This window comes from Qiania dongpingensis, assembly GCF_014337195.1.
Classification (GTDB): domain Bacteria; phylum Bacillota; class Clostridia; order Lachnospirales; family Lachnospiraceae; genus Lientehia; species Lientehia dongpingensis.
This window is the reverse complement of sequence record NZ_CP060634.1, coordinates 2,075,559-2,190,901: the sequence shown is the minus strand read 5'-3', so window position 1 is coordinate 2,190,901 and position 115,343 is coordinate 2,075,559. Positions and strand designations below refer to the sequence as shown.

Genomic DNA, 115,343 nt, shown 5'->3' with positions numbered 1-115,343 from the left:
CGTCCCCTTTGCCGGACGCCATCCGTTTTCTCAGCGCTTCGTAATAGCCGCTTCCTTTCAGGCTCTCATAGGACACACGGATATCCGGGTTTTCCGTCATAAAATCAGAAATGATCTCTTCAATTATCGCGACGTTTTCCGGTTCGTACTTATTTCCAAAAAACGTGATGGTCGTGATCTCCCGGTCTTCCGGATTTTCATAATTCATCACCCTGTTTTTGCTGCCGCATCCGGCAGAGACAAGTATGAGAAAAGATAAGACGAGCAGCGCTCCTGTCAATCTGTCTTTCATCCCTTCCCCCTTCCATGTCCACTGTTACCTTCCTGTCCACAACTCCCAGATTTCATCGCGCTGTACAGAACGGCCCGCAGCGTTTCCACATCTATTGGCTTTGCCACGTGCGCGGTCATCCCCGCTTCCAGGGACAGCTGTACATCCTCAGCGAAGGCATTGGCCGTCATCGCGATGATTGGGATCACCGCCGCGTCCGCCCTCTTTTCCATTCCCCGGATGGCCCGCGCGGCTTCATACCCGTTCATCTGCGGCATTCGGATATCCATCAAGATCGCGTCATAAGTCCCCGGAGCAGCGCTTCCAAATTCTTCCACCGCCTGCCGTCCGTCGTTTTTTACCACGGCCCTGGCCCCAAACATATTCAGCAGCCCGCAGGTGATCTCCGCATTGATCGCGTTATCCTCCGCCACCAGGATGCAGCGCCCGGCCAATGACATCTCACCGGCCGGACGTACCTCTTCCCCGCTCCCGCTGTCCTCAGGCATCTCTGCCCCCTCTGCAATCTCACATTCCAGCTCCACCTGAAACACCGTCCCCTGGCCGGCCCGGCTCGACACGGAAATCCTGCCGCCCATCAGATCCACCAAGCCCTTCGTGATACTGAGGCCAAGGCCCGTCCCTTCAATCTGGGCTGCACTGTCGCTCCTGGTAAAAGGCTCAAAAATGAAAGGAAGAAAATCTTCCGAAATACCAGTTCCCGTATCCCTGACCGTGAAACGGTAGCGCACATAACCCTGTTGTTCTCCCGGAAGCTCCTCTGTGAGAAGACTTACTCTGCCCCCTTCTGGGGTGAACTTGACCGCATTGCTCAAAAGATTGATGAGGATCTGATTGATGCGCAGGGAATCTCCGTAAAAGTGAGTATGGCGTACATTCTCAGTGCTCATCTCAAATTCAAGTCCTGCCGCCTTCGCTTGAGGAGCCATCATCGCGGTAAGCTGCTCCAGCTGCTCTGTGAGAGAAACATTCATCCGATTCAGCTTTATCTTCGACCCGTCTATTTTGCTCATATCCAGCACATCATTGATCAGGCTCAGTAAATGCCTGGAAGAAACTGAAATTTTGCGCAGATATTCTTCCACGCGGCTTCCCTCATCCAAATGGGCCAGAGCCAGAGCAGTCATCCCCATGATCGCGTTCATGGGAGTGCGGATGTCGTGGCTCATGGCAGAAAGAAATTCACTCTTTGCCTGATTCGCCTTTTTTGCCTGATCCAGCGCATTTTCCAGCTCAGACTGAGACTTTCTCTCCGCGGCCAGCATATCCGTGACATCTGCCCGAACCAGGCAGATCGTCCTGTGATCCTGATCTCCCCAAAGGACATTTATCTGTTTGTACCTCTCTTCCTGTTCTGTATGATATGGCAGCAGGAACTCATATCCCGCCGGCTCTTCCTCGAGGCGCTTCCTTATGGTTTCCAAACGGAACTGTGAAGCTGCATCATCATCTCGTTTTTCGGGTCCATACTGGTCCACAAAACGTTCGATTGCCTTGTCGTAATTTTCAATGTAATACGGAGACAAATTTTCCAGTACCGTCTGGCGGGTGTGCATGGTCAGCCGCCCGCTGACGACATCAATAAAGCCTGCCAGATCAAAGGTATAGGCTATCATATTGAGCAGACCCTGCTGCTCCCGGAGAGAATCTGTGATATCCGTCCTGGATAGGCAGACCCTCCCCAGCCTAAAATCAATTACAGAAACTGTCATATTTTTCGTGCGGATATCTCCATTATCGTCCGTGATGGAGAACGCAAAGGTATAGGGACCGTCCTTCCTAAGCCGATCAGTCATGAGCGCCGGATCCAGTCCTTTTTTAAACTGCTCTCTGTCCCTCGGAACGATCCTGTGGTCCAGCATATGATTCATCCATTCCGTATGGCATCCTTGTCTCGGCGGAACGCAATCGGCGTTCTCGCTGTAAGAGAGGATTTTGTAAGTGTCCTTAATCAGATCCACATCGACGACAAAATCATATCCGCTGATGGAAAGCTGGTGCAAGATTCGGTCAGATATGGTCCTTTCTGTGATATCTGTCACCGTCAGGATTCCTGTCACGTCACCATTATCCGGTGTGGACACCATATTCATCTTAAACTGGGCATACCGGCCGCTGGGCTCATTCGGTATCTGAATGAAACATTCCACTATCTGTTCTGTTTCATTCCTCTGGAAAGCGGCCAGTGACGGAGCGTTCAGATAAGTATTCAAAAATTTCTGCCGGTCCTTCTGATCCACAACGAGTCCGGAAATCCCGGTAAAAAATTCTTCTCGGACCGAGCCGAACCGCTCCAGCACGCCGGTATCCGTATAATCTATGATCTCCAGTATCTTGTTCTTTGTAATGTTGCAGTGGCCCACGATGAGCGCGTCCGGCCCCGGAGTCCTGTAATGCTGCATGATCAGGTCATTATACTGTTTCCGTATCTGCTCCTGCTCTTCCTTTTCCTTGGTAATATCATGATATATGGCGTACAGACGTTTCTCACCTTCCCGGTTCTTTATAATGGAAAAGGAAGCTTTCACCCAAATGTAATCATCTGTTCCTGTTCTCAGCCTATGTGACATTTCATAATGATCTGTTCCGCTGGCCATGTACATAGCCAGCTGCTCTTTAATATAGTCCACGTCATCGGGATGAGCGCCGTTTGTGGCGTCCTGGCGGTAAACTTCCCATGTTTCCTCCATGGACATGCCGGTCAGCGCGGCAAATCCTTCGGAAAAATATTCTGGCGTCATGTGGCCGTCTTCCTCATACCGGACGACTGCCACGCCTCCCGGAAGATTTCTGGCCATCGTCTGGAAATATTCTTCCAGGCGCTCCTTTTCTTTCTTGGTCTTCTTCGCTTCTGTAATATCGCGGACAAATTTTATGTATGCCGGGACCCCGTTCCAGTCTGTCTCCCGGAACCGGGTCGCATAAAACCGGCCGTCTTCACCGACAGCCATTTCATGCTCTTTTCCCTCCGGCTCACTTTGGAGCGTACAAAACTCGCACGGAGCGCTCCTGCCGTGCAGAGCGGCATAGCATTTCCTTCCCAGGCTGGGATTCCCACAGGTAAACAGGTTTTTTGACTCACTGACATAAAGCAAGTCATAGTTTTCCTTATCGATCACATAGATCCCGTCGGCTGATTCATTGGCAATATTCTGATAAAGATGGGTTTCTGCCGACATGCCGGTAAAGACGGCATAAAATCCCATTTTCTCAGAAAACGGGCCCATTCGCCGGCCGTTGAGATGAACCCACAGTATATTCCCGTCCTTATGCTTCATCCGATAAGAAACATCCAGGACCTCTCCGCTCGCCAGCGCAGCTCTCGCCGCCTGAGACACCCGGTCCCGGTCCGGTTCGTATATCACATTCATGGCGTCATCCCGGACCAGTTCCATAAACTCTTCTTTTGTATGCCCAGAAAGCTCCATCACACCGTCAGAATAATAAGTAGGTATAAACCGGTCCTCTTCTACCCGATAGCTGGCGATGCCGCCGGGAATAGAATTGACCAGATGTCCGAGCTCCAGCTGTGCTTCCTTCAGATCCGTAATATTGTGGAACACGCATTGAATGAGCGGGCATCCCTCCTCTTCCCCGATCTGCCTGGCCTGGATATGGACCCAAACGATATGCCCGTCACGATGCTGCTTCCGGAATTCGAAATCCGCCACCGTTTGGTCTTTAATGGCTTTCCGTAACTTGGAGACCACCATATCCTTGTCCTCCCAATAGGTCATCTCCGACGCATCGCCCTTTACCTTTTCTCCATATTCCTCCACCGTATATCCGCACAGCTCCGGAACGCCGTCGGAAAAATAGCGGGTCTCAAATATGTCTGATACACGGTAGATGGCCACGCCGCCGGGGATCGCATTGATGATGTCCTTGGTCCTGGCATTGGCATCCATCAATTCCTTTTTTAGCTCCTGCTGGCCGCTTACATCGCTGTACACACCGTAAAGAAGCTTTGTCCCGTCCTTTCCGGGTTTTACCGTAGCTTCCAGGTGTATCCACCGGTATTCTCCTTTTTCATTATTCCACAGGCGGTATGTATACTGGCCAGCTGAGTTTTCCCTGATCACTTCCTGAACCTTTTTCTTAAGGACGGCGAGGTCTTCCGGATGAACGCCCAAATAGTTTGTCTCCCGTTCGACCGACTGGACATGCTCTTTTGAATACCCCATGATACTATAAAACGCCGGGTTATGGAACACCGGCGAAAGCTGCTCCCCTTTAACCCGGTATACGCCCAGACCGCACGGAATACTGCTGAGTGTGGCCTGCAGTTCCTCCTTAAAAGCCTCAGACCGGTCTTCTTCCTCTTTTCTCTCGGTGATGTCCACCACATATTCAATATGAGCGGGCTTTCCATTCCAGTCAATAAGCTTGCCGCTCAGCTGATACATGCGGTGATTGCCGGGATGAATGAATTCCCGGACAAACGGCTCAGTCCGGTTCAGCTGGCCGGCGTGGCAGAACAAGCAGGGTTTTTTAAAACCTGCCAGGTGATAACAGCAGCGTACTTCTCCGCTGGCCTGGGGCAATAAGGTCTTTTTTGCGAGACGATTGGCATAGAGAATACTCCTGTCTTCCATATCGCTGACAAAGATAGCAGCCGGCACATTGTCCAGGATTGCAGCCGTCTGTTCCACCGTAAGAAAGTCCCCCATTGTCATATTCAGTTTCCTCCCATTAAATCCTGCCGCAGGTTCTCCACATTCTGAAATTCCGTCCGGATCACATCATACATGGCCGCATAATCGCTCCGCTCCTCCCTGTTCCGGAGCGGCTCCACTACGGCGCAGACGGCGGCATAGAGCGGTACAAGTCCCAGGTTTCCCACAACTCCCTTCAAAGTGTGCGCGGCCTCAAAAGCACCGGTCAGGTCACCCGCCCGCAGGGATTCGCCAAGCTTTTCCATGTTATCATCCTGAAACAGCATATTCAAAAGCCTTAGGTAAAAGGCCTCGTTCTCTAGGAAGCGCGCCATCGTATTCTGATAATCACCGCCATAAGCTTCAAAGGTTTCTCTAAATCCGGACATAATTCAACTCTCCTTCCTGGAGATGAAATGATAAAGCGTCTGGTAAAGCCGCTCCGAGTCTATGGGCTTGGCCAAATGAGCGTCCATCCCGGCCGCCTTGCTCTTTTGAATATCGTCGTCAAAAGCATTGGCCGTCATCGCGATGATCGGGATTGTTCCGGCGTCTGCATTGCTGAGATGGCGGATGCTGGCGGCGGCGGTAAGCCCGTCCATAAGAGGCATCCGAATGTCCATCAGGATGGCGTCATAATATTTCTCCGGGGATTTGCTGAACAGCTCCATCGCCCGAAGGCCGTTTTCCGCCGTATCCACCGTAAATCCCTTATTTTCCAGAAGCATCACCGCCACCTCGGTATTGATCGCGTTATCTTCCGCCAGCAGCACGCGTTTCCCGCCGAATTCATATTCCTCTGCCTTATCTTCCAGTTCCTGTTCCTTTTTGTCACCAAGCGCTCTGGAAAAAGCCGATACCAGAGTAGATTTGTACATGGGCTTGCTCATCAGCAGATTGACGCCGGCCAGCTTTGCCTCGTGCTCAATGGATATCCAGTCATATGCGGTCATGATGATGATGGTGACCTCCGGACCTACGATCATGCGAATGCGTTTAGCCGTCTCAATTCCATCCATCCCAGGCATCTTCCAGTCTATCAGGATCATATCGTAATACTTGCCTGCATCCCAGAGCTCCTGCACCCGGTCGACTGCTTTCCTCCCGCTGTCTACCCATTCAGCGATAACTCCCATTTCCCGCAGAGTGACCACTGCGCTCTCGCAGACTACCACATCGTCATCCACAACCAATGTTTTCAAATGAGAAAAGTTATAATCCTGCTTTTTCGGGAAATGCCGGAGCTTTTCCTCTTCCGATATGCCAAGCTTGACATCCACGGTAAATTCCGTGCCGATTCCCTTTATGGAGCGTACCGTGATCGCTCCATCCATCATGTCCACGATACTTTTGGAGATGGCAAGCCCCAGCCCCGTTCCGCCGTAAACTGCCGTAGTGCCTATGGACTCCTGGGAAAACGGTTCAAAAATATGAGGCAGGAATTCTTCACTCATTCCGACACCCGTATCGTTCACAATGAACCGCAATACCGCGTCATTTTTTGTCCTGTGCCGCTGCGAGGCCGAAAATGTGACCTTTCCTCCTTCTCTGGTGAACTTAATGGCGTTACTCATGATATTCAGGAGCACCTGCTGCAGCTTCATCGCATCGCCCACATAGCAGTCGTCCAGCACCGGGTCTACTATACACTCATAATCCACGCCTTTCGCTTCCGCCTGGGAATAACAGATGGAATTGATCCCGGTCAGAAACTCCTCTGTGGGGATCTTCTCATTCTTCAAAAGCATTTTCCCGCTCTCGATACGGCTCATATCCAAAATATCATTGATCAGAGAAAGTAGAAAGCGGGAAGATATGCCAATCTTGGAAATGCAGTCTGCCACTTGCTCATCGTCCCCTACCGACTGGGCGGCAATGGTGCTCATGCCGATAATGGCATTCATCGGCGTCCGGATCTCGTGGGACATGCGGGACAAAAAATCCGACTTGGCAGCGTTGGCCTGCTCTGCCGCTACCAGAGCCGCCGCCAGCTCTTCCTTCTGCCGCTGCTCCTTTTGAACGACATCCGTCACATCGCTGCGGGCCACACAGACCCTCCCCAGGCTCTTTTCAATATAAAAGACCTGAAACCGCTTCACCCTCTTTTTTCCCTGTTCATCGAGCATTTCGATGACAAAGGAGTAGACCGATTCCTGCGCCAGCCGCTTTTCCATATATTGATAATCCAGTTTCCTCAGATATTCCTGCTTTGCTTCTTCTTCCATAAAACGCTCTGCAGTCATGCGGACATCTGCCATGAATTCTTTTTTGGGAGATATCTCGCCCTCATTGTGTCCAAAGGACAGAATACGGTATGTATCCTGACGGATATCGACGTCTGTCAGCCGCTCATAATCCAGCTCCGCGATCTTTTGAAACAGCTGCTCCTGAATTTTATGTACTGTGTTATCCGTGGTATAAAAAAATCCGACCACATCTCCGGTCTCCGGCTCCCGGTAAAGGCGGAAGCTCGTATTGCTCCAGAATGAGTCCCCGCAGTTCCGGCGGCGCAGAAACTCAAAATGATAATCCGTCCTTCCCGCTTTATGATCGGCCAGTATCTTATCTCTGGCGAGGGTACTCTGAATCTTTTCTCCATAAGACGGGTCAACAGAGGACGCCGCAAGGTGCTCCACCAGCTCATCATAGGAAGTCCCTATTTGGGCAATGGCCATCTGCCGTATGGAAATATAGCTCTCTGTCCTGTTCTGCGTGATATTTACTCTCCCCTGACTGCTCCCTTCCTCAGAGGACAGGTCCACAAAATAAGCCAGTTCCCTCTCATATAATTCCTTATTCCGCTCCTGCTGCTGCTTTTCATCCGAAACATCAATAAATACGCAAAAGAGCTGCGCTTCCTCCTTTTCCTGAAAGAGCTGCGCTTTTAGGCACACCCACTTTGTAGATCCGTCCTTACAGATCACGCGGACCTCGCTGTGGACTGTGTTTCCCTCTCTGAGCTGGCGTCTGATCCTTTCCGCCATGCCGGACAGGTCCTCTGGGTGGATGACCGCTGACATCCGGCTTCCCATGGCGGCAAATTCCTCCCTGGAATACCCCAGGAATTCAAACAAGCCGTCATTGGCGTCGACTACGGAAAAATCATCGTCATACCGGCAACGGAAAACCGCCCCCGGAATATTATTATAAAGATGCAGAAGCTCATCCCTTATCTTTCTTTGATCCGAAATATCGATACATACCGAAACGATAGCCGGACGGCCGTCCTCCGCAATTATTTTCCGCCCCAGATCATGGACCCAGATAAAGGATCCGTCTTTTTTCTTCATCCGGTATTCTACGATATACTCGTCTGCCCCGGCAAGCTGTCCGCCGACTGCTTCATCCACGGTCTTCCGGTCATCCGGATGCATGCAGTTGGAAATCATCCCGTCTATATCATTTACAAAATCCGCTTCATCCTCATATCCCAAATAGTCCAGCATCTGCCGGTTGATAAAATAGAACGGGAACCCGTCCTCTATGTATCCGCCCATCATGCCGCCGGCCATGGAGTCATTTAAAAGCTCTTGCCGCTGTTTGGCAATTTGCTCCATCACCAGCGTTTTAGGATAATGTTCCCTTCCCCGCTGGCTGCTTCCCGGCTCTGCAAAATGAAGCCCCTGGATCAGCCAGTTTCCGTCTTCCTGCCTCACCAGATTGAAAAAGGCATGCAGATGCCAGATATAAAGAGAGCTGACGAGACTGAGCTTTGCCGATATGCTGCATATATGATCCGCCGGCTGATATTCATGGACCACATTTAACAGACAGGAAAACGGCTCTGTGATCTCCCTGATATCCTCCTGCACATATGCGGACATCTCGGCCTTTCCAGAAGCGTGTTCATCCATCCCCGTACCAAAGAAACTCACTTCCTCCGTGAGAAATGAAACTGTTTTCGAAATGTCCAGCTGCTCAAACCAGGCCCGACAGAACGCCTGAACCGTATCTTTCGCATCATACTTCATCCGTCCTGTTCCTCCCATAGACAGCATCCGCCTTTGCCATTGGCCTTCGCCCGATACAAAGCCAGATCGACCTTTCTCATCACCTCTTCCATATCGTTCTCCGCTTCCCATAGCGCGACGCCTACCGAAACCGTCACCGGCAGGCCCTCCGCAAAGTGATATTGCGAAAGGGACCTGCAGATTTCTTTTCCCTTTTTCAAAGCCGTTTCACCGGACGGCATAGATTTTATGACAGCCACAAATTCATCTCCGCCGTATCTTGCCAGAATATCCGTTTCTCTTACTTTAGAACGGAGGATCTGACTGAACTCCTGAATCAGCCGGTCCCCTTCCATGTGCCCGAAGGTATCGTTGATCTGCTTTAAGTTATCCAGATCAAAAAGGTAAAAAGCAAAAGGAGCTTCCTCCTTCCTCAGGGAATCAAGAGCCGCCTCCCATCCCCGCCGGTTCAGGACGCCGGTCATGTGGTCCCGGTAAGCTTCCTCCTGCAGATTCCGCTCCCGCTTTTGAAAAGAAGCCAGCCTGATAGCGTGGACCACCCTTTTCCACAGGCTCTCCTTTGCATGGGGCTTAACCGCGTAATCGGCAGCGCCCAGCTCCAGGGCTTTTTTCTCCCTCTGAGAGTCCAGTCTCCCCGTAGCGATGACCGGGATATCCCACACCGCCTTGTCTCTTTTAAGCGCCGTCAGCACCGCGAAACCGCCGGCTTCAGGAAGGGTAAGGCTGAGGAGCACTGCCGTCATCCGGCCTTTGTATGTTTCGACCGCCTCCAGAGCAGAAGCCGTGTCTGCTGCCTCGACCACCTGAAAGTACTCCAGAAATGCCTCCCGGACCTGATTGCGGTAATCTTTATCCTCGTCTGCGATCAGAAGGACACTCTTTTGGTATCCGCCTCCAGCTTCCCTGTCTGTTTCTTCTCTCTGCTGTTCCTGTTCCTCATCCGACTGCTGTTCTCTGATCAGCTTTTCGAAATCTCTCTCCGGCATCGGCCGGGCAAAATAGTAACCCTGCACATAGTCGCATCCGGTTTCCAAAAGGCGGTCCAGCTGTTCCCTGGTCTCCACGCCCTCCGCCACGACACTCAGGTGCATCCAGCGGGCAAGCTCCATGATAAACCGGAGAACTCCCTGATTCGCCGGCTTTACCGTTTCGCTCTGGATAAATTTCATATCCAGCTTCAGGATATCGATCGGCATCTGGTTCAGCATATTCAAGGAGGAATAACCGCTTCCGAAATCATCCATCTCAATGATAAATCCCAGATTCCTCAGATGGCTCACCGTCTCAATGATCTGTCCCGGATTTTCCGTATAAGCGCTTTCCGTAATCTCCAAATGAAGCCTTGACGGCGGCAGTCCATATTTTTCAACCGTATTCATCAGGATATCCGCGATATCCGCATTATAAATATCAGCCCTGGATACATTAACGGAAGCCGGAAGGGGGGGATATCCCTTTTCTTCCCACTCCCGCAGATAAGAGCAGGTCTTGTCCCACACGAACTGGTCCAGCTTTGTGATAAAACCATTTTTCTCAAACAGCGGGATAAATTCCGCAGGAGACTGAAATCCCCATTTCGGATGATTCCAGCGAACAAGCGCTTCTGCACCGGCCAGCTTGTCATCCCGTATCCGGTATTTGGGCTGCAAATATATTAAAAACTGTTCTTCCTTTAACGCAGTTTCCATTTCATCGATGATGGCCTGCTGCCTCAGCAGCTCATCCCGGAGCTTATCATCATAAGCGGCAAAATACTTTCCATACTGCCCTTTGATACTGCGGGCCGCCAAAAGTGCCCGGTCGCACATCTGCTCCACACTCACTCTGCGGTCCTCTACAAAATAGACTCCCCACTTCATCACGACATTCTTGGCATTGGGAAGATGTGTGACCTTTTCATTGGTCTGGATGAACATCTCATCTGTATAGTCATCCTCATGCCTGACCAAGCAGACGAACTGGTCCGCGTTCAGGCGCCCATAAACTCCTATTCCGCCTACGATCTGCCGGTACAGTTCCGCAATCCCGCACAGGAGTCTGTCCCCGGCGGGGATGCCAAAAACATCGTTTATAAGTTTAAAATTCTCAATATCAGAGCAGATGATATCATACCGCTGTCCAGGATTCTGACGGAGCGTCTCCTTAACCTTCTGATAAAAGTACTCTTTGCTGTAAAGTCCAGTCAGGCGGTCATACTGGAACTGATTGATCATCGCCGCTGTTTCGCGCAGATGAATGATGCTGGCCACCCTATGTAAAATAATCTGAGGCTTATACGGCTTCGCCACGAAATCAGAAGCTCCGTGAGAGAGCGCGGACACTTCATCCGCCTCGCTGTCACTCTGTGTGGTAACGATCACCGGAATGGACGAAAGGGAAGGGTCCGCTTTCGCAATAGACAAAAATGTGTAGCCATCCATGACAGGCATGGTGATATCCAGCAGTATCAAGGCAATCTCGTCCTTGTGTTTTTCCAGGACCGCAAGCGCCTCCTGTCCATTTTCCGCATCCAGCACCTCATATTCCGAGGACAGCATCTCGCACAGCATCATACGGTTGATCTCATTATCTTCCACAACTAAAATTTCTTTTTTTGCAAGCATGTCATAGTCTCCTTTTGACTTCTTACTTATTTTTATTCATCATGGACGAAAGGACCTCTCTGGAAAAAAATAGACGGGCGCCTTTTATTCACAATTTATATTTAAAGCTCCGGTAAAAAATCCAACTCTGTTCATCTTCGAATCAGTTAAAGTATAACATACAAAATATAAAGATTCAATCGCATGTGGCGTTTCCAGGCAATGCGAAAGCTATCCGTGGAGTATAATATTAGATACTTTTTGGAATCATTATTCGTAAGCTCCAATCAGGCTCCAGACTAACACCGGCAGAAGTTCCGGGCCGTCACGATTTCGGTTCGCTGGCGATGCAGGGGCCGCTTTGTCCCCGCTCCGGCAGTACCGCTCACATGTCGACAGGAAATCTTTATGATTTCCTGTCTCCGGTTCGCTCAGAAACGGAATCGGTATTTTTCGTTTCTGCCTCCCTCCGTCTGGGGAACACCGGCCGCTGCCCTGCGGCGCTCACCTTTAGGCCGGCCCGGAATCTTTCTGCCGGAATTCTTTCTGCCGCACTGTTTCAGACGACTTCCATTCCCATGATTTCATAAAAGGATCGGACATCCACACGGCCCGCGCGCCTTACGGCATCGGGCCGCGGCAGATCGCCCCAATGGCTTTTAAAACGAATGAGAGCTCGTTTCGGTGCGGAAGAAAGAGCGAGAGGAAAGATCCGATTCCATCGTAAGGCGAGTGCTGCAAAGGCGTTAGCAGGATCTTCCCGGCCGCAGGGAGGCAAAAATCGCATATCATGCGGATTTTTGTTGGAATCTGACATGGAAAAATATCGATTTATCCATGACAGTTAGAAAGGACCGACCGGAGGCCGCAAAAATCCTGGTTACGGCTGCCAGCGAGCCGCCTGGATGGAAGCGGATTTCCTCTTGCCTATTCTATTGCTCAATCGCATAAATTATTTGTTTGAAAGATATTCAAAGGTATACCCAAGGGCATCCCTTAATTCATGCCCTGCGGGCGGGCGCACTCCGTGCGGTAAGGTATAATACAAAAAGCTGTCCTGCGGCACTCAAGCTACAGGACAGCCTTCTAACTTACCATTTACTTTCTATCCGTTATTCAATCGGTATCCACCACGTTCAGCCAGGACTGCAGAAGCTCTGACTCTTCCGGCCGCTTTTTAGTCAGCTGAGCGGCCGCTACCAGCGGAAGCCAGTTCTGTACATAAATCTTCGCTGTACCGGTCCTTTCGCAGAACCGATTCAGATAATAGTACGCTGCGTCCAGATTCTGCAAGGCCAGAAGCAGATACGTCCTGGCAACATCAGCGCTGGCGTTTCCCTGCGACGCATGAATCCAGTCCAAAATATACCAGCCGTCTTCTCCTACGATGATGTTAGACGGACAAAAGTCCCCGTGACAAAGCTTCGCGTGATCCGGCATGCTGTTTAACTTCGTTAAAAGCTCATATCTGGTAATATCATTGATGCAGTCCAGACTCTGAATCTGCCGTTTCATTTTACTCTTTAAATTATTCAGGAGAGGAGCTTTTTTTTCAAACATCTCCAGCTGGCAGTCCAACATTCCGTCCACGTATTCCTCCAGCTTTTCCGGATGTTCCTCCATCAGCTGCATCAAGGTTTTTCCCTCAATATAATCATACGTGATCGCCCAGCTCCCGTCTTCCGTAAGTCCCACAGAATGGAGCTCCGGTACATGCATCCCCAGGCCTTCCACCAAGGACATGTGCATTGCTTCCCGAAGAACCTCGGATTTGGGAAAGCCCTTTTGGAACACTTTCACCGTATAATTCCCTTCCCGATACACATTGTGATTTCCAGATGCGATCAAAATCTTTTCCTTCATACTATCACCTCATTTCTGCAAAACACTTTTCTTCTCTTACTTTTATTATATCAGCATTTTGCACAAATGATATTGGTAAAAATGACGGAATTATCGTTTTCTATTTGTCTAATTTTGACCTCTCCATTATATTGTTGACTGTCTACTATCTTCTTTTTTCTTTTTAGTCAGCGTTCTTTCTTGATCAAAAGTTCTACTGCGTGTACTGCTGCCCGTATCGCCAATGATGTATCATGGCAATGGGGGTCAGAGAGCCCTTTTTTCTTTCTTTCCTGATTCCAGATTACATTGAGGATGCAGCCTGCTCTGATCCCTAAAATCTGGGCTGCGATATACAAGGCGGCACTTTCCATCTCTGACGCCAGGCATCCGGCCTTTATCCACATGTTCCACTTCTCTTCCAATTCTTTTCCACATGGCATCCGATCAGGACTGTGCTGGCCGTAAAAGCTGTCCTTGCACTGGACAATGCCCAAATGGAATCTGGCGCCCAGATCTATGGCTGCCTGCTCCAGCGCCTTCGTCACCTGGAAATCTGCTACAGCAGGAAAAGCAATGTCCACATATTCTTTTGAAGTGCCTTCCATGCGGATTGCTCCGTTGGCAATCACCAGGTCGCCTCCCATCACCTGTTCCGCCATCCCCCCACAGGTTCCAACACGAATCATGGTCCGGACTCCCGTCTGATACAGCTCCTCTACGCCAATCGCCGTGGACGGTCCCCCCATGCCGGTGGACATGACCAGGACCCGTTCTCCGGCCAGTTCTCCAGACCAGGAAGTATATTCTCGGTTTTGCCCCAGAAATACAGGATTTTGCAGATAACCTGCTATCTTCTCTACTCTTCCCGGATCCCCCGGAAGGATTGCATATTTTGCCCCATGGCTGTCATCCAATCCAATATGATACATCTTATCCATGATTCTCTCTCCTTTCTGCCACTAAACGCTCATTTTACTGCCAGTCATCGGCGTATTCTTTCATGACCGCCTCAATCCGCCCTCTCACTATTTTCGCAATCTCTATGGTACGCATCCCTTTATAGTCTTCGTACCGGAGAGGCTCAAGATAGTGAAGCTGCACGGTCACTTTTTCAATGGAATGTGTGTCAAACGCTTTATAGCTGTCAATGACGGCCACCGGGACAATCGGACATTTGGCATTTATAGCACTTTTAAAGCTACCTCCCTTGAAATCGAGAAGATGGTTCCCGCCCTTGCTCCTGGTCCCTTCTGCAAATATCAGATAATTGCGGCCCTGTTTCACTTCCTCCGTCATCCGGTTGATCACCCGAAGAGAATCCCGCAGATCTTCCCGGTCAATACTCTGGGCTTTTAAAAGAAGACGGACCTGCTTCAGCAAAAAAATATTTTCCACTTCTTTTTTCATCACCACTGTAAACGGCATTGGAGCCGCTTCCAAAAATCCCAGCACGTCAAAAAGCCCCTGATGATTGGGGAACATGATATAGCCCGGCTCCTTTGGGAGATTCTCCAGGCCATGCGGTTCAATCACGACCCGGCCCGCACGGTTGGCCCGGATCGTCACACGCTTCAGCAGGGCAAACTTCTCGGCCTCCGTGTGTCTGTCATTCCGTCCCCAGCTCCAGATTTTGAAAAACCAGACGGGCGCAATATAAAACAGCCGGAGTACCATCAGACAAATACGTTTCATAAACAGACCTCAATCTTTAACTGAAATGGTGAAATCTCTACTATTATTTCCAGAAAGTATACCTTGCCGCACGAAGTGCGCCTGCCCGGAGGGCATGAATTAAGGGGTGCCCTTGGGTATACCTTTAAATATCTTTAAAACAAGCGTATCTTTACAACCAGATGAGGCAGGAGGAAATCCGATTCCATCCAGGCGGCTCGCTGGCAGCCGTAACCAGGTTCTTTACGGCCTCCAGTCGGTTCTTTCCAACTGACATGGATAAATCGATATTTTTCCATGTCAGATTCCAATAAAAAACTGCATGAAATTCGGTTTTTACCTCCCTGCGGCCGGGAAGAGCCTGCTAACGGCTCTGCGGTGCTCGCCTTACGATAGGATCGGATCCTTCCTCCTGCTCCTCCTCCCGCACCAACGTATCTTCTGTTTGCCTCAAAAGCTATTGGGGCGGTCTGCCGTAGCCCGCTGCCGTTAGGCGCGCGGGCCGTGTGGATATCCGATCCTTTTCTGGAATCAAGGGAACGGAAGTCGTCTGAAACGGTGCGGCAGAAAGAATACCGGCAGAAAGATTCCGGGCCGGCCTAAAGGTGAGCGCCGCAGGGCAGCGGCCGGTGTTCCCCAGGCGGAGGGAGGCAGAAACGAAAAATACCGATTCCGTTTCTGGGCGAACCGAAGATGGAAAATCATCCGGATTTTCCGTCGACATGTGAGCGGTACTCCTGGAGCGGGGATAAAGCGGCCCCTGCGTCGCCAGCGAACCGAAATCATGACGGTCCGGAACTTCTGCCGGTGCCTAACTGGAGCGTAATCGGAATTTACTAAAATGATTCCAAAAAATATTTTGTATCATACTATCATACCCCCGGCCTGCACTTCCATGCGGACCGAGGGTACTAAAATTATAACACCTCTATGAACTTTTTACCAGTCAGGCAAATGGATTCTCGCTGGGATACAACATACCTTTAGGCTGATTGAATCCGATATCCTCCACTCCCAAATAACGGAATATATTATACAGCGCCTTGCCGAAATGGCCGAAGGCCACCGCCCCGTGATGAGGGAAATTCTTCTCTACCAGCACATGACGGTAGAAACGTCCCATTTCCGGTATCGCAAAGATGCCGATTCCTCCAAAGGATCTGGTCGCCACGGGAAGGACTTCTCCCTGTGCCACATAAGCGCGGAGCTTGCTGTCCGCCGTGCTCTGCAGACGGAAAAATGTGATGTCGCCAGGTACAATATCTCCTTCCAGAGTTCCCTGAGTAGACTCCTCGGGGAGCGTCCTGGTCATGATCAGCTGATTTCTCATCTCGCAGGATACCAGCTTCCCGGAAGAAGTATTTCCACAATGGAAGCCCATGAACGTATCCTTTTGAGAGTATACATACTTTTTCTTGATCTCTGCTTCATACATATCATTAGGCACCGTATTGTTGATATCCAGAAGAGTCACCGTATCCTGGCTAACGACGGTTCCTATGTACTCGCTCAGCGCGCCATATATATCCACTTCACATGAAACCGGTATTCCTTTGGCGGTCAGCCGGCTGTTCACATAACAAGGAACAAATCCGAACTGAGTCTGGAACGCAGGCCAGCATTTTCCGGCGATTGCCACAAATTCTCTTGAACCCTTGTGCGCCTCTACCCAATCCAGAAGAGTCAATTCATACTGTGCAAGGCGGCTGAGAACTCCCGGCTTCTTGTTCCCGGCGCCCAGCTCGGCCTCCATCTCCTTTACCACACCAGGGATTCTCTCATCTTCTGCATGGTGCTTAAAGGACTCAAATAAATCCAGTTCAGAATTCTCTTCAATTTCCACACCCAGATCGTAAAGGCGCTTTATGGGCGCATTGCAGGCCAGGAAATCCTTGGGCCTGGGGCCAAAGGAGATAATTTTCAGATTTCTGAGTCCTACTACCGTTCTCGCTATAGGAAGGAAATCAAAAATCATGTCCGCACATTCTTCTGCTGTCCCCACCGGATATTCCGGAATATAAACGTTGACCTCGCGGAGCTTCAGGTTGTAGCTGGCGTTCAGCATCCCGCAGTACGCGTCTCCGCGGCCTTCCACCAAATCATCTCCCGTTTCCTCCGCAGCCGCCACGAACATTACCGGTCCGTCAAATTCTTTGGCAAGCAGGGTTTCCGGAGTTTCAGGACCAAAATTCCCCAGATATACCACGAGCGCATTGCATCCTGCCTCTTTCAGTTCTGAAAGAGCCTTCCTCATACCAAGCTCTTCTTCTACGCAGGTAGGACATTCAAAAATTTCTCCATATTTTTTCTCATATGCCGCTGCTACCGCTTTTCTCCTGTTGACCGACAGGGTCATGGGGAAGCAGTCACGGCTTACGGCCACAATGCCGACTTTGATGTTTGGAACGTTGTTCATTACAAATTCCTCCCTTTCCTTTTCTGTCATTTCCAATAGGGCGGCAGAGGCCTTTCCGGTCTCCTCCGCCCATTTGAATTTTATGTTTTTCCTTCTCCTGGAAACCGGCTCACGGCCGGATTGTGGGATACATACGGCACCTGGCGTTTCGTATTAACCGATCTCCTGTGTCAGACTGTCCGGTCAAATGCTTCCATGACCAGCATCGCTACTGCTGCTCCGGGATCCTGCAGTGACCGGGAAGCCTCTCCTCTGGTCGCCGCTCTGCCGTGGACCGCTACCATGGATGTCGTAGCCTTAAAGCCTTTCTCTGCCGCTTCTCTCGCGTCATGAGCCGCTTCCTTTACATCTTTTCCCGCTTCCTTGGCCGCTTTCATCGCTTCCACAGCAGGAACTATGCCATCCAGAAACGTTTTATCGCCGACCTTTGCTTTGCCCAGGTTCATGACTCCTTCTGTATAACCCTCAAAAAGCTCAACATATTCTGCCAGGCCCAGTTCCGTCTTACCCCTCAGACGTTTTCCTGCCTGCATGAGACCGGAAGCCATCAAAGTCCCCATGGTAGAAGGCACGGCAATCGACATCGCTTTTCCAGCCGCATACAGCAGCTTTCCGGAATCCGCTTCTCCGCTTCCATGTACCGCTTTATAAGCGGCGGCAAAACCGTCGGACATAGTCAGACCCAGATCCCCGTCTCCGACTACGCTGTCCAGATCGATCAGATAATCCTTTTTATCCGCCATTATTTCCTTGACGTTCTTTAAAAAGTCAGCCAAAATGTTCGTATCCGCATCCGCTTCCTCTATATTACCACTTTCTCCCGCCTTTTGTGTTGTGCTCTCAGCACATTTTTTTGCGCGATTTATAGTACTTTCCTCATTCATGCTTCCCTGACGGAAAAAAGGAGTCTGCGCGGGCTTGAGCAGAAGCTGCTCCAGCTCCTCGTCCAGCTTAAGAACCGAGATGGATACGCCGGCCATCTCCAGGGCTGTTGCATATTCTCCAACATAGTATTTCTTTACGTCAATGTTTCTTCCTTTCAAGATCTGATCGATCTTCCTGGTAACAATATACTGCTCATCCAGGGTCGTCGCTCCCAATCCATTTACCAGAACGGCCACAGTACTGCCGTCTATTTCATCAAAGTCGCCCAAGATCTTTTCCAGCATCTCTTCTACTATCTCATCAGCGGGTTCCAGCTTACCTCTGCGGATTCCGGTCTCACCATGAATCCCCATGCCTATCTCCATTTCATCATCGCCGATGGAAAAGCCGGGATGTCCCACACGCGGAACGATACAGGGTGTCAGAGCCACGCCCATCGTCCGGACGCTCGCCGCAGCTTTTTCCGCTATACGCTTTACTTCATCCAGGCTCATCATCTCGTCCGCTGCTGCTCCCGCACACTTATACACAAAGAAAATACCGGCAACGCCGCGGCGGATGCTCTTTTCGCCATCTCCAGGGAGAGGACCGGAAGCGACATCGTCGGCCCCGAGGACACTTTCCACCCGGATTCCATCCTCAAACTCGGCCATCTCAGCCGCCATGTCAAAGTTGAAAATATCTCCGTTGTAATTTCCATAAATATAAAGAACACCTGCGCCGGAATCAATAGACTTCGTAACTGCCAGCATTTGTTCAGAGCTGGGGGACTGGAACACATCGCCCACACAGCAGCCATCCAGCATGCCTCTTCCCACATAACCCAGGAACAGGGGAAGATGTCCGGACCCGCCGCCCGTCGCGATGCCTACTTTTCCTTCCTTTTTATTGGCCGTGACCAGGCAGCGCAGGTCGTCGTTCACATAAGTCACCAGATCAGGGTGGGCTACATAAATACCCTCCAGCATCTCATCCACATAGTTTTCCGGTGCGTTGATAATTTTTTTCATCCTAAACCCTCCGATTTGTCATGATTACTAAATTTTAGTTCCAGCTTACTCAATTTAATTTTATACTAGCAAGAACTTTATCTCTTGTCAAGTTTTTCCGTCATATTTTATTATTATGATCTTTTGTTTCTTCTTTCTTTATACATATTTCCCATATCCAGCCAGGTTTGTTTTTCTAAATATTTAGTATTCTCTAAATTTTAGTTTCCTTTTTTTAATATTTATGCTATACTAAATTCAGTGAGACAGCACGTTTTCAGGGCGGCGGCCGGTGTTTAATTGAAGCTTAATCGGAAGTAATTAAAAATGATTCCAAAAAGTATTTTGTATCCTACCTTTAAATATCTTTAAAACAAGCGTATCTTTACAACCAGATGAGGCAGGAGGAAATCCGATTCCATCCAGGCGGCTCGCTGGCAGCCGTAACCAGGTTCTTTACGGCCTCCAGTCGGTCCTTTCCAACTGACATGGATAAATCGATATTTTTCCATGTCAGATTTCAATAAAAACCTGCATGAGATTCGGTTTTTACCTCCCTGCGGCCGGGAAGAGCCTGCTAACGGCTCTGCGGTGCTCGCCTTACGATAGGATCGGATCCTTCCTCCTCCCGCACCAACGTATCTTCCGTTTGCCTCAAAAGCTATTGGGGCGGTCTGCCGTAGCCCGCTGCCGTTAGGCGCGCGGGCCGTGTGGATATCCGATCCTTTTCTGGAATCAAGGGAACGGAAGTCGTCTGAAACGGTGCGGCAGAAAGAATACCGGCAGAAAGATTCCGGGCCGGCCTAAAGGTGAGCGCCGCAGGGCAGCGGCCGGTGTTCCCCAGGCGGAGGGAGGCAGAAACGAAAAATACCGATTCCGTTTCTGGGCGAACCGAAGATGGAAAATCATCCGGATTTTCCGTCGACATGTGAGCGGTACTCCTGAAGCGGGGATAAAGCGGCCCCTGCGTCGCCAGCGAACCGAAATCGTGACGGTCCGGAACTTCTGCCGGTGCCTAACTGGAGCGTAATCGGAATTTACTAAAATGATTCCAAAAAGTATTTTATAGCATAGAATCGGAGAGTGCAGATATGAAAAAAGAACATAAGCTGAAGGATATCGCGGCAGAACTGGGTGTTTCCCCGGCAGCCGTATCTATTGTGATCAACCACAGAAAAGGGGTCAGCACCGAAACCAGGGCCAGGATATCCGCGGTGCTGGAAGAATACGGGTACTCAGTCGAAAAGAAGGAGGAGGCTTTCAGCGAGTTTCGGGATAAAGCTTCTTTTCATAGAAGCATACGTTTTTTGAAATATAAAAATTCCGCAATACTTGTGGAAGAAAACGGGAATTTTGTCTCTTCAATCATTGATTCCCTGGAAGAAGAATGCAGGAAGCTGGGTTATCGCCTTGTCATCACCTCCTTCGGCCCGGAAAACAAAGAAGAGATCTACCACATGGTCTCTTCCGACCCACTGGACGGCATCGTCGTCCTGGGCACCGAGCTGGAAGCGCATGACCTGCCGATTTTTGAAAGGCTTTCCGTACCTGTTATCCTCGTGGATACTCCCGCTCCGGGGCACTCCCTGAATTGTGTGACAATGAACAACGAGGAAATCGTGGAAAAAGCGATGGACTATTTTTTTTCACTCGGCCACAGGGACATCGGCTATCTTCACAGTTCCATGAATACCGGCAACTTCAGTGCCCGTTTTCAGGGCTATCAAAACGCGGTCAGCCGGCTGGGGCTCTCCCAGGCGGAAGAACGCATCTATTGCCTTACCCCCTCCATGGCGGGCGCATATCAGGAAATGAGCCGCCTGCTGGACCAAGGAGCCGATCTTCCCCCAGCCCTTCTTGCGGACAACGACATGATCGCGCTCGGGTGCAGCCGCGCTCTTAAAGACAAAGGTTTCCGTCTTCCTCAGGATTATTCCATCGTGGGCATAGACGACATTTCTTTCAGCGCCATCTGCGCCCCTCCTCTCACCTCTGTCCGGGTACCATGTAAAGAGCTGGGCGCCCAGGCAGTCCAGCTGCTCCATTATAAGCTGAAAAATCCGGGGACAGCTCCCGCCAAGATTCTTGTAAGCGGAGAACTGATCATACGGAGAAGTGCGGTACCCACCGGTGAACTAAAATCCTGACAGCCCAAAAGGGCGGTATACCGAAAGGTATGCCGCCCTGATCATATTTGATCCTTCAGTTCGTATGGAATTATTTAAGAGTAACCTTTGCACCCTCTGCTTCCAGTTTGGTCTTGATTTCCTCAGCCTCTTCTTTGCTGGCCTGAGCCTTTACAACCTTGGGAGCGCTGTCTACCACTTCCTTAGCCTCTTTAAGGCCTAAACCGGTAGCTTCACGTACAACCTTGATGACCTTAACCTTGTTAGGTCCGATTTCTGTAAGCTCTACATCGAACTCAGTCTTCTCTTCCTCAGCTGCGCCGCCTGCCGCACCGCCTGCCGCCACAACAACACCTGCTGCTGCGGATACACCAAACTCTTCTTCACAAGCTTTTACCAGATCATTTAACTCTAATACGCTTAACTCTTTGATCGCATCAATAAATTCTGCAGTAGTTAACTTTGCCATTTTATTTACCTCCATAAAGTTTTATATTCATAAATAGTTTTTTCTTGGTGATGATCATTCTGCCTTGGACTCCGCAATCTGGCTGATAACGCGAGCAAAGTTCGCGATCGGAGACTGCATGCTTCCAAGCAGTTTGCCCAGGAGTTCTTCTCTGCTGGGGATAGTCGCGATCAGCTTTATGCCTGCTTCATCATAATAGCTTCCTTCCACGACGCCGGCTTTCAGCTGCAGCTTGTCTGCCTTTTTACTGAATTCGTTCATGATGCGGGCAGGCGCAGTTTCATCCGTAGCGGATGTGGCCAGAGCCGTAGGGCCTTCCAGGTTCGCTTTCAGAGGTTCAAATTCTGTACCCTGGATTGCAAAATTGATCATGGTATTTTTATATACCTTGTAATTAACGCCGGCTTCTCTCAGCTGTTTACGCAGTTCTGTATCCTGCTCAACTGTCAGCCCGCGATAATCCACGATGACCGCAGATTTGGCTTCCTTCAGCAGATTGGAAATCTCTTCCACAACCGGCTGTTTCAATTCCACTTTTGCCATTCTTTTTTCCTCCTTATTTTATTTTGCCGCCGTTCAAACGCGCTGTCTGCGTGTTTGCTAGACGCGAGATAAGAAGTCCTGTTTCCTATGAAATAAAACCCCTGTACGCAAAGACGTACAGGGGGCATAAGAATTCACATACTGTCAATCTTATCTTCCTCGGCAGGCGCAACGCTTACACCCGTGGGTACCTGCTGTCTTCGGCGAATATACGGCAAAAGCCGTACTCATATAAATTAACACATATTATTTCTTGTGTCAATCTCTTTTTCCCATCATTCCGACGGAGATCCTAAATCGGATCAGCCCATGAACTTGAGGGGATTTACCTTCACACCGGGGCCCATGGTGGATGTCAGAGTCACGCTCTTCAAATACTGGCCCTTCAGTGCGCTGGGTTTTGCTTTTATAATTGCATTCATTAACGTCTGGAAGTTTTCGGACAACTGCTCCTCTGTAAAAGAAGCCTTGCCCAGCGGTACATGGACAATATTGGTCTTATCCAGTCTGTATTCAATCTTACCAGCCTTGATTTCAGCGATGGCTTTTGCCACATCCATGGTCACGGTTCCCGCCTTAGGGTTGGGCATCAGGCCTTTCGGTCCGAGCACACGGCCCAAACGGCCAACCACGCCCATCATATCCGGGGTAGCGACAACCACGTCGAAATCCAGCCATCCTTCATTCTGGATCTTCGGAATCAGTTCCTCAGCGCCTACAAAATCTGCGCCTGCAGCCTGAGCCTCGTCGGCTTTTGCATTCTTTGCGAATACCAGGACACGAACGGTCTTGCCTGTTCCGTGGGGCAGCACAACGGCGCCTCGGATCTGCTGGTCAGCATGACGTCCATCACAGCCTGTACGGATGTGGGCTTCAATGGTCTCGTCAAATTTGGCAACCGCGGTCTTCTTTACAAGAGCAACCGCGTCTGCCGGCTCATACTGGATCGTACGGTCGATTAATTTAGCAGCTTCTGCGTATTTCTTTCCTCTATTCATAAAATAAACCTCCTAGTGGTAATTGCGGGAATATCCCTCCCACATCTAAAACGATTGACTGCTGAACAATCCTTTGCTCAGTCTTCTACAGTGATTCCCATGCTGCGTGCAGTGCCGGCGATCATGCTCATGGCCGCCTCAACCGTCGCAGCGTTCAGGTCAGGCATCTTCATCTCAGCAATCTCCTGAAGCTTAGCCTTGGAAATGCTGGCCACCTTATTCTTATTGGGAACACCGGACCCGGATTTAATGTTGCATGCCTTCTTCAGAAGAACGGCCGCCGGCGGCGTCTTTGTCACGAAGCTAAAGCTTCTGTCCGCATATACGGTAATGACAACGGGAATGATGAGATCTCCCTTGTCTGCCGTCCTAGCATTGAATTCCTTCGTAAACTGAACAATGTTCACACCGTGCTGCCCCAGCGCAGGACCAACCGGCGGTGCGGGTGTCGCCTTACCAGCAGGAATCTGTAATTTAATATAACCAACTACTTTTTTTGCCATTTTAGGCACCTCCTAAATCAATTGTGGTAGTGGATGGAACCTCCATCCTGATTAACGGCTCAACGCCTCCCACGCGCTGCCTCCGGACAGCCAGCTGCAAGACTCTCCCGGCAGACGTTTTAGTTACATCTTTTTCACTTCTGTGAAATTCAGCTCCACCGGGGTCTCCCGGCCGAACATATCCACATTGATCGTGACGCTCTGCTTGCCCTGATTGATTCCCTTGATGTTGCCGACGGTGCCTTCCCAGGCGCCGGAAATGACTGTCACCGCGTCTCCCAGCTCGAAGTCCACAAGCACTTCATTGCTCTGGATGCCCAAAGGACGCATCTCCTCTTCCGTCAGCGGCACCGGCTTGGAACCCGGCCCCACAAAGCCTGTCACGCCTCTGGTGTTTCTTACGACATACCATGTATCGTCATTCATAACCATGTTGATGAGGACATAGCCGGGGAACATCTTCTTCTGAACCTGTTTCCTCATGCCGTTCTTAACCTCTACAACATCCTGCATCGGTACGGTTACTTCCAGGATTTGGTCATGCAGGTTCCGGTTTTCTATTGTTTTTTCAATATCGACTTTTACCTTGTTTTCATAACCTGAATAAGTATGGACTACATACCAATTCGCTTCTGACATATCATCACCCTTATCCTTATATAACGAAATTGATGCCGAATTTAATCACCAAATCCAACAATGCAATCACTGCACCCAGGAACACAGATGTGAGCACGACCGCGACGGTCTGTCTTGTGAAAGACTTCTTATCCGGCCAGATAATCTTTTTGAACTCTGCCTTCAAATTCTTGAATAAGCTCTTTTTCTTCTTTGCGCTTTCTTCCATGCCATTCTCACTTTCCTGCCGCAAGCACCAATTACTTGGTTTCCTTATGCATTGTGTGCGTTTTGCAGAATCTGCAATACTTCTTGGTTTCCATTCTCTCAGGATGCGTTTTCTTATCCTTCGTCATGTTGTAATTCCGCTGCTTGCATTCCGTACATGCCAATGTAATCCTTACACGCATAACTTCCACCTCCGTTATCGTTTTTTGTAATTAGGGCCAAAAAAAAAAGCCCTTTTGCTTCCATACGCCTGTTCACTATATCATAAATCCATATATCCGTCAAGGATTTTCCTTTGTTTTTCGGCCTTTTCAGGCATTTTCCGCGTCCGGGGAACCCCGGCGGCGGCATCTGTTTCCAATACGGGATGCCGCCGTCTGTTCCGCATATCCTCTTAAAGCTTGAAAAGACTCGTCGCAATGGAAAAATAGATCAGTATCGCCGCCGCATCCACACAAGTGGTAATGAGCGGCGCGGCCATGATCGCCGGGTCCAGCCTGCACTTTTTGGCAAGCATGGGAAGCGTACAGCCTATGAGCTCCGCCAGGGTAATGGTGCACACAAGGGTCAGTCCGATCAGGACCGCCATCCTCACATCGCCGTACATTACAAAGATCCGGATGCCGTTCACCACCGCCAGCGTCGTGCTCACCAGTACCGCCACCCTCATTTCCTTCCATACCACCCGGATCACATCCTTCAGGTGTATTTCGTCAATGGCCATGCCGCGGATGATCAGAGTGGCGCTCTGAGAACCGCAGTTTCCGCTGGTATCCATTAACATCGGGATAAACGACACCAGAAGCGGAATCGCAGCGAACGCATTTTCATATTTTGTGATGATCACACCGGTGAACGTGGCCGACAGCATCAGAATCAGCAGCCATACGATCCGGTTCCTCGCATGCCGGAATACGGAAGTCCCGAAATAGGAATCCTCACTGGGCGCGATGGCCGCCATCAGGGTAATATCCTCGGTGGTCTCATCCTGCATGACCTCCATGGCGTCATCAACAGTCACGATGCCGACCATGCAGCCTTCCTTATCCACTACAGGCAGAGCCAAAAGACCATATTTCCGCACCAGCTTCGCCGCGGCCTCCTGGTCGTCATGGGTATTGATGGAGATGATATTGGACTCCATGATCTCTTCTACAGTCTTTCTTTCATCGGAGATCAGGAGGGCTTTCGCTGTCACGATTCCTAAAAGCTTCTTGTTCCGGATCACATAGCAGGTATAGATCGTTTCACTGTCAATCCCCACCCGGCGGATCTTCTCCAGGGAATCCCGCACGGTCATCTCCGGCTTCAGATCCACATATTCCACCGTCATGATGCTGCCCACGCTGTCCTCCGGATAGCTGAGCAGCTGGTTTAACTGTCTCCTGGTTTCCACGTCTGTATTGGCGAGAATCCGTTCCACCACGTTTGCCGGCATCTCCTCCAGGAGATCTGCCGTATCATCCAGGAACATTTCATCCAGCACCGCTTTTAATTCCCGCTCAGTCAGCGCCTCCACCAGGATCTGCTGCTGCTTCGGCTCCATTAAGCTGAAGGTCTCCGCCCCCTCCTCTTTTCCGATCAAGCGGAAGGCCATTATCATCTGCTTCTCCGGCAGCCTTTCCAAAAGCTCCGCCAGGTCCACTTCATTCATGTCCGCAAAGGACTCTTTGATCGCTTTATACTGCTTTCTTCCCAGCAGTTCACATATTTCTTTTTCCGTCATACTCTGCCTCCTTCTGCGTATTCTCTGCCGGACGACTTTCCGGCTCTTTCCATCCGATATACGCAAAACATGAGACAAAAGCCCGTCTATTATCAGGCATCCGTCATGGTGGACCTATGGGCTTCCCTCATCATGCTTTGCCTGCAACTGCCGTCTGAATCCATAAATCCACCACCTTTCAAAATGCTCCTGGTCAATTCTTATCAAAGGAAAAGGCACGTCAGTGACTGGGTGACGTGCCTCTTTCGCCTAATTCATTTATACTATATTTCTCTTCGCTTTGTCAACCGGCTTTACATGGATTTTACATGGTTCTTCCGTTTCTTTCTCATTCGTCCATATCTACCGTCACCTTATCCAGATGCCAGATCTCATCCACATACTGCTGGATGGTACGGTCGGATGTGAATTTTCCGGAGCATGCCACATTCATGATGGCAGCCTTTGCCCACCACTTCTCATCCCGGTAAGCCTGATCCACCTTCTTCTGTGCTTCCGCATAGGCGCGGAAATCCTTCAGATTGAAGTACGTATCCGCCCTGCTGGTGCTCAAAGTATTGAGGAGAGAATTGTAAAGATCGCGGAACAGCTCCGTATTGTTCGGCGCATAATAGCCGTTGATCAGCTGCATCAGCACCCGGCGGATATCCTGGTCATTGTTGAAAATATCCATGGGATTGTAGCCGCCTCTCGTCTCATAGGCAATGACTTCGTCGGAAGTCATGCCGAAGATAAAGGCATATTCCTTCCCAACTTCCTCCACGATTTCCACATTGGCGCCGTCCATGGTGCCGAGAGTAAGGGCGCCGTTCAGCATGAATTTCATATTTCCGGTGCCGGAGGCTTCCTTGCTGGCCGTAGAGATCTGCTCGCTCACATCGGCAGCCGCAAAGATCCACTCCGCGTTGGACACACGGTAATCCTCGATGAACACCACCTTAATCTTTCCTTTGATCGATTTATCGTTGTTTATCACATCCGCCACGGAATTGATCAGCTTGATGGTCAGCTTGGCGATCTTATAGCCCGCGGCGGCTTTTGCCCCGAATATAAAGGTTCTGGGCACCATATCCATCTCCGGATTGTCCTTCAGCTGGTTATACAGGTACATCACATGAAGGATGTTCAGCAGCTGTCTCTTATACTCATGCAGCCTCTTTACCTGCACGTCAAAGATAGAGCGGGGGTCCACATCAATGCCGTTGTTTTCTTTGATATACCGCGCAAGACGGAGCTTGTTCTGATATTTGATGTTCATGAACTCCTGCTGGCATTTCTCATCATCGGCATAGAGCGCCAGCTTTTTGATATGGGGCAGATCGGTTATCCATTCATCCCCAATCTTATCTGTCACCCAGCTAGCCAGCAGTTCATTTCCGTGAAGCAGGAAACGCCGCTGCGTAATCCCATTGGTCTTGTTGTTGAACTTCCAGGGGTCCATCTCATAGAAATCTTTCAGGACCTTTTTCTTAAGAATCTCCGTATGGAGCTGCGCCACGCCGTTGACAGAAAAGCTTCCTGCAATGGCAAGATGGGCCATCTTCACCTGTCCGTCATAGATGATGGCCATGCTCCTCACCTTTTCCTCGTCTCCGGGATAGGTCTGGCGAATCCGCTCCACAAACCGGCGGTTGATTTCTTCCACAATCTGATAAATACGGGGAAGCAGTCTGGAGAACAGCTCCAGGGGCCATTTTTCCAGCGCCTCTGCCATGATAGTATGATTGGTATAAGCGCAGGTCTTTGTCGTGATATCCCACGCTTCCTCCCAGGTAAGCCCTTCTTCATCCAGGAGGATCCTCATGAGCTCCGGCACAGCCACTGTGGGATGGGTGTCGTTCATCTGGAACACGACCTTTTCCGGAAGCTTATGGATATCGTCATGCTTTGCCTTGAATTTATTCACCGCGCGCTGAACGCTGGCGGAAATAAAGAAATACTGCTGCTTCAGCCGAAGCTCCTTGCCCGCATAATGGTTGTCATTGGGGTACAGGACCTCTACGATGTTCTTCGCCAGGTTCTCCTGTTCCACGGCGGTCTGATAGTCGCCCTTGTCAAAGGATTCCAGATTGAATGTGTTGATGGGCTCCGCGTCCCAGATCATCAGCGTGTTCACCACGTTGTTCCCATAGCCCACGATCGGCAGGTCATATGGAACGGCGCGCACGGACTGGTAATTCTCCTGAATGAAATGATTGCGCCCGTACTGGTCACATTCTGTCCGCACATATCCGCCGAATTTCACCTCGACCGCATATTCATCCCGGCGCACCTCAAACGGATTGCCGTCACGCAGCCAGTCATCGGGCACTTCTATCTGGTAGCCATCCTTGATCTCCTGCTTGAACATCCCATACTTATAGCGGATCCCGCAGCCATAGGCCGGATACCCCAGCGTAGCAAGGGAGTCCAGGAAGCAGGCGGCCAGACGTCCCAGGCCTCCGTTCCCCAGCGCGTAATCCCGCTCCTGGTCTTCAATCACATTCAGATCGAAACCGAGCTCGTCAAGAGCCTCTCGGATACCGTCCCTTGCCTTGATATTGATGATATCATTTCCAAGAGCGCGGCCCATGAGGAACTCCATGGACATATAGTACAAGGTCTTGGCGTCTTCTTTCTCATATTCCTTATGAGTGGCGATCCACTCGTCGATGAGGACATCCTTCACCGCGTATGCTACAGCCTGGAATACCTGCTTCGGCGTCGCTTCCGCAATGGTGCGCCGGAACAGGTTCTTCACATTACTGGTCACTTCCTGCTTGAATTCTTCTTTATTAAACTGATAACTGGACATATTTTCCTCCTATCGGATTTTTGCCCCTCCCCGCCTGCCGGCTCCCGCCGGAGGAGGTGCGCACTGCATGATTCGGCACCCCATTGTCCGCCCAGCGCGCACGGTTTTTATTATACCGTTGCTTTTTCCACTCCTAGCATAACATTTTCTCCGTTGATATTCCAGTCCTTTTCATAGCCTGTTATCTTTCCGATGAAAATCTTTTCGGCCAGAACCTCGTTTTTGATCGTGTCCGTGTATTTCTTAAGAATCCCGGCAATCTTGTCACTGTCATCCTGATACAGATTGATATGGTCGGTAACTTCAAAGCCGGCTTCCTTCCGCATGGTCTGAACCTTGCTTATGATCTCGCGGACAAATCCCTCTTCCACAAGCTCTGGTGTCAGATTTGTATCCAGCACCACTGCCACCTCCTTATCTCCTTCTGTCACATATCCTTCTTTCTGTGCCGTATCAATGAGAAGGTCCTCAGTCGTCAGGGAGACGGCTGTCCCGTCTACCGTCATGGCCAGCTCTCCTTTGGCGTTCAGTTCATCCATGGCGGCGCTGCCGTCCAGCTCGGCAAGCTTCTGCTTGATCTGTCCAAGCAGCTTTCCGTACTTCGGTCCGACCGTCCGCATCTGCGGTTTGAAGGTGTAGGATGTGAACTCCCGGACGTCCTCCGTAAACGACACTTCCTTTACGTTCAGCTCATCCTCCACGATTTCCCGATAGTAGCTGCTCAGAGTAAACGGTGCTTTCACAAACATCCTGCCGATGGGCTGCCTGTTCTTGATATTGGCGGTATTGCGGCATGCGCGGCCCATGACCACCACTTTCAGCACATGATCCATGTTCTCTTCCAGAGCCTTGTCGATCTGTTCCTCGCATACTGCGGGGAAATCGCACAGATGGACGCTCTCCGGCGCGTTTTTGTCAATACTGCATACGAGATTACGATAAATGTCCTCTGTCATAAACGGAATCATGGGCGCCGCCGCCTTGCTCACGGTCACCAGAGCCGTATAAAGCGTCATATACGCATTGATCTTATCCTGCGGCATGCCCTTGGCCCAGAAGCGCTCACGGCTCCTCCTCACATACCAGTTGCTCATGTCATCCACAAACTCCTGAAGCGTCCTGGCGGCTTCGGGGATCTTGTAGTTCTCCAGATTATTGTCTACATCCTTTACCATACTATTCATCTTGGACAGAAGCCATTTATCCATTACGGAAAGTTTTTCATAGTCCAGAGAATACCTCGTGGCGTCAAAATTATCGATGTTTGCGTAAAGCACAAAGAAAGCATAGGTATTCCACAGAGTGCCCATGAATTTTCTCTGTCCTTCCTGGACGGCCTTTCCGTGAAACCGGTTGGGCAGCCACGGCGCGCTGTTGACGTAGAAATACCAGCGGATGGCGTCGGCGCCGTAGGTCTCCAGCGCGTCAAAGGGATCCACCGCGTTCCCCTTGGACTTGCTCATCTTCTGCCCGTTCTCATCCTGTACATGGCCCAATACGATCACGTTTTCATAAGGCGCTTTATTGAAGATCAGAGTGGAGACCGCCAGCAGAGAATAGAACCATCCTCTGGTCTGGTCAACCGCCTCTGAAATGAACTGGGCCGGGAACTGCTGATGGAACAGCTCTTCGTTCTCAAAGGGATAATGGTGCTGGGCAAAAGGCATGGAGCCGGAGTCAAACCAGCAGTCGATCACCTCCGGCACCCGGTGCATTTGTTTTCCGCAGACCGGACAGGTGATGGTCACTTCATCGATAAAAGGACGGTGAAGCTCTATATCCTCCGGGCAGTCAGGCGACATGCTCCGAAGCTCTTCTATGCTCCCGATGGAATGCTGATGGCCGCACTCACATTCCCAGATGTTGAGCGGCGTCCCCCAGTACCGGTTCCGGCTAATCCCCCAGTCCTGGATGTTCTCCAGCCAGTCGCCGAAGCGCCCTTTCCCGATGCTTTCCGGAATCCAGTTGATGGTATTGTTGTTCCGGATCAGATCCTCTTTTACATCCGTCATCTTGATAAACCAGGATTCGCGGGCATAATAGATCAGAGGAGTATCGCATCTCCAGCAGTGGGGATAGCTGTGTTCAAATTTGGGAGCGTCGTACAAAAGCTTCCTCTCGTCCAGCCACTGCAGCACCTTGGAATCCGCATCCTTTACAAACATGCCGGCAAAGGGAGTCTCTTCCGTCATATCCCCTTTTTCATCGACCAGCTGTACAAAGGGAAGATCATATCTGCGGCCCACCCGGGCGTCGTCTTCGCCAAATGCCGGCGCAATATGAACGACGCCGGTGCCGTCCGTCAGCGTCACATAGGTATCGCAGAGGACATAGAAGGCTTTTTTGCGCTGTTTTTCTGCCACCTCGGCCGCACATTCAAACAAAGGTTCATATTCTTTATATTCCAGATCCCTGCCTGAATAGGTCTCCAATACTTCATAAGCGGCTTGTCCCTCTTCCGCCAGCCGGCCCAGGACTGTATCCAGAAGAGCGACGGCCATGTAGTAGACGTATCCGTCGGCCGCTTTTACCTTTGCATACTGCTCATTGGGATTCACACAGAGAGCGACGTTGGACGGCAGCGTCCAGGGCGTTGTCGTCCATGCCAGGATATAGGCGTCCTCACCCTTCACTTTAAAACGGGCGATCGCGGAGCGCTCCTTCACATCCTTATATCCCTGAGCCACTTCGTGGCTGGAAAGGGGAGTCCCGCAGCGCGGACAGTAGGGCACGATCTTAAAGCCTTTATACAGCAGCCCCTTGTCCCAAATCTTCTTCAACGCCCACCACTCGGATTCAATGAAATCATTGTCATAGGTGACGTAAGGATGCTCCATATCTGCCCAAAAGCCGACCGTGGATGAGAAATCTTCCCACATCCCTTTATATTTCCACACGCTCTCCTTGCAGTGCTCGATAAACGGCTTCAGGCCATACTGTTCAATCTGCTCTTTTCCGTCCAGGCCCAGCATCTTTTCCACTTCCAGCTCGACGGGGAGGCCATGGGTATCCCATCCGGCTTTCCTGGGGACCATATATCCCTTCATCGTGCGGTAGCGGGGGATCATATCCTTGATCACCCTTGTCAGCACATGGCCGATGTGGGGTTTTCCGTTGGCCGTCGGCGGTCCGTCGTAAAAAGTATAGGTCTCGCCTTCCTTCCTGTTGTCAATGCTTTTTTCAAAAATATCATGTTCCTGCCAGAATTTTTCTGTCTCTTTTTCACGCTCTACAAAATTGAGATTTGCAGATACTTTGTCATACATGTTTTCTACCTCCTGAATATAGGATAAAAAAGGGCCTCGTCCAGAAAAGGACGAAGCCCGATGTCTCCGCAAATACCACCCGTTCTGTATACGCCGCCCTATGAACGGTTATATACGCTCCCTCTAACGGTGGATACCGGCATAGCCTACAAGATAATCAGTCTCATCATTCAGCCTGCAACTCCGGAGTGATATTCACACAGCCTTACTCGTCCCGAACTCACACCATCGCCGGGTCTCTGAACCTTTCTTACTGTCTTACTGTCTCCATCACAGTCTCTATTATATTGCTCTCATTATAAAATTCCGGGAATTAATTGTCAAGCCCAAAATCCTTTGTTTACCGCTGCTCTGCCCGAATCAGTACCTGTGTGACCGATTCTTCCATGCTGCTGACTGCAAAATCATTAAGTCCCATTTCATAGGCAAACCCAGATAATTCCAGCCGGTTCTCATCGGCAAACCGGAGCATCCTTTCGTATAAGCCGGGAAGCCTGTCCCAGCCGCCTCTTCCATAACCGCAGAGGTACATTCCTCCGGGCCTCACCAATATCTCCTCCTCCCTGCTGTCCCGCGGCGCAGGTGTAAAAAGGCCTTCGTACCTTTCAAAATTCCCCTGTCTGACCTTGTCAATGGAAATATAGCTTCCTATCCCTTCCCGGTACTGTTCGACAGTCCATGCCTCCTTCACATGGACCGCCAATTTCTGCAGGTCATCCTCCTCAAACCCATAAGGGGTCGTCAAAAATCGTTCTTCCTCACATTCGGACAGCCGAACCTCGCCGTCCTGGACTGTACGGCACAGGACAAGCTTCTGCTTTTTATCCAGGAGAACCTTTTTATTCTTCTTCAGTCTCCGGATCTCTCCTTCTATTTCCCGGATCTTTGTGTCCGCCAAACGTGTAAAATCATCCGCGTTGGGATTGTCCAAATAGTCTTTGATCTCGCTGATCCCCATATTCAGTTCCTTCAGCATCCGGATATATTCAAATTCAATGCTCTGTAAATAATCATAATATCTGTACTTGTTTTCTCCTTTGGAACGCGGGGAAAACAGACCGATATTATCATAATAATGCAGAGTTCTCTTATTGACGCCATGCAGTCTGGCGAACTGGGAAGTCGTCAGTTTTGCTATTTCTCTATTCATACCTTTTAATACCTTTCAAACAAATGATTTATGTAATTGAGCAATAGATTAGGCAGGAGGAAATCCGATTCCATCCAGGCGGCTCGCTGGCAGCCGTAACCAGAATCTTTACGGCCTCCAGTCGGTCCTTTCCAACTGCCATGGATAAATCGATATTTTTCCATGGCAGATTCCAATAAAAACCTGCATGAGATTCGGTTTTTACCTCCCTGCGGCCGGGAAGATCCTGCTAACGCCTTTGCGGCGCTCGCCTTACGATGGAATCGGATTGTTCCTCTTTGCCTTTCTTCCCGCACCGAAATAAGCGCTCATTCGCCTTGAAAGTCATTGGAGCGGCTGCCGCGGCCCGCTGCCATAAGGCGCGCGGGCCGTGTGGATATCTAATCCACTTCTGAAATCTGAGAAATGAAATTTGTCCAGTACAGTGCGGCGGGCAGAGCACCGGCAGAAAGATTCCGGGCCGGCCTAAAGGTGAGCGCCGCAGGGCAGCGGCCGGTGTTCCCCATGCGGAGGGAGACAGAAACGAAAAATACCGATTCCGTTTCTGAGCGAACCGGAGACGGGAAATCATTAAGATTTCCTGCCGACATGTGAGCGCTACTTCTGAAGCGGGGATAAAGCGGCCCCTGTATCGCCAGCGAACCGAAATCGTGACGGTCCGGAACTTCTGCCGGTGTTTATATTGGAGCTTAATCGGAGCTTACTAAGAAAGATTTCAAAAGGTATTTTGTATTATACCTTGACGCACGAAGTGCGCCTGCCCGAAGGGTATGAATTAAGGGGTGCCCTTGGGTATACCCTTCAAATAAATCTCCTCTCCGCATTTTTTTCTTGACTTTACACCTGCTGGATACTTTATAGTCATTATACACCGGAAGTAAGAAACAGAAAAGGAGTTCTATTCATGAACAGACAGATTATACTGAGAAGTTATCTAGAGAAGGATTCGGAGGCGCTGACGGCTGTCATCAGGGAGGCGTGGAAATATGATGAATTCAGCAGTCCCAGGACCGCGGAGAAGCTGGCGAAGATATTTCTGTACAGCTGCCTTTCCAATCAAACTTTTACCCAAGTCGCGGAAGCAGACGGCATACCTGTGGGTATCATCATGGTAAAAAATATAAAAACCCACAAATGCCCGCTCCGGTTTCGAATACGCCAGGCTGCCTCCATCTTCTCACTTCTTATAACAAAAGAAGGAAGAAAAACAGCCAAAGTCTTTCGGGACGTAAATGGAATCGACAAGGAACTGCTGGCGGGCTGCGGCAGAAACTACCAGGGGGAAATCGCTTTCTTCGCAGTCAGTTCCGCATACCGGGGATCCGGGATTGGAAAAATGCTGTTTGAAAAGGCATTGTCTTATATGAAAAGCGAAAACATCCGGGATTTCTATCTCTTTACAGATACAAGCTGCAATTACGGCTTCTATGAGCACCAGGGCATGAAACGCCAGTGTGAAAAGGAGCACTTCTTTCAGATTGGCAGCCAGAAAGCAAAAATGGATTTTTTTCTGTATGACCGTCATCTGTGACACAGCAAAGAGTCCGGCAAGCCGAACTCTTTATACTCTTCTGTAACGGCACATTTTACTTGTGATACAGAATCCTTATGGAATTCAGCACACACAGCATAGCAACTCCGGTATCGGCAAATACCGCCGCCCACATGGAAGCGAATCCGCAAAGGCCCAGTACCATGACTGCCGCTTTGATGATCAGGGCGAAGGTAACATTCTGCCAGGAGATCCGCTTCGTGCTTCTGGCGATCTCAAGTGCCTGGGGAATCGCTTCCACCCCTGAAGTCATGAATACCACATCCGCCGCTTCGATGGCCGCGTCGGCGCCGCTTCCCATGGCCGCTCCCACGTCGGCTCCGGCCAGCACCGGCGCATCGTTGATTCCGTCTCCTACGAACATGACGGATCCGTACTTTTCTCTCATTCTGGTCAATTCAGCCAGCTTATCCTCCGGAAGCAGCTTTGCCCTGACCTCATCCAGCCCAATCTCTTCTGCCACGGCTCTGGCGCTCTCTTCACCGTCTCCGGTCAGCATGGCCGTTGCCACATTCATTTTCTTCAGGCGGCGAAGCGCAGGCTTTGCGTCCTTTTTAATGGTGTCCGCAACGACGATACGCCCGGCATACCGCTGATTGACCGAAACGTAAACCTCAGAACCAAAGGTCCCGGCCTGGCTTCCCTCCATGGATACCAGGAACTTATCCATCAGCTTCTTGTTTCCGCAGAGGATCTCCGCTCCGTCCAAGGACGCCCGTATCCCGTGCCCCGCTATTTCTTCCAGGCTGTCGGGTTTTTCCAGCTCAAGGCCCCGCTTCCTGGCCTCTGCCACGATGCTGGATGCTATGGGATGGGTAGAGCTTTGTTCACAGCTGGCGCAGATTCGGAGCAGGTCATCCGCCGTCAGTACCCCCGCCGGCCCGTCTATACTCACATCTTTTAAAGAAGCGGCCGCAGGCACCGCCTCCTGAACTACAAAGTTTCCCTCCGTGATGGTCCCGGTCTTATCCATCACCACGGCGCTGACCGCGCTCATCGCTTCAATGGATACTCCGCCTTTAAACAAAATTCCTTTTTTCGATCCCGCCCCGATACCGGAAAAGAACGCAAGCGGCACGCTGAGCACCAGAGCGCAGGGACAGCTCATCACCAGAAATGACAGAGCCGTATAGACCCAATAATCCCAGTTTCCCGTCGCCAAAGACGGAATCACCGCCGTTGCTGCCGCAAGCACCACTACAAATGGGGTATATATTCTGGCGAACTTTGTGATGAACCGGTCGATCTTCGGCTTACTGGCGGCCGCGTTCTCCACGGAATCCAGGATCCTTGTCACCATGGATTCCTCCAGTACCTTTTCCACACGGACCTTAAGCTGTCCTGAGGTATTCACGCAGCCCGACGTAACGGCGTCGCCCGCGCCGGCGTGCACCGGCACCGGCTCTCCCGTGATCGGCGAGGTATCGATCCGGCTCTCTCCTTCCAATATCACGCCGTCCAGCGGAATCCTGTCTCCCGGCCTTACTAACAGCACGTCGCCGGCCCGCGCTTCTTCCGCTCCGATCACCCGGATCTCATCGCCGGATACCAGGTTCACCACCTCCGGCCTCATATCAACGGCGTCCATGATCTGGCTGCGGCTTCTTGCCACCGCCCTCTGCTCAAAGTATTCTCCTATCCTGTAAAACAGCATGACGCCCACTGCTTCCGGATATTCTCTGATGGCAAAGGCTCCCAGCGTAGCAATACTCATCAGAAAATTTTCGTCAAACACATGACCCTTTGTCAGATTGCGGAACGCTGTCCACACAATCTTAGCCCCCAAAATAATATAGGCTACGACATTTATGGGAATTATAATCTCCGGACCGAATCCGTTCTTCTCCAGCAGCTCGCCTGCTATGAACAGAACCGCGCCGAGGATAATACAGATCAGGGATTTCTTCTCCTCCGAAATGCTCTTTTCTTTTCCGCGGCCCCTTTCCGTCTTTTCGCTCCGCTCCTGTTTTTCCACCGCTTCGGCGGCCGCGGCAGTATCCCGATCCACCACCTTCACTCCCTTTTCGATGGAAGTGCAGATTTTCTGGATCTGAGGGAGATATTCTTCCGGATCCGGCGCCGTGATCCGAAGCTGTTTCGTCGCATATGTCAGTGTCACGGCCCCCACGCCGGGCAGCTGTGCGATTTTCTGCTCCATATTGGAAGCACAGTGAGCGCATCCCAGATTCTCCAGAATATAAGTTTTTGTTCTGGGCACTGCGTGGCCAACACTCGTTTTCCGCGTTTCCTTCCGCACGATCCGGACATCCGGTTCAATGGATGTACAGATTTCTTCAATCTGAGGCAGAAGGCCCTCCGGATCACCCGCTGCCAGCCGAAGCTGTTTCGTCGCATATGTGATCGACGCCGACTCCACCCCCGGCAGCTTCTGAATCTTCTCCTCCATCTTGGAAGCACAATGAGCGCATCCCAGGTTTTCCAGAAGGAAAATACTTTTTTTTGTTCCTTTTCCCGTTTCATCTAAATCAGAAATATGACTGTGGGCATGTTCATGATGGTCGTAATCACATCCGCATTTCTCGCCATGTTCTTCGTAATCGTGGCTGTGATGATCGTGGCCGCAGCTGCACTCTCCTTCATGCTCCTCGTGATTGTGGCTGTGGTCGTGATGGCCGCAGCCGCATTCGTCGGGCTGATGCTCCAATATCGTAATAGGACGTCTCATAACAATCCTCCTCTGGATTATATTCTCGCAAAAACATATGAATAAGTGTTCATATATTAATATAAGCACTTTTCCAGCGGATTGTCAAGCAAAATATATCCAAAATATCCAGCATCAATATACATGTTACAACATTTTTAACGCCATTCCCATAAGACGGTCGGATTCATCCGCCATAAACAGGGGAATGTTTAGCAGATCATCATCCAGTTTCAAATTATCCAGCGAAAAACGGACGCGAAGTTTTACCTTGTCACCGTATTTTTCTTTATACTTTTTTAGGCTCTTTGCCTCAGTATTGGTTTCGGCTTTAACCTCTATGGGAATGATATCATTCTCCCGCTGGATGATGAAATCCACTTCATATGGCGGGTTATTCTGTGACCAATATCGAGGGGTAACCTCAAATTGATTTCTCAGCGTCTCCAGCACATAGTTTTCGGAAAGCGCGCCCTTGAACTCCACAAACAGGCGGTTTCCCTCTCCGAAAGCAGTCGGAGCCAGCTGATCAAGTCTGCGAAGCAGGCCTACATCCACCAAGTAGATCTTAAAAGCCGATAAATCGTCATACGCGGAGACAGGCAGTCCCGGCGCAGTGCTGCGGTAAATTTTGCTGACCAAATTCGCATCAACAAGCCACTGAAGTGCATCTTCATATTCTCTGGCCCGCGCACCTTCCTTAACTACTTTATAAATAAATTTTTTGTTTTAGCGCGCAAGCTGAGAAGGAATGGATTTCCAGATCATGGATATTTTGGGAAACTCCTTCACATCTGGATGTTTAGCGAAATCCCGTTCGTATGCTCCGATAATATTAAATAAGGCCGTCTGCATTGCCTCCACATCTCGTTCCTTCGTCCACATCAGTACAGATTCCGGCATGCCGCCGGTGACATAGTACATTTTCAGTTTTTCATACAGAGGATTGAAAAATGCTTCAGGAATCGGATTCAGCGTATCTACGTTTTGCAGATAATGCACTAAATTTTCGTCTCCATTTGCCATTAAAAATTCTGTGAAATTCATAGGATTAATCTGCATAAAATCCACTTTCCCCACGGGGAAAGAAGATGGGGTGGCAAGTGCAATCCCCAGTAAAGATCCCGCACAGGCAATATGATATTGCGGGGCGTTTTCACAAAAATATTTCATAAAATTGACCACTTTAGGACAATCCTGTATCTCATCGAAAATAATCAATGTTTTTTCCGGAACGATTTTCTGACCGCTGGCCAAAACAAGATTCTGCAAAATACGTTCAACCTCTTTGGTAGTCTCAAAAAAATCTTTATATTCTTCATTCTCATCAAAGTTAAAATAAGCTGTATTATCGTAATAGAGTTTACCGAATTCTTTCAGTATCCATGTTTTCCCCACCTGCCGTACACCCTTTAAAATCAATGGTTTACGGTATTTGGAATTTTTCCATTTCAATAGATCATGTAAAATAAATCGGTCACCAATAAAATAATCTCAAAACGGCCGGGTAAGGACTCCTTCTTTTATCTGCGCCACAATATCGGCTTCATCCGCTAATTCTCTGCTGTGGGTGACCACGATCACACATTTTTGCTTTTCATGGGCATTCTGCTTCAGAATCCCGATGATCTCCTCCGCCGTCGGCTCATCCAGGTTTCCCGTCGGTTCATCGGCCAAAAGAACATCTGTATTTCTAGCCAGCGCCCTGGCGATCGCCACTCTCTGCTGCTGCCCGCCGGACATTCTAAGGATATTTCTTTGGAACAGCTCTTTCGGTATCCCGACCTCCTCCAGCTGCCGAAAAGCCTCCTCCTTCCCACAGCCGGACAGCATGACATTTTCGCAGGCCGTCAGATAATCCACCAGGTTATAATTCTGAAACACCAGAGAGCTGTGATCCCTCCTGTGTTTATTGAGGCCGGTATCTCTTATATCCGTCCCCTCATACAAGATCTTTCCGCTGCTCGGACAGTCCAGGCCGGCCAACAGAGAGAGGAATGTGGTCTTTCCTGAACCGCTGGCCCCGGTCAATGCGTACATATATCCTTTTTCAAATCCCATGGTGACCTGATCCAACACCTTCCTGTCCTTTTGGGCAGGGTAATAATAACTGACGTCTCTTGCTTCCAGTATCAATACCATATCCTCCTTAACTCATCTCACTTAAAATATGAACCGGACTCTTCCGCATCATGACAGCGCCGGCCAGGGAAACCGTCCCTGCGATCAATATAACGACCGATATTCCAGTCAGCGCCCTCATATCCCGCGTGATATCTATACGGACGCCTGCGAACGTTTCCGTTTCTCCGCCTCCTCCGCTGACCATGCCGGCATCGGCTTCCTTTTTTCGTTCTGCTTCTTTGGCCTGACTCCCAGCCATATACTCCGCCGCTGTCCCCGCGATAGCCGGCGCGGCGGCAATGGACAGGGCAAAAGCGAAGATCCCTATTACCAGGCCCTCTGTTAAAAACTGGGCCCAGATTTTCTTCTTGCTGTCCCCCATCGCAAGATAAATTCCGATTTCATGATTCCGGCTTTTTATCCAGTAAAGGAAAATCAGAAACAGTAGAAAAACGCTGGATATCACCACGATCGCCAGCATGATATCGCTGGCCTTGGAGAGATCATGAAAATTATCCGCCATCCGGCTGCTGATCCCCTGATTGTCTATCAGATCATACCGCTCTTTCGTGACGACCGCTTTTTCCATCTCCGCCTTGACGTGTTCATACTTATCCATATCCTCCACCAGGAAAAGCGCCTGCTGATACCCCGGATCACCTTCACTCCCCTGTATGATCTCCGGAAAACGCAGGTTTGTAAAAATAGTGTTTTCCGAAGTAAACGTATCTCCCGTCATGGTATGGGAAATCTTATTTTTTATCTGAAAGATTCCGACGACCGATATCTTCCGGTCATTTTCCCCCTGCTTGTCGTGGTAACCTCCAAGGGTAATGGTGTCTCCCGTCTCCAAATTGTTAAGCTGGGCCAATTCCTCCGAAATGACCGCCGCGTCCCGGTCGTCTTCCTTTACCCACCGCCCTTCTTTAAGCACGATGTTTCCGTTCAGAACATTTGGATTCCGCGACGTATCCAGATCCCCATACAAATTCACCCCCAGAAAATCCTGACTCTGGTCCACATCTTTATATTCGATTCTGGTAAAATCAACAGGAACCGCGACGGTGTTGTAAGTAGTCACATTGTATCCTGAGATACCCTCTATTCCGGCCAAGGCCTTGATATCCTCCGTTAATACGGAAGAAAACGAATTGTTGGGAGCCGTGGACATCCAGAGATTTCCGGGAAGAGGAATCCCCGGCACCTCTCCGGAACGCTTCCGGTAATCCTCCAGATTGATCTCCAGCCTCACGCTGCTCCCGGCCGACGCTTTCGCCTTATCCTGGACTTGTATACTGGAGTTCTTCCCGGCCATCCCGGCCAGCAGAAGGCTGCTGATAACGAATACCACAGAAAACAGCAGCAGCGTCTTTAAAGGTTTCCTGACGACCGAAAACATGCTTCTTTTCCATATTCTCATATTTTTGTTTCTCATCTCTTTCCTGTTATGGTTCATTCATTTTTTGCAAGGATTGCCCTCGGATTCATTCTCAGCACCGGCAAAAGCGCCGCGGCGGCGGCCGTCCAGACCACCAGCATACCCAGAAAAAGGGCAGCGGCAGCCTCCGCTCCCGTAATGCTCACCTGTACCGCGGCAAAATCCGTCATATCTGGTATGATGCCTCCCGCAAGTATCCCGGCCGCCTTGCCGCCCGCTAAAACCGATGGAAGAAACGCCGCCAGAAGAATGCCGGAGCCCTCCGCCATTACCTGCATACAGATATTCGCCTTTCCATATCCCATGGAAAGATATATGGCCAGCTCCTTTTTCCTGTCCCGTATCCACATGGACAAGATCAAGAACAGCGTAAGTCCAGAAGCCAGAATCGTGACAGCGATCAAAAATTCCGTCAGCCGTCCTGCTTGTTCCAGGGACCCCTTCATCCGGTCATACATTCCGGAACGATCCGATATCTCATACCTCCCGCCAAGGCTTTCATAAAGCTCTTCCGCAAATGCATCCAGTGCCTCCGGATCTTCCAAATAGAAGGACACCCGTTCAAATTCGTGCGCCGCCGTCGTTCCCTTTGAGACGCTAAAATCAGCAAATATCTGATTTTCCATCCGAAGCGCTGGAGGGACCGCTCCCTGCTGTTCAACAGAAAGCCCTGGGCTTTCAAAGATACCGGATACTGTCACCGTTCGTTCTGATTCCGCCTCCGCTCTGTCATCATCCCCGTCTTCTGTGCCCTCCAAAAACCGGACTGTCAATTTATCCCCAACGGTCAGGCTATTCTGTTTTGCAAGCCATTTGGATATCACAGCCCGCCCCGATTCCGCTGCCCCGGATATGGGATCTCCCATTATCATCCTGTATTTGAGATTAACAAAATCCTCACAAGAATCACTGCTGTCGCAAAAATGCAGGGTGATGCCGCTCTCTGTGTCCCCTTTTCCGGTGTTATCCAAAACCGGAGAAAAATCCACGGGTTTCGCCGTCAGGCTGCTGTTCCTGTTGATTCTTATGATCTCCTGTCTTTTTTGTATCAGATCCACATCCTTTTCCGTCACCGGCTCTCCTTTGTCCATCCGGCTCACTTCCAAGCTGGTTTCTGTCCTCTTCTGGATCTGCTTTTTCAGTTCAAAAGACGCGCCCTGGACACCCAGCATGCTAAGCAGCATTGTGCCGGAAACAGTCAGGCAGAAAAATATGATCAGAGATTTCCCCCTTTTCCTGCTCGTATAATACCACGCCCGCCTTACAACATTCACTGTTCATCCTCCTCACTGTCCGTCCATCTTACAATTACGACGGTTTCCGCTTCCAGATTTCCTCCTTGTTCCGTTCCCCAGGCAAAAACCGTATCCCCTTCCATGAATTCCTGTTCGTCTGTCTCCGCGCTTTTCTCTTTGCCGGTCGAAGGATGGATCACGCACACCCGGAACACGGTTTCTGTATTCCATATGAGGCATACAGGCCTGTCTTCCGTATCCTCAAGGATAACAGAATCCCCATCCGCTCTTTCCACAGTCCCCTGGACGTCTGCGTCGTCAAACCGGATACGGTTCCAGTCATTTTCTTTATCCCCATATTTTTTTCCATACTCTTTTGCTGACAGCGTATCGGTCAGAGCCTCCGGCAGCGTAAATCCCCCAGATTCTTTTTCCTTCTGTGTTAAAGAATTCTCCTTTCCATTTCCCTCTCCGCACCCGGCGCACATGAACAGTAAAATCAGAAACGCCGCCGCCATCCTCTTTATTCCCATTTAGGCCTCTTCCTTTCTTTGTCCGGTATCTTCACTGAAAACGGACGATCACGATCCGCTCCGCCTTAATCTGGACATCATCGCTCATATCTCCGAATACCGCTATCTGGGTGCCCTTCTTTATCTGTTCCGTTCCACAGTCTGTGAGGGTGCTGTCATACGTATTCCGGTCTATCGTCAGCAGCTGGCAGGCCGTTTTTCCGGTTATGGACACCGTGACCATATCCTCTTTCTGTTCTTGGCCCTCCACGTGCTCCCACGCAATAGCACCTCCGTCATCCGCCTCCCCCGAATATACTTTGCTGATGCGGTATCCCGATTCCAAAAGCTCCGTTACGCTCCCCTGTATATCACAGGTTTCCAGTATATCCTGTACCTCTGTACTCTTTTCTGCACTTTCCCCGCCTGAGCCGTTTTCTTGACCGGCCGGCGTACCCGCCGTGCCTGTTCCATTCCGGCTGCCGGTTCCCTCTTCTTTTTCTGTACCTTTTCTGCCGTCCGTTTTCTGACATCCCGCCAGAACAAAAATACAGAGAAACATGGCCGCTGTCAGATACAGGACCGCCTTCCTGCCTTTTCGTCTTCTTTCCTTTACTGAATATCTCATGAATCCAGCCTCCCATCTTCTCGTTTTCTTTTCCGCATTATATAAAAAAAGTTCTCCAAAAGTCCTGGAGAAACAATGAACCTTTTCTGAATACCGGCCGGATTTTTAGAAGACTTTTAGAGAACTTCAATGGTATAATAAGAACAGATTTATTCGGACTATATTTCAAGGAGAACATTCATGAGGATCTTATTAATAGAAGACGACACAGAGCTGGCCGGCATCGTCGCCGGCCGGCTGGAAAAAGAAGGATACCGTATCGATATCTGCAGCGACGGAAGAAGCGCGCTGCACTATGCTTTAAATCCCGACTACGCTTACGATCTGTTCATCCTTGACCGCATGCTGCCCGGGCTGGACGGGCTTTCCGTCTGCCGGCAGATACGGGAGCGCAATATCTCTTCTCCCGTTCTTATGGTGACCGCCATGTCAGAAATCGACGATCGGGTGGACGGACTGGACTGCGGGGCCGACGATTATCTCACAAAGCCTTTTGCCGTAAAAGAGCTTCTGGCGAGAGTCCGCGCCCTGCTCCGAAGACAAGGCGCTGCCGCGGGCTCCAGCCTCATTTCATTTTCAGATTTAAATTTTTTTCCAGGAACGCGGGAGTTGTCCTGCGGTTCCGCCTCCCTGACCTTATCCGGAAGAGAATCCTCGCTTCTCTGTGCTTTTCTCTCCCGCCCTCTGGAGGCCATGAGCAGAGAACAGCTGATTTTTTCTGTCTGGGGGACAGACGCTGATGTTGAGCCGGGGAACGTCGACAACTACGTCAGTTTTCTGCGCCGGCGCCTGCGGGAATTAAACAGCCGTGTTTCCATAAAGACTATATATGGTTCCGGTTTCTTGCTGACAGATAAATGATTCCATTGGAGGAAGCTATCATGAAGCCATTAGAACAAAAACTGACCGCACTCTTCACTGGCTGTACCGCACTCTTGTTTACCTGTGTGCTGTTATTCTCCATGTATCACACGGTAAGCCAGTACCGGGAATATGAAGACGCCATTTTTCGTTCCAGACTGAATCTCTGTATCTTTACGGTTCAAGGCGGCGAGCCCCTCACGGAGCCGTATCTCAACGGTCTGAAGGACTTTTACTTCCTGTTCAGCTATGACAGTGACGGCATTTCTTCCATGACCACCGGCGGATGGACGCCGGAGACCCCTCCGGAAATACTTCTTAAATCCATTAAACAGCGCGTTACCATACAAGACGCGGACAGCAGCGCCGGCGCCGGACATCCATCCGCAATCGAAACCACGCCGGCGGTGATTGGCGGGGAACATGGAGACAGCTATCTGGCCTCGGCTGCCGTTGTATCCGTAATGGGGGACAAGTCCAGCACCTTTTATCTGCTGATGCTCCGTTCTCCCACTTTTTTCATTGTCCGGCGGCATCTTCCGTTCTACTTGTTAATCTGGACGTGCGGCATTATATTTCTTTTTTTCCTGAGCCGTTTCCTGATCGGAAAAGCCGTACGGCCCCTGAAAGAAGGCATAAAAAAACAAAGGGGATTTATTGCCAGTGCGTCTCACGAGCTGAAATCCCCTCTGTCTGTCATTATGGCCGCGGGAGAATCCGCCCTCCAGGTGAGTCAGAACCCTCCCGAAACCGTCCGCGCGCTTTTAATTTCCCAAAAAGAATGTATCCGGATGAAAAAACTGATATCCGACATGCTCCTGCTCGCCTCCGGCGACAGCGGGAACTGGACACTGCAAAAGTCGCCCTTAAGGCTTGACGACCTGCTGATCGACTGTTTTGAAGAGCTGGAAGGAATCTGCCGCTCCAGAAACTGTTCTCTGGAACTCCTTCTTCCTGATTATCCGATGCAAAAGGTTTCTGCCGACCGGGAACGGCTGATACAAGTCCTGCATATTCTGCTGGACAACGCGCTCACCCATTCGCCGGATGGTTCTCAGATCACCATTGCCGCAGGCCGGGACGGCCGCTTCCTTTTCCTTTCCGTCACCGACCATGGAAGCGGGATCCCGCCCGAAGACAAGCCCTTCATTTTTGAACGATTTTATCAGTCTGACAAATCCCACACCCAAAAAGACCATTTCGGACTGGGGCTGAGTATCGCCAAGGAGATCCTTCAGCTTCACGGCGGAAAGATCCTGCTCACCGATACGCCCGGCGGAGGATGTACGTTCCGGCTTCTGCTTCAAAAACTTTTATAATCCTCCCAGCCCCATGGTGGAAGGAAGCCACGTACAGGTCCAGGGAACCATCGTCACGATAGCCAATGCGGCAAGGAGCACGACAAACCACGGTATCAGCGCCTTTACCAGACGGCCGAAGGAGATCTCGCCTACCTTGTTGATGGCGAACAGCACCACGCCGAAGGGCGGGGAAAGAACACCGATCATCAGGTTCAGCACCATGATGATGCCAAGGTGGATCGGGTTGATCCCAAATGCCACGGCTACCGGCAGGATGATGGGCGTCAGGATCGTGATGGCTGACACAGTCTCCATGAACATACCCACCAGCAGGAGCGCCAGGTTCAGGATCAGCAGGAACACGTATTTGTTGCTGATGCTGTTCACGATAAACTCCATGACCGTCTGAGGGATCATGGCCTTCACCAGCACGTTTCCGAATAAAGTCGCCGCTGAGATCAGGATACAGATACCGATAGCATCCGCTACAGTCTCCTTCAGCACTTCCACAAATTCTCTGAAATTGATCTCCCGGTATACAAAGATACCCAGAATCGCCGCATAGATCACCACAATGGCGGCCGACTCTGTAGGCGTGAAGATACCGGTGTAGATACCTAAGAGAATAATAACAGGCGTCATACAGGGCAAGAATCCCTGCTTGCACGCGTGAAGGAGCTGACGCTTCGTGTAAAGCCGGTCTTTCGGATACTTCTTAATGATAGCATAGACAAACACCAGAGCCATCATGACTACGCCCATGATGATCCCCGGGACTACGCCTGCCACGAACAGCGCGCCTATGGAGGTACCGGAAATGGTTCCGTACACTACGAGGGGCATACTGGGCGGGATGATCGGGCCCAGGGTCGAGGAAGCAGCTGTGACGGCACAGGAGAAGTCCTTGTCGTACCCGGCATCCTTCATGGCCTTGATCTCAATGAGGCCCAGGCCGCTGGCGTCCGCGATGGCCGTTCCGGACATCCCGGCGAAAATGAAGCTGGCCAGTACGTTCACATGGCCCAGACCGCCGGGCAGCCAGCCCACTATGGCCCTCGCAAATTTAAACAGACGGTCGGTAACGCCGCACTTATTCATCAGTTTCCCGGCGAGCAGGAAAAGCGGCACCGCCAGGATCGTAAAGCTATTGAGACCCGCCATCATCTGCTGGCCGATCGTGATCCATTTCATACCCGTGCTGAACCGCATGATGAACAGGGCAGAAAAGCCCAAGGCATAGGTGACCGGCATGCCGGCCAGGAAAAGAACCAATAAAAGTAACAATCCCCAGATCGGATCCATATGCTATTCCCCCTTTTCTTCCAGTTCTTTCTGTTGTTTTTCAAATTCTTCTTTTGCAGTCTCCAGCTCCATGGCGTCCTTCTCATCCTGTGAGACATAGACAGCCTGGCCGGTCAGCAGGAATACACATCGTATGATGTTGAAGATCACAGTGGCCACCAGTCCGACCGCCACGATGATATAGACCCAGCTGATATGCAGCCAGCGGTTAGACGCGGCGATGATGCCCTTCGCGTTTTCAATGTTCTTGATCATACTGTAGACACAGATCCCCGCGAATACAGACATGGCGATATGAAAGACCGCCAGGACCGCATGCCGTATTTTTCCCGGAAGCTTATCGAATAAAAAGGTCACGCATACGTCCGTCCCCCTCAGGGCGGCGATGGGCCAGGCCAAGAATGCGAAGATCACATACGCATATCTTGCCAGTTCCTCCGTTCCTGTCATGGAAATGTTTAATTTTCTGGCTATTACCTGAAATACAATGACCGCAGTGATAAATACAAGGAGTATACTGTCTATGGTCACGACTGCCTTTTCAATCCCATCCAGAATTTTATTAAATGTTTTCACCCTCGTTCTCCTCTCCTTTGTTTTTTAAAAAAGGAAATAAAAAAACACCCTTTTGCCGTATATTCCTATGGAATATACCCTGGCGGGTGTCCTGAAACAACATGAAGTAAGCTAGTATCGACCATAATTTCATCGTTACCGCAACACTTACTTTTCATTTTCACCTGCCAAAATCCCCCTGAACCCATTCTAAAGAGAATATTGTTCAGGTGATCTCAAAGTAATTGTTCCATAACTCATGAAATTAATTTAATTATCCGGCCGCACATTCCTGCGCCTGACGTCAGAATAAATCGGTATCAGAAAAAAACGGTTCCCCCTTCCGTTTCTATCCTCTTATATACAATTTATATGTAATCTCCGACGCCCCCGTCAACCATCTGCACGATGGACACTAGCCCTCCTTTCGTATATTACTTCTATGAATTTGCCCCTTTTGTCCTCCATCCGCCTCTAATCATTCTGATATTATAAATAATTCACAGCCGATATAAGACAATTTAACATGAAAGATAAAATAATTATACCTTTTCTATCTTTCATGCTCCTCGTCCCACGCCATAAAGAAAACATTAAGATTTGTGTCGATGCCACAAAACCTATGGGGTTTCCATTTCCCTTGCCTGCTCCATAAGAATACACGTCTTGCTGTGAGGGCACTTCCCATAAGCACAGCCGGCGCTCTCCAGACGGATCTGCCCGTCCCTCTTCACAAATTCGCAGATCACTGTCCTCGTCTCATTGAAGTTCTTGCAGAAACCGCTGAACATTTCTTCTATGAAATCGTCATCCATAACAAGCCTCCCATAAAGGTTTACATTTCTTTTTCGTATTTTATACGGCAGCAGACACCATACACCTGAATAAACAGATAAGCGGAAACCAACAATAGAACAGGTATCATATCCACTCCCATGAGTGCAAACGCAAGCAGCAGAGCCCCAAATACATATGTCATCAGGTCATACGCTTTTGCTTTTGCGGAATTGGAGATCATAAGATTCCGCTCATCTTTTTTATCGATCTCCATCTGCCTTTGAAGCTCTGGGCTGTTTCCAACCGCCTTGTCTGCAGCAATATTTCCCATCCCGTGCCCAAAGATCCCGCAGCCGACTCCGACGCAGACATATGGCAGCGCGGTCATAAATCCTGTGGGATCTTCAGCCGTTTTTATCAGAAATAAGCCTAAGGCCGCTAAAACAATCCCCCCTATGACGAGAAGATAATTTCTTTGCTTCTTCATTTCGTATCCTCCTCATATATAAAAATTTCTTCAATGCTCATGTTAAAGTATCTCGCGATCTTAAAGGCCAGCAGAATGGAAGGATTGTATCTCCCATTTTCCAAGGAGCCTATTGTCTGGCGGGATACTTCAAGATCAGATGCCAGCTCTTCCTGTTTAATGCCCTTTTGCTTCCTCAATTCTTCTAAACGATTTTTCACAGTGTCCTCTCTCCCTTACGGAAAGTTTACTTTCCATATGTCCATTATACCAGATTTGCAGTATATGTCAAGCTAACTTTCCATAAAATCGTCAAGAAAATTGGCTCAAAAAGTCATAGATAAATTAAGCATAATCTAGTGAAATTGAATCTTGTATATGATATTATGGGAATAAGTCAAAAAGATAAGCGAAGAGAAAGGATACGCATCCATGGAATACGGTTTGATCGGTGAAAAACTCGGGCACAGCTACTCAAAACTCATTCACGAAAAGCTGGCGGACTATACTTACGACCTGGTCCCCCTCTCTCGGGAGGAATTTCCGGAATTTATGAAAAGCCGCGCCTTTAAGGCCGTTAATGTGACTATTCCCTATAAAAAAGAGGTCATACCCTATCTGGACGAAATGGACGCCCATGCCGCTGCCATAGGAGCAGTCAACACCATAGTGAACAAAGACGGCCGGCTCATCGGCCATAACACCGATTTTTCTGGTTTTGAATATATGACGGTATCCAGCCAGACAGAGGTATTGGGAAAAAAAGCTCTGGTGCTCGGAACAGGAGGCGCATCCCTGGCCATACTGGCGGTCCTTAAGAAGCTGGGAGCGGCCTCCATTATCTCTGTGAGCCGGAGCGGCAAAGGAAACGCCGTCACCTATGAGGAATGTCTGGCTCATCATACGGACGCAGAGCTCATTGTAAATACGACTCCTGTCGGTATGTTCCCGGACCTCTCGTCCTCCCCTCTGGATCTGACCCCCTTCACTGCCTGCCGGTGTGTGCTGGATATCATATACAATCCCGCCGTGACCCGCCTTGCCGCCCAGGCGCGAAGCCTCGGCATGAAAGGGATCACGGGGCTTCCTATGCTGGTGGCCCAGGCAAAATATGCCTGTGAATTTTTCCTGGAACGTAAGATCGACAACCGGGTGATTCCTGAAATCACAAGAGAGTTAGCGAAAGGAGAGCTGATATGAAACCTCTGACGATACGCGGCAAGAAATTGGGAGAAGGAATCCCAAAGCTCTGCATACCGATCACCGGCAGAGACGAACCGGATATCCTCGAAGCAGCCGGAAGGATCACCGGCCTTCCCCATGATGTAATAGAATGGAGGGCCGACCATTTCCGGAACGTCGCAAAACCGGAAGAGGTCCGCAAAATTCTGGCCCAGCTTCGCCAGGTTCTTCCCGGCTCCCTTATCCTGTTCACCTTCCGGACTATGCAGGAAGGAGGCAAGGGAGATCTGTCCGCCGAAGACTATCTTGCGCTCAATGAAATGGTCCTCCGAAGCGGTATGGCAGATCTTCTGGACCTGGAGCTGTATACCGGAACAGATCCGGCCATGCCGGAAGACCCCCTGTCTTCCTCGCCGCTTCTTCCTCTCCTTTCTCTGGCCCGTCAAAAAGGCACTTATGTTATACTGTCCAGCCATGATTTTGAAAAAACTCCTCCGGAGGCGGAGCTGCTTTCCCGCCTGTCCCTCATGGAGAGCATGGGCTGCGGCATCGCCAAGCTGGCTGTAATGCCTCGTACAAAAAAAGATGTACTGGCGCTTTTGTCAGCCACCCTCCGGGCCTCAGAGTCCCTGAGCTGTCCCATCATCACCATGTCCATGGGACCGCTGGGAGTCATCAGCCGGGCCGCCGGAGAATTTTTCGGTTCCTGCCTCACCTTCGGCACCGCGGGCCAGGCTTCCGCTCCTGGTCAGCTTGACGCGGAAAAACTGGCGGGCATCCTCCGTCTGCTGCATACATGATCTCAAAAGGCAGACGGCACCGCGATGCCCCCGGCTTCCTCCACTCCATACTCCAGTGCGAATCCCTGCACAGACTTCAGGATTCCTCTGTATCCGGAAGCCAGCTCTTCTGCAAAGCCTTTTCCGTCTTTTATCTGAAGATAATGGACAGCCGCCAGGCTCCTCTGGCGCAGTGTGTTCAGGCTTCTATTTCCATACCGGAAGAAAAACAGATAATATCCCCGCTGCAAAAGCCGTTCCAGCTTCATAAAAATCTCCTTCATAGGCTCCAGAGGAATGTTCTCAATGACTGTCGCCGTCAATACGGTGATTGGAAGCTCTCCCTCCCGCCTTTTCTCTTTGAGACGCCTCTCTGTAACCTTAAGGTCTATCCTGTCAAATGCCTGAAGGACCGCCGGCCCGATGGAGACGGCCATGAACTGCAGAGCGCTCATATACAGCAGCAGATCTTGCCTGTAAGTCTCCTTCTCCAGAAAGTGTACCGGAAATCCTTTGTCCGGCAGTTTTGCGTATGTCCCCTTACCATTCACGGTCTGTGCAAATCCCAGCTCGTTTAACATAGCTGCCGCTTTTCGCACCGTTGCCAAGGACACACCATATTCTCTGACAAGAGCCGCCTCTGACGGTATCCGGCTTCCCGCCGGATATTCTCCGGTCCCAATTTTTTTGATCAATTCTCTTCCGATATGCGTATAGAGACAGTTCCTTCTTTTTTCCGCGTTCCAGACATACGAAGCCTTTTGCTCCACTCCCTGTTCCGCTCTTTTATTCGGCTGCTGGTCTTCATACTTACGCACTGCCGCGGCTGCCCTGCGGTACATGGCGGCAAATTTCACTTCTACCTCCGGCAGATAATTTCTCTTCAGGGAATTTACCATATCTCTCATTCCGTACATCTTCTCTTTGCTCACCATTTTCCTGAACGGATGCTCCTCTTTTGAGCAGGCCTCCACAGGAATCTGAGTATACAGCTCCATGCTGGTATACAGATCGTTAAAAAGAAGATTATTGGATTTTTGCAAAATATCGTGAAACACCGCAGAGGTCACTCTCCATGTCCCTTCTATATCCTTCTTTGCCCCACGTTTTATGGCAGAATCATATTTTATAAAATCCTCCGTACTGCAGAAAGCGGCAGAGACAGAATAGAGGCGGGGCATCAGAATCGCCATAGTCTCATATACTTCAAAAATGGAAACCCGTTCCGACAGCACGTCCCTAATATTCCGCTCCCCTTTATTTCCCGCGTCTCTCCCGAAGACGACCACCGCCGGCTTTCGCTCCTCCGTCCATATATAACCATCTTTTTTCAAGGCTGCAAGCACATCACGGACCGTCCGCATACTGACGTGATATATGCCGCAAAGCTCTTTCATAGAAGGCAGCCGCCCGCCGTATGCCAGCCGTCCCGCCGTGATCTGCTCAAGCAGGCTTTGATATACAAACGCAAACAATGTCTGCTTCTTTTCTGAGATTTCTTCCGCCCTTCCCTCTTCCATCATGAAGATATTCCCTCCCCGCCTATATGCTTATGTACACAGATTAGCCCTTGTTTTATTCTGTATCAGACGCTACACTTTATTCTGTAATTTTCTGTCCTCCGACGGACAGCCAACACTGTTCCTCTATTCAGGAGAATCCTATGAAAAAACAGAAAAAGGGCCTTGCCTCACGGCATCTGAGCAGCAGAATACTTCTCTGCGCCTTCACCATACTTGTCATCGCCTTGTCTGTCATTGCCGTTCAAAATTCGGCAAAGCTTCAGACTGCCGTGAGCCAGAAGACACGCGCTTATGTATCCGATGTCGCCTTTCAGGTGCAGAACAACATTGACTTCCGCCTTTCCAGGCTCACCTATGACCTGGAGATGGTCGGTGACAGCCTGCTGAAAATCAACAACGCAGCAAAACCGGATGCCCTGAAAACGTTCCTGGATGAAAAAACACAGTCCCTGGGCTTTAACAGTCTTATTGTAACAAGCCCGGATGGAACTTCCTACAGTACAGGAGAACTTCCCGAAAACCTGTCAGAGCTTCCCGGCATAAAAACTTCTCTGGAAGGAGAAAACGGCGTCACTATTTTGGGCCGGCAGAGTATCCTCTATTCCATTCCCCTCATAAAAGACGGGCAAATGGCCGGCGTCCTGGCCGGTATCCGGAACAAGGAAAACATGCAAGAGCTGATCCGGACTCAGTGCTTCAGCGGGCTCGGCCTCACCTGCATCCTAGACCGGAAGGGAAAAGTCATCATTTCACCAACGGATCTGGAGCCTTTCCTCGCTCTGGATGATATTTTCGTCAAACAGGATGACCAGAATGTCTTAAATTCCATTGAGCAGATGCAGGTGGATATGAGAAACGGACAGAACGGACTTCTCTCCTTTACCGCGGCGGACGGGACCGATACCATCATGGCCTATAACGCGCTGGGCAGTTATGACTGGGTCCTCCTCACGCTGATACCGGCAAACCTGATTTCCTATGAAACAGACCAATATATCGCTAAGACCTATATCATCACTGCGTGTATCATCCTCCTGTTCGCGGCACTTCTGTCAGCCATGTTCTTCTTCTACAGAAGGCACCGCCGGCAGCTGGAACGCCTGGCTTTTACCGACCGTGTGACTGGAGGCATAAATAACCTCCGATTTCAGCTCATATGCCGGGAGCTCTTTCAAAAAGAGCCGGACAACGCCTATACCATCGTGTCCCTCAACGTCAAAAATTTCAAGCTGATCAATGAGAGCTTCGGTGTACAGCGGGGGGATGAGACCCTCCGGCATATCATGCACATCCTGGAGAAAAACCTCGGTCCGGAGGAGCTGGCAGCCCGTGGAGAAGCCGATAATTTCTTTCTGTGCCTGAAGGAAAACGAACCGGCGTCCATCCAGAAACGTCTGTCCTTGCTTCTTGGACAACTGAATGAGTTCAATCAGAGTATGGAGCCGCCTTATCATCTGGTGCTGCTGCAAGGCGCATATATCGTGGAAAACCCGTTCACGGAAGTCACCGTAATGCAGGACCGGGCAAAAACGGCCTGCAAGAACCGCCTGGGCCACGACGACGATACCTGTATATTCTATGACGCATCCTTTACCGCACGCCTTCAGAAAGAACAGGATCTAAGCGCGCTTTTCCTCCCTTCTCTGGAAAATGAGGATTTTAAAATCTATCTGCAGCCCAAGGTCCGGCTGGCAGATGGACGGGTCATGGGGGCAGAAGCCCTCGTCCGCTGGGATCATCCCCTCAAGGGTATGATCTATCCTTCCGATTTCATCCCGCTGTTTGAAAAAAACGGAAGCATCTGCCAGCTGGACTCTTATATATTCACAAAGGTTTGCTCTGTTCTGGAGCGCTGGATAAAAGAGGGACGAGAAATCTTTCCCATTTCCGTCAACCTCTCCCGGCAGAATTTTAAAAAACCCGGCATCCTAGAAGATTTCGCCGGGATAGCCGGACAGCACCATGTACCTACCGGTCTGATAGAGCTGGAGCTGACTGAATCTGTTTTCTTTGAAGACCAGGATATTGAAAACATCAAAGGCCAGATAAAGGAAATGCACCGGCTCGGTTTTCTCTGCTCCCTGGATGACTTTGGTTCCGGTTTCTCTTCCCTGGGTCTGTTAAAGGAATTTGATGTGGATACCATCAAGTTAGATCGGAGATTTTTCCTGGATATCTCCCAGAAAAAAGCAAAAGATGTGGTCTCCTGTCTTCTGGAGCTGTCCGGAAAGCTGAAAGTCCATACTGTGGCAGAGGGAATCGAAACCTCTGAACAGCTGGACTTTCTCCGCAGCATAAACTGTGAGCTCGTACAGGGATACATCTTTTCCCGCCCGCTTCCCGTTTCTGATTTTGAAGCCTGGGCTGACTCTCAGTGATCAAATCCCGTCGGCGAATTACAGCTTGTCTCCGATTCTTTCCGCGATCTCTTCTGCGATCTGCTCAACGGGTTTTCCGTCCGTCGGCACCGCAAAATCTGCGGCCGCCTCATAGGCAGGCCGCCTTTTTTCCATCAAATGGGCGATATATCCGACATTCATATTCCCATTGAGGACCGGCCTGGATTTCCCGCAGCGCACCCGCTCAAAGATGGTTTCTGGCTCGGCCGTCAAAAGCACGATCACTCCGTCGCGCTTCAGCGCTTCCACGTTACACGCCCGCAGAACCGCACCGCCCCCGCAGGAAAGAATCCGGCCGTCTCCCGACGCCAGCTCTTTTATCGCCTCCGTCTCCCTATCCCGGAAGGCCTGTTCTCCTTCTTTTTCAAAAATCTCCGCTATGGGACGTCCCGTTTTTTCCACGATCCACTGGTCAATGTCCGTCTCTTCTATGCCAAGACGTTCACTTAAGGCGTGGGAAACGGTTGTTTTTCCCACGCCCATAAATCCAATCAACGCAATATTCATGATTTCGCCATCTCCCTGTATTCCTGCTTCCACTGTGACAGCAATTTCTGGATCCCAGCCTTTCGTCTGATGGAATCCTTCTCCCAAAGCTCCTCCAATTCCTTTCCTTTTCCGGAATACATAAGGTGCTTATACAGAGTATCGAATTCTTCCTTCCATTTAAACTGCTGCTCTGCCGGCACCGCCAGCATCATGGCCTCAGGAAGCTCCAGCTCCTCGCTTATCTGGCAAAGGAAAAAAATTTCCTTCAGGATTTCTTCCTTTTCCAGGCTCTCATATGCCTTCTCCATACATTCCAGGGCTTTTTCGGCCTCAAAGAGCCCAGCATACGCCACACCCTTGTTGTGATACAGCGCGCCCATGAATTCTTTTGTCATTCCCTTATCCTGTTCCCCGCCGATTATGCTGTCATATAGATGTATGGCTCCTGCATATTTACGCTTCTGAAGCAGATAATCCGCCTTTTTCTTCGCCCGCTCGGAAGGATTGGCGCGGCGCATCCACTCCAGCTGAGTTTTAAATACTCCCAGCTCCGCTTCGCTGTAGTAATGGATATCCTGCAGGATCATAAACAAGATCTGAGCCATATCCGACTGGTCCGCGATCCACTTGCGGATCTTCTCTTCCAGCTTAGGCATGGCCAGCTCAGTGCCGATAAAATACAAAAGAGGCTCATTGATGAAATCACTTTCCAGCAGAAACACATAATTGTAGATATAATAGCAAAGCTCCTCCGCAGTATGCAGGGATATCCCAAGCTCCGCGATCGGATACGGATTCTTTACATTTGTATCGTTACATAAGATCAACCCACTCATAATGACCCCTTTTCCATCTTGTGTCTGTTCTCATATCTGAAAATCCTGACGTATCATCTGACCAGCCGCGGGAAAAAACTCTCCGAAGCCCCTGTCTATGACACGGATGCTGATCTTGGACTCGCTCAGAAATGCCGCGATCACCTCCACCTTTGTTGTCTTATTCGGCCTGGCCGGAAATTCATCCAGCTGGATCACCAGCTTGCTCTGGCGGCCGTTTCCCATCGGCGTCACAAGAAATTCCAGCACATTGGTATTGTCCAGTATAAAGGAAGCGGCAGCCTTTGCCTCATACCAATCGCTCCCGGCCGACGCCAGCACCAGCTGCCGTTCCCGGCCTTCATGCCAGACCTGCATGCTTATGGTGGACTGCAGACGTCCCTCACACAGACATACGTAAGGATAAGAGGTCTCCTCCTGCATATGATCGTACGCCATATACGCGGCCCCCCTGGCAAAAAGGCCGGGGCCGGAAAACGCCCGCCGCTTATTGCAGACAAAACGCAGGAAGCCGGCGGCCCACTGGCTGTCTTCAAAACCTTTTCCGGTCAGGAATACGGAGGTCATGACCTTCCTCTGCAGAAGCCGTTCGGCACAGGAGCTGAGAATCGTGTCACCCAGCTTTTTTCCAGCGTTCGTTTCCAGGATCTCCAGGCTGAAACCCTCCTCCAGCTCTTCGTGGCTCACCTCTACCACCTGCGGCTTCCTTCCCCGGATCACATTGAGCTCATAGTAATGGAGACCTGTCTCGGAAAGGTCGAACAGGCAGGATTGATTGATCCACAGCTCTTTTTTCTGGCTGATGACGTAAAACAGATACGTCTCCGCATGGTTTGCCATGTGTACGCATTCTCTCGGTATACCCATTTCATCTGTCACCTTGATGACCGTATCCATCACATCAGCGCTCTTATTTTGAAATGCGAACACTACCGACGCAAATTTATCGCTGCCCAGACGTCCCACCGGTATCGCCAGAATCTGCCTGATGAATATACGCAGCAGATCATCGGCAGAATATTTGATCCCCTCGATGGTAGCCGTCCCCTTTTTTCCAGCCAGCTTCACCAGCTTATCCACCATAGTACCTTTTCCATACAGGGCGCACCGGTACGCTTCCTCGCCAATAAACCAGGAATCTGTTCCCTTTTCCTTGCAGATGACCGTGGGGACCATGCAGGAACTCTCATCCTCAGTCAGCCCGAGATTCTCCGCCTCCAGGGTCTGCGGATTAAAATAGCTGATCTGGCTGTAATCATCGCATATGTCGATTCCCAATAGTAATTCCTGCATTTCTCCACCTCAACCTTTAACACTTACAAATAATCAAACAGCTTTTCCGTCATCTCATCCCGGACAGAATAGCTCTCCATTTTTTCTTTCAGATTCCCGTCCTCCGACGCCTGCAGACGAAGCAGTTCATCCAGCCGTCCGGCGCGGTTGCCCTCCGTACGGCTGCTGTCTCCGTCATATTCGGCAGTGCCTGTCATCACCGGCTCCGAGCTGTTGGTGTCATCATAGATCTCATATTCCATCGTCTCTCCATAGAACAGGGACACCAGCTTAACAAAATAACCGTCAAACATATGGGGTATCGTTTCTATGACTGTCTCTCCGCCGTCCGGCAGAAGTCTCTGGTGAATCCAGATGCTCTGGCGCCGTTTTCCGTGATACTCGATGACAGTCTTCCCCATCAGCTCCCGGGGAAGGTCAATAAACCGGTCCAGCTCTTTATAGTAAGCGAATACAATGCGCTTACGGTAAAGCTCATCTATGATACTCTGGCACAGCTCGATCTGGCGGTCCGTCAGCCCGTCCGCCGTGCTGTAATATTTAGTCAGCGCAAGCATACATATCTCCGGAAGACCGTTCTTGATTTCATACCGTTCGATCTGAACTTCTATATAGCCCAGGATATCGGCATCCAGCTTTCCGTTCCCTTCAAAATACATCTGGCTCTTCACAACCAGATAAGCCCGCACCAAACTCTCGTCCACAGATTTTCCTTCGATGTAGCACCGGAACACCTCATCCAAGTGGCAGTATACTCCATCGAAAAGCATCTGCCCCAGCAGGCGCTCCGGCATATCATATACGGTTATGTGTCCGGTGAGGGCCGCGGAAAGGACATGGTACATGGGCCGGCTCAGTCCATTGTAATGGCAGCACAGATACTCCACAATCACATCGTCGTACCGGCCGCCCACGAAACAGTAATAAGCCATTTCCAGCAGAAGCCCGTCCTTTTCAAACAGATGCTTCAGGATCATCTTGGAGGTCAGCTTCAGTATCCGGCTGATATTCAGGCTGCGGTATCCGTACCTCGCGGCCATCTTATATGCCTCGTCATGAAAATCCTTGGTAATAAGGGCGTCCATGACCTTAAACCTGTCCTCCGCTTTCAGCAGCTTTTTATCGATGCTGAGGAGATATTCGTCACAGGCCGCCGTTTCTTCCATTTTATAATAATAAGAAATGATCTTGGATACCAATTTTTTCCGGTACAGCTCATGGATATTCTCTTCTTGGGAGATATCCTTCAGGATATCGATATCCTCCGTATAATACTGCTTCTTGGCGAGCACCTGCTGACAGCTCAAAAGGCGCATCATCTCATGGGAAGGATAAAGCTCCGCCGTGCGCTCTGCCAGCTTCGGGCAGTCCATCATGCCCGTCATGGAATACGGTATGCCGCTGTATCGATTCCCGTAGTCGTCCTGGAACATCACATGGACGTCTTCCAGATAGACCGGGACATAGGCTCTCCCGTTTCTCAGGGTAGCCACGGTCTCTCCCCGCATTTCCTCATAACACAGCACGACCTGCCGCATCCACGGGTTCCCACACCGGATATTTTTTGCGTACAAAAGTTTCGGAAGCACCCGGGCGATCTTCTCATCAATAATTTCCGGAAAGACCATCTGGCTGTATATCTGAGCCAGGGCCTCATTCATATGGCTCTGGAACAGCTGCTCTACTGCGAAATTCTCGATCTGGCTCTCATAAGCCCGGTAAATCTCATCGTCCTCTTTCATATATGTGAGCACATTCAGATAAAGAATCGCCTGCGCATGATAATCCAGCGTGTGGTTATAGGAAAAATACAGGAGCAGTATCCTCGGGAGCGGTTTATCATATCCCTCCGGCAGCGCATACAGATAGTATTCGTAAAGGCGGGTCAGATGGATATCCTCTTCTACCCCCTTGGCATACCAGCTGAAATCGGCCTCACTCCTGCAGTCGCCCCGAATCAGCATCGCACAGACGCCGGTCAGGATCTCTTTGGACGGATATGTCTCATAGAGCTTTTTCAGAAGTCTGAGACAGAGCCTCCTGCACCGCTTCACCTGTATGGATTGGAGGGCCGCCTTTTTTGCCAGTCCCTCTTCCACCATATGATATCTGGCCCCGAACCAGAGGCTCTGTATCTCAAACTCCTCCATGACCCGCAAAAGCTCCGGATTTTTTCTCAGGATCCGGCAGACACCCAGATATAAATAGGGGCTTCTGCATCCTTTCCGGAAATGTTCTTTGAGCCTGGACAGCGCAAGGCTGTCATTTTCCAGAAGCTCCTGGTCCGTCTGCATCAAAATGTAAAGCGCCATGTCCGAGGCAACGCCTTCTTCATAATATTTTCTAAGCAGCTTCACCATGGTCTGTCTCTGGACATTCTCCCCACTTTCCCGTACTTTAAGGTACATATAAAAGCAGTAGGAGGCAACGTCCTTATCCCGGTTGTCCAGGACCGCGTCTCTGGCCTCCTCCAGCATCTGGAGAGCCTGATCCTTTTTATCCTGCATCAAAAAGATACCCGCCTGATAAAGCCGGATGACACTGGGGTTCTGCGCCGTGGCATGAGTGCGGGAAAGGGCCGTCTGCATACTGTTGAGAAGAAGGTTCCTCTCATATTCTCCCGCCCACTGCTTAAGATCCAGAGAAATAAAGTTATTAAAATCTTTTTTATAGGAAGGTCCATCTGTCCAGGTCCGGTTGGAATGAAGGGTGACAGAAATGGGCACCGTCTCTTCTCCATATATCCCTTTCACCTGGACGGCTCCCCAGTTATGTCCCGCATGAAGCCGGTCAAAACGCACCGTGTAGCCCACCGTGCAGGAATCTCCGTCAAAGTCCTGTTCCGTGACGGCAGTTCTTTCCAGTTGGATAAAATCAGTATCCGCGGTCAGCTCCAGGCGGATATATCCCCATCCGCTCCTCTTTATGACCAAGGTGTCAGAAAAGGACTCCGGCGGAGCCTGGTAATCTCTGTCTTTCTTTTTTATGTGAAACAGGACCGGTTTTTTTAAACCGGCTCCTACTAAAAACTCTTCCAGCGCATTCTGCCGGTTTCCTCGTCCCCAAAGCCCATCGTACAAGACCCTGATACCGGCTTCCTGCATGAACGGGCATTTGACAAAATCAGAGGACTCAAAAAATTTCAGGGCCTCCTCCTCGTTCTCTTTGGCCAGTATGGTAAATTCCTTCAGGGAAGTCACCTGGCGTCCCTCCGGATTTACCGCGCAGACATGAAAATGATAGGGAATCCGGAACTCCCCTCCGCTGCAGACCACCTGGAATTCCCCCGTGATGTCTCCTTCCGCATAAGAGGCGTCTATCTCATAAATGATCCGGCAGTCCTTTCCCATAAAATTCTCGCTGAGCAGGCTTACTTTTTGATTGGTGGAATAGACCAATCCCTTGACGGCCTTTCCCACCTCACAGATAACATGGAATTCTCCCCGTTTTTTATCATCCAGAACTACAGCCTCTTCTATCTGTGCAGCAGAAAAAGAGACCTGTACTTCATCGTATTCAATCAGTCCTTTTGCAAGACGGTTAATCCGCTCCTTCATATTTCCCAATCCACCTGCCTTTGATCGTGTACCCTGCCATGGCCTCACCGGCCACACCAAACAGTGGTTGCGCTCTGTGCCCATTCTATCATAAAAAGACATTCTTGGCACTAGAAAACAGGTTTTTTGACAAAAAATCTTAGATTTTCAGCGGATGCCCAGTTCATCCAGCAGCTCCTGCACTTGTTCTTTGCTCTCCGAGCAGCTTTTGATATCCTTGCTAAGCCTCTGAGAAGCCTCAGATGCCGTCACACTTCCACTCCTCTCATGTACGCCGTCCTCTGTCTCCGCCTGATAGGTCCAGGAAATCTCTCCCGCATTGTCTATCAGCGCCAAAAGCATACAGGAATAGGCCTCCATCCTGCTGCGGAATAATTCCTCCCCGCTTCCGGTGACTGGATCTCTGAATTCCAGAGTCCATCCGTAGGGCTCCTCCGTCGTTTGAAGAGAATTCTGAAAGCCCCCCAGATCATCTGAAATGCCCAGAGTCTGTGCAATGCGGCCATTTGCTGGCATATCCCCGATATAAGGATTTTTCTTTTCAAACAATTCCGCGGCTTTGCTGGAAATGACACTGCCGTCCGGCATGACTTCGTTCCCGTTTATCAGCAGTCCTTTTCCTATCTCCTCCAGGGAATAACCTGCGGAGAAATCACCATTCTTGTTCCAAAAAGAAGGCAGAGCCGTATACACCACCAGCCTTTTTTTCTCCCCCTCTGAGACAAGCCTGCATTTAACAAATGCCGCGGCCGAGTCTGTAAGCGTTCCTTTAATCTGTACCTGCCCCTGGTCCACAGAAATCTCAGGCTCATAGTTCGAGGAGGAGCTTCCTGTCACAAACAGCTTGAGGAACGCAAGCAATGCCAGGATCATGATCGTCGCGATTATCCCGGCGGCGATTTTCGTCCGGTTCTTATTCCGGACCTTTTTCAGATAGTCGATCTCTCTCTTGTTTTTGCTCTGTGCCTCTTTTTTCTCTTCTTCCGCAGAAGCGCGCAGTGTCTCATACCGGCCGCGACATTCTCTGCATGTAAGAAAATGCTCCTCTATTTCTCTGCCACTCACCTCAGAGGTCAGTCCGTCCACATAGGAAGGCAGCAGATCCTGTATAAGCTCACACGGTATTTTCTGGCTCATCTTTTTTGACCTCCTTCCATATCTTCTCTTTCCCCCGGTAATAATTTACCCTTGCCCAATTCTCTGTCCGTTCCATGATCTCACCGATCTCGCGAAAGGAAAGGTTCGCTGTCAGCCGCAGATACATCACTTCCCGCATTGGTTCCTCCAGCCTGTGAAGGGCTTTCAAGGTCCGGAGACTGTCCCAGTTCCCGATTGCCGCATCCTCTGCGGAACCCACAGACATTTCCTGTGCCGTCTCCTCCAGTGCTACCGTCCTCTCCTGTTTCTTTTTCCTCAGATAATTGCACCATACATGGCCGGCGATGGAACACAGCCAGGTGAGGACGCTGCTTTCTTCTTTAAAACGGCCGGCGCTTTTGACCGCCTGATAAAAAACCTCCTGGGTCATCTCCTCCGCCAGATCCGGATGATTTGTCTTTGACAGGAGAAACCCGTATACGGCTTTGGCATATTTCTGGTAAACCACTTCCATCGTATCCATATATGATTTCTCCTTTCTATAAGTTTAGTAACCGTACTCCTCCATTCGTTACAGCTTGGCAAAATTTTTGGATCAGACAATATTACACCCCTGCCAGCCTCCGCACCACATAGCCTGCCATAAGAAGCCCCGCCACAGGAGGTACAAAAGACACGCTCCCCGGCGCGGGACGCCCAGAGGCTCCCTTTGTTTCCATCTCTGCCCCTGCGGGGCATATGACAGCCGGCTCTTCTTTGGAATACAGTACGGTCAGACGTTTTACGCCCCGTTTTTTCAGCTCCCGCCTCATCACTCTGCACAGAGGGCAGACCGAGGTCTCATAAATATCTGCAATCTCAAACGCAGATGGGTCGAGTTTATTTCCGGTCCCCATACTGCTGATGATTGGAATGTCTCTCTCCTCTGCCATTACGGCCAGTGAGACTTTTGCCGTCACCGTATCGATGGCATCCACGATATAATCCGGCCTTGCTTCCAGCATCCCCCCGATGTCGTCCGACAGCACAAATTGCTCTCTGGCTGTCACTCTGGCCTCCGGGTTGATATCGAGAATCCTGTCTTTCATCACCTGTGTCTTATATTGTCCGACAGTGCTGTGATAGGCGATGCTCTGACGGTTGATATTGGTTAGGGAGACCACGTCATTATCCACTAGGGTAAAGGTCCCGATCCCGCTCCTCGCGAGGGCTTCTATACAATGGGAGCCTACTCCTCCCACCCCAAATACCAGTACGTGGCTGTTTCTAAGCTTTTCCATGGAAACATGTCCCAGAAGAAGCTCTGTCCTGGAAAATTCATTCTCCATCTGCAATCCTTCCCTTTCTGCCCATTGATGCTGTTATTATATCATACCCTTCTTTTTCCGGTCATTTAAAATTCCTTTCATTTACCGTGTATTCCCCTTGTCAACCAGGGGCGGGTAAGGGTATAATGAAGAAAAATGCAGGAACATACGTTTGAACCGGAGGATATTATGGATTTATTTGATTATATGAGAGAAAACACTCAGGAAAAGGAAGCTCCACTTGCCGCCAGGATGCGTCCGTCTTCCCTGGAGGAAATCGTCGGCCAAAAGCATATCATCGGCAAGGGCACCCTGCTTTACCGCGCGATTGCTGCGGACAAGCTGAGCTCTATCATCTTATATGGTCCGCCCGGCACCGGGAAGACAACGATCGCCAAGGTCATCGCCAATACCACCAAGTCCACCTTTACGCAGATCAACGCCACCTCCGCGGGTAAAAAAGACATGGAGGAAGTCGTTCACAAAGCCAAAGACTCTCTGGGCATGTTTGGAAAAAAGACCATTTTATTTATCGATGAAATCCACAGATTCAATAAAGGACAGCAGGATTACCTGCTGCCCTTCGTAGAGGATGGGACCATCGTTCTGATTGGCGCCACCACGGAAAACCCTTATTTTGAGGTGAACAGCGCCCTTATTTCCCGCTCTATCATTTTTCAGCTGGAGGACCTCACAAAAGAAGATATCAAAGAGCTTCTCTCCCGTGCCGTCCATGACAAGGAAAAGGGCCTCGGGGCGCTGAATGTATCCATAGAGGAGGATGCGCTGGAATTCCTGGCCGATATTTCAGGCGGTGACGCCCGCTCCGCCTTAAATGCCCTGGAGCTGGGCGCTTTATCTACACCCAAAGATGAACGCGGCCTGATCCGCATCACCCTGGATGTGGCGCAGGAGTGTATCCAGAAACGCGCCATACAATATGACAAAACGGGGGACAATCATTACGACACCATTTCCGCTTTCATAAAAAGTATGAGGGGATCCGATCCCGATGCCGCGGTCTATTATCTCGCCCGTATGCTGTACGCCGGCGAGGACATCAAATTCATCGCCCGCCGTATCATGATATGCGCTTCCGAGGACGTGGGAAATGCCGATCCTCAAGCCCTCCAGGTAGCGGTAGCCGCCGCGCAGGCGGTAGAACGCCTCGGTATGCCCGAAGCCCGCATCGTCCTGTCCCACGCTGCCATTTATGTGGCCTCCGCGCCAAAAAGCAACGCCTGCTGTATGGCCATAGATTCCGCTATGGAACGGGTCCGCTCTGAAAAGATGAAAACAGTCCCTCCCCATCTTAAAGATTCTCATTACAAAGGAGCCGCCAAGCTGGGGCACGGACTTGATTATAAGTATGCTCATAGCTTCCCCAATCACTATGTCAAACAGCAGTATCTGCCCGATGAGGTGGTGGGAACCGTCTTCTATGAGCCGACAGATCTCGGCTATGAAAAAAAGATCAAGGAGTGGCTGGAATGGCTGAAAAAAGACTGATTTTTAGTCTAAAATCAGTTCATCCACCGTTACAAAGGTATAGCCCTGTTCCTTCAGCGCATCCACGATCTGGAAAGCCGCTTCTACAGATGTACCATAAACATCATGGAGAAGGATGATGCTTCCGTTTTCCACATGGTTCAGCACATGTTTCACCACCGTGTCCGTATCCTGTACCTGCCAGTCTCTCGGGTCCACATTCCACAAGACTGCCGTCATGTTTACCGCACATTCCAATTCTTTATCCCAGGATCCAAAGGGCGGCCGGATGTATTCCGGTATCTTCCCGGTGACATTGTAAATGGCGTCGTTGGTCATCGTAATTTCTTCGCATGCTTTTTTTACCGGGAGCTTTGTCAGCTGCACATGGTTATACGTATGGCTTCCGACCAGATGACCGTCCTCGGCCATCTGCTTTACCACGTCTTCCTTCCCCTCAATGCTTTTTCCAATGAGAAAGAAAGTGGCTTTTACATCCCGCTCTTTCAGGCCGTCCAGCAGCTTCTTTGTAAAAACGGCATGGGGGCCGTCGTCAAAGGTGAGAGCTACCAGCCGGGGCTCATCCTCCGCCGTGCTCTCAGCCGTCTCTGCCCCCACGTTTATATTTTCCTCCTGTTCCGGCTCCGTGCCGGCCTCCCGGCTCTTTATTTTTTCCATTCCCAGCAGGCAGACTGCCAGTAAAACGGTTAAAAGAACTGTGACTCCCCGCTTACCCAAGGTTCCTGTCCCCTTTAACTGCGTATTTTATCTATTATATGCAGGAGGACACATGTACTATCCAACTTGGAGGGGCTTTACACAAACTGGTTTCCATCGGCATCGTACTCATAGCCGATGGAAGCCAGACGCTCCGTAAGTTCTGTTTCTTTTATCTCCATTTCCTCACAGAGCGTCGTCAGCGTGGGATAAAAATCCCTCAGCTTCATATTGACAATGCTTAAAAGCATTGCCGGGTCCTTAGGCAGTTCCATTGGAAATGTACCTTCCTTTTCTTTATCGCTTCGCTTCCACATAGGCCGTCAGGGCGCCGTCCTTCACATCCATGACGATGGTATCCCCGGCCCGCACCTGATCCGCCAGTATCAGCTTCGCCGCCTGAGTCTCCACATGCTTCTGGAGATACCGTTTCAGGGGCCTTGCGCCGTAGACCGGATCATATCCGTTTTCCACCACAAAGTCCTCCGCCGCTTTCGTCAGGCGGATGGAGATTTCACGCTCCTCCAGGCGCTTGTTCACGCCTTCCACCATCAGCCCGATGATATGGCCGATGTCATCCTTTGTCAGCGGCTTGAACATGATGATCTCGTCCAGACGGTTCAGGAATTCCGGACGGAAATGATTCTTGAGGTCATTCATGACAAGTTTCTCATTTTCCGGCCTGATAGTCCCGTCCTCGTCTATTCCCTCCAGCAGATAAGAGGAGCCCAGGTTGGAGGTCATGATCAGGATCGTGTTCTTGAAATCCACTGTCCTGCCCTGAGAATCCGTGATGCGCCCGTCGTCCAGCACCTGCAGAAGCACATTGAATACATCCGGATGGGCTTTTTCAATCTCGTCAAACAGGACCACCGAATAAGGCTTCCTCCTCACGGCCTCTGTCAGCTGACCGCCTTCGTCATAGCCGACATATCCGGGAGGCGCTCCGATCAGACGGGATACCGAGTATTTCTCCATATATTCGCTCATGTCGATACGGACCATGTTCTGTTCGTCATCAAACAGGCTTTCTGCCAGAGCTTTTGCAAGCTCAGTCTTGCCGACGCCGGTGGGCCCCAGGAACAGGAAGGAACCGATGGGTTTCGTCGGGTCCTTGATACCTGCCTTGGAACGGATTATCGCCTCCGTCACCTTCGTGACGCCTTCGTTCTGTCCGATCACCCTCTTATGCAGCTCGTCATCCAGGTGCAGCGTCTTGTTTCTTTCACTTTCCGTCAATTTCGCCACCGGAATCCCCGTCCACCGGGAAATGATCCGTGCGATTTCCTCTTCTGTCACCGCTTCATGGAGCAGGGACAAATCCTGCCCCTTGACTCTTTCCTCTTCAATCTCCAGCTGTTTTGTAAGCTCCGGCAGTCTGCCGTACTGGAGCTCAGCGGCTTTGTTGAGGTCATAGTTCTGTTTGGCTATCTGAATCTGGCTGTTGATCTCATCTATCTGCTCACGCAGCTTCTGGAGCTTCTCCACGGAGGTCTTTTCATTATCCCACTGGGCTTTCATCTTTCCAAACTCTTCCCGGTAATTTGCCAGCTCCTTCTGAAGGGCCGCCAGCCTGTCCTTGCTCAGGTTATCCGTCTCCTTCTTTAAAGCTGCTTCTTCAATCTCCAGCTGCATGATCTTTCTGGACAGTTCATCCAGCTCCGTCGGCATGGAATCCAGCTCCGTCTTGATCAGGGCACAGGCCTCGTCCACCAGGTCGATGGCCTTATCTGGCAAGAACCGGTCGGAAATATAGCGATTAGACAGAATCGCGGCGCTGACTAAAGCCGCGTCGTTGATCTTCACGCCGTGGAATACCTCATATCTGTCCTTAAGCCCCCTCAGGATGGAGATCGTATCCTCCACCGTAGGTTCATCCACCATAACCGGCTGGAACCTCCGTTCCAGAGCCGCGTCCTTTTCAATATATTTGCGGTATTCATCCAGGGTCGTAGCTCCTATGCAATGCAGCTCTCCTCTCGCCAGCATGGGCTTCAGCATGTTCCCCGCGTCCATGGCTCCATCTGTCTTTCCAGCCCCTACTATGGTGTGGAGCTCATCCACAAACAGAAGGATCTTTCCTTCACTCTTCTTCACCTCTTCCAAGACAGCCTTGAGCCGCTCTTCGAATTCCCCCCTGTACTTCGCTCCTGCCACCAGAGCTCCCATGTCCAGGGAAAACACGATCTTGTCCTTCAGCCCCTCCGGCACGTCACCCCGGACGATCCTCTGAGCCAGCCCCTCGACTACGGCAGTCTTGCCGACGCCAGGTTCTCCGATGAGTACCGGGTTGTTTTTTGTCTTCCGGGACAGGATCCGAATGATATTCCGTATCTCTGTGTCCCGTCCGATGACCGGATCCATCTCCTGATTCCTGGCTCTTTCTACCAGATCCGTTCCGTATTTAGCCAGCGTATCATAAGTGGCCTCCGGATTGTCACTGGTCACTCTCTGGTTTCCTCTCACTGTGGTAAGGGCCTGCAGAAAACGATCTCTGGTAATCCCGAATTCCTTAAACAATGCCTTCATCGCGGAATTTGGATATTTAAGCAGCGCCAGAAACAGATGCTCGACCGATACATATTCGTCTCCCATCTGTTTTGCCTCATCTTCCGCGTTGACAAGAACCTTGTTCAGGTCGCTGCTGACATAAAGTTTTGAGTCTCCAGATACTTTGACCTTCTTATTCAGCGCCTCATCCACCCGGTTTACAAAATATTCCGGCTGAATCTCCATCTTAACGATCAGCTTCTTGATCAGGCTGTCGTCCAGGGACAGCAGGCTGGAGAGCAAATGCTCCTGATCAATCTCCTGATTTCCATATTCATAAGCCAGTTTCTCGCAATTCTGAACTGCCTGCAGAGAATTCTGTGTAAATTTATTGATATTCATAAGGACACCTCCTTGTGTACTTTCCCATTTCTTTGTTATATTCGTACTATAACACTTATTTTTAGCACTGTCAATAGGAGAGTGCTAATTTTTATTTTCATCTCTGCCATAATGGTCCCCCAGAAAGCGCCGCTGTATGCACCACCGTCCGGCAGGAAGGCGGCGGTGTTATAAGCAGCTTCATGGTCTCCTCCGCACTCTTTCGCGTTCTCTTATCTTGGATTCCATCAGCTCAGACAGCCTTCCTGCCTGCAGACATTGTTCTATCTCCGTTATCCCGAAGGATATCTGAAAATCTTCTTCCAACCTGAAAAGCAGGCTGACAAAAGCGAGCGAGTCAAAGCCTAAATCCGTATATAGATGAGATTCCCGGGTAATGGGAACAGTTACATCTTTGATATCTTCTATCTTTTGTGTAATGATATTCCATACTTCCATAACCCGTTTTACCTCCGCTTTCAAATTTTAAAGAACGTTATTTTTGAAAACCGCCAGACTGGGAAAAGGGAATCGTTATATTACATAGTCAAGATTCAGCGGCTTATTTGAATAACGGTTAAAGAACGATTCATATACCCTAGTGTTAAAAAGTTTGTACTTGCGCTTACTCCTATTTCATCACCTGCTGTTAAGGAACTTTGAACAATAAATGATGAACTGCTTCTATTAGTTATATTAAAATAAGAAGTAATATCGTCAAAGATTGGCATCCCATTGACCGTCACAAATGCATTTATATAAGGTTGAGCGGCGTCTGGATCAACAGTGGCTTCCGCATTAATAGAAATCGTTATTTGATAAACACCGGTTTCATTCACTATTAAATTATTACCCGACTGATCAACAGACATATTGGATAAAGGCCCAGCTAAACTAAATGGAACAGGTGTAGGTACTCTCCCAGGTATCTCTATGCTAATCCCTCTTAAAGATCCATAAGCCAGAGCGCCTGCAGAGCCATTTCCTCCCTGGGGGCCTGCCGGTCCCGGTTCTCCCTGGGGACCTGCTGGTCCTGGTTCTCCCTGGGGACCTGCCGGTCCTGGTTCTCCTTGGGGACCTGCCGGTCCTGGTTCTCCTTGGGGGCCTGCCGGTCCTGGTTCTCCCTGGTCTCCCTTACAGCCTGGCGGGCATGGCGGAGGACATGGCGGCGGGCACGGCCTGCACCGGTTACCTCTGCAGCAGGATTCCGTGTTTAATTCTATATCATTATTTCGCATTTAATCATCTCCTCAAATATTTGCTGTGATTTTATGGTTCTGATATAGTTTACGCGGTTTCACCCAAACTGTTCTTCTTTCTCCCTGCCCTGTGTTATTTATCCGACCTTTTTCACGTTTTATTGACATCTTCTGTTTTTTAGGGATATAATTACGGAAAGTGCTGTCTGTTTTATTGTGGAGGTAGTAGTATGGAACTTTATCAGCTTGTTTATTTTAAAAAGATAGCGGAATCTGAAAACATCACAAAAGCTTCCGCGGACTTAAGCATATCCCAGCCTTCCCTCAGCCGTTCTTTGAAAAATCTGGAAAGCGAGCTGGGCGTACAGCTTTTCAACCGCGAGGGCAAGAAGCTCCTTCTAAATGAAAACGGCATCGTATTCCTCGGCTATACTGACCACATCCTGGATACCCTGAACGAGGCCCGGGAAAAAATGAAGCAGCAAGCCTCTGTGTACTTGCCGCCTGTCCATATCGCCATGATACATGACAACCGGCTGCTTCCTCAGCTGCTTGCTGCTTTTCATCAATCTTATCCGCATATTCACATCAATCTATACCATTTTTCATCACCGCATAAGATTCCCGCGGAATGCAGTCTCGTGCTGCACGCGTCGGAGGAAATGATCGATTCCTCTCCTTTCCGGAAATCTGCCAAGCTTCTCAGTGAAGAATGTATGATTGGCCTTTCCAGGGAACACCCAATGGCAAAGCAGGAAACTCTGTCTTTACAGGCGCTCAGCAAGGAATCCTTTATCGTCTTGAGTCAGGAGAACTCATTCGGCGAATTTTCCAGAGGGTTCTTCCAGATTCTAGGGTTCAAGCCAAAGATCATCATGGAATGTGACAGCCAGATCATGATCGACTCCCTGGTGGCCCAGAACGTCGGACTGGCACTGTTCCCCTCGGAGACCTGGGAACCGTCCAAGGATCATATCGTCCTGAAACGGATCGAAAATCACCACCTGTACCAGCCCCTATATGTATCCTGCACGTCGGCCATGCCTGACCCTTCCACCCAGCTGTTTTATGACTATGCGGTGGCTTTTTTCAAGGCCTTAGAAAACCGACCGGATGCCCTCTCCTGCCCGATCTAGCGGAAAGGGGCTCCGGTATGGTTTTTTACGATCTTCCCTTCCTGCAAGACGACCGGTATGTTTCCGGCCTCCTGCAAAAGGGTGATATCCTCCAATGGGTTCCCTCTTACGATGATCAGGTCCGCCAGTTTCCCTTCTTCTACGGTCCCCAATTCTTCCCCTCTCAGAATGATCTCTGCTCCCGTTTTTGTTGCCGCCATCAAAGCCTCCATCGGGGACATCCCGATTTCCGTCAGAAGCTCCAGCTCCATGGCGTTCTTTCCGTACGGCATCATGGACCTGTCATAGATGAAGTCGGTTCCTGTGCCGATCTTGATGCCTGCCTCATAGGCCCTTCTGGCAGCGCTGCAGTGCTGCTCATAGATTCCGTCTACTTTTTCCCTCGTCCACGGCACCAGCTTGTCCTTATTTTTGGTCAGCAAGTACATAGTAGAAAGAGTAGGCACCAGCCAGGCCCCCGATTTTTCCATCAGCTCTATACACCGGTCATCCAGAAACGTACCATGCTCTATGCTCTTCACTCCCCCGACGAGTGCCTGATAGATTCCCTTCGTCCCTTCCGCGTGGGTGGCCACATAGGTCCCCTTAAGTTCTGCCTCCTCCACAAACGTCCGGATCTCTTCCACCGTAAAATTTGCGTGGCCAGGCTGGTCCCCTTCCGACATCACCCCGCCTGTCGTACAGATCTTTAAAAAATCCGCCTTGTCGCGGAACATGAGGCGCGCCCCCTTCCGGCACTCCTCCACTCCATCCACGATCAGGACTCCGCTGAGCCCGGTCTTGGAAAATTCCAGGGGAAAACTCTGCAATTCGTCGCCGTGTCCCCCTGTATCGGAGATCAAACGGCCAGACGCAAATATCCTCGGACCCTTGACCTTGCCCATCTTCCAGGCCTTTTTAAGAAAATTCGCCGTGCCGCCCACGTCTCGGATGGAAGTGTATCCTGCGTTCAGAAGCTCTTCCAGCTCCTCCAGCATATACACGGTCTCTTCATACGGGTTGGTACAGTAGAACGCCAGAGAACTGGGTTTCCCACTGTTCCCGATATGGCAGTGCTGCTCGATCAGCCCCGGCATGATGGTCCCATCCTCTATCTCCAGGATCTCTGCGTCCTCCGGGGCCTGCAGCTCATTCTGCCTGCAGACCCGGGAGATCTTACCGTCTTCCACCACCACCGCCGCCTTCTCCATAAGAGGAGCGCCGGTGCATGGGATAACATTACCCTTTAAAATGATCACGATATGCCTCCTGCTATTTTTGCTCCTCCGATGGCAGCTTTTCCTGTTCCGGCCCGTCCGCAGCTTTGGATTTCTTCTTCTTGGCTGTGACCGCGTAAGAGATCAGTGAGAAGCAGATAACGCTGTACAGCATGAACGCCCGGAAGTACTCGCTGTTCTGAGCATCTTCGAATACAGATCCCACAGCGGAGGGAAGCACGATTAGAATCGTATGGAAAATGATGATTCCGAACAGTGCCTGCTTGTTGGTGGCTTTCGTAACTGAAGCGCCGCCCACCAGAAGGGCTGCTACAGAATAAAGCGCTATATTGTTATGAGCCGCATAGGTCTGCAGAGAACCAATGCACTGCAGATAGATCAGCTGGCCGATCCCGGCAAACAAGGTGGACAATACGATCGCGTAGATACGTACTTTGTTTACATTGATTCCGGAGGCTGTGGCCACGCTCATGCTCTGGCCCACAGTTCTCAGATTCTGGCCAATCTTAGTCTTGAGAATAAAAGTATTGAACAGGCAGAGCCCCAGGATTGCCAGATAAGTGGACATAGGAACCCTCACCTTTAAAATCGCTTTGATCTCATCCAAAGCTGCCTTGGAGCTGGGGCTTGCGTATTCCAGCGCCTGGAAGAAAATGATCACAGCCAGACAGACGACCGTAGCAACGACCGCGGAAATCTTCAGATCCTCCTTTTTGAACTTCACGATCCGGTATACACTGAGGGCGATCGACAATACAGCAATGGCCATCCCCAGGTAATAGAAGATGATCATGAAATCCGCCGGTTTTTCTCCCGCCAGCATATAGGCAGTCATAGATGCCGCTCCCGCCAGGAAGGGAATCACAGATAAAAGCTTCCCATGCTTCTTTCCCTCAAAGAATTTGAAATTGATCTTCCGGGTGAAGTGCAGGATGAACAGGCACATGATATAAGGGCCCGCAACCGCCAGCTTCCGGTTGAACAGATTGTCCAAAGAGCTGGCGATCGTAATGTCAAAGGTATTCTTCACGCCGACACCGCCGGAGATGATCAGGAATGGGTTGTCAATATGAATCACGGTCCCGATAATGATCAGGAAGAAGAACATATAAATACCGGTGGCAAAAAAGCCAAGGATCATACCGGCTATCATTTCCTGCCCTTTTGTCTTGTTCAGCAGCTTTCCTGCCAAAAAACCAAAGAACAGGGAGAGGGGTATCAGCATCACCAGCGCGATCAGGAATCCGGAAAATCCGGAAAAAACGGCGCTCTGAGTCTGATATGCCCAGTTGGTCACGAAGAAAATGGCTATCTGGGCCGCCATAGCCCCGACTGTGATGGAAAAGTTAAGTCCCATGCCGGCTATGATCGGAATGATCAGCGCCAGGACCAGGAAGCTGTTCTGCCCCAGCCTTAAAAGCACCTGCTGGATCACGTAGGAGGGCTTCATCCCGGAAAGGGAATAGCAGATGATCGCAATGAGAATAAAGATGATCGCCGCAATGTTTTTCTTGGCAAAGCTGCCCGCCTTTGCAAATTTACTGTTATTCTTCACTGGATGCACCTCCTGCCTTCGTCAACGCATACAAGATGATGCCGTTGGTAATGATGATACGGACAATTTCCGTGGGATCCATGCCGTCGCCCAAGCCAGACAGGTATCTTCCCGCGATGGTGGGCCCCATGGTCAATATCCCCTGGAATAATACAACACCGATCAGCACATGGGATATCTTGGCCTGTTTTATACTCGCACCGCCGATCAAGATCGCAGCAATGGGAGGAAAGCACATATTAAGAGGCGCGTTGTAAAGCTGCAGGAATCCAAAGCTCTGTGCGTACACGAGAATCCCTACCGCCGACAGCATGATGCTCATGGTCGCGCCGATCATACGCTGCTTGTTGATATTGATGCCGCTGGCGCGGGCACAATCGGGATTGGAGCCTGCCGCGGCCATGGAAATCCCGGTCTTGCTCTTGTTAAAAAGCCACATGGCAAAACAGCAGAGAATCAGGAACACCAGCATGCCTGTGGGAATTTCCATGGAAGTATTGGACTTAAAGGTGATATGTACACTCAGCGCACTCCTAATGCCGTGCAGGAATCCGATATCCGCAAAGGCGAGGACAGCACAGATCACTGTGAGCAGAGCGATGGAGATCACGCCAATTTTCTTTCTTTCCTTCCGCGTCTTGTTGTAAGCGGCCAGCTCCTCATCCTTCATATTTTCCACGTCGACATCCTTCGTCCTGATGAACACCCAATAAAGGACGATGGACACCACAAGCCAGATCACCAGCACACCGACCGGTATCATCATGGTATCTCCCGCATTATAGGATTTTGTTATGGCCCCGATATTATTGAGGGCGTTTCCAAAATACGGCTCCAGATTGATGGTATTACGAAGGCCCTTGCCCATGGACCAGGTGATCGCATTGTTCGTAAAAGGAAGCAGGAGCCATCCGATGCACATGATGGCCACCATTGCATAGCCGAAATACGTCGCCACCATCATTTCTGAGTTCTTCACCCGGTTCATCAAATAACCGAATAAAAGCCCCATGGGGAAAGAAATGATCAATGCGCATACGACCGCTACGGCAAATCCTCCGAGGCCGGTCATATTGAACTGGACAGCGATCAGCCCTCCTAAAAGCCCCGCCAGGATGCCGAAAGGAACGGCGAAGTTGGGACCGAGTCCTGACCGAATGGACGGCACCATACAGAGGACCAGCACACCATGCATACCGATTCTCGTCAATACGTTGCTGATGGTTCCAGGCACTTCCTGCTTAGCTGTCATACAGAGCAAGAATACAAAGAACAGCGCCACGATCAGCCTGGAAATCCCTATATTAGATATTACTTTCTTGATCTCCACCAGGGTGGAATTCTTCGGTTTCTTCGGTTCAGAGCTCATGATGTTTTCTCCGCCTCCTTTTCTGCCTTTGTACCTGCCATTGCCAGGCCGAACTTAGCGTCGTCCTCCCTCGGTGAAAGGATATCGGCCACTTTCCCGCCGCACACAATGACAATTCTGTCACAGATAGAACGAAGCTCCATAAGTTCACTGGACACCAGGATGATCGTGATGCCTTGATTCCAGCTGAGCTCCTTTAATTTATCCAGAACCAGTTTTTTGGCTCCGATATCAATTCCTCTCGTAGGCTCTGAAACGAACAAGACCTTCGGGTTCAGCGCCAGCGCTTTCGCCAGGCATACCTTCTGCTGATTGCCGCCGCTCAAGTTCTGGACCTGCTGTTTTCGGCCCACACAGCGGATATCAAATTCATGGATCATCTGATCCGCGAACTCCGCGATCTTTTTATTATTCCGGAACGAAAACAGCTTAAAGTCATAAAGATATTCCCGTTTAATCTGCATGGCGTTGAATACCATATTGTCCTCTATGGATTCGGACAAAATAAGCCCGATTTTCTTCCGGTCCTCTGAAAGGAAAGAAATTCCTTTTTCCAATATTTTTTTTGTATGGTTCAGCGGGAGCGCCTTTCCCTCAAACAAAAGCTCTCCGGATGCGGGATAAAGGCCCATGGCTCCGTTGGGAATCCCCAGCTTTCCCTGTCCGGCCAGACCGCCGATCCCTATAATCTCACCGCGTCTTACCTTCAGGTCGATATTTTTCACCTGTTCTCCGGGCATATCCACGGAAAAGTTCCGAAACTCCAGCACAATGTCCGAATCGTCAAACTTATCGACCCGGCCTGAAATATCGCTGTAGCTCACATTTCGCCCGACCATCATCTCGGCCAGCTGCACCGCGTCCGTGTCCTTTACCTGGCAGTTGGTCACCAGGCTCCCGTCGCGGAGGATCGTGACGGTATCGCATACATCAATTACTTCCTGAAGCCTGTGGGTTATAAAGATGATTGCGATTCCCATGCCCGCAAGCCGCTTCATGCTCTCCAAAAGCCTTGAAGCCTCCGTTTCATTGAGCACTGCCGTCGGTTCATCAAATACCAATATCCGGACGCCTTTTTTGTCGATTTCTCTGGCGATCTCCAGAAACTGCATATGTCCGACGGGAAGCTCCCCCACCATCTCATCCGTATCCAGATCCATTCCGACCTTATCCAGAGCAGCCTTCGTATCCGCACGCATCTGTCCGTTGTCCAGGGACTCGTAATTTTTTCCTATCACACGGCTGACGGCATTCGGCTTTGTAACCTCCCGGTTCAGCTTCAGGTTCTCATATACGGCAAATCCGGGTATCAGCATAAATTCCTGATGTACCATGCCGATACCCAGATCCATCGCGTGTTTCGGCGATGAGATATGTACTTTCTCACCGTCCAGATAAATCTCTCCAGTATATCCTCCGGTGTTGTGAATCACCGGCATTCCAAAAAGAACATTCATCAAGGTGGATTTTCCTGCTCCATTTTCACCTAAAAGGGCATGGATCTCACCAGGTTTTACTTTCAAGTCTATCCCTTTCAGCACGGGGTTTCCTGAATATTCTTTTCCTATGTTTTTCATTTGCAGGACATAAGCATCACCCATGTTCTTATCCTCCATCCAAGGTGCGTTTTTTGTAGAAAGTCCCCCCTGAAGATTCCAGGAGGGACCTTTAATCTTTTAGTAGGTTACATACGTAGAGGAGAACAGGTAATAGTTATCATAGGTATTACCCGTCTGGCTGTCCACGACATGATTTAAGGTAATTTCCGCACCGTTGGCAATATCATTCATACATTTCAGATAAGTTTCTTCATCATTCAGGCCGTTTGTGTTCCCTTTGATGTATTCCATCGCATACGCAACACTGCCGACGATGATGCTGTAATCTGTAGGAGCCGCCCAGGTTGCGACTCTGCCGTCGCCGCCTTTTTCCTTGACTGCCTTTTCTTCGGCCTCCAGGATATAAGGAACGTCTGCTTTCTTGTCATCCGGAATCTCAAGTCCCAAAGCTTCGGGAAGTGCGTGGAGCGGAGACGGGCAGCACTGCAGCGGGTAAATGGAATGATGCTCTTTATCATTGAGGATCGTGGTGATGATCGGTACCTGCAGAGAACAGTTGGTGGCAAAGAACGCCACATTGTCTCCGTATTCCTCCAGCTTACGGGGAAGGTCCTCAAGGATCCACTGCTGAGCGCCGGAAACTCCCTGCTCGCCCATGGGGTCGACACACTCTGCGTATACGAATTTCATTCCCAGCTCTTCACAGGATTTTTCAGCGTTGTCACGCTTCTGTACAACCAGCTCCTGAGCCATGTGACGCGCAAAGGAATAAAATACAAAGGTCTCTGCTCCCATTTCCTTTGCCTGCTTCGTCATCGAATAGCCGATGTTGGGATGGTCCGCGTCGATGGAGATATCCGCAGCCGTCGTGATAACGTTGGGGTCTTCAAAAGGAACTCCTGCCACCAGCAGGATATCCTTGGTATTGGGATCACTCTTGATCGCTTCAAACGCTACCTTCGTGCCGGGTACTGCCTGACAGACGATAATGGCTTTCATATCCGGATCCTGGGCCATGTTCTTGATGGTCTGAATCACCTGCTGCTGCTCATCCTCAAACTTATCCGGATAAGTAGCAGTCACGATATGGTCCTCGCCATAAAGAGTTTTCATGGACTGGGCCGCACGGTATTCTTCTTCCGTCTGAGCTACCGTACCGGTCACGATACCGATCTTATAGTTTTCCGTATCTGAGCCGCCGGCTTCCTTGCTCTCGTCTGTCCCCTTGTTGTCCGCAGCCGCCGTTGTCTTTCCGCCGTCTGTCTCATTGTCATCCGAGTTTTTGCTGCCGCAGCCTGCCAGGCTGAGTACCATCACCAGGGACAGCAGCAGTGCCAATAATTTTTTCATGCTTCTTCCTCCTTTAATAATTTATAAGAAAGGCTCCTTCGTTCAGATGCAGGCGCCTTTGCCTCATCTCCATTCTGAAGTCCTGTCTTTTAAAACGTACCCACCGCGTTTCCATAAAGCGCCAGCTCACAAAGAAGCGCCGACTCCAGAGCATCCTCATCAATATCAAATTTAGGGGTGTGCACCGAAGCGCAGATTCCCCTGTCCCGGTTCCCGCAGCCTATATAGGCGAAGCATCCCGGCGTATGATTTAAGAAGTAAGCAAAATCCTCACCGCCCAGATCAGGCCTGCATATCTCCACATGGAAACCGGCTTTTTCCATGGCCTTAACCGCTTGTTCTGATACCTGCCGGTCATTTATGACCGCCGGATAGCCCTTCTCATATTCCAGCTCATAGGTCGTCCCATAAATCTCACAGACCCCCTTCAGAACCGTGTGTATTTTCTCTTCTATACTGGCTCTCGCCTCCGCGCTGAAGGTCCGGACCGTTCCCAGAAACACTGCTTTGTCCTGAAGGACGTTGTATACTTTTTCTCCGGAATGGAACGTGCAGATACTGACTACTGCCGAATCCAGCGGATTCAGAAAGCGGGAAACGATATTTTGAAGCGCGCAGACGGCCGCGGCTCCTGCCAGCAGTGCATCCGCCGCCAGGTTGGGATCGGCTGCATGAGCTCCCCGGCCGTGAATGGTGACTGTGATGCTGTCTGCATTGGCCATGATGGCCCCTGTGGTAGTCCGTATGGTGCCGGTCTCCGTCTCTCCCTGGAAATGGAGGGCATAGACCTCGTCCAGCCCGTCGGCAAACCCCTGGTCCACCATGGATTTCGCTCCTCCCGGAGCCAGCTCCTCCGCCGGCTGGAAAAATAATCTCACCGTTCCGTGCACCAGCTCTTTATGTTCTGTGAGCGCCTCTGCCAGCCCAAGCAGCACCGCCGTGTGGCCGTCATGTCCGCAGGCATGCATCACACCGGGAACCTGGGAGCAGTAAGGCACATCGTTGGCCTCCTGTATCTCCAGAGCATCCATGTCCGCCCGGAATCCTATGTTCTTCCCCGGCTTTCCGCCTGTGACCGTTGCGACGATCCCATAATTTCCTTCACAAAGGACATAGGGCACGCCTATCCGCTCCAGTTCCTTCTTCACATATGCCGACGTGTTCTTTTCACAAAAGGGAAGCTCCGGATGCATATGAAGATGCACTCTGTGTGCGATCATCTTATCCCGGTACTGTCCCGCAAGTTTTTTCAGTTCATCCAATTCCATTTTGTCTCTGCCCCTCCCTGCCATATTAACGGTCTCTCACCGGAACTCAAAAAGCCTCGGCTTCAGGAAATTGATCAAAGTGCTGGCCGCCAGCCTGTTGGTGGAGCCGGTAGGATCACAGGGCGGCGACACCTCTACCATATCGATACCGCCGATGCAGGAAGTATCCCCGAGGATGCTTCCGATCTCCAGAAGCTCCACAGCCGTGATCCCTCCATATACATAGCTGCCTGTCCCGCATCCATAAGCCTGATCCAATATGTCGATATCTATGGTGGCATACACCACATCACAGCCTTCTGATGCGGCCGCAATGGCTTTTTCCATCACCGCACGCACACCGTCCCTGCGAATATCGTCAATGGTATACAAAGAAGCTCCGCCGTTTACTGCGTAATCATAGCACTCCGCTCCCGTCGTTCCGTTCAGGCCTACAAAGACCATATGCTTCAGATCAAAGCTTTCCAGCTCGCTGATACGCCGCGCCGGAGAACCCTGGTAATATTTCCCCCATGTATCGTTCTCATCGTACATGTCCATATGAGAATCAATATGTAAATAGCCGATCTTCACATCCCGGCCCATGCGCTTTTTATAGCCCCGCTCAAAGCCTTTCACTACGGGATAAGCGATATAGTGGTCCCCGCCCAGGGTAACGGGAAACGCCCCCTTTTCCACGATCTTTTCTATGGTGTCCGCCACCTGTTCCGTCGTCTTCATCACGTCGGTGGGATACACGCGGATATCTCCGATGTCCTTTACGATCTCTTTAGGCGGCGCCAGCATCCTCTTCTTCGTGCATACGTCCACGACCTCTCCGTCAATGGCACAAAGGTGGTAAATAAAGTGCTTGGTCTCCTCCCGAATCGCGTTGGGAGCGTATCTTGGTCCCGGCCTGGTGCCAATGGTCACATCATAAGGTACTCCGGATACGACGTAATCTCCCTCCTCAATTTCATCCAAGGTCACATACGGCGCCCGCAGAAATGTGTTGATGCCGCTGAAAGATGGATACAGAATCCTCTCGTCCATAGTCTTGCATTCTCCCTCACTGTTATTTGTAATCTGCTGTCTCCCGGTCTTCTGCTTCAGCCTCCTTGATATGATTTCCGCAATTTTCAGACTGGAATTTAAAAAAACGCTCAGTATCCGGGATACCAAGCACCATTGCTTCTATCTTTTACACTTCGGCCTGTCAGGGAACAGCGTTTTCTTATTATTCATTATATCATTCCATAGTTTTTTAACAAATGCTTGTTGTCTATATGCTTATAGCTTTCATGTCCATGCCTCAGACCGCAATTGTTTCCATTGTCAGACAAGATATTTTCTTGAATACCGGAATGCTTTATAGTAAGATAAATACGATTGAAACACCATTTCTAAGAAAGGGCTGACGAATATCGACTATGGAACTAAATAAGAACAACTCAAAAAAGATACTCGGATTCATTGCGTTCGGAATCCTTCTGTTTGTCGGGCTGGAGCATCTGAGCGTCGTCGGAAACGCTTTCCGATGGATTCTCGGCCTTCTATTCCCGTTCCTCCTGGGCGCATGTATCGCTTTCATCCTGAATGTACCCATGAGGCTGCTGGAAGAAAAGGTGTTCCGAAAGCTTAAAGGACGGAAGGTCTGGGACCTCATACACAGGCCCGTCTGCATGCTGCTGTCCATCATTGTCGTGCTGGCCGTCTTGTGCCTTGTAATCTTTTTAGTCGTTCCTGAATTGATCCGGACCGTCTCCATCCTGAGCAAAAGTATCCCCGTATTCATGGAGAACGCACAGGCATGGCTGATACAGCTTGCTAAGGATTGGGACATCTCCACGGAGCGGCTTGAAGGCGTCAATATCGACTGGAAGCAGATGCTGGAGGCCATGGGAAAATTCCTCCAGGACGGCGCGGCCACCGTCGTCAATACCACGATCGGAGTCACCTCCTCCATCGTGAGCGGAGTCGTCAACTTCTTTCTGGCGTTCATCTTTTCTCTGTACATCCTGGCTTCCAAAGAGAAACTCAGCGAACAGTTCCGCAAGCTAATGCAGGTATTCCTACCGGAAAAAAGAGCCGGACAGTTTCTCCGTGTCTGTACCGTCTCAAACCGGATCTTCTCGAGCTTTGTCACCGGACAGTGCACAGAAGCCGTTATCCTGGGTGTTCTCTGCTTTTTGGGCATGACCCTCCTGCGACTTCCTTATGCGATGGTGATCGGCACATTGGTGGGTTTCACTGCCCTGATCCCCGTATTTGGGGCTTTCATCGGGTGTTTTATCGGCGCATTCCTGATTCTGATCGTCAGCCCGGTCAAGGCTGTCGTCTTCATCGTCTTTCTGATGCTTCTTCAGCAGCTGGAGGGTAATCTGATATATCCAAAGGTAGTGGGCACCTCCATCGGGCTTCCCGGTATCTGGGTGCTGGTAGCCGTCACCGTGGGCGGAAGCGTGTTCGGAATCGCAGGTATGCTTCTCTTTGTCCCGCTCTGCTCCGTCATCTATACGCTCTTAAGAGAGTCCGTATACCGCCGCTTAAAGCCGGATCCGGCACCAGATCATAAACAACAGCCCTGAGGTCAGGGAAGCAGGGCTTCCCTCCACAGGGCTGTAAGTCTCTCCAGAGAATATGCCGCGTTGGCCGGGCTCGTGGACGGCAGCTTCACCGCCTGCCGCCCGGTCCTTTTCTCCAGATATTTGTCATATAATTTATAGGAAGTTCCTCCGTTGCAGAAGATCCCCTGGATATCCGCCGCGTCCAGAATCACGGACAGATCATTGGGAACCACGTTTTTTATGCTGCTGTCGCTGGAACCGTCAATATCGCAGCTGGCTATCACATCCCAAACGGCAATCCGATTCTCCAGCAGAAACCGTTTTTTCTCTTCCACCGTTTCCGGGACATAACCCTCGCAGCTGTTTCCGCTGCAAGTGCAGGCTCCATATACCACCGCCAGCACCTTCCAGAACCGGTTCTGAGGATGATGATAAAAGAACTTTCCCGCCCGGGACTTGACCGAAGGAAAGCTGCCGAGGACCAGAATCTTTGAATTCCCGTCATATACCGGCGGAATCTCGTGTATTACTTTATCCATAGTATATAGTCCTCTTTTCTCGGCCTCGTCTCCGGATATTCTTCGTCAGTGTCTCTTTCATATGGTACCTCCTTTCATCTGTGCAAATAGGGGGCTCATTTCTAATGATTATAACATATTTTATTTGTTTTTTGCATGATATTTAAAGCTGTCTATTTCATACTTTTCTTGGCTTCGCTCTTTCCTGCTTAAATATTATTACTTCTTTGTCTTATTTTTTCTTTATTTTTCTTTTAATATTTTTTTAATTCCATTTCTTCAGTATTGAGAAATATTTTATTACAATTATTGTAAAAGTTTATCAATCGAAGTATAATATATGCGTTCACAAAAAATTCTTTATGGAGGTATTGGTTATGAAAAAGAAATTGACCTTGTATTTTTTATGCGGAATCGTATCACTGCTGCTTATAGGCTGTGGCAGCGCTCCCAGCAAGGAATCCACAACGAAAAGTTCCAGTTCGGAAAAAACTTCTGAAGAAACAACGAAAGCACCTGCAACGGAGCCAAAAACCACACAGACACCTGAAACAAAAGAAAGTACAACAGAGTCTTCCAATGAACAATCCAGTGTATCCATAAGTTTTCATGGATATAAGATCTCCATCTCTTCCCTGTGGATAGAGCAGCAAAATTCAGCTGATTCCATGACCTATAGAACGGATGACGCCACTATGATGATTAAATATAACAGTGAATCATATGATCTGACAAACGAGCTCATACAGAAGTCTGCAATTGATGGTTTTGTATCTTCTTTTGATGACTATGTTTCTGTAGATACTAAAGTTTCCACAATAGGAGAGGTTCCCGGAGTTATCCATTCGTTTGAATTATCCTTAAATTCCATTCCGGCTACCGGTAAATTCGCCATATTTTCAGATGGAGAAAATGGTTCATGCGGAATAATGTATGTAAGTAAAAAAGATACAAAGACAGATTATGCAAATGATTTTGACAGCATGATCTCGTCGGTGGTTCCCGAAACCTCTGCTGAATGATCGGATTGACATAGCTTCATCCAATATATTAAACGTAAAGCCGGTTCACAGCCTTTCTGGGAGCCGGTCTTTACGTTTATTTTAATTGGCCGGCTTTTTCTCCGGGAATGTCCCGTTGTTCTCCGCATACATTGTAACAATAACAGCTTTTGAAAGGTCAGCATAAACATGAGATTATTACGAAGCCCGAAAAAGAAGCTCCTGAAAAAAGAACTCCTTCACCGCATAGCGGAAAATGGCTTCTTGTGGCTGGCTGTCTTTATTCTGGCCGCCGGCGCCATTCTCTATATCCCCGCGGCCATCTCCGTCAGCAGCACCGTCGGCACCAGGGAGCTTCCTATTTACAGCGTGGATACCGATAAAAAACAGGTCGCTCTCAGTTTTGACGCCGCCTGGGGAAATGAAGACACCAGGTCCATCATGGAAATCCTCCGGAAGCATAACATAAAATGTACTTTTTTCATGACCGGCGGCTGGGTGGAATCCTATCCGGAAGACGTAAGGTTCATTGCTTCGGAAGGACACGATCTCGGAAATCATAGTGAAACCCATCCCAATATGAGCGAATTGAGTCCGGACGAAATCAAATCTGAGCTTATGTCTGTACATAATAAAGTAAAAGAACTGACCGGAGTGGAAATGACCCTGTTCCGTCCGCCATACGGAGATTATGACAACAACGTGGTGCTGACCAGCAAAGAATGTGGATACTATTGCATTCAATGGGACGTGGACAGCCTGGACTGGAAAGATTACGGCACAGAAAACATTATCAAGACCGTCCTTAACCACAAAAACCTCCAGAACGGCTCCATTATCCTGATGCACAACGGAGCTAAGTATACGCCGGGAGCTCTGGAGGCTATTATTACAGGACTGCAGAACCAGGGATATGAACTGGTCCCCATCTCTCAGCTGATATACAAGGACAGCTATCACATGGATCAAACTGGCCGGCAGATTCATGACTAATTTCTCCCATCATCCACTGAGGCTGCTCCGGCAGCGTTTATTTTTGATACCGCCGTTCCGGCGATATGGCGCTAGTAGCTGCTATATCGCCTTTTTCCGTATATCCCGGCCTGGAAATGGACAATTTAAAGATATGAGGCCCTTTTGTCCGCCAATGCCGGTCTTTGGAAACATTTTCATTGAGTTTTGCCTGCCGCTGGCTTATAATGGTAATATCGCATTTGGACACTTATTCATGATAAAGGAAAGAAAGGCGGTTTGACTATGTATTGTACTAATTGCGGCAAAGAGCTCTCCGATGGCGCTGCCGTCTGCGATGAATGCGGCACCTCATTCACCCCTGACGGACAAGCAAAGGCTCCCGCGGAAGATATATCCAGACAAGATACTGCCTGGGATAACGGCGGCGAAAACACGGCCGGAGGCGCATCCGAAAACAGCAGTTCCGAAGAGCCTCGTCGTCCTTATATGGATTACCAGCCGTTTTCCGGTCAGAATGAAACGAACTTTCAGGCCGGGCAGAACACTTATGAAGAATATGGGAACCAGCAGGGTTCTTATGAGCAGAATCCTTATGGACAGAACCCTTACGGACAGAGCCCCTATGGACAAAACCCCTACGGGCAAAATCCTTACGGGCAGAATCCTTACGGGCAGAACACCTATAAGAAGGACGGCGGAGAAGAGGGCCATACAGGCCTTGCCATCGCTTCACTTGTCCTCGGCATCATCGGCACCTGCTGCTGCTGCCTTCCTCTGCTCTGTATACCCATCGGCATCGTAGGGCTGATATTTGGCATCATCGGCATGAAATCCAGTTCCCGCGGACTCGCCATTGCCGGACTGGTCCTCAGTTCCATCGCTCTGGTTCTCGGCGTGATGATGATACTGGTGATGATCGTCAGCGGTGATTCCTACATTTCCTACCATTGGAACTGGTAATAATTGAAAACGAGGCGAAAGTATGAATGGAGGCAGACGTATGTGGTTCTGGTTTGCGATTCTGTCGGCGGTATTTGCCGCGCTGACATCGATCCTGGCAAAGCTGGGGATCGAGGGGATTAATTCCAATCTGGCCACCGCGATCCGCACCGTAGTGGTGCTTGTTATGGCCTGGGGAATCGTATTCATGACAGGAGCTCATCAGGGGATTTCCGACATCTCCGCAAAAAGCTGGATTTTTCTAGTGCTGTCCGGGCTGGCGACAGGCCTGTCCTGGATCTGCTATTACCGCGCATTGCAGCTCGGCGACGCATCCAAAGTGGTGCCGATCGACAAATTCAGCGTGGTGATTTCCATCGTCCTGGCGTTCGTGATCCTTCATGAAGCAGTGACCTGGAAAGCGGTCCTGGGAGGAATCCTGATAACCGCCGGGACCTTTGTGATGATTCTCTAATAAAAAAGGGGTATTTATGGATAAGGAATTAAAATTCGCGATATTGATCGACGCAGATAACATTTCAGAAAAATACATTAAGATCATTCTGGATGAGACCGCCAAAAGCGGAGTAGCAACCTACAAAAGAATCTACGGGGACTGGACCAATCCCCAGCTGAACTCCTGGAAAAATGTACTGCTGGACAATTCCATCATCCCCATCCAGCAGTACGGATACACCACCGGCAAGAATTCCACTGATTCGGCCATGATCATCGATGCGATGGATATCTTATACTCCGGAACGGTGGACGGCTTCTGTATCGCTTCCTCGGACAGCGATTTCACCCGTCTGGCGGCAAGGCTCCGGGAATCCGGCATGCATGTGATCGGCATGGGGGAAAGCAAAACGCCAAAGCCCTTCATCTCTGCCTGCAACCAGTTTAAATATCTGGATATCCTCTTGTCCAATCTTCAGGAGGAGGAAGCCGCAGACGCTCCGGATACAGAAAGTGAACCGGCGGCGGAAGCCGATAAACTGGAAACGCCTGTTTCCAGAAAAGGAAGAACCGCTGCAAAAAAGGCCGGCAGTTCGGTTTCCAAATTAAAATCGGAGTCTTCCGTTTTATCCGCCGCCTCGGCATCGTCCTCTTCCCGGCTGAAAAAGAAGGGGCCGGAGCCCCAAACTAACCTGAAGATGATCAAAAAAGCCATCCTCTCCCTGGTGGAGGAATGCTCCGACGACGACGGGTGGATTTTTTCGGCAGAGCTGGGAAATCAGCTCGCTAAACGCTTCCCTGACTTTGATGTACGGAACTTTGGTTTTTCCAAATTCACCCCGTTCATCAACTCTCTCGATCTTTTCGAGGTGAAGAGAAATCAGGCCAGCTCCAACAGCAACGTCCAGCTGGTATATTTCAAGATAAAAGAACCTGCAAAAAAAAGGCCATAGGACATGGCTGGCACGTTCTATGGTCTTAAGAAGTATTCATTTCAGGAAAAGCCTAAGAAGCTTTTCCTTTTTTTTCGTATATGGCTGATAGCGGATCGGCATATCTATCCAATTGTATTTCTTTACAATACTCTTTTCATGGCTGAAGGTCTCAAAGCTCTTTTTCCCGTGATAGCTTCCCATCCCGCTGCCGCCTACGCCGCCGAATCCCATACGGGAAGTGGCCAGGTGTATAATGGTATCATTTACGCAGCCGCCGCCAAAGCTCAGAGAACTGAGCAGCCGTTTCTCCACTTCTTTCTTTTTGGTAAAAATATAGCACGCAAGAGGCTTTTCTCTCACCTGAACGAATTTCTCCGCCTCTCCGATTTCCCGGAAAGTGAGCACCGGCAGAAGCGGGCCGAAGATTTCCTCCTTCATCACCGGAGCATCCGCCGATATTTCATCCAGAACCGCCGGGGCGATCTGGAGCGTTTCCCGCCGGCATTCTCCTCCTGTCAGGAGCTTCTCTCCCTCCATGAGGCTCAGGATTCTGTTAAAGTGTTTTTCATTGATGATCTTCGGATAATCCGGATTCTCCAGAGGCCGTTCTCCAAACATGGAGCGGATTTCCTTTTCCAGCAGAGCCAGAAAGGGCTTCTTAATGGACTCTTGGATAAGCAGATAATCAGGCGCTACGCAGGTCTGCCCAGCGTTCAGATATTTTCCAAAGGCCAGCCGCCTGGCAGCCGTTTTAAGATCTGCGGACTCTTCCACGATGCAGGGGCTCTTTCCCCCCAATTCCAGCGTGACCGGCGTCAGATTCCGGGATGCCTTCTCCATCACCAGTTTTCCCACCTTCACGCCACCCGTGAAAAAGATATAGTCAAAGCGCTGCTCCAGGAGCGCCGTATTTTCTGCCCGGCCTCCCTCTACAACCGCCACATATTCCGGGGGGAATACGGCCTCGATCAGCTCCCGTATGGCGGCTGATGTAGCCGGCGCATAAGCAGACGGCTTCAGGATACAGCAGTTACCGGCCGCCAGCGCGCCTGCCAGAGGTTCAAGGCACAGCATGAACGGATAGTTCCAGGGAGACATTACCAGCGTCACCCCATAAGGCTCATGGACCGTAAAGCTCCTGCTGTGGAACTGTGCAAGCGGCGACAGCTTCGCCCTCGGCCTGCAAAAGCTCTTTAAATGCTTCCGGAGATAACTCAGCTCAGCCAATGTCATTCCGGTCTCTGTCATATAGGACTCAAAACCCGATTTATTCAGGTCCTTTTTAAGCGCCGCGTGGATCAGCGGCTCCCGCTTCTTTATTTCTTCCTGCAGTCGTTTCAGCGCATTCAAACGAAATGCCACAGGTCTTGTTGCGCCTGTGGCAAAATAATCCCGCTGCTTTTCAACGATATTCTGAATCTCCACGTCTATCCCTCCATCACCTTCACATAAAAGGTACGCTGCCTGGGCCCGTCAAACTCGCATAAGTATAAATCCTGCCATACCCCGAGAATCATCTCGCCCTCTTCCAGAATCAAAGTCACTGAAGCTCCCATGGTAGAAGCTTTTACGTGGGCGTGAGAATTCCCTTCATAGTGGCGGTACCGGATATCCTTTGTAGGATAGGCGTGCTCCATGGCATACAGCATGTCCTGGATGACATCCGGATCTGCGTTTTCGTTAATCGTCAAGGCGGCGGTAGTATGCGGGCAGTGCACGATGATGACTCCGTTCTTAATGCCGCTCTCTTTGATGTCCTTTTTTACTGTATCGGTAATTTTCACCATGTCCCTGCGCTCTGAAACAATGATATTATGCTTAAACAAATTCATAAAATCCCTCCAATACTTATCCCTTCCCCTCAGAAGGTCCTCGCACATCGACTTTAATTCTAGTATAGCACAATTCTAAATAAATCAAAGGGCTTTCGTATGAATTGTTTCCGCTGCACAAGGCCTCTGCCAAACGGAAAAACGCCTATTTTTCTGTTCTTTTTCCGTTCCGCCCCACCAAAAGCAGCGATGCTGCCAAAGCCTCAAGCCCGACCAAGGACCCCACCCAGCCGTTCTTCGTAAATCCGGCCGCAAAATACCCGGCCATGCAGCACGCCGCCACCGTGAGAGCATATGGTATCTGGGTCGACACGTGGCTTAAATGATTGCACTGTGCGCCCGCCGAAGCCAGGATCGTCGTATCAGAAATGGGAGAAATATGATCTCCGCACACGGCCCCCGCAAGAATGGACGCCGTGGCAATGGTCAGCATATTGATATCTCCTGCATCGAGCACCACAAACGCGATAGGAATCAGTATACCAAAGGTCCCCCAAGAAGTGCCGGTAGCAAAGGACAGGCCTGTGGCCACGGCAAAGAAGATAGCGGGAAGGAGCATGCCAATCAGTGCGCTGCCTCCGACTACCCCGCGCACAAAACTTCCAATGTCCAAATACTCCTCACGGCATATGCCGGATAAGGTCCATGCGAGGCAGAGTATCATGATGGCCGGCGTCATCGCCTTAAATCCCTCTGTAAAGCTTCCGCAGAACTCGCGGAAGGAGATCACTCTTCTTGGAAGATACAGAAGGAAAGTCACAACAAGGGTGAAAAAGGAACCCAGTACCAGACTTCTGGCAGAATCGCAGTTCGCAAATGCCTCCACGATCCCCGCTCCTTCCAGAATCCCGCCCGTGTACAGCATGCCGCTGATACAGAACAGGATGAGAACCGCAATCGGCAGAACCAGATCGATCACCTTTCCTCTGCCGCTGATGCGAAGCTCCTCTCCGGAAACCGCAGTTTCTTCCCCTTCTCTCGCCGTCTTTTCTTCATACCTTTTCATTGCACCGTAATCGATATTCCGTATGATCAGATATAGCATAAAAATTATGGTCAGGATCGCATAGAGATTGAAAGGAATCGTTCTGATAAACAGGCTGAAGCCGTCAATCCCGCTCCCTTCCGGCAGGGATGAGCCTACCGCCGCCGCCCAGCTTGAGATCGGCGCAATGATGCAGACAGGCGCCGCGGTGGCATCAATGATATAAGCCAGCTTCGCTCTGCTGATTTTATATTTATCTGTCACAGGCCTCATGACCGTCCCTACGGTCAGGCAGTTGAAATAATCATCCACAAAAATCAGGGATCCTAAAAGCACGGTGGATAAGAGAGCTCCTCTCTTTGATTTGATGACCTTGGATGCCCAGTTCCCATAGGCCTTTGACGCGCCGGATTTGGTGATCAGCGCCACCAGAATGCCTAAAAGCACCAGAAATATCAGGATGTCCACGTTTCCGCCGATTTTGTCGCCCATGATCGAGAACGTGGTTTCCACAGAAGCCAGCGGTTTAAATCCGGTCACCAGCAGTGCCCCGGACACAATGCCGATCAACAGTGAAAGATAGACCTCCTTTGTGATCAATGCCAGCGCGATCGCCACAACAGGAGGCAGAAGCGCCCAAGCTGTACCCGCCATCATACCCCTCCAATCTATTTAATTTTATTATTCCCCATCTGCTGCCGGTTATGACCGCGGTAAGACTCCGAAAGCCTTTCCCTCTCTTCTGGATCCATTTCCACCCATTTTGTATAGGGAACATCACATACCTTCATCTCTGCCCCGCAATGATAACAGTCCGCTTTCAGAAACTTGGATACTACTCTTGCCTTACCGCACTCCGGACATATAAATACCCGAATCACTGTACTCCCTCTTTTCCGCCGCCCGCCATATCATATCTCCTGCAGACTGCTCAGCTTGGCAGCCTGGTCGGCCGCTATCAGGCTGTCGATGATCTCATACAAATCCCCGTCCATGATGGAATCGATCTTGTAAAGGGTCAGCTTAATCCTGTGCTCTGTCACTCGTCCCTGAGGAAAATTATACGTCCTGATCTTCTCAGAGCGGTCGCCCGTTCCAATTTGACTTCTTCTTTCTTCCGCTTCCGCATTCTGCTTCTTTGCCAGCTCCAGGTCATACAGCCGGGAACGCAGCACCTTCAGCGCCTTATCTTTGTTTTTAAGCTGTGATTTCTCATCCTGGCAGGAAATCACGATTCCGGTGGGGATGTGGGTCAGCCGGACTGCCGAGTCCGTCGTATTTACACACTGCCCGCCGTTTCCTGAAGCACGGAACACATCAAATTTACAATCGTTCATATCGATCTGGACATCCACCTCTTCCGCCTCCGGCATGATCGCAACCGTGCTGGTCGAAGTGTGGATGCGGCCGCCGGATTCCGTGGCCGGCACGCGCTGTACCCGGTGGACTCCGCTCTCATACTTGAGCTTAGAATAGGCGCCGTGGCCGGAGATCATGAAGATCACTTCTTTCATGCCGCCAATCCCGCTCTCATTCACGCTGATCATCTCCACCTTCCAGCGGTTTCGCTCCGCGAAACGGCTGTACATCCGGTAAAGCTCCGCGGAAAACAGAGCCGCTTCATCCCCGCCGGCGCCGGCGCGGATCTCCACAATAACATTCTTATCGTCATTGGGGTCCTTGGGAAGAAGCAGGATCTTAAGCTCCTTTTCCAGTTCTTCTATCCTTTCCTTCGCGGATGCCAGCTCTTCTTTGAGCATCTCACGCATCTCCTCGTCGTTCTCACTCTCCAGCATCGCCAGACTGTCCTCCGCGTCCTGTCTGGCTCCCTTGTACTCCTTATATGCCTCCACAATAGGAGCCAAATCCGTCTGCTCCTTCATCAGCCTGCGAAACTTCGTCTGGTCCTCCACCACATAAGGATTATTCAGCTCTTCCATTATTTCCTCGAACCGAACAAGAATATCATCCAGCCTGTCGAACATGGCAGTTCCTCCTTGTCTCACTCTGTCAATCAAGTCTCCGGGCGGCGGCCTTCACCACCCGGTCTTTTCCTGTCAGATCTTTTATGATCTCTATACCGCAAAAACCGGCTTTCATGAGTACCGTTTCCACGTCTGCTCCCTGGTCCCATCCAATCTCCAGATAGATTTCTCCGCGCGGGGCCAGATATCCTGCAGCTTCCGAGGCTATCCTCCTGTAAAAGGCCAGCCCGTCCTTCTCACCGTCCAGGGCAAGCAAGGGCTCATGCTCCCTCACCTCCGGCTCCAATCCCTCAATGTCTCCGCTTGGGATATACGGTGGGTTGGATACGATGATCTGAAAGCGCTCACCCGGATTTCCTTTAAAAGCCCCGAACAGATCAGACTGCAGAACACGGCAGCAGTCTCCGCAGCCCAGGCGGCATACATTATCCCGTGCCACCCGCAGTGCATCGGCAGAAATATCGCTGAGCGTCACCTGCAGCTCCGGATACATTCGCAGATAGTATGCCAGGCTGATTCCAATACAGCCAGAGCCAGTGCAAAGATCCAGTACGCGCAGCCTTTCATTCCTGGCGCGCGTTCTTTTTACATCTTCCAGCACCAGCTCCACCAGCGTCTCCGTATCCTGGCGGGGAATCAGCACATGTTCATTCACACGGAAAGAAAGTCCCATGAATTCCTGTTCACCTATAATATGCTGAAGCGGAATCCTCGCTCCTCTTCGCTCTACCATGGCGCGAAACTGTGCTACGGCATCCACCTCTTCTTCCTCCGCTGTACAGTCTCTTTTTATATAATACTTAGCTCTGTCCATGGAAAAGCAGCTGGAAAACAAATACCAGGCATCCAGGCGCCATTCCTCCACATGATGCCCGAAGAGATATGTCTCCGCTTCTTTTAAAAGCCCGCCATATGTCCTCCGTTCCATGGATCTGCCTCCTAAGAATATGTCCTGCCGAAATTTTCTTCTTCGTACTTTTTCCAGTCAAAGACCTCTTCCACGGAGCGAATGGCCACCTCGATCATATCATCATCCGGTTCTCTGGTCGTGAGGCCCTGCAGCCAGAGCCCCGGCTTGCTGATCAGATTTATCAGCCAATTCTCACTGCTTCCGGCAAGCTTAAGGATTTCGTAAGAGATGCCCGCAATCACAGGAATGAGCAGGATACGCAGTACGACTCTGAGCCACACCACATCGGTCTGGATGACCATGGAGAATACAATACTCACAATGACCACAAACAATAAAAAGCTTGTCCCGCAGCGTTTATGGCGCTTGGAGCTCTTCCTTACATTTTCCACGTTAAGCTCCAGCCCATGCTCTACACAATTTATACATTTATGCTCGGCCCCATGGTACATGAATACCCTTCGGATATCCTTCATCAGAGAGATCAAAAGCACATATCCGATGAATATAGCCAGTCGGATCAGTCCCTCGATCAGGCCCATGAGCGCTCTGGATCCGATAAAACTCCGGAACAGGCTGGCCAGGAAGAGAGGAAGGACCATAAAGATTCCCACTGCTAAAATGACTGATACGCACATGGTGATTCCCATGATGACGCTTTCTTTCTTTTTCTCCTTTTCATCCTTTTCTTTTTCCTCTTCCTCCTCGTAAAAGCTGGCGGAAAATGTGAGGATCTTCATGCCCAGACGAAGAGAATCCACAAAATTAAAAATTCCTCTTATGAAAGGAATGTTAAATGCCTTGTGTTTTTCTGTAAATGACTGATATGTGTCAACCGCTACTTCTATTTCCTGATCTGGTTTTCTGACCGCGACGGCGTATACATCCTTGTTCCGCATCATAACGCCTTCTATAACCGCCTGGCCTCCGATACCCGATGATCTCATCCGGCTTTCCACCTTTCGTATATATTATAACCGGGAAAGTTCAAGGAACTTATCCATGGAATAAAAAAGGCTGAGATTCCACAGATAATACGAAATCTCAACCTCATCATTGTGCATTGCCTTATTTTTCTGTGTTCACACCATACTTACGGTTAAACTTCTCGATACGTCCGCGGGCCGACGCAGCTTTCTGCTGTCCTGTATAGAACGGATGGCATTTGGAACAGATCTCTACGTGAATGTCTTCCTTTGTGGAGCCAGTCACGAATTCATTTCCGCAGTTACACACAACCTTTGCCTGATGATAATCAGGATGGATTCCTTCTCTCATGCTTTTCACCTCTCTTATGGTTCTTTCTATCGCTTGACGCACAAGCGCCCATCTTCTTTTAAAACAGCGAAGTTCATTATAACATAAGGTTTCTTTCATTGCAAGTATTTTGGGGCTTTTTTTATATTTTCATCTTGCCGACCATATCCATGAATTCCTTATTGTTTCTCGTATGTTTGAACAAGTCCAGGATCCTCTCCACCGCCTCATCGGACTTCATTCCGCCTGTGGCTTTCCGCACGGTCTCCACTGCCGCCTGCTCTTCCTTTGTGAGAAGCAGGTCATCTCTGCGGGTACCGGATTTCAAGATATCGATGGCCGGAAAAATACGCTTCTCCGACAGCTTCCGGTTCAGCATAAGCTCCATGTTTCCTGTACCTTTAAACTCCTCAAACACCACGTCATCCATACGGCTTCCGGTCTCGACAAGCGCCGTAGCCAATATGGTCAGGCTTCCGCCCTCCCGCATGTTCCTCGCGGCTCCGAAAAACCGTTTCGGCATGTGGAGCGCCGCCGGATCAAGACCGCCCGACAGGGTTCTGCCGCTGGGGGCTACCGTCAGGTTATAGGCCCTTGCCAGCCTTGTGATGCTGTCCAGCAGGATCACCACGTCGCGCTTATGCTCCACCAGGCGCTTTGCCCTTTCCAGAACCATCTCCGAAACACGTTTATGATGCTCCGGCAGTTCGTCAAAGGTGGAATAGATGACCTCCACGTTGGGTCCTTCAATGGACTCTTTGATGTCCGTCACTTCCTCCGGGCGTTCATCTATCAGCAGCACGATCAAGTGCATATCCCTATGGTTGCAGGTCACCGCCTTGGCGACTTCCTTTAACAGCGTGGTCTTTCCGGCTTTGGGCTGGGAAGCTATCATCCCCCTCTGCCCCTTGCCGATGGGAGACAGCAGATCCACGATACGCATGGCTATGCTCCCTCCAGACATCTCCAGATGTATCCTGGAATTGGGGAAGATAGGGGTCAAATCTTCAAAATTCGGTCTTTTTTCCGCGATTCCGACCGGCAGTCCATTGATCTTGGAAACGTATAAAAGCGCAGCAAATTTCTCCGAAGAGGTTTTTACCCGTTTGCTTCCGCTGACGATGTCTCCTGTCTTCAGGTTGAATCGGCGTATCTGAGAAGGGGAGACGTAAACGTCATTCTCACCGGGCAGATAGTTTTCACACCGGATAAAACCGAACCCGTCCGGCATTACTTCCAGGATTCCATGCGCTGGAATTCCGCTGTCCAGATTCTGAAGCTCTTCAGGATTGATGTTCGGCGCCACAGAGGGCTGTCTCCTGACAGAAGGAACGGCGGCCGTTTCCTCTTCTTTTTCTTTTGTTTCATTGGCTTCCAGAATACAGCTGATAAGCTCCGCCTTTCTCTGTGCCGTGATATTTTTAACCCCGAAGTCTTTTGCAATTCCGCGCAGCTGCGCCAGAGACAGGGTTTCCAGTTTCTCCCTCATAGGTTCTCCTTTTCTTTCTATATTCCATCAATCGGGGGGATCCATAAAGACTGCTGCCGCGAAAACGGCAAAATAGATTTTCAGATTCTGGTAATAATCTCAAGTGTGCTTCATATTATACAACAAATGCGAAAAATTTACAACTTGATTTCATTTTCTAAACTTGGTATGATTAAAACATTGACAGATTTTGTAGAAATTTGGAAGGAGACGCACTGATGTCCGAGCCATTGACCCTATACAAATTAATGATTTTATATATGCTGAAGCAGGTGAAATTTCCTCTTGCCAACGCTCAGATTTCTGAATTCTTTTTGGACAAGGAGTACACTACTTACTTCACCCTCCAGCAGGCGCTGTCCGAACTCATCGAATCTCATCTCATCAAGCTGGAATCCACCCGGAACAGCTCTCGTTATGAAATCACAAGGGAAGGGGAGGAGACCCTGTCCTTTTTCGGCAAAAAAATCTCTTCTGCCATCATTGAGGACATCGATACTTATCTGAAAGAAAATAAGGTGCGTCTCCGCGATGAGGTGGGCCTTATTTCCGATTATTATAAATCCACCAATCAGGACTATGTGGTCCACTGCGCCATCCGCGAGGGAAAAACTCAGCTCCTGGAAGTAAATATCTCCGTGCCGGATAAAGAACAGGCAGAGCATATGTGCAGCCGTTGGAATAAAGAGAGCCAGCAGATATACTCCGCCATCATGCAGAGCCTTATGAAGGAGTGATCACCGCTTTCCAATCTCCAGAAGCTTCGCTTTCAGTTCACTTTCCAAGCGGTTCATCTCCACCTCCGCTTCTGTCCTTTTCTGCCGGCCTTCTTCCTGTATGCGGAGCACCTCGTCCAGCGTAGAGATCAGCGTTTCGTTGGTCGAACGCAGGGTTTCCATATCTACGATCCCCCGTTCCGATTCTTTTGCCACTTCCACCGATGCCGTCTTAAGCGCCGCCGCATTTCTGCTCAGCAGTTCATTGGTCATATCTGATACTTTCCTCTGCGCTTCAACCGCCTGTGCCGAATGGGCGGCTCCCAAAGCCAGTACCATCTGATTCTTCCAAAGAGGAATCGTATTTACGATCGTCGACTGGATCTTCTCCACCATAACGGTATCATTGTCCTGAACGAGCCGGATCTGAGGCGCCGTCTGCATCGCGATCATCCTGGTGAGCTCCAGATCGTGGAGCTTTTTTTCAAACCGGTTGCAGCGCGCGTCCAGATCTCTGGCCGCCTGGGCGTCCTCCGGCAGACCGCTTCTTTCTGCTTTCGCCCGCAGCATCGGAAGCTCTTTTTCCCGAACGGCATACAATTTCTTTTTTCCCGCCAGAATATACATGGACAGCTCTTTAAAATAAGTCAGGTTCAGATCATACATTTTATCCAGCATGGCCGCGTCCTTCAAAAGCTGTACCTGATGGCTTTCCAGGACCTTGCAGATTTTATCCACGTTTGCCTCTGTCTTGGCATATTTTGCTTTTACAGCCGTGATCTTATTGGAGGATTTTTTAAAAAAGCCAAGGAAACCCTTTTCTTCCTCCGCATCAAAGCTTCTCAGTTCTGTCACGACGCCTGCCAGCAGATCACCGATCTCGCCCAGATCCTTTGTTCTCACATTATCCAGAGCTGCTTCTGAAAAATCTGCCATCTTTTTCTGGGCCCCTGCGCCATACTGAAGCACAGCGGCAGAATCACTCAGATCGATCTGACCGGAGAAAGCGTCCACCATCTTCTTTTCCTCTTCCGACAGGATACTGTCATCCCATTGGGGAATCGGCGCCTCTTCTATTTTTTCAGGCATCTCCGCCTGCTCATTTTCAAAAGGGTTAAGTGTCAGCACCGGTTCCTTCACCGGCATATCCCATTCCTTGCTCATTGTCTCTCTCCTCCTGTATCATGCCGCTTTTCAAACCCGCCTTCTGACAGCCCTTCCTGCGCCAGTATCGTCTTCAGCACGGATATATCCGTGGAAACGTCCCAGGCCGTATCTTGGAACATACTGTCCAGAAGCTTTTCAAAGGCTATATTTAAGGTGCCCAGCGTTTCTTCAATCTCTTTCTTAGAGCTTATGATGTTGTCTCCCTGGACCGGCTGCCGGTCCAGCTCCTCATATGCCTCCAGCAGCTTCACCGTAGTAGGAAGATAATATTCCATCAATTTCTGGATATCCTCCACGTTTTCCGGATGCCGCTCCACCCGGTCAAAGATCCGTTTGATGACCAGCTCCATCCTGGATATCTTCTCCGATATCTCTTCACCGGGAATGGCGTCGTTGCATCTCCGGATTCTTTCCAGATAATCCGCGCCGGCCTGAATCACCGCTTCTGTCTCGCCGGATACCTCCGGCCTGTGCTCTTCCTCTTCCCTCTGGATCTCTGCCTGGCGCATAGTCTCTTTATACTGAAGGTATGTGGCGTTATCAATGATCAGGCACGTCTCCTGTTCATCCAGGCGCCCTTCCCGAAACCATTCTTTCTCGATCATCTTTTTAATATCCCGCGTCACGTACTTTTTGCTCTTCCCTATATATTCGGATAATTCCTTTAACTCACAGTACGTGCGGCCGCGCAGCCGCTCCACATACCGCCGGAACCGCTTCGCCATGGAAAGCTTGGCAGAACCGCTGCAAACCATGGCCGCTCCCGCTATAAAAACAGGAAGAAGACAATAATTCGCGATACGTATGCCGACAATGCCGCCTATGGCCAGAGTGATCATGAATAACACTGCCATGGCCATCGCCGTGCCGATTCCCAGTATATAGCCGCATACCGTGAGAGCGATGCCTCCGGCCCTGGCCCTTGCCGCAGAGTATTCTGAAAAAAGTGTACGCTTGTCCGCCGGGGTATAGGGTTCACTTCTGTTTTCTGCCCCCGTCTCCGTCGAAGATGCTTCTCTTGCCTTATTCCACTGGCAGCTGGCCTTCGATACGCCCTTTTCCACACCGTCCACTGCACTGTTAATGGCGCCTTTGATCGTCTGATTTAGTTTTCTGAAATCCTGGGAATTTACGGCATCTTGAATGATATTCCGGATATCGTTCCCCAAATCGCGCCATTCCTGGTTCATTGTACAGTCTCCTCCCCGGGGGTCTTTGTCTTTCGGAAGAAATCCCGGGCGGCAAAATCCGCCCGGTCCTTCCCCACTGATGTAAATTATAGCGAAAACAGAATCAAAATGCAATGGAAACTGTCTGTCAATATGCAAACAGAGTTCCGTACCCCTTTATTTCCGCTTTTACGTCTATGGCTCTCAGCGCCGCCCAGAGGCTGGCCTGATTGCTCGAGACTACCGGTATCCCCAAATCCTTTTCCAGGTCTTCCAGCACTTCTATGGTCCTGAAGTTGGTGCAGCTGATAAACAAAATTTCCGTATTTTTCCTCACCGCGCCTTTGGCCAAACGGTACGCCCGTTCCGGCGTCTGGCTGCGGATATCCGCGCCCTGATCATAGCCCAGATGCGCGCCGCCGGTCATGCAGAATCCCTGTTTGGCAAAAAAGTCATGCTCTATGGCGCTCACCTCATCGTTATAAGGATTCACCACCGTCAGATTCTTCTTGCCGAAAATTCTCAGGGCATCCAGCACCGCGCCTGTGGTCGTGATACTTTTACAATGAGCTTCCTCTGCTATCTGCTTCTGCAGTGCTCTCTCCCACTCCGGCCCATTTACAAAGCTTCCGCTGGTGCACCCATAAATGACCACATCCATATCCGCCGAGCCGAGAAGGCCGGCACAGCGCTCCACGTCTTCGTCCTGCCGCCTTAAATCCTCCGTGCTGCATCCCATAGCAAACATACGGCTGCAGTGGATACTGACCCCTTCAGGCGCCATTTTCCACAGCTCCGGCTCCATCGTTGTGTTCGCCGACGGAATGATGATTCCTAATTTACCACGCCAACCATACATAATCTAACCTCCCATCTTAAAGCTTTACCATAGTGCACTTTCTGTCCGGAAATATTTTATTTCATAGAACATACCTCCTCGTAAAATAAAAAAGCCCGACGTTAACACGCCTGGCTTTTCTTTAATCCGTATGAACTGCTTTGTCCGAATCGTCTCCGGAAGTCAGCTGTTCAATCAGATCCCATATCTCATCACGTCCCTGTTTCGTTTCAGCCGAAAACGGTATCACCGTGACCTGACTCCCAATTCCAAGGCCGCTCCGCAGAAGCTTTAACTGCTTTTGGAGCTGGCTGCGTTTTATTTTATCCAGCTTTGTGGCGATCACCACCGGTTCATATCCGTTATGCACGATCCAGTCGTACATCTGCCTGTCATTGACAGAAGGCTCGTGGCGGATATCCACCAGCAGGAACACACATTTGAGCTGGCGGGATTTCTTCAGATAGTTCTCTATCATCCTGCCCCATTTTTCTTTTTCAGTCAGTGAGACCTTTGCATACCCGTATCCGGGAAGGTCCACATAATAAAGGGCTTCGTTGATATTATAGAAATTAATGGTCTGGGTTTTCCCCGGCTGCGCCGAAATACGGGCATATGACTTCCTGTTCATAAGCGCATTGATCAATGAGGATTTTCCCACATTCGATTTGCCTGCGAAGGCAATCTCTGGCTTATCATTCTCCGGAAGCCTGCTGGTGACGCCGCAGACCGTTTCCAGATTTACAGTCTTTATTATCATCCGGTCCCTCCTTCTAAAAGCGGGCTGGCCGGCTGACCTGCCCGCTTCGGGCATATCAGACCAGCGCTTCTTTCAATACTTCATCCATAGAGCCTACAAATTTAATATCCATACCATCCAGGATTTCACTGGAAAGCTCCTGCACATGAGGCTTGTTGTTCCCCGGCACCAGAACTGTGTGGATATCCGCCATCTTAGCCGCGAGAAGCTTTTCCTTCAGACCGCCGATGGGGAGCACACGGCCCCGCAGCGTGATCTCACCTGTCATGGCCAGATCCGCTTTCACCTTTTTATTGGTGACTGCCGACAGCATGGCCGTGGCCATTGTGATTCCGGCAGAGGGCCCGTCCTTTGGAACGGCACCTTCCGGGATATGTACATGGATGTCATTCTTTTCGTAAACGGCGCTGTCCACCTGATAAGCGGGGCTCACAGAACGGACATAGCTCAGAGCCGCTTCTGCCGATTCCTTCATCACATCGCCCATCTGTCCAGTCAGATGAAGCTTCCCGCTCCCGGGCATCAGATTCACCTCTACCTCCAGGGTATCGCCGCCCACGCTGGTCCATGCCAGGCCGCGGACAATGCCCACCGCGTCTTCTTCATTGACCGTTTCAAAGCGCACAAGCTCTTTGCCCAGATATTTTTCCAGGTTTCCTTCGGTAATCTTCACCTGTTTTTTCTTACCGTCAAGAAGCTCCTTTGCCGCTTTCCGGCAGAGTTCTCCAATCTTCCGCTCCAGCTCGCGGACTCCGGCTTCCCTTGTGTAATTATGGATGATCTTCCTGACTGCCTTAGCCGAAACAGAAAACTGATCCGCCGTAAGGCCGTTTTTCTTCATCTGCTTTACCACCAGATATTTATCCGCTATGTGATATTTTTCGTTCTCCGTATAGCTGCTTACCTCTATGATCTCCATCCTGTCAAGAAGAGGCCTGGGAATGGTCTGAGTCGTATTGGCCGTCGCAATAAAAAGCACATTTGATAAATCAAGGGGCAGCTCGATATAGTGGTCCCGGAACGTATCGTTCTGCGCGCTGTCCAATATTTCCAGAAGCGCCGACGCCGGATCGCCTTTATAATCGCTGCCCACCTTGTCCACCTCATCCAAAAGCATCAGCGGATTGGAAGCGCCGGCCTGCTTTAAAGCAGCCGCCACTCGTCCGGGCATGGCGCCTACATACGTCCTCCTGTGGCCGCGTATCTCAGCCTCATCCCGGATGCCTCCCAGACAGATCCGGACATATCTCTTCCCCAGCGCTCTGGCGACGGATCTGGCAATGGAAGTCTTTCCCGTACCGGGCGGGCCCACAAGACAGATGATGGGGCTATCTCCCTTCCCAGTGAGAGAACGGACTGCCAGAAACTCCATGACCCTCTCTTTCACCTTTTCCAGGCCATAGTGATCCTCTTCCAGTATCTTCTCCGCCCGAGCCAGATCCTTGTTGTCTCTGGACATTCTGCTCCAGGGAAGCCCCAGCAGCGTTTCAATATAATTCCTGCTCACATACGCTTCCTGGCTGCCCATAGGCATGGTCTTATACCGTCCGATCTCCTTAGAGATTCTCTCCTTCACTTCTTTTCCTGCTTTTAATTTCTCCAGCTGCCTTTCAAACTGCTCCGCATCGGCCTGGATCGTGTCCTCTCCAAGTTCCTCCTTGATTAACTTCATCTGCTCCCGAAGTATATATTCCTTCTGATTTTTGTCTATCCGCTCCTTAACCTTTTCCTGGAATTCCTGCTTGATCCGGCTGATCTCCACTTCCGTGCCCAGGATCTGTTCGACCAGGACATACCGCTCCGGCAGCGAAGTAGTCTCGATCAGCTGCTGCTTGTTCTCCATGCTGAACGGAATGCTGATGGAAATCTCATCCAAAAGCTCTTCCAGGGTCCTGGACTCCAAAAGCATCGTAGCGACATCTTTGCTGAGGGCGGGATTCACTGCCGCATATTTTTCCACATGCTCCTTAAGGATTCTGCACATCGCTTCCTTTGTGACGTCATCCGCTTCCAAAAACGGTTCCGGAGGACATACTTCCACATCCGCCTCCAGATATCCTTCCTCCGCCTCCAAGGCGCTCAGCTGCGCCCGCTCCAGCCCCTCGACCAGCACGCGCACCATCCCCCCGGGCAATTTAAGTATCTGCTTGATCATTCCAATAGTGCCGATGGAATAAAGCTCCTCTTTCCCGGGGTCCTCATCCTGCACGGATTTCTGTGCCACAAGAAAAATCTTCTGGTCGCCTACCATCGCCTTTTCCAACGCAAGAATAGACTTTCTCCTGCTGACGTCAAAATGCACTACCATTTTCGGCAGCACACATAAGCCGCGCAATGCAATTGCAGGTATTGTCATGTTCTTTCCTCCTTTTGCCTTTCAGCTGCCCCCTATGGGGGCCAGCTTTAAATGGGGCGCTGCAGAATACTGCGGCCCCCCATCCTCAGGCTGTTTCGCCTTTTCGTGTCTTCACTTCCGTGTCCCGGTAAGTAAGCTCCGGCTTACTCTCGCCTTCTACCACTTCTTTCGTGATCAGGCACCGGCCAATATTTTCATCGGACGGAATCTCATACATGATATCTGTCATTACCTTTTCCATAATCGCCCGCAGGCCTCTGGCACCGATCTTTCGCTCCACCGCCTGATCCGCGATCGTCTCCAGCGCGTCCCTGGAAAATTCCAGTTCCACGCCGTCCAGATCAAACAGACGTTTATACTGTTTAACTATGGCGTTCTTAGGCTCTGTCAGGATACGGATCAGCGCATCCCGGTCCAAAAGCTCCAGAGACTCCACCATCGGTACACGGCCGATGAATTCAGGGATCAGACCGAATTTTATCAGATCCTGAGGCATCACCTGGGCCAAAAGCTCGCTGATGTCTCTCTTATTTTTGTCTTTCAAATCTGCCTCAAACCCGATGGATCCGGCTCCAAGCCTGTTTTCAATAATCTGCTCCAAGCCGTCAAAGGCCCCTCCGCAGATAAACAGGATATTGGTAGTATCGATCTGATACATCTCCTGATGGGGATGCTTCCTGCCTCCCTGGGGAGGAACACTGGCCGTAGTCCCCTCCAGAATCTTTAAGAGCGCCTGCTGGACGCCTTCGCCGGATACGTCCCTTGTGATTGAGACATTTTCTGATTTCTTGGTAATCTTATCTATTTCATCAATATAGATAATTCCGTATTCTGCCCTGTTGATATCAAAGTCAGCAGCCTGAATGATCTTCAGCAGGATATTCTCCACGTCTTCGCCTACATACCCGGCCTCAGTGAGAGCCGTGGCATCCGCGATCGCAAAAGGTACATTGAGGATCCTGGCCAGTGTCTGTGCCAGAAACGTCTTTCCGGAACCGGTGGGGCCGAGAAGCAGGATGTTGCTTTTCTGTACCTCCACATCCGAATCCGATGGCGCCGTAATCCTTTTATAGTGATTGTATACCGCGACGGAAAGCACCTTCTTCGCCCGTTCCTGTCCGATCACATATTCGTCCAGAAACTCTTTGATCTCCTTAGGCTTCAAAAGGTTAATTCCCTCCAGCTGCTCCACCGCGTCACTCGCCGTCTCTTCTTCAATAAGCTCCGCGCAAAGCTCCACGCACTCGTCGCAGATGTAGACATCTTTCCCGCCTGCAATCAGCTTCTTCACTTGTTCCTGGGTCTTTCCGCAGAAAGAGCAGCGAACATCAAATTTTCCTGCCATCCGTTTACCTCTGACGACTTTCGATTACTTGGTCAATGATGCCATATTCCTTGGCTTCTGCCGCACTCATATAATGATCGCGTTCGGTATCCACTTCAATCACATCCAGCGGCTGACCTGTATTCTGCGCCAGCAGCTGATTCAGCTTTTTCCGGGTCTCGATGATCTTGTCAGCCACGATCTTAATGTCGGTGGCCTGACCCTTCGCGCCGCCGGAAGGCTGGTGGATCATGATCTCTGCGTTGGGAAGCGCCATACGTTTCCCTTTGGTTCCGCCTGCCAGAAGGAATGCGCCCATGCTGGCCGCCATTCCAATACAAATGGTGGATACGTCGCATTTGATATAATGCATGGTATCGTAAATCGCCATACCTGCTGTCACGACTCCGCCGGGGCTGTTGATGTACAGCTGGATATCCTTTCCGGGATCCTCAGATTCCAGGAATAAAAGCTGGGCCACTACCAGGCTGGCCGTAGCTTCATTTACCTCTTCTCCCAGAAAAATGATCCTGTCCTTAAGCAGCCTGGAATATATGTCGTAGGAGCGCTCCCCCCTGCTGGTTGATTCAATGACGTAAGGTACTAAACTCATTCTGATGCCTCCTGTCTTAAATTTAGGCTTCTTTCGCTTCCGCCACCAGCAGATCGACCGCCTTCTGCACCGCCAGGTCTGTCTTCATCTGCTCTGCTTCCGCGTCTCCTAAATATTTCTTGAGCTGGTCTGCTTCCATCTTGTAAGCCTTGGCCATCTCTTCAATTTCTTTGTCAAGTTCTTCTTCTGATATCTGGATGTTCTCAGCCTTTGCAACTGCCTCCAGGGTCAGTCTAACCTGGATCCTCTTCTTGGCCTGCTCCATCATCTGCTCTTCCATTTTTTCTCTCGTGGTGCCGGTGAACTGCATATACTGCTCCATAGTAAGGCCCTGTCCCTGCATTCTCTGAGCAAATTCGTTCACCATATTGGAAGCCTGGGTCTTTATCATAGCCTCGGGGATATCCATGGTCGCGTTTTCAACGGCCTTATTTACAGCCTCGTCCTCTTTCTTCCTCTTGGCTTCCGCTTCCTTCTGCTCTCTTAATTTATCTGCCACTTCTTTCTTATATTCTTCCAGCGTGTCAAATTCGGATACCTCGCTGGCGAATTCATCATCGATTTCAGGCAGCTCTTTCGCCTTCAGTTCTTTGACTGTGACTTTGAACATGGCGTCCTTGCCTTCCAGTTCTTTTGCCTGATAAGGAGTGGGGAACGTAACGTTCACTTCTACCTCTTCTCCTACGTTTTTGCCGATCAGCTGCTCTTCAAAGCCAGGAATAAACTGTCCGGAGCCGATCACCAGAGGAAAATCCTCTCCCTTTCCGCCTTCAAACGGCACGCCATCACAGAAGCCCTCGAAATCGATGACAGCCGTGTCATCCTTTTCAACAGGTCTTCCCTCTACCGTCACCATAGCGGCGTTCTTATCCTGCTCCTTTTTGATTTCTTCCATTACCTCGTCATCTGTGACGATGATCTCCTGTCTTTCCACTTCCAGGCCCTTATACTCTCCAAGAGTCACTTCCGGCTTCACAGCCACAGATGCAGTAAAGATCATAGGCTTTCCAGCCTCGATCTGTGTAACGTCGATCTCAGGCTGGGATACGACTTCCAGCCCGCTCTCTTCCACGGCCTTCTCATAAGCTCCGGGAAGCAGCATATTTACGGCATCTTCATAGAAAACGCCGGCGCCATACATCTTCTCGATCATTTTCTGAGGTACTTTGCCTTTCCGGAAACCGGGGACATTGAACCTGTTTTTATTTTTCTGGTATGCGCCCTGAATCGCCTTTGCGACTTCCTCAGCCGGTACTTCGATTGTCAGCTTTGCCATGTTTTTTTCCAAATTCTCTACCTGTACACTCATTGTTCGTGTATTCCTCCTTAAATATATATAACGTATTACATTTTCTCACAGTCTAGCAATTTACCATTATAGCATAGAAGTTTTTTAATTACCAGCGGAAATTTCGATTTCTGGAAACTCTTGGCTGTGGGGCCGGCATCTTCCTCAGCGTACAGGTATTCTTCCTATCTTATGGATGCTGGATCTCTTTTTTCACCCTTTCCGAGGTCTCCTCACCCACAAGAATTTTAAGGAGCTCAAGGCCTTCGTCGATGGCAAAACCGAGTCCGCGTCCCGTCATCACGTTTCCGTCCCGGACCACGCCTTCTTCCACATGCTCCGCCCCCAAAAGCTTGTCCTCCCACCCGGGATAGCAGGTAGCTTTTTTTCCTTCCAGACAGTGGTATTTCCCCAGCACACTGGGCGCTGCGCAAATGGCGGCAAGCAGCTTGCCTTCTCTGTGAAACTTCTGGAGCGTCTCTCCAAGCTCCGCATGCGCGGTCAAATTCGCCGTGCCCGGCATCCCTCCCGGCAGGAAGACCGCGTCACATGCGCCGCACGCTTCTGACGACCACATGCTGTCGGCTTTCACGGTGATATCATGGGACCCTGTCACTTCAAGTCCCTCTCCCATGGAAGCAGTCTCCACTTCCACTCCTCCCCGCCGTAAAATATCCACAACAGCAAGACATTCCACCTCTTCCAGCCCCGGAGCCATACAAACATAAACTTTACTCATGATAGACCTCCTTTTTCGATTCCACTCCTGTTAACTGCATCTATTATATCACACTCCTCCCCTTGGTTATAGAATGAAAGTATGATAAAATAAGAAAAATCATAAAGAAACTGTAAAATAACAGGATGCGGAGGGCGGCCGGCCGCTGCCTCCAGAAAGGAACGCAGAATGGAAATAGAACGGAAATTCTTAGTGAAAAAGATACCGGAGAACCTGGAATCCTATCCATGTCTTACAATCGAGCAGGCTTATCTGTGCACAGACCCGGTGGTTAGAATCAGGCAAGAGGATAACAGCTATTATATGACTTACAAAGGGAAGGGGATGATGGCGCGGGAAGAATATAACCTGCCGCTGAACGAAAACGCTTATCTGCATCTGAAAGCAAAGGCCGACGGCCGCACCATTACGAAAAAACGTTACCGGATCCCTCTTGGGACCCTCACAGCAGAGCTGGATATCTTCTCCGCTCCGAGGGAGCTCACACTGGTCGAAGTGGAATTTTCCACAGAGGAAGAAGCACGCTCTTTTTGTCCTCCCGACTGGTTTGGGGAGGATGTGACTACTGACAGCCGCTATCATAACAGCAATATGATTTAATATGATACTAAATACTTCTGGAATCATTTTTAATTAGCTCTGATAAAGTTCCAGTTTAGCGCCGGCAGAAGTTCCGGACCGTCACGATTTCGGTTCGCTGGCGATAAAGTGGCCGCTTTATCCCCGCTCCGGCAGTACCGCTCACATGTCGATGGAAAATCCGGATGATTTCCCGTCTCCGGTTCGCTCAGAAACGGAATCGGTATTTTTCGTTTCTGCCTCCCTACGCCTGGGGAACATCGGCCTCTTTCCTGCGGCGCTCACCTTTAGGCCGGACCGGAATCTTTCTGCCGGTGCCGTCCCCGCCGCACTGTTATGAATGATTTTCGTTACATTGATTCCAAAAAAGGATTGGATATCCACACGGCCCGCGCGCCTTATGGCAGCGGGCCACGGCAGGCCGCTCCAACGGTTTTCAAAACATGCGGAAGTTTATCTTGGTGCGGAAAGAGGAGCAGGAGGAACAATCCGATTCCATCGTAAGGCGAGTGCCGCAAAGGCGTTAGCAGGATCTTCCCGGCCGCAGGGAGGTAAAAACCGAATCTCATGCAGGTTTTTATTGGAATCTGACATGGAAAAATATCGATTTATCCATGTCAGTTGGAAAGGACCGACTGGAGGCCGTAAAGATTCTGGTTACGGCTGCCAGCGAGCCGCCTGGATGCAATCGGATTTCCTCCTGTTTCATCTGATTCATAAGACTGTTTTAAAAGTATTCAAAGGTATACCCTAGGGCATCCCTTAATTCATGCCCTCCGGGCGGGCGCACTTCGTGCGACAAAGTATGATTGAAAATATGTAAAGGCACCCTCGCCGGAAATAATGGATGTTTCCATATTTCCAGCGGGGGTGCAGGTCTATTATGCAGATTCGTCCTTTACTCCTGTGCGTATTCCACAAAATCCAGAGGATCAATGGGCGCACCGTCCTTTGTCATCTGAAAATAAAGGTTCGGGCCTTCTACCACATAATACTTGGTAGGCTCGGCCAGATTTCCGATAACAGCCCCGGCTTCCACATAGTCTCCAGGATTCACGGCAAGCTCCGTGAGCTGGCCGCAGGTCAGTTCATAAGCGTTCCCCAAATCCAGCGTTACATAATTTCCCAGCTCTTCATTTGTCCCAACCGCTTTTACAATGGCATTTGCGGCAGCTTTTACCTGTGTTCCGGCCGCGCCCTGTATCAGGACGGCGGGATTGCACTTGTACTGATCAAGCGTAGGAAAATAAATGGTTTTGTCCATGGAATAATCCAATATGACATTTCCTTCTACCGGCCAGATCAGCTTGTCCGTTTCCCCGAAACTCACTGAATGTACTTCGCCGGCAGCGGCGGGCGCTTCCGAAGGAAGCTCCATTTGATCCTGTTCCGGAGAATCCTCATCACCGGTTTCTTCTCTCACGGCCTCTGTGGCCTCTGTCGACTCGGGCGTATTCGCCGCGGTCTTTGTCGTCTCTTTTACGTCTTCCGACGTTTCTTCCTTTGTACCCGTAGTTTCTTCGTCATTCCATAAGAGCTCTTCCGAAGAATCGTTCAGTTCCATGTACTGATTATTCTCATCTTCTTTCTTGTCCGTTCCCCTCCATACCAGTACTCCGGCAATGGCAGTCACGGTCACAAGACACCCCAGCAGCATGACCAGCAATCCTTGCTTCTTCTTCACGATAATCACCTCGGTATTAGTCTTGCCCGATTACCGTGTCCTATTCAAAAATTATCTGGACAATTCTGGCTCACCAACATTTTTTTACTTTTTTTCAATGCTTACATTTTGATAATAGTAAGCCAATATGGCCGCGGCATCCTTTCCTTCTCCCGCCAGCTTATTCGCTCCCCACTGGCTGAGTCCATATCCATGGCCGGAGCCCTTGTCGACAAATTTAATCCCGTTCTCAGACTGTGTGATAGAAAATGCGGATGACGGAAGGGAAAGCACAGAGGCCACCTCTTCCCCAGTATAGGTTTCCGTACCGGCCATCACACTCTGCACATATCCCGCGTCGTCCCTGGCCGCTATCTGCAGCCCCAAAGCATCCGTATCCGTAAGCTGCTGCCCGCGCAAAGAGCTTATGGCGGATACCAGGTCAGGGGCTGAATATTCTCTGATCGTCACGTATCCTTCCATATCCACATCCTGACTGCTGTCAACGCTCTTTATGTATGGCAGAAGCTCTCCCCCGTCTCTGGTCTTTCCCGCGCTGGCCCGGTGGAACATGGCGTCAATTAAGGACCCTTGATAAGTCAGCACCTGGCCCGCGCTCTCCGACGCGGCCTGTTTAAACTTCTCCTGATACTCCAGGTAATTGTCTCCCCATTCCTTTTTTCTGGTCTCCGTGTCCCAATATCCGCAGGACAGTTCACTGCCGGCAATAGCGGTCTCGTCTCCCATCATCTTGTACAGATATGTCCTGGCTATGATCACTTGGGCCTTCACAGCCTCCTTTTCATAATTCCCCGGGATCTGCGACGCCGCCACTCCCTGTACATAGTCCTCCAGATCGATTTCTTCTGTTCCATATTCGCTTTTTATCTGAACTGTTCTCCCGCTGTCCGCCGTCTGTTTCGGCGCCATGGTGATCTTGCCGGTGATAAAAAGTGTGACCATATAAGGAAACAGAAACAGGAGGATTGTCCCTCCTGCCGCCAATAGAAAATTCCGCTTCATATAAAAACTCCTTCGGCCTGTCTTTAAAATAGTGTACGCCAAAGAAGCTTTCCATATGATTGAATTTTATGATTGTTTAAAAATGGAAATAAATCCAGACGGCAGACTCATCTTCCGTATCCGACCGCCATGCTTGCCAGATATACCCGCTCCGCGCCGGCCTTTAGCAAAACTGCGGTACACGACTGGGCGGTTGCGCCTGTGGTATAGATATCATCCACCAGGATCAGGATGCCCCGCACCGCTGCTTTTCCCGCAGTACGGAACGCCCGCGCCTCGTTCTTCTGGCGTTCCTCATACCCGAGCTGTTTCTGCGCTTTCGTATTTTCCACCCTGAACAGCAGATCCGTTCTCACGGGAATCCCCAGCCTTTTGCCCAGGGCCTTCGCCAGCAGCTCCGCCTGGTTATATCCCCGCAGCTTCCGTCTGGCTTTGTGAATGGGCACCGGGACCAGCGCGTCTGGCCTCAGCCGGAGAAGCTGCCTTCCATGCCTTTTTGCCATTTCAGCCGCCAGAAATTCTGCACCCTCTCTTTTATTCTGATATTTAAGCCGGGCCATGACTGCCTGAGCCGCCGCATTATAATTAAGCAGCGCAATGCCTCCCGCAAAATCCTTTGGATGACGTATACAGTCGGCGCAGTATTCCCCTCCGTTCCAGCCGTGATCCAGCTTCTCCAGCTCCTTTCCGCATTTCATGCAGACCGGCTGGCTGACATAAGAAAGCTTCGGCTCACAGCTGCCGCATACAGATCCCCTCCCATACGGCAGGATTTCTCCACAGACCGGGCAGCGCCTTGGATAAAGCAAATCCAGTATCGTACTCTTCCCTCCTGTCACAGCTCTTCCAGACGCTTATCCAGGCTGGAATAGCGTCTCTGTTCTGTCTCGTTTTCAATCATTCCCAAAAAGGTTTCCGGCATTCCCACGATACATACACAGGATCTGGCCCTGGTTACCGCCGTGTATAGAAGATTCCTAGTCATGAGCATCCTCGGTCCGCTCAGAAGCGGGATGACCACCGCCGCGTATTCGCTTCCCTGCGCCTTGTGAATCGTTATGGCATAGGCCAGCTCCAGTTCTTCCAGCTGGCTGAAATCGTAGGTGACCACTCTTCCTTCATCAAACTCCACAACAAGCTCCTCCGCGAAGGAATTGATCTCGCTTATGGTCCCGATGTCCCCATTGAAGACTCCGGTTCCTGTGTCTACAGGAATCCCATACCGGCTCTTCACTTCCCATTCCAACTGATAATTGTTTTTGATCTGCATCACCTTGTCGCCCTCGCGGAAAATTCCCTGGGCATACTCTTTTTCCGCTTTCTTTCCATCTGGCGGATTCAGGAACTCCTGCAGTATCTTATTCAGACGTTCTACTCCCAGAGCACCTTTTCTCATGGGAGCAATCACCTGAATGTCGTGCATGGGCACATTCAGATACCCCGGAAGCTTCTGACATATCAGCGCGATCGCCGCATTGATTATGGAATTGGCGTCCGTCCTCTTTATGAACAGAAAATCCCTGCTCCTGGCAGCCACGTCCACCGGCTGACCTTTATTTATCTTATGAGCGTTCAGAATGATGTCACTGGCGGCAGCCTGGCGGAATATCCTGGTCAGGCGCACCACATGGAAGCTTCCCGACTGGATGATATCCTTTAAGACATTTCCAGGCCCCACAGAAGGAAGCTGGTCACGGTCCCCCACCAGGATCAGTCTGGTCCCGACAGCCACGGCCTCCAGAAGGGACTGCATCAGCTGAATATCGACCATGGACATCTCATCGATGATAATGACATCTGTCTCCAGTGGGTTTGCCTGATTCCTGGCGAAGTGTACTTCCCCGGAGGATTCATTCTGGATGCCGGACAGCTCCAGCATGCGGTGAATGGTCCTGGCCTCATATCCTGTAGCCTCCGACATCCGTTTGGCCGCCCGCCCTGTTGGCGCCCCCAGCACGACCTCCATCCCTTCCATCTCGAAGAAGCGGATGAGGGCCGTGATCGTCGTCGTCTTACCGGTACCGGGCCCTCCGGTGATCACCAGCACTCCGTGCCGCGCCGCCTCCAGAACAGCCTCCCGCTGGCGTTCATCCAGCTCAAATTTCTCCTGTTCCTCAATCCGCCGGATCATCTCGATCGCTTCGCCTTCTTCCACTCCCCACACAGAATCCAGCTCCGACAGCCTCCTGGCTACATTCATCTCCATATAATAATATTTAGCGGCATAGACGATTGAGACTCCCTCTTCCTTCTTCACCACCAGGCGCTTGTCCATGACCAGGTCCATAATATGGTTCTCCAGTGAGTCAAGCTCTACTCCCAGCAGCTGATTCGTCCCGCGCAGGAGCTCATCCATCGGAAGATATGTATGTCCGTTTGTTATGGCCTGAAGAAGCGTATATAATATCCCGCTTTTTATCCGGTAGTCCGAATCCGCGCGGATGCCTGCTTTCGTCGCGATATCATCCGCTATCTTAAAACCGACGCCGGCGATATCATCCGCAAGCCGGTATGGATTCTGCTCAATGATCGAATAGAGCTCAGAGCCGTATTCCTTGAATATCTTCGCCGCCAGGTTGAGAGAAATCCCGTACTTTTGCAAAAACAGCATCGCCTGACGCATGTCCCGCTTTTCCGCCACCTGGCTGCCAAGCTCCAGCGCCATGCGGCTGCTGATTCCTTTCACTTCCGCCAGCCGTTCCGGCTCCTCCTCTATGATACGGAAAGTGTCCTCGCCAAAATGTTTCACGATCCTGGCTGCGAGCGCTTCGCCTATCCCCTTGATGGCGCCGGACCCCAGATATCTTTCTATGGACAGCGTATCCTCAGGATTCTTGATCTCGTAACTCTCCACCACCAGCTGTTCCCCGTAGAGAGGATGCTTTTTAATGGTCCCGCTGGCTTCCACATATTCTCCTTCTCCCAGCATGGGAAGAATGCCTACCAGCGTTTTATCCTCCCCGCTGTTAAACAGTTCGATCACCGAATAGCCATTTTCCTCATTCCGATATACAATCTTATTGACATATCCTGAAATCGTCTCCACCAGACGTCTCCTTTCTAAAAAAGCAAAAAGGCAGCCAGAAGCCTGGAAGACTTCTAGCCGCCCCTGATATCTCGTCGGCTGCGCCGCGTTTATTCAACGTCCCTTTGTCCGTGCATGAACTCAATGAACTTTCCGGTACCGATCGCCACTGCAGTCAGAGGCTCTTCGGCGATCACCGTATTGATGCCGGTCTTTTCCTCGATCAAAGCATCCAGACCGCTGAGCAGGCTCCCTCCTCCGGTCATCACAATCCCTCTGTCGTACACGTCGGCCGCCAGTTCAGGCGGAGTCCTCTCCAAAACATTGTGTACGGCGTCTACAATCTGCATAGCAGGCTCCCGGAGCGCTTCCAGCGTTTCATCGGAAGTAATGGTGATTGTCTTGGGAAGTCCGGTCACCAGATTACGTCCCCTGACGTCCATGGCCACCAGCTCCGGCCTTTTATAAGCACAGCCTATCTGTATCTTGATTTCCTCAGCCGTCCTTTCACCGATCAGAAGGTTGTGTTTTTTTCTCATGAAACGGACGATTGCCTCATCAAAATCATCTCCGGCCACCTTAACCGAAGTGCTCACTACCGTGCCGCCAAGGGAAATGACAGCGATATCCGCCGTACCGCCGCCGATATCCACGATCATGTTGCCGCAGGCCTTTGATATATCGATGCCAGAACCGATCGCCGCGGCTACTGGCTCCTCAATAATAGAAACCTCTCTGGCCCCTGCCTGATAAGTCGCGTCCTCTACCGCCTTTTTCTCCACCTCTGTGGCGCCGCTTGGAATACACACGCTGATCCTGGGCTTTCTTAGGGTCTTCTTTCCGAGCGCCTTGCGGATAAAATACTTCAGCATTTTTTCCGTGACCGTATAATCGGAGATCACGCCCTGACGAAGCGGTCTCACAGCCACGATATTGCCGGGAGTCCTTCCGATCATCAGACGCGCCTCTTCTCCGATTGCCTTTATCTGATTGGTATCTCGGTCAAATGCCACTACGGAGGGTTCCTTCAGCACGACACCTTTTCCTTTTATATATACCAGGATGCTGGCCGTACCCAGGTCAATTCCTATATCTGTCGATAATAACATCTTTATTTCCTCCTATGCTCTTCCAAACTGCTTGCCTATAATGCGATTCTATATCCGATACGTCCGGGGACCGGACATTTCTTCCTCTTATTACCTATAAAACTCGCCAATCCTTTATATTATAAACAATTTTTCCATTTTTTCAATTGCTTTTTGCAGATGAAAGGAAATTTTGTGTTTCCCTAAATTTTCTTTTATGTTCTTCATGATTTTTTCATAGACTGAACATATTTTGGTCACATTTTCTTTTTATACTATAGGCATACCAATCGAAATTGGTATAAACAAGCTTTTTCATACTCACGCTCGGCAGCCTCAGGCTGCCGAGTCCCCCCCCCTAAAACCCCACCCTGAAAAGGGTGTTTTTTTATTTGTGACGCTTTTTCCGGTTCTCTTTCTTCTCTTTTCTCCGGATCTCATAACGCTTTATCTGTTCTGTCCGCAGCACAGAAAATTCTTTGGCAAACTTTCTGGAAGTGGCGGAAGGGTTCCTTTTCAGCATCTTCATCTTTAAGTATGCCATCTTTTCCGTCTGGGATTCGTGTTCCTGTTTTAAAGATTTAAGCTTTTCACCGAGACTGGAAACTACGCCTGCTTCTTCATCCTTCTCGTCGGACAGCTTGGCCAGCGCACCCAATTTTTCGTAAGTGGCGTCGATCAGGGAATCCATCTTGCTCCCTGCCGCGCCGGCCATCTCTGTCAGCTTATCCCCGATGGAATCAAGCAGCGTTCCAAGCCTTTCGCCAACCGAGTCTTTCTTTTCTTCCATCCCGGCTCTCATGGCATTTACACGTTCGTTCAGCTGTACCTGCACCTCATTCAGCTCTTTCCGCAAACGCATGGATACATCCAGCATGTCCCGGATCCCCAGGGCAACCTTTATGGACACCACCGCATCGGAAATAAAGATGACCGAGACCACGATCACCACCACTGTCACCAGGACCGGAGACAGTCCCATCACAAAGGCCTCCACCGGTTTATGCAGATATTTATTGAGAAGCACCGTAAATAATCCCCAGCAGAGGGAAGACGATAAACAGATAACGCCTTTATAATTCAGCTTTTGATTGCTGTAATCCCAGTATTTCACTTTGAAGATTGCTTCCATAGACAGTCCGACCACCAGTTCCAGGGCTGTGGCTCCCACCATCCCCGCCAGAAACATCCATACGATATGGTCTCTCAGACCCAGAGTCGCCACAAGCATCACGACCGCCCCTGATCCATATATGGGAAGCAGCGGTGAATGTAAAAAACCTCTGTTCACAAATCTTCTCTTTAATATAGAAACATAAGTACTCTCGAAGCACCAGCCGATAAAACAGTAAACATAAAAAAACATCAGCCATTGCTGAAAAGTATAGTGCATAGCCGCATCCTCCTGTCACTATTCAGTCTAGTGCATGAGCTTTCGTATGTCAACTACAAAACGGGAATGTAAACTTTCTTAAGAATTTTTAAAAAAGTTTTTCGACACCATTTGACAAACAGCTCTTCAAATGGCTGAGAGATGAGGGGCGACCGCCGGCTTTTGGTGGAAGCCCCATGTTCCACAGTCCTGAACCGGCTTCCAATTTCAAGCCCAGGTATGACCGGGAGAATCCCGGCGGTCTGTGGCAATGATATGTTAATAGATTTGTTATTGGATTAACATCATCTTTTTTATTTTATTATGAAATCATTATATATCTGTCAGTCTTTTTTATTCCAAAAACGTCAAATTTAGACACCATCATTTAGAAATGTCACCTCAACTGATTAAGCTTATTATGACTTGTTGTTCTTTAAATATTTAATGCAGACTATAA

The 115,343-nt window shown here is 50.2% G+C and carries 97 protein-coding genes, 1 pseudogene and 1 other annotated feature (1 of these 99 only partly in view); of the genes and pseudogenes, 19 read left to right on the top strand and 79 right to left on the bottom strand.

Going from position 1 to position 115,343, the window contains the following annotated elements:
- From H9Q78_RS10145 to H9Q78_RS10110, 8 genes are all read right to left on the bottom strand, one after another.
- Positions 1 to 292, bottom strand: partial view of an ABC transporter substrate-binding protein gene (locus H9Q78_RS10145; protein WP_249301480.1) — the 5' portion only. Its footprint begins 986 nt before the window's first position; 292 of the gene's 1,278 nt are visible here — the first part of the coding sequence; the start codon lies at positions 290 to 292; its stop codon lies beyond the left edge, outside the window.
- Positions 289 to 4,968, bottom strand: coding sequence for a PAS domain-containing protein (locus H9Q78_RS10140; protein WP_249301479.1), 4,680 nt, complete (start codon positions 4,966 to 4,968; stop codon positions 289 to 291). Before H9Q78_RS10140 ends, H9Q78_RS10145 begins: the two co-directional genes overlap by 4 nt.
- Positions 4,969 to 4,970: 2 nt before the next feature.
- Entirely contained in the window at positions 4,971 to 5,336 is a 366-nt protein-coding gene (locus tag H9Q78_RS10135) for an Hpt domain-containing protein (RefSeq protein ID WP_249301478.1), read from the bottom strand.
- A gap of 3 nt (positions 5,337 to 5,339) precedes the next feature.
- Positions 5,340 to 8,936, bottom strand: coding sequence for a response regulator (locus tag H9Q78_RS10130; RefSeq protein ID WP_249301477.1), 3,597 nt, complete (start codon positions 8,934 to 8,936; stop codon positions 5,340 to 5,342).
- Positions 8,915 to 11,521 (bottom strand): EAL domain-containing protein, encoded by a 2,607-nt coding sequence (locus H9Q78_RS10125; RefSeq protein ID WP_249301476.1) that lies wholly within the window; start codon positions 11,519 to 11,521, stop codon positions 8,915 to 8,917. Before H9Q78_RS10125 ends, H9Q78_RS10130 begins: the two co-directional genes overlap by 22 nt.
- Positions 11,522 to 12,616: 1,095 nt before the next feature.
- Entirely contained in the window at positions 12,617 to 13,363 is a 747-nt protein-coding gene (locus H9Q78_RS10120; RefSeq protein ID WP_249301474.1) for a phosphotransferase family protein, read from the bottom strand.
- Positions 13,364 to 13,530: 167 nt separating this feature from the next.
- Positions 13,531 to 14,283 carry a uridine phosphorylase gene (gene udp, locus H9Q78_RS10115; RefSeq protein ID WP_249301472.1) on the bottom strand — a complete coding sequence of 251 codons (753 nt, stop codon included), beginning with the start codon at positions 14,281 to 14,283 and terminating at the stop codon, positions 13,531 to 13,533.
- Between the two features lie 34 nt (positions 14,284 to 14,317).
- The gene (locus H9Q78_RS10110; protein WP_249301470.1) at positions 14,318 to 15,037 is read right to left on the bottom strand and encodes a lysophospholipid acyltransferase family protein; all 720 of its coding nucleotides are present in this window, start codon (positions 15,035 to 15,037) and stop codon (positions 14,318 to 14,320) included.
- A 672-nt stretch (positions 15,038 to 15,709) separates the two neighbouring features.
- Here H9Q78_RS10110 and H9Q78_RS10105 point away from each other — a divergent pair.
- The gene (locus H9Q78_RS10105) at positions 15,710 to 15,856 is read left to right on the top strand and encodes a hypothetical protein (protein ID WP_249301468.1); all 147 of its coding nucleotides are present in this window, start codon (positions 15,710 to 15,712) and stop codon (positions 15,854 to 15,856) included.
- Positions 15,857 to 15,962: 106 nt separating this feature from the next.
- On the opposite strand, the gene H9Q78_RS10100 is transcribed toward H9Q78_RS10105, so the two are convergent.
- Together H9Q78_RS10100 and H9Q78_RS10095 are read right to left on the bottom strand one after the other, a co-directional pair.
- The gene (locus H9Q78_RS10100; protein WP_249301466.1) at positions 15,963 to 17,432 is read right to left on the bottom strand and encodes an L-fucose/L-arabinose isomerase family protein; all 1,470 of its coding nucleotides are present in this window, start codon (positions 17,430 to 17,432) and stop codon (positions 15,963 to 15,965) included.
- A 170-nt stretch (positions 17,433 to 17,602) separates the two neighbouring features.
- Entirely contained in the window at positions 17,603 to 19,327 is a 1,725-nt protein-coding gene (locus tag H9Q78_RS10095) for a dihydroxyacetone kinase family protein (RefSeq protein ID WP_249301464.1), read from the bottom strand.
- A gap of 1,070 nt (positions 19,328 to 20,397) precedes the next feature.
- On the opposite strand from H9Q78_RS10095, the gene H9Q78_RS10090 reads away from it, so the two are divergent.
- A complete protein-coding gene (locus H9Q78_RS10090) occupies positions 20,398 to 21,453 on the top strand; it encodes a LacI family DNA-binding transcriptional regulator (RefSeq protein ID WP_249301462.1) in 1,056 nt (351 codons plus the stop codon).
- A gap of 70 nt (positions 21,454 to 21,523) precedes the next feature.
- Here H9Q78_RS10090 and rplL read toward each other — a convergent pair whose 3' ends face one another.
- The 11 genes from rplL to H9Q78_RS10035 all read right to left on the bottom strand — a co-directional run bounded on the left by rplL (position 21,524) and on the right by H9Q78_RS10035 (position 33,727).
- On the bottom strand, positions 21,524 to 21,901 hold the full coding sequence (gene rplL, locus H9Q78_RS10085) for a 50S ribosomal protein L7/L12 (RefSeq protein ID WP_147595243.1): 378 nt from the start codon (positions 21,899 to 21,901) through the stop codon (positions 21,524 to 21,526).
- 54 nt (positions 21,902 to 21,955) lie between these two features.
- The gene (gene rplJ / locus H9Q78_RS10080; protein ID WP_231063238.1) at positions 21,956 to 22,444 is read right to left on the bottom strand and encodes a 50S ribosomal protein L10; all 489 of its coding nucleotides are present in this window, start codon (positions 22,442 to 22,444) and stop codon (positions 21,956 to 21,958) included.
- A gap of 83 nt (positions 22,445 to 22,527) precedes the next feature.
- Positions 22,528 to 22,666: a sequence feature (ribosomal protein L10 leader region), on the bottom strand.
- Between the two features lie 80 nt (positions 22,667 to 22,746).
- The gene (gene rplA, locus H9Q78_RS10075; RefSeq protein WP_147595245.1) at positions 22,747 to 23,442 is read right to left on the bottom strand and encodes a 50S ribosomal protein L1; all 696 of its coding nucleotides are present in this window, start codon (positions 23,440 to 23,442) and stop codon (positions 22,747 to 22,749) included.
- 77 nt (positions 23,443 to 23,519) lie between these two features.
- Positions 23,520 to 23,945 carry a 50S ribosomal protein L11 gene (gene rplK, locus H9Q78_RS10070; RefSeq protein WP_249301460.1) on the bottom strand — a complete coding sequence of 142 codons (426 nt, stop codon included), beginning with the start codon at positions 23,943 to 23,945 and terminating at the stop codon, positions 23,520 to 23,522.
- A 123-nt stretch (positions 23,946 to 24,068) separates the two neighbouring features.
- Positions 24,069 to 24,584, bottom strand: coding sequence for a transcription termination/antitermination protein NusG (nusG, locus tag H9Q78_RS10065; RefSeq protein WP_249301458.1), 516 nt, complete (start codon positions 24,582 to 24,584; stop codon positions 24,069 to 24,071).
- Positions 24,585 to 24,600: 16 nt separating this feature from the next.
- Positions 24,601 to 24,792, bottom strand: coding sequence for a preprotein translocase subunit SecE (gene secE / locus H9Q78_RS10060; RefSeq protein WP_147595248.1), 192 nt, complete (start codon positions 24,790 to 24,792; stop codon positions 24,601 to 24,603).
- Positions 24,793 to 24,823: 31 nt separating this feature from the next.
- Positions 24,824 to 24,973 (bottom strand): 50S ribosomal protein L33, encoded by a 150-nt coding sequence (gene rpmG / locus H9Q78_RS10055; protein ID WP_147595249.1) that lies wholly within the window; start codon positions 24,971 to 24,973, stop codon positions 24,824 to 24,826.
- Between the two features lie 212 nt (positions 24,974 to 25,185).
- Positions 25,186 to 26,517 carry a magnesium transporter gene (gene mgtE, locus H9Q78_RS10050; protein WP_249301456.1) on the bottom strand — a complete coding sequence of 444 codons (1,332 nt, stop codon included), beginning with the start codon at positions 26,515 to 26,517 and terminating at the stop codon, positions 25,186 to 25,188.
- Between the two features lie 328 nt (positions 26,518 to 26,845).
- Positions 26,846 to 29,311 carry a glycogen/starch/alpha-glucan phosphorylase gene (locus tag H9Q78_RS10045; protein WP_249301454.1) on the bottom strand — a complete coding sequence of 822 codons (2,466 nt, stop codon included), beginning with the start codon at positions 29,309 to 29,311 and terminating at the stop codon, positions 26,846 to 26,848.
- A gap of 110 nt (positions 29,312 to 29,421) precedes the next feature.
- Positions 29,422 to 32,577, bottom strand: a complete 3,156-nt coding sequence (gene ileS / locus H9Q78_RS10040) for an isoleucine--tRNA ligase (RefSeq protein WP_249301452.1) — start codon at positions 32,575 to 32,577, stop codon at positions 29,422 to 29,424.
- Positions 32,578 to 32,917: 340 nt separating this feature from the next.
- The gene (locus H9Q78_RS10035) at positions 32,918 to 33,727 is read right to left on the bottom strand and encodes a MerR family transcriptional regulator (RefSeq protein WP_249301449.1); all 810 of its coding nucleotides are present in this window, start codon (positions 33,725 to 33,727) and stop codon (positions 32,918 to 32,920) included.
- A 405-nt stretch (positions 33,728 to 34,132) separates the two neighbouring features.
- Between H9Q78_RS10035 and H9Q78_RS10030 the strand changes: the two genes are divergently transcribed.
- The gene (locus H9Q78_RS10030; RefSeq protein WP_249301447.1) at positions 34,133 to 34,321 is read left to right on the top strand and encodes a hypothetical protein; all 189 of its coding nucleotides are present in this window, start codon (positions 34,133 to 34,135) and stop codon (positions 34,319 to 34,321) included.
- Between the two features lie 310 nt (positions 34,322 to 34,631).
- On the top strand, positions 34,632 to 35,258 hold the full coding sequence (locus tag H9Q78_RS10025) for a GNAT family N-acetyltransferase (protein ID WP_249301445.1): 627 nt from the start codon (positions 34,632 to 34,634) through the stop codon (positions 35,256 to 35,258).
- Positions 35,259 to 35,313: 55 nt separating this feature from the next.
- Here the strand turns inward: H9Q78_RS10025 and H9Q78_RS10020 are convergent, their stop codons facing one another.
- The 7 genes and pseudogenes from H9Q78_RS10020 to H9Q78_RS09990 form a co-directional block, all read right to left on the bottom strand.
- Entirely contained in the window at positions 35,314 to 37,965 is a 2,652-nt protein-coding gene (locus tag H9Q78_RS10020; protein WP_249301443.1) for a heavy metal translocating P-type ATPase, read from the bottom strand.
- 126 nt (positions 37,966 to 38,091) lie between these two features.
- A pseudogene (locus H9Q78_RS14590) lies at positions 38,092 to 39,429 on the bottom strand (ATP-binding protein).
- Positions 39,430 to 39,438: 9 nt separating this feature from the next.
- On the bottom strand, positions 39,439 to 40,080 hold the full coding sequence (locus H9Q78_RS10010; protein ID WP_408635205.1) for an ABC transporter ATP-binding protein: 642 nt from the start codon (positions 40,078 to 40,080) through the stop codon (positions 39,439 to 39,441).
- A 13-nt stretch (positions 40,081 to 40,093) separates the two neighbouring features.
- The gene (locus H9Q78_RS10005; RefSeq protein WP_249301439.1) at positions 40,094 to 41,488 is read right to left on the bottom strand and encodes an ABC transporter permease; all 1,395 of its coding nucleotides are present in this window, start codon (positions 41,486 to 41,488) and stop codon (positions 40,094 to 40,096) included.
- 32 nt (positions 41,489 to 41,520) lie between these two features.
- A complete protein-coding gene (locus H9Q78_RS10000) occupies positions 41,521 to 42,780 on the bottom strand; it encodes an ABC transporter permease (protein WP_249301437.1) in 1,260 nt (419 codons plus the stop codon).
- Positions 42,777 to 43,274 carry a hypothetical protein gene (locus H9Q78_RS09995; RefSeq protein WP_249301435.1) on the bottom strand — a complete coding sequence of 166 codons (498 nt, stop codon included), beginning with the start codon at positions 43,272 to 43,274 and terminating at the stop codon, positions 42,777 to 42,779. Before H9Q78_RS09995 ends, H9Q78_RS10000 begins: the two co-directional genes overlap by 4 nt.
- Positions 43,275 to 43,305: 31 nt before the next feature.
- On the bottom strand, positions 43,306 to 43,881 hold the full coding sequence (locus H9Q78_RS09990) for a hypothetical protein (RefSeq protein WP_249301433.1): 576 nt from the start codon (positions 43,879 to 43,881) through the stop codon (positions 43,306 to 43,308).
- Between the two features lie 180 nt (positions 43,882 to 44,061).
- Between H9Q78_RS09990 and H9Q78_RS09985 the strand changes: the two genes are divergently transcribed.
- Together H9Q78_RS09985 and H9Q78_RS09980 are read left to right on the top strand one after the other, a co-directional pair.
- Positions 44,062 to 44,742: a response regulator transcription factor gene (locus tag H9Q78_RS09985; protein WP_249301431.1), complete on the top strand. Its 681-nt coding sequence runs from the start codon at positions 44,062 to 44,064 to the stop codon at positions 44,740 to 44,742.
- 20 nt (positions 44,743 to 44,762) lie between these two features.
- A complete protein-coding gene (locus tag H9Q78_RS09980; RefSeq protein ID WP_249301429.1) occupies positions 44,763 to 46,061 on the top strand; it encodes a sensor histidine kinase in 1,299 nt (432 codons plus the stop codon).
- Here H9Q78_RS09980 and H9Q78_RS09975 read toward each other — a convergent pair.
- The 5 genes from H9Q78_RS09975 to H9Q78_RS09955 all read right to left on the bottom strand — a co-directional run bounded on the left by H9Q78_RS09975 (position 46,056) and on the right by H9Q78_RS09955 (position 49,364).
- On the bottom strand, positions 46,056 to 47,345 hold the full coding sequence (locus H9Q78_RS09975; RefSeq protein WP_249301427.1) for a TRAP transporter large permease: 1,290 nt from the start codon (positions 47,343 to 47,345) through the stop codon (positions 46,056 to 46,058). The genes H9Q78_RS09980 and H9Q78_RS09975 overlap by 6 nt on opposite strands.
- Before the next feature lie 3 nt (positions 47,346 to 47,348).
- A complete protein-coding gene (locus H9Q78_RS09970; RefSeq protein WP_249301425.1) occupies positions 47,349 to 47,921 on the bottom strand; it encodes a TRAP transporter small permease in 573 nt (190 codons plus the stop codon).
- Positions 47,922 to 48,520: 599 nt separating this feature from the next.
- Positions 48,521 to 48,715: a ubiquinone biosynthesis protein UbiE gene (locus H9Q78_RS09965; protein ID WP_249301423.1), complete on the bottom strand. Its 195-nt coding sequence runs from the start codon at positions 48,713 to 48,715 to the stop codon at positions 48,521 to 48,523.
- A 20-nt stretch (positions 48,716 to 48,735) separates the two neighbouring features.
- Complete coding sequence (locus tag H9Q78_RS09960; RefSeq protein WP_249301421.1) at positions 48,736 to 49,164, bottom strand: hypothetical protein; 429 nt, start codon at positions 49,162 to 49,164, stop codon at positions 48,736 to 48,738.
- Complete coding sequence (locus H9Q78_RS09955) at positions 49,161 to 49,364, bottom strand: helix-turn-helix transcriptional regulator (RefSeq protein WP_249301419.1); 204 nt, start codon at positions 49,362 to 49,364, stop codon at positions 49,161 to 49,163. The genes H9Q78_RS09960 and H9Q78_RS09955 overlap by 4 nt, the downstream gene beginning before the upstream one ends.
- 211 nt (positions 49,365 to 49,575) lie before the next feature.
- On the opposite strand from H9Q78_RS09955, the gene H9Q78_RS09950 reads away from it, so the two are divergent.
- Both H9Q78_RS09950 and aroD read left to right on the top strand, forming a co-directional pair.
- Positions 49,576 to 50,343 carry a shikimate dehydrogenase family protein gene (locus tag H9Q78_RS09950; RefSeq protein WP_249301418.1) on the top strand — a complete coding sequence of 256 codons (768 nt, stop codon included), beginning with the start codon at positions 49,576 to 49,578 and terminating at the stop codon, positions 50,341 to 50,343.
- Positions 50,340 to 51,125 (top strand): type I 3-dehydroquinate dehydratase, encoded by a 786-nt coding sequence (gene aroD / locus H9Q78_RS09945; RefSeq protein WP_249301417.1) that lies wholly within the window; start codon positions 50,340 to 50,342, stop codon positions 51,123 to 51,125. Before H9Q78_RS09950 ends, aroD begins: the two co-directional genes overlap by 4 nt.
- A gap of 2 nt (positions 51,126 to 51,127) precedes the next feature.
- Here the strand turns inward: aroD and H9Q78_RS09940 are convergent, their stop codons facing one another.
- Positions 51,128 to 52,627: a GntR family transcriptional regulator gene (locus H9Q78_RS09940; protein ID WP_249301415.1), complete on the bottom strand. Its 1,500-nt coding sequence runs from the start codon at positions 52,625 to 52,627 to the stop codon at positions 51,128 to 51,130.
- A gap of 140 nt (positions 52,628 to 52,767) precedes the next feature.
- On the opposite strand from H9Q78_RS09940, the gene H9Q78_RS09935 reads away from it, so the two are divergent.
- On the top strand, positions 52,768 to 55,005 hold the full coding sequence (locus tag H9Q78_RS09935; RefSeq protein ID WP_249301413.1) for an EAL domain-containing protein: 2,238 nt from the start codon (positions 52,768 to 52,770) through the stop codon (positions 55,003 to 55,005).
- Between the two features lie 18 nt (positions 55,006 to 55,023).
- On the opposite strand, the gene H9Q78_RS09930 is transcribed toward H9Q78_RS09935, so the two are convergent.
- From H9Q78_RS09930 to H9Q78_RS09900, 7 genes are all read right to left on the bottom strand, one after another.
- Positions 55,024 to 55,533 (bottom strand): shikimate kinase, encoded by a 510-nt coding sequence (locus H9Q78_RS09930; protein ID WP_249301411.1) that lies wholly within the window; start codon positions 55,531 to 55,533, stop codon positions 55,024 to 55,026.
- Positions 55,530 to 56,351 carry a hypothetical protein gene (locus H9Q78_RS09925; RefSeq protein WP_249301409.1) on the bottom strand — a complete coding sequence of 274 codons (822 nt, stop codon included), beginning with the start codon at positions 56,349 to 56,351 and terminating at the stop codon, positions 55,530 to 55,532. The genes H9Q78_RS09930 and H9Q78_RS09925 overlap by 4 nt, the downstream gene beginning before the upstream one ends.
- 30 nt (positions 56,352 to 56,381) lie before the next feature.
- Positions 56,382 to 57,644 (bottom strand): DUF5716 family protein, encoded by a 1,263-nt coding sequence (locus H9Q78_RS09920; protein WP_249301407.1) that lies wholly within the window; start codon positions 57,642 to 57,644, stop codon positions 56,382 to 56,384.
- Positions 57,645 to 57,667: 23 nt separating this feature from the next.
- A complete protein-coding gene (locus H9Q78_RS09915; RefSeq protein WP_249301405.1) occupies positions 57,668 to 61,201 on the bottom strand; it encodes a DUF5717 family protein in 3,534 nt (1,177 codons plus the stop codon).
- A 147-nt stretch (positions 61,202 to 61,348) separates the two neighbouring features.
- Positions 61,349 to 62,338 carry a DUF4825 domain-containing protein gene (locus tag H9Q78_RS09910; protein ID WP_249301404.1) on the bottom strand — a complete coding sequence of 330 codons (990 nt, stop codon included), beginning with the start codon at positions 62,336 to 62,338 and terminating at the stop codon, positions 61,349 to 61,351.
- Complete coding sequence (locus H9Q78_RS09905) at positions 62,316 to 62,822, bottom strand: RNA polymerase sigma factor (RefSeq protein ID WP_249301403.1); 507 nt, start codon at positions 62,820 to 62,822, stop codon at positions 62,316 to 62,318. Before H9Q78_RS09905 ends, H9Q78_RS09910 begins: the two co-directional genes overlap by 23 nt.
- 82 nt (positions 62,823 to 62,904) lie before the next feature.
- On the bottom strand, positions 62,905 to 63,627 hold the full coding sequence (locus H9Q78_RS09900; RefSeq protein WP_249301402.1) for a tRNA threonylcarbamoyladenosine dehydratase: 723 nt from the start codon (positions 63,625 to 63,627) through the stop codon (positions 62,905 to 62,907).
- Between the two features lie 168 nt (positions 63,628 to 63,795).
- On the opposite strand from H9Q78_RS09900, the gene H9Q78_RS09895 reads away from it, so the two are divergent.
- Positions 63,796 to 65,115, top strand: coding sequence for a replication-associated recombination protein A (locus tag H9Q78_RS09895; protein ID WP_249301401.1), 1,320 nt, complete (start codon positions 63,796 to 63,798; stop codon positions 65,113 to 65,115).
- 3 nt (positions 65,116 to 65,118) lie between these two features.
- On the opposite strand, the gene H9Q78_RS09890 is transcribed toward H9Q78_RS09895, so the two are convergent.
- The 5 genes from H9Q78_RS09890 to H9Q78_RS14500 all read right to left on the bottom strand — a co-directional run bounded on the left by H9Q78_RS09890 (position 65,119) and on the right by H9Q78_RS14500 (position 69,920).
- Entirely contained in the window at positions 65,119 to 65,832 is a 714-nt protein-coding gene (locus H9Q78_RS09890) for a polysaccharide deacetylase family protein (protein WP_249301400.1), read from the bottom strand.
- A 77-nt stretch (positions 65,833 to 65,909) separates the two neighbouring features.
- Positions 65,910 to 66,086: a DUF4250 domain-containing protein gene (locus H9Q78_RS09885; protein ID WP_249301399.1), complete on the bottom strand. Its 177-nt coding sequence runs from the start codon at positions 66,084 to 66,086 to the stop codon at positions 65,910 to 65,912.
- A 22-nt stretch (positions 66,087 to 66,108) separates the two neighbouring features.
- Positions 66,109 to 68,703: an ATP-dependent chaperone ClpB gene (clpB, locus tag H9Q78_RS09880; protein WP_249301398.1), complete on the bottom strand. Its 2,595-nt coding sequence runs from the start codon at positions 68,701 to 68,703 to the stop codon at positions 66,109 to 66,111.
- A 180-nt stretch (positions 68,704 to 68,883) separates the two neighbouring features.
- Positions 68,884 to 69,141 (bottom strand): acyl carrier protein, encoded by a 258-nt coding sequence (locus H9Q78_RS09875; protein ID WP_249301397.1) that lies wholly within the window; start codon positions 69,139 to 69,141, stop codon positions 68,884 to 68,886.
- 95 nt (positions 69,142 to 69,236) lie between these two features.
- Complete coding sequence (locus tag H9Q78_RS14500; RefSeq protein WP_283245048.1) at positions 69,237 to 69,920, bottom strand: BclA C-terminal domain-containing protein; 684 nt, start codon at positions 69,918 to 69,920, stop codon at positions 69,237 to 69,239.
- A gap of 191 nt (positions 69,921 to 70,111) precedes the next feature.
- On the opposite strand from H9Q78_RS14500, the gene H9Q78_RS09865 reads away from it, so the two are divergent.
- Entirely contained in the window at positions 70,112 to 71,017 is a 906-nt protein-coding gene (locus H9Q78_RS09865; protein ID WP_249301393.1) for a LysR family transcriptional regulator, read from the top strand.
- Here H9Q78_RS09865 and H9Q78_RS09860 read toward each other — a convergent pair.
- The 7 genes from H9Q78_RS09860 to H9Q78_RS09830 form a co-directional block, all read right to left on the bottom strand.
- Entirely contained in the window at positions 71,014 to 72,255 is a 1,242-nt protein-coding gene (locus H9Q78_RS09860; RefSeq protein ID WP_249301391.1) for a metal-dependent hydrolase family protein, read from the bottom strand. The two genes, H9Q78_RS09865 and H9Q78_RS09860, sit on opposite strands and share 4 nt — an antisense overlap.
- A 13-nt stretch (positions 72,256 to 72,268) precedes the next feature.
- Positions 72,269 to 73,789: an ABC transporter permease subunit gene (locus tag H9Q78_RS09855; RefSeq protein WP_249301389.1), complete on the bottom strand. Its 1,521-nt coding sequence runs from the start codon at positions 73,787 to 73,789 to the stop codon at positions 72,269 to 72,271.
- Positions 73,779 to 75,158: an ABC transporter permease subunit gene (locus H9Q78_RS09850; RefSeq protein ID WP_249301387.1), complete on the bottom strand. Its 1,380-nt coding sequence runs from the start codon at positions 75,156 to 75,158 to the stop codon at positions 73,779 to 73,781. The genes H9Q78_RS09855 and H9Q78_RS09850 overlap by 11 nt, the downstream gene beginning before the upstream one ends.
- Positions 75,155 to 76,759: a sugar ABC transporter ATP-binding protein gene (locus H9Q78_RS09845; RefSeq protein ID WP_249301385.1), complete on the bottom strand. Its 1,605-nt coding sequence runs from the start codon at positions 76,757 to 76,759 to the stop codon at positions 75,155 to 75,157. Before H9Q78_RS09845 ends, H9Q78_RS09850 begins: the two co-directional genes overlap by 4 nt.
- A gap of 75 nt (positions 76,760 to 76,834) precedes the next feature.
- On the bottom strand, positions 76,835 to 78,067 hold the full coding sequence (locus tag H9Q78_RS09840; protein WP_249301383.1) for a DUF3798 domain-containing protein: 1,233 nt from the start codon (positions 78,065 to 78,067) through the stop codon (positions 76,835 to 76,837).
- 89 nt (positions 78,068 to 78,156) lie between these two features.
- The gene (locus H9Q78_RS09835) at positions 78,157 to 79,335 is read right to left on the bottom strand and encodes an amidohydrolase (RefSeq protein ID WP_249301381.1); all 1,179 of its coding nucleotides are present in this window, start codon (positions 79,333 to 79,335) and stop codon (positions 78,157 to 78,159) included.
- 36 nt (positions 79,336 to 79,371) lie between these two features.
- Positions 79,372 to 80,367 (bottom strand): agmatinase family protein, encoded by a 996-nt coding sequence (locus H9Q78_RS09830; protein ID WP_249301379.1) that lies wholly within the window; start codon positions 80,365 to 80,367, stop codon positions 79,372 to 79,374.
- Positions 80,368 to 80,744: 377 nt separating this feature from the next.
- Here H9Q78_RS09830 and H9Q78_RS09825 point away from each other — a divergent pair, with 377 nt between their 5' ends.
- The gene (locus H9Q78_RS09825) at positions 80,745 to 81,902 is read left to right on the top strand and encodes an AI-2E family transporter (RefSeq protein WP_249301377.1); all 1,158 of its coding nucleotides are present in this window, start codon (positions 80,745 to 80,747) and stop codon (positions 81,900 to 81,902) included.
- Positions 81,903 to 81,904: 2 nt separating this feature from the next.
- On the opposite strand, the gene H9Q78_RS09820 is transcribed toward H9Q78_RS09825, so the two are convergent.
- A complete protein-coding gene (locus tag H9Q78_RS09820) occupies positions 81,905 to 82,420 on the bottom strand; it encodes a DNA-deoxyinosine glycosylase (protein ID WP_249301375.1) in 516 nt (171 codons plus the stop codon).
- Positions 82,421 to 82,776: 356 nt separating this feature from the next.
- On the opposite strand from H9Q78_RS09820, the gene H9Q78_RS09815 reads away from it, so the two are divergent.
- From H9Q78_RS09815 to H9Q78_RS09795, 5 genes are all read left to right on the top strand, one after another.
- The gene (locus tag H9Q78_RS09815) at positions 82,777 to 83,421 is read left to right on the top strand and encodes a hypothetical protein (RefSeq protein ID WP_249301373.1); all 645 of its coding nucleotides are present in this window, start codon (positions 82,777 to 82,779) and stop codon (positions 83,419 to 83,421) included.
- Positions 83,422 to 83,589: 168 nt separating this feature from the next.
- Positions 83,590 to 84,393, top strand: coding sequence for a polysaccharide deacetylase family protein (locus tag H9Q78_RS09810; protein WP_249301371.1), 804 nt, complete (start codon positions 83,590 to 83,592; stop codon positions 84,391 to 84,393).
- Between the two features lie 264 nt (positions 84,394 to 84,657).
- The gene (locus tag H9Q78_RS09805) at positions 84,658 to 85,335 is read left to right on the top strand and encodes a zinc-ribbon domain-containing protein (RefSeq protein WP_249301369.1); all 678 of its coding nucleotides are present in this window, start codon (positions 84,658 to 84,660) and stop codon (positions 85,333 to 85,335) included.
- Positions 85,336 to 85,375: 40 nt separating this feature from the next.
- A complete protein-coding gene (locus H9Q78_RS09800; RefSeq protein WP_249301367.1) occupies positions 85,376 to 85,789 on the top strand; it encodes an EamA family transporter in 414 nt (137 codons plus the stop codon).
- A gap of 16 nt (positions 85,790 to 85,805) precedes the next feature.
- The gene (locus H9Q78_RS09795) at positions 85,806 to 86,723 is read left to right on the top strand and encodes an NYN domain-containing protein (RefSeq protein WP_249301365.1); all 918 of its coding nucleotides are present in this window, start codon (positions 85,806 to 85,808) and stop codon (positions 86,721 to 86,723) included.
- Between the two features lie 36 nt (positions 86,724 to 86,759).
- On the opposite strand, the gene H9Q78_RS09790 is transcribed toward H9Q78_RS09795, so the two are convergent.
- The 9 genes from H9Q78_RS09790 to rho form a co-directional block, all read right to left on the bottom strand.
- Entirely contained in the window at positions 86,760 to 88,130 is a 1,371-nt protein-coding gene (locus H9Q78_RS09790) for an aldehyde dehydrogenase (RefSeq protein WP_249301363.1), read from the bottom strand.
- 2 nt (positions 88,131 to 88,132) lie between these two features.
- Positions 88,133 to 88,537: a secondary thiamine-phosphate synthase enzyme YjbQ gene (locus H9Q78_RS09785; protein WP_231062944.1), complete on the bottom strand. Its 405-nt coding sequence runs from the start codon at positions 88,535 to 88,537 to the stop codon at positions 88,133 to 88,135.
- Positions 88,538 to 88,682: 145 nt separating this feature from the next.
- Complete coding sequence (locus H9Q78_RS09780) at positions 88,683 to 90,176, bottom strand: Na+/H+ antiporter NhaC family protein (protein WP_249304811.1); 1,494 nt, start codon at positions 90,174 to 90,176, stop codon at positions 88,683 to 88,685.
- Between the two features lie 14 nt (positions 90,177 to 90,190).
- A complete protein-coding gene (locus H9Q78_RS09775; protein WP_249301361.1) occupies positions 90,191 to 90,403 on the bottom strand; it encodes a DNA-directed RNA polymerase subunit M in 213 nt (70 codons plus the stop codon).
- Positions 90,404 to 90,433: 30 nt separating this feature from the next.
- Positions 90,434 to 91,507: a peptide chain release factor 1 gene (gene prfA / locus H9Q78_RS09770; RefSeq protein WP_249301360.1), complete on the bottom strand. Its 1,074-nt coding sequence runs from the start codon at positions 91,505 to 91,507 to the stop codon at positions 90,434 to 90,436.
- Between the two features lie 25 nt (positions 91,508 to 91,532).
- On the bottom strand, positions 91,533 to 92,435 hold the full coding sequence (gene prmC, locus H9Q78_RS09765; protein WP_249301358.1) for a peptide chain release factor N(5)-glutamine methyltransferase: 903 nt from the start codon (positions 92,433 to 92,435) through the stop codon (positions 91,533 to 91,535).
- An 11-nt stretch (positions 92,436 to 92,446) separates the two neighbouring features.
- Entirely contained in the window at positions 92,447 to 93,364 is a 918-nt protein-coding gene (locus H9Q78_RS09760) for a DUF1385 domain-containing protein (RefSeq protein WP_249301356.1), read from the bottom strand.
- Positions 93,365 to 93,485: 121 nt separating this feature from the next.
- Complete coding sequence (rpmE, locus tag H9Q78_RS09755; protein ID WP_147595301.1) at positions 93,486 to 93,695, bottom strand: 50S ribosomal protein L31; 210 nt, start codon at positions 93,693 to 93,695, stop codon at positions 93,486 to 93,488.
- A 121-nt stretch (positions 93,696 to 93,816) separates the two neighbouring features.
- Positions 93,817 to 95,163: a transcription termination factor Rho gene (rho, locus tag H9Q78_RS09750; protein ID WP_249301354.1), complete on the bottom strand. Its 1,347-nt coding sequence runs from the start codon at positions 95,161 to 95,163 to the stop codon at positions 93,817 to 93,819.
- A gap of 215 nt (positions 95,164 to 95,378) precedes the next feature.
- Here rho and H9Q78_RS09745 point away from each other — a divergent pair, with 215 nt between their 5' ends.
- The gene (locus H9Q78_RS09745; protein WP_231063115.1) at positions 95,379 to 95,900 is read left to right on the top strand and encodes a DUF4364 family protein; all 522 of its coding nucleotides are present in this window, start codon (positions 95,379 to 95,381) and stop codon (positions 95,898 to 95,900) included.
- Here H9Q78_RS09745 and H9Q78_RS09740 read toward each other — a convergent pair whose 3' ends face one another.
- The 9 genes from H9Q78_RS09740 to H9Q78_RS09700 form a co-directional block, all read right to left on the bottom strand.
- Entirely contained in the window at positions 95,901 to 97,043 is a 1,143-nt protein-coding gene (locus H9Q78_RS09740) for a toxic anion resistance protein (RefSeq protein WP_249301352.1), read from the bottom strand.
- Complete coding sequence (locus H9Q78_RS09735; protein WP_249301350.1) at positions 97,040 to 98,236, bottom strand: 5-bromo-4-chloroindolyl phosphate hydrolysis family protein; 1,197 nt, start codon at positions 98,234 to 98,236, stop codon at positions 97,040 to 97,042. The genes H9Q78_RS09740 and H9Q78_RS09735 overlap by 4 nt, the downstream gene beginning before the upstream one ends.
- A gap of 127 nt (positions 98,237 to 98,363) precedes the next feature.
- Positions 98,364 to 99,074 carry a maleate cis-trans isomerase family protein gene (locus H9Q78_RS09730; protein WP_249301348.1) on the bottom strand — a complete coding sequence of 237 codons (711 nt, stop codon included), beginning with the start codon at positions 99,072 to 99,074 and terminating at the stop codon, positions 98,364 to 98,366.
- 121 nt (positions 99,075 to 99,195) lie between these two features.
- Positions 99,196 to 99,813 (bottom strand): ribosome biogenesis GTP-binding protein YihA/YsxC, encoded by a 618-nt coding sequence (yihA, locus tag H9Q78_RS09725; RefSeq protein WP_249301346.1) that lies wholly within the window; start codon positions 99,811 to 99,813, stop codon positions 99,196 to 99,198.
- Positions 99,814 to 99,868: 55 nt separating this feature from the next.
- Positions 99,869 to 102,169, bottom strand: coding sequence for an endopeptidase La (gene lon, locus H9Q78_RS09720; RefSeq protein WP_249301344.1), 2,301 nt, complete (start codon positions 102,167 to 102,169; stop codon positions 99,869 to 99,871).
- An 85-nt stretch (positions 102,170 to 102,254) separates the two neighbouring features.
- Positions 102,255 to 103,514, bottom strand: a complete 1,260-nt coding sequence (gene clpX / locus H9Q78_RS09715; RefSeq protein ID WP_249301342.1) for an ATP-dependent Clp protease ATP-binding subunit ClpX — start codon at positions 103,512 to 103,514, stop codon at positions 102,255 to 102,257.
- A gap of 4 nt (positions 103,515 to 103,518) precedes the next feature.
- Positions 103,519 to 104,106 carry an ATP-dependent Clp endopeptidase proteolytic subunit ClpP gene (gene clpP / locus H9Q78_RS09710; protein WP_249301340.1) on the bottom strand — a complete coding sequence of 196 codons (588 nt, stop codon included), beginning with the start codon at positions 104,104 to 104,106 and terminating at the stop codon, positions 103,519 to 103,521.
- 22 nt (positions 104,107 to 104,128) lie between these two features.
- Entirely contained in the window at positions 104,129 to 105,415 is a 1,287-nt protein-coding gene (tig, locus tag H9Q78_RS09705) for a trigger factor (protein WP_249301338.1), read from the bottom strand.
- A gap of 169 nt (positions 105,416 to 105,584) precedes the next feature.
- Positions 105,585 to 106,133, bottom strand: coding sequence for a DJ-1 family glyoxalase III (locus tag H9Q78_RS09700; protein WP_249301337.1), 549 nt, complete (start codon positions 106,131 to 106,133; stop codon positions 105,585 to 105,587).
- 168 nt (positions 106,134 to 106,301) lie between these two features.
- On the opposite strand from H9Q78_RS09700, the gene H9Q78_RS09695 reads away from it, so the two are divergent.
- Positions 106,302 to 106,733 carry a CYTH domain-containing protein gene (locus H9Q78_RS09695; RefSeq protein ID WP_249301335.1) on the top strand — a complete coding sequence of 144 codons (432 nt, stop codon included), beginning with the start codon at positions 106,302 to 106,304 and terminating at the stop codon, positions 106,731 to 106,733.
- A gap of 141 nt (positions 106,734 to 106,874) precedes the next feature.
- Here H9Q78_RS09695 and H9Q78_RS09690 read toward each other — a convergent pair whose 3' ends face one another.
- The 7 genes from H9Q78_RS09690 to H9Q78_RS09660 form a co-directional block, all read right to left on the bottom strand.
- A complete protein-coding gene (locus H9Q78_RS09690; RefSeq protein ID WP_249301332.1) occupies positions 106,875 to 107,096 on the bottom strand; it encodes a hypothetical protein in 222 nt (73 codons plus the stop codon).
- Between the two features lie 514 nt (positions 107,097 to 107,610).
- Positions 107,611 to 108,396, bottom strand: a complete 786-nt coding sequence (locus H9Q78_RS09685; RefSeq protein WP_249301330.1) for a M23 family metallopeptidase — start codon at positions 108,394 to 108,396, stop codon at positions 107,611 to 107,613.
- A gap of 84 nt (positions 108,397 to 108,480) precedes the next feature.
- Complete coding sequence (locus H9Q78_RS09680) at positions 108,481 to 109,398, bottom strand: SpoIID/LytB domain-containing protein (protein WP_249301328.1); 918 nt, start codon at positions 109,396 to 109,398, stop codon at positions 108,481 to 108,483.
- Between the two features lie 107 nt (positions 109,399 to 109,505).
- On the bottom strand, positions 109,506 to 110,237 hold the full coding sequence (locus tag H9Q78_RS09675; RefSeq protein WP_249301326.1) for a ComF family protein: 732 nt from the start codon (positions 110,235 to 110,237) through the stop codon (positions 109,506 to 109,508).
- Positions 110,234 to 112,444, bottom strand: a complete 2,211-nt coding sequence (gene recD2, locus H9Q78_RS09670; RefSeq protein WP_249301325.1) for an SF1B family DNA helicase RecD2 — start codon at positions 112,442 to 112,444, stop codon at positions 110,234 to 110,236. The genes H9Q78_RS09675 and recD2 overlap by 4 nt, the downstream gene beginning before the upstream one ends.
- A gap of 89 nt (positions 112,445 to 112,533) precedes the next feature.
- Positions 112,534 to 113,532 (bottom strand): rod shape-determining protein, encoded by a 999-nt coding sequence (gene mreB / locus H9Q78_RS09665; RefSeq protein ID WP_249301323.1) that lies wholly within the window; start codon positions 113,530 to 113,532, stop codon positions 112,534 to 112,536.
- 367 nt (positions 113,533 to 113,899) lie between these two features.
- Positions 113,900 to 114,904 carry a putative ABC transporter permease gene (locus tag H9Q78_RS09660; RefSeq protein ID WP_249301321.1) on the bottom strand — a complete coding sequence of 335 codons (1,005 nt, stop codon included), beginning with the start codon at positions 114,902 to 114,904 and terminating at the stop codon, positions 113,900 to 113,902.
- Positions 114,905 to 115,343: the final 439 nt, after the last annotated feature.

Bases quoted from the DNA above. Each gene is read 5' to 3' on its own strand.
- H9Q78_RS10140 (WP_249301479.1), bottom strand. From the start codon at position 4,968: ATGACAATGGGGGACTTTCTTACGGTGGAACAGACGGCTGCAATCCTG.
- H9Q78_RS10135 (WP_249301478.1), bottom strand. From the start codon at position 5,336: ATGTCCGGATTTAGAGAAACCTTTGAAGCTTATGGCGGTGATTATCAG.
- H9Q78_RS10130 (WP_249301477.1), bottom strand. From the start codon at position 8,936: ATGGGAGGAACAGGACGGATGAAGTATGATGCGAAAGATACGGTTCAG.
- H9Q78_RS10125 (WP_249301476.1), bottom strand. From the start codon at position 11,521: ATGCTTGCAAAAAAAGAAATTTTAGTTGTGGAAGATAATGAGATCAAC.
- H9Q78_RS10120 (WP_249301474.1), bottom strand. From the start codon at position 13,363: ATGAAGGAAAAGATTTTGATCGCATCTGGAAATCACAATGTGTATCGG.
- udp (WP_249301472.1), bottom strand. From the start codon at position 14,283: ATGGATAAGATGTATCATATTGGATTGGATGACAGCCATGGGGCAAAA.
- H9Q78_RS10110 (WP_249301470.1), bottom strand. From the start codon at position 15,037: ATGAAACGTATTTGTCTGATGGTACTCCGGCTGTTTTATATTGCGCCC.
- H9Q78_RS10105 (WP_249301468.1), top strand. From the start codon at position 15,710: ATGGAAAATCATCCGGATTTTCCGTCGACATGTGAGCGGTACTCCTGG.
- H9Q78_RS10100 (WP_249301466.1), bottom strand. From the start codon at position 17,432: ATGAACAACGTTCCAAACATCAAAGTCGGCATTGTGGCCGTAAGCCGT.
- H9Q78_RS10095 (WP_249301464.1), bottom strand. From the start codon at position 19,327: ATGAAAAAAATTATCAACGCACCGGAAAACTATGTGGATGAGATGCTG.
- H9Q78_RS10090 (WP_249301462.1), top strand. From the start codon at position 20,398: ATGAAAAAAGAACATAAGCTGAAGGATATCGCGGCAGAACTGGGTGTT.
- rplL (WP_147595243.1), bottom strand. From the start codon at position 21,901: ATGGCAAAGTTAACTACTGCAGAATTTATTGATGCGATCAAAGAGTTA.
- rplJ (WP_231063238.1), bottom strand. From the start codon at position 22,444: ATGGCAAAAGTGGAATTGAAACAGCCGGTTGTGGAAGAGATTTCCAAT.
- rplA (WP_147595245.1), bottom strand. From the start codon at position 23,442: ATGAATAGAGGAAAGAAATACGCAGAAGCTGCTAAATTAATCGACCGT.
- rplK (WP_249301460.1), bottom strand. From the start codon at position 23,945: ATGGCAAAAAAAGTAGTTGGTTATATTAAATTACAGATTCCTGCTGGT.
- nusG (WP_249301458.1), bottom strand. From the start codon at position 24,584: ATGTCAGAAGCGAATTGGTATGTAGTCCATACTTATTCAGGTTATGAA.
- secE (WP_147595248.1), bottom strand. From the start codon at position 24,792: ATGGAAGAAAGCGCAAAGAAGAAAAAGAGCTTATTCAAGAATTTGAAG.
- rpmG (WP_147595249.1), bottom strand. From the start codon at position 24,973: ATGCGTGTAAGGATTACATTGGCATGTACGGAATGCAAGCAGCGGAAT.
- mgtE (WP_249301456.1), bottom strand. From the start codon at position 26,517: ATGACGGAAAAAGAAATATGTGAACTGCTGGGAAGAAAGCAGTATAAA.
- H9Q78_RS10045 (WP_249301454.1), bottom strand. From the start codon at position 29,311: ATGTCCAGTTATCAGTTTAATAAAGAAGAATTCAAGCAGGAAGTGACC.
- ileS (WP_249301452.1), bottom strand. From the start codon at position 32,577: ATGTATGACAAAGTATCTGCAAATCTCAATTTTGTAGAGCGTGAAAAA.
- H9Q78_RS10035 (WP_249301449.1), bottom strand. From the start codon at position 33,727: ATGAATAGAGAAATAGCAAAACTGACGACTTCCCAGTTCGCCAGACTG.
- H9Q78_RS10030 (WP_249301447.1), top strand. From the start codon at position 34,133: ATGAAATTTGTCCAGTACAGTGCGGCGGGCAGAGCACCGGCAGAAAGA.
- H9Q78_RS10025 (WP_249301445.1), top strand. From the start codon at position 34,632: ATGAACAGACAGATTATACTGAGAAGTTATCTAGAGAAGGATTCGGAG.
- H9Q78_RS10020 (WP_249301443.1), bottom strand. From the start codon at position 37,965: ATGAGACGTCCTATTACGATATTGGAGCATCAGCCCGACGAATGCGGC.
- H9Q78_RS10005 (WP_249301439.1), bottom strand. From the start codon at position 41,488: ATGAGAATATGGAAAAGAAGCATGTTTTCGGTCGTCAGGAAACCTTTA.
- H9Q78_RS09995 (WP_249301435.1), bottom strand. From the start codon at position 43,274: ATGGGAATAAAGAGGATGGCGGCGGCGTTTCTGATTTTACTGTTCATG.
- H9Q78_RS09990 (WP_249301433.1), bottom strand. From the start codon at position 43,881: ATGAGATATTCAGTAAAGGAAAGAAGACGAAAAGGCAGGAAGGCGGTC.
- H9Q78_RS09985 (WP_249301431.1), top strand. From the start codon at position 44,062: ATGAGGATCTTATTAATAGAAGACGACACAGAGCTGGCCGGCATCGTC.
- H9Q78_RS09980 (WP_249301429.1), top strand. From the start codon at position 44,763: ATGAAGCCATTAGAACAAAAACTGACCGCACTCTTCACTGGCTGTACC.
- H9Q78_RS09975 (WP_249301427.1), bottom strand. From the start codon at position 47,345: ATGGATCCGATCTGGGGATTGTTACTTTTATTGGTTCTTTTCCTGGCC.
- H9Q78_RS09965 (WP_249301423.1), bottom strand. From the start codon at position 48,715: ATGGATGACGATTTCATAGAAGAAATGTTCAGCGGTTTCTGCAAGAAC.
- H9Q78_RS09960 (WP_249301421.1), bottom strand. From the start codon at position 49,164: ATGAAGAAGCAAAGAAATTATCTTCTCGTCATAGGGGGGATTGTTTTA.
- H9Q78_RS09950 (WP_249301418.1), top strand. From the start codon at position 49,576: ATGGAATACGGTTTGATCGGTGAAAAACTCGGGCACAGCTACTCAAAA.
- aroD (WP_249301417.1), top strand. From the start codon at position 50,340: ATGAAACCTCTGACGATACGCGGCAAGAAATTGGGAGAAGGAATCCCA.
- H9Q78_RS09940 (WP_249301415.1), bottom strand. From the start codon at position 52,627: ATGATGGAAGAGGGAAGGGCGGAAGAAATCTCAGAAAAGAAGCAGACA.
- H9Q78_RS09935 (WP_249301413.1), top strand. From the start codon at position 52,768: ATGAAAAAACAGAAAAAGGGCCTTGCCTCACGGCATCTGAGCAGCAGA.
- H9Q78_RS09930 (WP_249301411.1), bottom strand. From the start codon at position 55,533: ATGAATATTGCGTTGATTGGATTTATGGGCGTGGGAAAAACAACCGTT.
- H9Q78_RS09925 (WP_249301409.1), bottom strand. From the start codon at position 56,351: ATGAGTGGGTTGATCTTATGTAACGATACAAATGTAAAGAATCCGTAT.
- H9Q78_RS09920 (WP_249301407.1), bottom strand. From the start codon at position 57,644: ATGCAGGAATTACTATTGGGAATCGACATATGCGATGATTACAGCCAG.
- H9Q78_RS09915 (WP_249301405.1), bottom strand. From the start codon at position 61,201: ATGAAGGAGCGGATTAACCGTCTTGCAAAAGGACTGATTGAATACGAT.
- H9Q78_RS09910 (WP_249301404.1), bottom strand. From the start codon at position 62,338: ATGAGCCAGAAAATACCGTGTGAGCTTATACAGGATCTGCTGCCTTCC.
- H9Q78_RS09905 (WP_249301403.1), bottom strand. From the start codon at position 62,822: ATGGATACGATGGAAGTGGTTTACCAGAAATATGCCAAAGCCGTATAC.
- H9Q78_RS09900 (WP_249301402.1), bottom strand. From the start codon at position 63,627: ATGGAGAATGAATTTTCCAGGACAGAGCTTCTTCTGGGACATGTTTCC.
- H9Q78_RS09895 (WP_249301401.1), top strand. From the start codon at position 63,796: ATGGATTTATTTGATTATATGAGAGAAAACACTCAGGAAAAGGAAGCT.
- H9Q78_RS09885 (WP_249301399.1), bottom strand. From the start codon at position 66,086: ATGGAACTGCCTAAGGACCCGGCAATGCTTTTAAGCATTGTCAATATG.
- clpB (WP_249301398.1), bottom strand. From the start codon at position 68,703: ATGAATATCAATAAATTTACACAGAATTCTCTGCAGGCAGTTCAGAAT.
- H9Q78_RS09875 (WP_249301397.1), bottom strand. From the start codon at position 69,141: ATGGAAGTATGGAATATCATTACACAAAAGATAGAAGATATCAAAGAT.
- H9Q78_RS14500 (WP_283245048.1), bottom strand. From the start codon at position 69,920: ATGCGAAATAATGATATAGAATTAAACACGGAATCCTGCTGCAGAGGT.
- H9Q78_RS09865 (WP_249301393.1), top strand. From the start codon at position 70,112: ATGGAACTTTATCAGCTTGTTTATTTTAAAAAGATAGCGGAATCTGAA.
- H9Q78_RS09850 (WP_249301387.1), bottom strand. From the start codon at position 75,158: ATGAGCTCTGAACCGAAGAAACCGAAGAATTCCACCCTGGTGGAGATC.
- H9Q78_RS09845 (WP_249301385.1), bottom strand. From the start codon at position 76,759: ATGGGTGATGCTTATGTCCTGCAAATGAAAAACATAGGAAAAGAATAT.
- H9Q78_RS09840 (WP_249301383.1), bottom strand. From the start codon at position 78,067: ATGAAAAAATTATTGGCACTGCTGCTGTCCCTGGTGATGGTACTCAGC.
- H9Q78_RS09835 (WP_249301381.1), bottom strand. From the start codon at position 79,335: ATGGAATTGGATGAACTGAAAAAACTTGCGGGACAGTACCGGGATAAG.
- H9Q78_RS09830 (WP_249301379.1), bottom strand. From the start codon at position 80,367: ATGGACGAGAGGATTCTGTATCCATCTTTCAGCGGCATCAACACATTT.
- H9Q78_RS09825 (WP_249301377.1), top strand. From the start codon at position 80,745: ATGGAACTAAATAAGAACAACTCAAAAAAGATACTCGGATTCATTGCG.
- H9Q78_RS09820 (WP_249301375.1), bottom strand. From the start codon at position 82,420: ATGGATAAAGTAATACACGAGATTCCGCCGGTATATGACGGGAATTCA.
- H9Q78_RS09815 (WP_249301373.1), top strand. From the start codon at position 82,777: ATGAAAAAGAAATTGACCTTGTATTTTTTATGCGGAATCGTATCACTG.
- H9Q78_RS09810 (WP_249301371.1), top strand. From the start codon at position 83,590: ATGAGATTATTACGAAGCCCGAAAAAGAAGCTCCTGAAAAAAGAACTC.
- H9Q78_RS09805 (WP_249301369.1), top strand. From the start codon at position 84,658: ATGTATTGTACTAATTGCGGCAAAGAGCTCTCCGATGGCGCTGCCGTC.
- H9Q78_RS09800 (WP_249301367.1), top strand. From the start codon at position 85,376: ATGTGGTTCTGGTTTGCGATTCTGTCGGCGGTATTTGCCGCGCTGACA.
- H9Q78_RS09795 (WP_249301365.1), top strand. From the start codon at position 85,806: ATGGATAAGGAATTAAAATTCGCGATATTGATCGACGCAGATAACATT.
- H9Q78_RS09785 (WP_231062944.1), bottom strand. From the start codon at position 88,537: ATGAATTTGTTTAAGCATAATATCATTGTTTCAGAGCGCAGGGACATG.
- H9Q78_RS09780 (WP_249304811.1), bottom strand. From the start codon at position 90,176: ATGGCGGGTACAGCTTGGGCGCTTCTGCCTCCTGTTGTGGCGATCGCG.
- prfA (WP_249301360.1), bottom strand. From the start codon at position 91,507: ATGTTCGACAGGCTGGATGATATTCTTGTTCGGTTCGAGGAAATAATG.
- prmC (WP_249301358.1), bottom strand. From the start codon at position 92,435: ATGGAACGGAGGACATATGGCGGGCTTTTAAAAGAAGCGGAGACATAT.
- H9Q78_RS09760 (WP_249301356.1), bottom strand. From the start codon at position 93,364: ATGAGATCATCGGGTATCGGAGGCCAGGCGGTTATAGAAGGCGTTATG.
- rpmE (WP_147595301.1), bottom strand. From the start codon at position 93,695: ATGAGAGAAGGAATCCATCCTGATTATCATCAGGCAAAGGTTGTGTGT.
- rho (WP_249301354.1), bottom strand. From the start codon at position 95,163: ATGAGGGAGAAACTGGAAACCCTGTCTCTGGCGCAGCTGCGCGGAATT.
- H9Q78_RS09740 (WP_249301352.1), bottom strand. From the start codon at position 97,043: ATGAGCAAGGAATGGGATATGCCGGTGAAGGAACCGGTGCTGACACTT.
- H9Q78_RS09735 (WP_249301350.1), bottom strand. From the start codon at position 98,236: ATGAACCAGGAATGGCGCGATTTGGGGAACGATATCCGGAATATCATT.
- H9Q78_RS09730 (WP_249301348.1), bottom strand. From the start codon at position 99,074: ATGTATGGTTGGCGTGGTAAATTAGGAATCATCATTCCGTCGGCGAAC.
- yihA (WP_249301346.1), bottom strand. From the start codon at position 99,813: ATGATAATAAAGACTGTAAATCTGGAAACGGTCTGCGGCGTCACCAGC.
- lon (WP_249301344.1), bottom strand. From the start codon at position 102,169: ATGACAATACCTGCAATTGCATTGCGCGGCTTATGTGTGCTGCCGAAA.
- clpX (WP_249301342.1), bottom strand. From the start codon at position 103,514: ATGGCAGGAAAATTTGATGTTCGCTGCTCTTTCTGCGGAAAGACCCAG.
- clpP (WP_249301340.1), bottom strand. From the start codon at position 104,106: ATGAGTTTAGTACCTTACGTCATTGAATCAACCAGCAGGGGGGAGCGC.
- tig (WP_249301338.1), bottom strand. From the start codon at position 105,415: ATGAGTGTACAGGTAGAGAATTTGGAAAAAAACATGGCAAAGCTGACA.
- H9Q78_RS09700 (WP_249301337.1), bottom strand. From the start codon at position 106,133: ATGAGTAAAGTTTATGTTTGTATGGCTCCGGGGCTGGAAGAGGTGGAA.
- H9Q78_RS09695 (WP_249301335.1), top strand. From the start codon at position 106,302: ATGGAAATAGAACGGAAATTCTTAGTGAAAAAGATACCGGAGAACCTG.
- H9Q78_RS09680 (WP_249301328.1), bottom strand. From the start codon at position 109,398: ATGAAGCGGAATTTTCTATTGGCGGCAGGAGGGACAATCCTCCTGTTT.
- mreB (WP_249301323.1), bottom strand. From the start codon at position 113,532: ATGTTATTATCGACAGATATAGGAATTGACCTGGGTACGGCCAGCATC.
- H9Q78_RS09660 (WP_249301321.1), bottom strand. From the start codon at position 114,904: ATGCACTATACTTTTCAGCAATGGCTGATGTTTTTTTATGTTTACTGT.